A 115,343-nucleotide genomic window follows, 5' to 3' on the forward strand; every position below is an offset into this window, starting at 1 on the left:
ACATCGAAGCACAGCCGTCCCACTAATGGCGTACGGGGAAGGACCGTGACATGAAACCGGTATGCCATCGGCATTCGGGTTTCGTGCTTGAGACTCCGGGGAGTTTCCTGGATCAACGGGGCGTGGCGAGGGTTTAACGCGGCGTCGCGAAGTCCTGGACCCAGTACGGAGTGTCATCGCCGGCGATCGCGAACCCGACACCCATCTGGTCCAGCCGGCAGTCGAGGATGTTCTCCCGGTGCGCCGGGGATTCCATCCAGTCGCTCACCACCTCGAACGGCGACTTCTGGCCGCGGGCGATGTTCTCGCCGTACCGCTTCCACTCGTACCCGGCTCCGGCGACCCGGGATCCGGCGCGTTCGCCCTGCCGGTCCTCGTGGGCGAAGTAGCCACGCTTCGCCATGTCGGCGGCGTGCTCGTTGGCGGCCTCGATCAGGCGGCGGTCCGGGGTGAGCGCGTCGCAGCCGTGCGCGCGGCGGTTCTTGTTGACCAGCGCGAGAACCTGTTGCTGGACGGGGGCGGCGGGACTGTTGGAGATGTCGCGGGCGGTGACGGCCTGGCGGGCAGCGGAGAAAATGTCGAGGGCCGGAGCCTCGGGCTGGGGCTGGCGCTTGATTTCCTTTTTATCCTGATTTTTCGGACTTTCCGCTTCTGCGGTTTTCTCTTTCGCCGGAGCTTTGCTCATCGGATCCGGGTCCGGCTCACCCACCCAAATCCCTGCCCGGGCGGACGGCTCGGCGAAGGCCGCGTCGTCCGGATCCGGCAGCGTCGTCTCGCGGTACAGCTGCACGTCCGGCACTTCCGGCACGTCCGGTGACGCCTGCGCGAGCGCCGTCGCGGTGACGCCACCCGCGGCCAGCGCGGCGGCGGCCACACAGGCCAGTACCAGAGGTTTCCGCATGTCTTCGTCGATCCCGTCGGTCCCCGGCACCCCGGCCTTCTCCGGAGCGCGCACCGTTGACCAACGGCCCCGATCCAGGCCGGACACTGCCCCCATTTCCGCGACCAAAGATCAAAACCCGTCTTTTGTACGGGGTGAGCAGGCTGAACGTCATTTCCCGGAATGCACACGCGTCGCACAATCGCACTGGAAATCCGTCGTATTCCGTCTAATGGGGTAACCCGCTCAGGCGTTTCTGCCGACCGCCCGGCCGGTACTGTCCCATCCCGCCACGTCGCTAAGTTTTCGCGGTGCGAAATCGATACCTGGACCTCCTCCGCGCCGTGGCGATCGTCCGGGTGATCGTCTATCACCACTTCGGATGGCCGTTGCTGTCCATCCTGTTCCCCGCCATGGGCATCATGTTCGCGGTCGCCGGGTCGCTGACCGCGGCATCCCTGGCGAAACGCTCCCCCGGCAACGTCGTCGTCTCCCGGATGCGCCGCCTGCTGCCACCGGTCTGGCTGCTCGGGCTGATCGCGGTTCCGGTCATGCTCTACACCGGATGGCGGGGCGAGACCGACGGCGAGCACCCGTTCTCACCGTTGAACCTGGCATTCTGGGTGCTGCCACTCGGCGACCCGCCCGGCAGCGACTCGGGGGCTTTCGTCTGGGACGCGCTCTGGTACGTCCGGACGTACCTCTGGCTGGTTCTGCTCTCCCCCCTTCTCTATCCGGTCTTCCGCAAGGTGGGGTGGCCGCTGCTCGCCGTGCCGCTGCTGCTGATGGTCTTCCTGGAGCACGGCTCGTTCGGCATGCCGGCCCCGGTCGAGTCGGCGCTGTGGGACCTCTCCACATACGGCGCCTGCTGGCTGGCCGGTTTCGCACATCGGGACGGGCGGCTCGGGCGTACCAACCCGGTTCTGGTCGTGATCTCGTTCGCCGCGCTGGCCGGCCTGGGGATCCACTGGCTCGTGCAGAACCACGCCGAGACCGGCTGGGACCTGAACGAGGTCTCCGAGGCCCAGGCGGTGTACTCGCTCGCCTTCGTCCTGATCGCCCTGCGCTGGCAGCCGCCGATCGAGAAACTCGTCGCGACGCCGTCGGTGTCCAAAGCGATCAGCCTGCTCAACGCGCGCGCCGTCACGGTCTATCTGTGGCACGGCGTGGCGATCGCCTCGGTCTGGCCGATCCTGGAATTCGCCGGCATGGAGGATCTCGGCGACTTCGAGCCGCCGGTCACGCTGGGCATCACCTTCGTGGTGACCGCGCTGGCGGTCGTGCTGTTCGGCTGGGCCGAGGACCTCGCCGCCCAGCGCCGCCCACGCCTGTGGCCGGCCGACGAGGCTGGGCGGGGAGGGGGTTCGGGGTCGGGGTCGGGGTCGGGGCTTTCGTCGGCGCCGGTGGGCCCGGGCTCGGTGGGCTCGGTGGGCTCGGTGCCTTCGGGGTGGCCGGAGGTGCCCCGGGAGGAGGCGGCGATTGCCCGGGCCGGCACCGATCAGCTGCCGACACCGGGGCTGAGTATGTCCGCGGCCGAGGGGCCGCGCGTGACCTCCACCGATACGACGCAGATGTCTGCCCCGGGGCTGAGCTGGGGTGGGGCCGGGGCCGGGGCGGGTCCGCGGTACATCGCCGGCCGGGACGGCATGCCGGTGGCCGGCCGCCCGTCGCCGGGATACGCCATCGAAGGGGCCGATCACGCGGTCCCGGAGGAGGGTGGCCACGGCGGCGTGCCGGACGGTTACGGCGGGGTGCCGGACGGTTACGGCGGTGCGTCTGAGGGTTACGGCGGGGTGCCGTGGGTGGGTCATGCCGGGAGTGCTCGTGAGCCGGGGCAGCCGGGTTCGCAGCGGGGTGCGCGCGAGCCGGACGATGCGCCGGCGTTGCGGTACGACGGCACCCCCTGATACTCCGGTCCCGGCGCGAGGAGGGCGGCCAAACGCCGGGACCGGTCGTCTGCGGGTGTGGCTTGCGCTTACGGCTGTCTCAACGCCCCCGAGACAGCCGTAAGCGCAAGCCAGACCTGTTCGTGGGCCGCCCGAGCAGGCAGCGCCGACGTGGACGTGGACGTGGGCGCGGGCGCGGACAGGGGCACACGGTGAGCGCCGGCCCGCCCGAGACGCCGGCACACAGTGAGCGCCGGCCCGCCCGAGACGCCGGCACACAGTGAGCGCCGGCCCGCCCGAGACGCCGGCACACAGTGAGCGCCGGCCCGCCCGAGATGCCGGAACACGGTAGGCCCGGCGGTGGCGCGCTGAACTGAGGGGGCCGGACGACCGGCTACGTCACACGCTTCCCCGAATTGTCACGGAGAGTAAGTGACCGGCAAGACGGGCCTCCGTCGCCCCTCTGATCTTGGAGACCTGTGGATGCTCTGACCCACACAGGTCTCCACAAAGCCCGAACCCTCCACCATTGCGGTCGCAGTGCGTCACCGGGGTGCTCGGGGGAAGCCTGACATCGGTACGCCGTGGCGGCGGCTTCCCGGAAACTCGTGAGTTTGCGGTCGTTCGGCCGGCCGAACCTCACAAGATCTGTGAGGCCGACCGTCACCTCGCGGCCCAGGGACACGCCCCCGCACCCCGCCACCGATGCCGTGGGCTCAAAGCTCGGAGCACCTGGCGCGTGGACGGGAGCGCACGCATGCCCGGAACGGCGTAGCTGGGGTCGCACGGTTGCGGTCGGTGTGACCTCACCACGGCCAGGGCGTGGACCCGGGCACACGCTGGCATTCTGTGCGACCTGACCCACCCCGCTGCCCGGCCCGCCCCGTCACCTCACCCGCGCCGTCACCTGACGCGCGCCGTCACCTGACGCGCGCCGCCACCTGACGCGCGCCGCCAGCCGACGCGCGCCGCCAGCTGACGCGCGCCCCGACCTCACCCACCCCGCTACCTGACGCGCGCCCGCGACCTGACGCGCGCCCGCGACCTCACCCACCCCGCCACCTCACGCGCCCCGTCACCTGACGCGCCCCGCGACGTCACCCACCCCGCGACCGGATTCGGGCGGCGGGCGTGGGCGGGGCTTTGGGCGTACCCCGGGGCCGACGGCAAGGGGGCAAAGCGAGCGAAGCTCGCGAAAGCCCGCGATCTGGTCGCTAGCCTGACCGTGTGGGGGAGGCAGCGGTCGGCGTTCGGGTGATCGCTCTGGTCTTTCAGGCCGGGCCGCTTTTCTGTGCGTTTCCCCTGGAAGAGGTGGTGGAGACGATGCGGCCTTTGCAGACCCGGCCGCTCGCCGGGACGCCGCCCTATGTTCAGGGGCTGACCATTCTGCGCGGGATGCCCTCGCCGGTGATCGACGTGACGCGGCTGCTCACCGGGGAAGCCGGGGAAATACATCGGTACGTCGCGGTTCGAGCAGGGCGGGGTGTTGTCGCGTGCGCCACCGGGCCGGTGCTGGGTGTGCAGGACATCGATGTGGAGCCGCCAGAAGGGCCGTCCGCCGCGCTGAGCGGTGTGGTGTCGCGGGCGCTGATCGCCGGGGTGGGGCGGATCGGGACTGATCCGCTGCTGCTGCTTCGCGGGATCCGTACGGTGCCGGACGACGTGTGGGAGGCCGCTGCCGGTACGGGGGCCGTCGCATGATCCGGGCCAGTGATCTGAGCCGGTTCTGGGAGTTGCTGCAGCGGCGGCTCGGATGGACGCCTACCGATCAGGACGGCACGCAGACCACCGAGGTGCTCTCGGCGCGGTCGGCGGCGCACCAGATGAGCCCGCGGGAATATCTCAACCAGCTCGCGAAGCCAGGCTGGGACACCGAGACCGCGGAGCTCGCCGACGCGCTCAGCATCACCGAGACCTACTTCTTCCGGCACGGTGACCAGTTCCGGATCCTGCGCGACCAGGCCATTCCCGAGCGGATCGCGGAACGGCAGGGCCAGCGGGTGCTGCGGCTCATCTCGGTGGCGTGTTCGTCGGGTGAGGAGGCGTACTCGCTGGCGATCGAGGCGTACCGGGCCCGGCCGGGCAAGGATTGGATCGTTTCGGTCACCGGGGTGGACGCGAACCGGCGGGTGCTCGCCAAGGCGCGCGGCGCAACATACTCGGCGTGGTCGCTGCGGGAGACGCCGGAGGACATGCGGCAGCGGTGGTTCCGGCCGGACGGCGACAACTTCCGGGTGGTGCCCGAGGTGACCGCCACGGTCCAGTTCGTCGAGCAGAACCTGGCCGACGAGGCGCCGCAGCTGTGGCATCCGGGCCGGTACGACGTGATCTTCTGCCGGAACGTGCTGATGTATCTCACCCCGGCCGTGCAGGCCCGGCTGATCGAGAACTTGACCTCGTCGCTCGCCCCCGGTGGTTATCTCTTCCTCGGGCACACCGACTCGCTGGGCAGCAGCCCGGACGGTCTCGAGGTCTGCCACGACGGCGGGACGGTGTGGTACCGGCGCTCCTCTCTGGAGCCGCAGGAGACGGCGTTCGCTCCCCCACCGGCACCCCGCCGGGTCGAGGCGCCGGCCCCGGTCGGGGACGACGTCTACCCGCGCGCGCTCGGGCTGCTGCGCGACGACCGTTTCGCGGCGGCGCTCGACCTGCTCGGCGACACCACGGAGACCCGGCACCTGCTGCTGCGCGGCGTGCTGCTCGCCCAGTCCGGCCGGGTGGACGAGGCCCGCGACACGGCGCACCGGCTCATGGATGTCGGCGGTCCGCACCCGGACGCCCACCAGCTGCTCGGCGTCTGTCACGAGCTGGACTGCGCCGACCAGGCGGCCGGGCAGTACCGGCTGGCCGCCTATCTGGACGCGACGTTCGCGATGCCCCGGCTGCGGCTCGGCCTGTTGTTCCGGCGGCGCGGCGACGATCGGGGCGCGGTGTCCCACCTGGAACCGGCCCTGGAGTTGCTGGCCCGTGAGGACGAGGAGCGGATCGTGCTGTTCGGTGGCGGTTTCGGACGGCTGGCGCTGACCACGCTGTGCCGTACCGAGCTGGAGGCCTGCGGGGTGCGGCGGTGAGCGGGCCGTCGGTCGCGGACCGGGTGTGCCGGCTGCGCGCGGACTTCGACCGCTCGTTCGCCGAGCCGGCCCGGACCCTCGGCGCGGACAGCGTGGAGCTGCTGGCGATCGGGGTGGGCGGCCGCCCGTACGCGCTACGCCTCTCCCAGGCCTCCGGAGTCCACCCGGACCGGCCGGTGACCGCCCTGCCCACGCCGGTGCCGGCGCTGCTCGGTGTCGCCGGGTTCGCCGGGACCGTGGTGCCCGTCTACGACCTGGCCGCCCTGCTCGGCCACCCGATCCCGGAGCGGCCCCGCTGGCTGGTCCTGACCACCGGTTCGCCGCCGCTCGCCCTGGCGTTCCACCAGCTCGACCACCACATGCAGGTCCCGATCACCGACGTGGTGGAGGGTTCGATCGGCGATGCCGGGCCGCACGCGTACCTGAAAGGCCTGGTACGCCTGCCCGACGGCAACCGGCCGATCGTGGACGTGCCGGCGACCCGCGCTCTCGTACATCAGCTGGCCGGACACCAGCCCGAACCCGAGGAGTCCTCATGATGGCCGGACACACCTACGGCCGGAAGTTGGCGACCGGCATCGCCATCACTGTCGTCTTCACCGTGCTGTCGATCGCGGTCGCCGTCGGCGGCCTGAAGTTCGTCGTCGACTCGAAGGACCGGGTGATCTCGGCGGCGACCACGAACCTGGCCGGGGCCGAGTCCCTGGGCCGGCTCTTCGAGACCCGGCTCGCCGACATCCGTGGTTACCTGCTCAACGTCACCGACGAGTACTCGGACGCCGCAGCGGCCGACCGCGTCGCCTTCCAGAAGCAGATCAGCGACCTGCGTGGATCCCTCGACGACTCCACCGCCCTCGGCATCCTGGAGCGGGTCGAGGACGCCGAGCAGGGTTACACCGACGCGATCACCAAGGTGATGACCCAGCGCGCCGGCGGCGCGACCATCGAGCAGATCCGCACGATGAACGACGGTCAGGCGAAGCCGTTGCGCCAGACCATGCAATCCGAGCTGGCGAACCTGATCGCCCGGGTCAGGGCCGACGTCGAGGGCAATCGCGAGGAGTCGTCGTCGCGGGCGGCCCTGGCGATCGCCGTGATCCTCGGGCTGGGCGCGCTCGCCACCGCCTGCGCGGTCGCTGTCGCCTGGCGGCTGAGCCGGGACCTGCGCCGCGAGGTGGGCGCCGCGGTGGGCCACATCCAGAGCTCGTCGGCACAGCTGGAGGCGGCCGCCGCGCAGCAGGTCAACGGCGGCCGGGACCAGGCCAGCGCGATGAGCGAGATCACCACGACGATCAGCGAGCTGCTGATCACCTCGCGGCAGATCGCGGAGTCCGCCCAGCGGGTCTCGCAGATCGCCGAGGACACCGAGGCGGCGGCCCGGGCCGGCGATTCGACAATCGATCAGACCCGGGCGTCGATGACGGCGATCCGTACCCAGGTGGACCAGATCGTGCAGCACATGCTGGCGCTCGGTGAGAAGTCGCAGCAGATCGGCTCGGTCGTGGACCTGGTGTCGGAACTGGCCGAGCAGACGAACATCCTGGCGATCAACGCGACCATCGAGGCGAGCGGCGCCGGCGAATGGGGCCGGCGGTTCGCCGTGGTGGCCGAGGAGATCCGCAAGCTGGCGGACCGGACCGCGGCGTCGGCCAAGGAGATCCGGGCGCTGATCGAGGACGTCCGGGGCGCGGTCAACACCACCGTGATGGCGACCGAGATCGGGGCGAAGGCGGTGGACTCGGGCGCGCGGCAGTTCAACGAGGCCACCAACTCCTTCCGGGAGATCGTGAGACTGACGTCCACCACGAACGACGCGACCCGGGAGATCGAACTGTCCACGAAGCAGCAGACCACCGCGGTGGAGCAGGTCAACGTGGCGGCCGGCGACACGGCCCGGGTGTCACGGGAGACCGAGTCGAGTGCCGTACAGACCAAGCAGACCGCCGCGCACCTGACTGCGCTCTCCGGTGAGCTGCTGGAACTCGTGGGTTCCGGTAAGCACTGATGGGCCGCGATCCCCTCCGGTACTTCCGGCTCGAGGCGCGCGAACTGATCGACCAGATCAGCGCCGGTGTGCTGGACCTGGATCAGCGGCCCGGGCCGGAACCGGTCGGGCGGCTGCTGCGCGCCGCGCACACGCTCAAGGGCGCGGCGCGGGTGGTGAAACAGAAGGAGATCGCGGACTTCGCGCACGCCTTCGAGGAGATCCTGGTTCCGTACCGGTCCGGGGACGCTCCGCTGGCATCGGAAGAGATGCGGGAACTCCTCCGCCTTAATGACGAAATATCGGCTCAAGTCGTACAAATGGAGGCGCCTGCGCCGGAGCCTGCGACCGTCGTCGAACGCCCCATCGAGACGATCGAACCCGCGGAGATCCCCGCGCCCACCCGGGCCTCGACCAGCGATCTGGACGAGCTGCTCGACGCGATCGGCGAGGCCAACGCCCAGATGGCCCCGCTGCGTGACGGCTGCGGCACCATCGAACGCCTGCACCGTGCCGCCGAGGCGCTCGCCGACCAGCTTCGCACCGGCACGACCGGCGCCGTGCGCGCCGCGGCCGTCCGGCTCGCCGGTGAGCTGGGCACCGCCGGACGCCGGTTCACCGACGCCGTCGACCAGATCGAACGCGAGCTCGACGACGTCCGCGGCAAGGCCGAAGGGCTGCGGCTGGTGCCGGCCGGCAGCATCTTCACCACGCTGCGCCGGGCGGTACGCGACGCCGCCGACGCCGAGGGCCGCAAGGTGCGGTTCGAGTCGCGCGGCGGCGACATCCGGATGGGTGTGCACCTGCTCGGCCCGGTCAGCGGGGCGTTCCTGCACGTGGTGCGCAACGCGGTCGTGCACGGCATCGAGCCGGAGGCCCAGCGGCTCGAGGCGGGCAAGCCGGCCGAGGGGACGATCACCCTGGAGGTGGAGCGGCGCGGCCGGTTCGCGATCTTCCGGTGCGTCGACGACGGGCGCGGCTTCGATCTGGACGGGCTGCGGCGTACCGCCCGCGAGCGTGGCCTGCTCGGTCCCGGTACCGCCGGTGACCAGGAGCTGGTCGATCTCGTCATGCACGGCGGGATCAGCACGACCACGAAGGTCACCGAGGTGTCCGGGCGCGGCATCGGCATGGACGCGGTCCGCGAGGTGGCCGCGCAGCTGCACGGCGAGGTGCGGGTCCGCAGCACACCGGGCCAGGGCGCCACGGTCGAGCTGATCATCCCGCTCACCCTGCTGAGCATGACCGGCCTGATCGTCGAGGCCGGCGGCGCCAGCGCGACAGTCCCCTTGGACGCGGTGCGCGGGTGCCTCCGGCTGAGTGCCGCGGAGGCAGCCACTGCCGCCTCCAGCGGCCGGATTCTGTACGACGGAAGCGCAGCCCCGTTCCTCCCCCTGGCCGAGGTCCTCTACACCGGCGACACGGTTCCCGACGCGGCGGGCACCGGAGCGGCCATCGTGGTGGACTGCTCGGCCGGCATGTTCGCGATCGGTGTGGACCGGCTCCTGGGCACGTCCGCGCTGGTGGCCCGCCCGCTGCCGGAACTCGCGCCGGCCTCCGCGGTGATCAGCAGCGTCTCCGTCGAGGCGGACGGGCGGCCCCGTCTCGTGCTGGATCCGGAAGGGCTGGCCGCAGCGGTGCTGCGCGGCCACGGCCCGGGCGCCCGGTCGGCGTCCGCGTCGGCCGCCGAGCCGCTGCCGGTCCTGGTCGTGGACGACTCGCTGACCACCCGGATGCTGGAGCGCAGCATCCTGGAGTCCGCCGGGTACGAGGTCCAGCTCGCCGCCTCCGGTGAGGAGGGCCTGGAGAAGGCCCGCTCCGGGGGGTTCGGCCTGATCCTCAGCGACATCGACATGCCCGGCATCGACGGCTTCACGCTTGTCGAACGGATCCGGGCCGATCCGAAACTGTCCACCACGCCCTGTGTCCTGGTCAGTTCGCGGGCGAGCGCCGCGGACCGGGATCGCGGCAAGGCGGTGGGCGCCGACGCGTACGTGGTCAAGGGCGAGTTCGACCAGGAGGAGCTGTTGGCACACATCCGACGCTTGGTGGTGCGCTCATGATCCGGGTTCTGATCGTCGAGGACTCCATCACGATGCGCCACCACCTGCGGGAGGCGCTCGCACCCGACCCGGACCTGCAGGTGGTCGGCGAGGCCGGGGACGGCGAGCACGCCGTCGAGCTGGCCGGGCGGCTGCGCCCGGACGTCATCACGATGGACATGATGCTGCCCGGGATCAGCGGCCTGGCCGCCACCGAGCACATCATGGCCGAGCATCCGATACCGATCCTGGTCGTCTCGTCGGCGGACCGGCAGGAGCTGTTCAGCACGTACAACGCCCTCGCCGCGGGCGCGGTCGACGTGCTGGAGAAGCCGCGCGGGGACGACTCGGACGCCGACTGGGGGCACCGGCTGCGGTCGACGCTGCGGATCGTCTCCCGGATCCGGGTGATCACTCATCCACGGGCGCGGCTCGGCGCGCGGGCGCGTACCGCTCCGGAGACCCAGCCACCACCGCCACCGCCGGTCGCGCCGATCGCCTCGCCGGCGCTGAGCGTGGTCGCGGTCGGCGCGTCCACCGGCGGGCCGGGCGCGCTCACCGAACTGCTGCGCGAGCTGCCGCCGAACTTCGCCACCCCGGTGCTGGTGGTGCAGCACATCGCGGCGAGCGAGCAGTTCGCCGTCGCGTTCTCCGACTGGCTCGGCGGGCAGACCGGCCGCAACGTGCGGTACGCGACCGACGGCACGCCGGTGAGCCGGGTCGGCGGACAGGTGCTGCTCGCTCCCCCGGACCGGCACCTCTACGTCCGCGACAAGCTGCTGCGTCTCAGCGACGGCCCGCCCCGGCACTCCTGCCGGCCCGCCGTCGACGTGCTGTTCGAGTCGGTGGCGGCCGAGTTCGGCCCGACGGCGGCCGGCTGTCTGCTGACCGGGATGGGCCGGGACGGCGCGGCCGGGCTGCTGCAGATGCGCGGTAAGGGTGCGGTCACGTTCGCCCAGGACGAGGGGAGCTGCATCGTGTACGGCATGCCCCGGGAAGCGGCTCTGCTGGGTGCGGCCGGGTACGTCCTGCCGCCCGGGCGGATGGCTGCCCGCCTCGCCGAACTGCACCCCGCGGCGGCCCGGAGATGACACCGACCGTGCTGATCGTCGATGACAGCCTCACCGTGCGGATGGACCTGAACGACGCGTTCTCCGACGACGGCTTCACCACCATCCTCTGCGCGACCGGCGCCGAGGCACGGGCCGCGTTCGCGTCGTCGCGGTTCGACGCGGCGGTGCTCGACGTGATCCTGCCCGACGCGGACGGGCTCGAACTGCTCACCGAGCTGCGCGGCACGCACGCCGAGGTGGTCACCATGCTGCTCTCCAGCGAGAGCGAGGTGGCCGATCGGCTGGCAGGGCTGCGCACCGGGGCCGACGAGTACGTGGGGAAGCCCTATGACGCGGGGTATGTGGTCGCGCGTACCCGGCAGTTGCTCGGCGAAGCGCCGGACGGTGCGGCAACCGACCGTACCAATGTGCTGGTCATCGACGACAGCGTGACCTTCCGCGAGCAGTTGCGCGAGCTTCTCGAACCCGAGGGGTACGGGGTTCTGACCGCGGCCAGCGGCGAGGAGGGGCTACGGATGGCGGCCGATCGCCGGCCGCACGCGGTGATCGTGGACGGCGTGATGCCGGGCATCGACGGCGCCACCGTGATCCGCCGGATCCGTCTCGACCCGGGGCTGCGGGACACCCCGTGCATCCTGATGACCGCCGCCGACGACTACGCCACCGAGATGCAGATGCTGGACGCGGGCGCCGACGCCTTCGTCCGTAAGCAGCAGAACCTGGCCGTGGTGCTCGCGAAGCTGGCGGCGGTGCTGCGGCAGAGCGCCGAGCAGCTGCCGATCGAGTCGATCGGCAGCCTGCACGGTCCGGGCAAGGTGCTGACGATCAGCCCGCACCGCGACGACCTGGACCTGTGGTCGGAGGCGCTGCGCACCGAGGCGTACGACATCGTGCAGGCCACCGGGATCGATGACGCTCTCGATCTGCTGGCCGCCCAGCCGGTCGACTGCATCGTGCTCGGTCTCGACGACGACCTGGAGCTGGCCACCGAGGGCTGCCGGCGGGTCCGTGAGGTGCCGCGGGTCGGCGAGCTGCCGATGATCATGACGGGCGAGGAGGAGCGGATGCTCGACTGCCTCGCGGCCGGCGCCGACGACTACGTCCGGGACAGCGACGTGCCGGAGGGGCTGCGCATCCACGTCCGCGCCCAGATCCGGCGCAAGCAGTCGCACGACGAGGCCCGGCGGATCCGTGAGGAGTTGATGCGCCGCGAGCTGGACGCCGCCGAGGAACGCTCGGCCCGGCATCTCGCCGAGACCCGCGCCGCGCTGGTCGAGGAGCTGGAGTGGCGCAACCGCGAGCTGGAGGCGTTCTCCGGGTCGGTCTCGCACGACCTGCGCGGGCCGCTCCAGGTGATCAGCAGTTTCGCCGAGCACGTCCTCGACGAGGAGGACGGCGAAGAGCTCGGCGAGCAGACCCGGCACCGGATCACCCGGATCCACGCGGCCGCGCTGCGGATGGCCGATCTGGTCGAATCGCTGCTGATCCTGGCCCGGGCCAGCCGGGGCGAGCTGCGCCGGGAGACGTTCGACATGACCACCACGATCCGGCAGGTGATCAGCGACGTGGCCGCCCGCGACCCGGCCCGGATCGTCGAGTACGCGGTGACCGAGGGGATGACCGCCGACGGCGACGAGGGCCTGGTCCGGGTGATCCTGGAGAACCTGATCAACAACGCGGTCAAGTTCACCCGCAAGGTCGAGCACCCGGTGGTAGAGGTCGGCGGCGCCGGCGACAAGTTCTACATCCGGGACAACGGCGCCGGGTTCCCGGCCGATCAGGCCGGTCAGCTGTTCCGGCCGTTCGCCCGGCTGCACGACGCCCGGGACTTCCCGGGAACCGGCATCGGGCTGACCACGGTGCACCGAGCGGTGGAGCGGCACGGCGGGGAGATCTGGGCGGAGAGCGCCGAGGGCAAGGGTGCGACGTTCTGGTTCACCCTGCCGGCCTCCGCCGAGCACAACGGGCCGGAGCGACGCGGAAGTCCGCGCCGCTCCGGGTGACAGGTCCTAGTTCCCGAAGACGAGACCGTCGGAGATCACGGCCGGCCGGCCCGAGGTGCCGAGCACCTCGATCATGATCTTGTGCTTCCCGCTGGACAGGTTCCGGGTCCAGACCGCCTGCCGGTACGCGTTCTTGCTCGACTTCAGGTCGACCGTGCTGACCTTCTTGCCGTCCACGTAGATCGCCACCTTGCCGGACTTGGCGGTCTTCGTGAACAGCAGCGCCGCGGTACGCCCGGTGAACGTCCAGGTCAGCTTCCGGCCCTTGGCCGACGCGGAGAGCGCCTTGCCCTTCAGGTGCGCGGAGTTCTTCACCGTCGTCCACGTGCCGGTCTTCTTCGCCGAGGTCTCCGCGAGCAGCGACACCTTGCGGCTGATCTGCGCCCCGCGGGCGTTGCCGGCGACGTCACGGGCGGTCACCGTGTAGACCGTGGTGCCCGGCTTGACCGTGGTGCTCCAGCTCCTGGCGGACGCCCCGAGCTTGGCTGCCCGCGGCTTCGTCACGGTGAACCCGGCGAACGCCGCGTTGTCCTTCGCCGACAGGGTCAGCGTGACCGGCGCCGAGGTGGCGCTGTACGTGCCGGTCCGCAGGTTGACCGCCATGCCGGCGGTCCAGGCCGGCGCGGTGACGTCACCGAAGACCGTCGTGCCGACCTGGGCGTGGCTGCCGGAGACGTGCACGGCGCGGACAATGATGCTGTGCTTGCCGGCGGCCAGGCTCAGCGTCGCCGAACGCGCGCTCGCCGCCGGCATGCTGAACCGCTTGCTGTCGACGTAGATCTCGAAACGGGCGATCTTCGAGGTCGCGGTGCTCACCGACCAGGACAGGCCGACGTTCTTCTTCACGTAGTAGACGCCACCGGATGCGGCGCCGCCGGTGGGTGCCTTCAGCGCCAGGCCGGTGATCTGCTCGACCGAGAGCGCCCGGATGGCGGGCAGCCGGGCGTACAGGTTCTTGCCGGGGCAAGCCGTCGCGTCGGCGTCCCGGTGACCGGAGACCCGCTGGATGGTGACCTTGGCGCCGGCCGCGTACTTGCCGTTCGAGGAGCCGGCGGTGACCGTGACGCTGCTGGTCGGGTTGTAGTTGTACTTGCCGAGACGGGCCGCGGCGACCTGGCCGATCACCTTCTCGATCGTGGCGTTCGAGGCGGCCGTCTCGAAGTTGCCGATCACCGAGATGGCGGCGTAGTTCGTGTTGAAGCCCTGCGTGTGCGCGCCGACGACCGGGACCTCGACGCCGCCCTTGCGGCCCTCGAACAGCTTGCCGCACTTGTCCAGCAAGTAGTTGTACCCGATGTCCGACCAGCCGTTGCTCTTCACGTGGTACGCCTGAATGCTCCGGACGATCGCCGCCGACTCCGAGCAGGCGTAATCGTTGGTGGTCGCGGTGTGGTGCACCCAGAGCGCCTTGACCTCGGTGCCGATCGAGATCGACTTCACGATGGTCTCGTCGGCGCTCCAGCCCTTGCGGTTCACGTACGCCGGGAACTGCGCCTTGACCGGCACGGTGGAGGTCGGCACCGGCGACGTGGTCGTCGGCGCGGTCGTGGTAGTCGTCTTGGTGGCCGCCGGCGACGTGGTGGTCTTGGCCGGTGACGGCGTCGTGGACGGCGAACTGGCGCTCGGCGACGGCGACACGCTCGGCGAGGCGGACGCCGACGTGGCCGAGGCAGCCGGGCTGGCGCTCTCGGACTCCTCAACCGTCCCACCGGAGGTGCTCTCGTCGGTGGGGGTGGCACTCGCGGACTCTTCAGCCACGGGCTCACCGCCTCCCTGGCCGCCGGCTTCGGTGCCCGGGTCGATCAGGTCGAGGCGCAGGCCCTTCGGCAGGCCGCTTCCGGCGCCGGCGATCCGGGCCGCCACGCCGTCGGACGGGCCGACCCAGAGCGGCTCGGTGCCGCCACGTCGCGCGGTGTCGGCCGCCTCGGCGCCGTCCGGTCCGATGTCCGAGCGCTCCAGGCTCTGCCAGCCGGTCCACTCGCCGGTCTGCACGCTGCGGGTGCGGACCTCGATGGTGCCGTCCGGCGCTGCCGCCGGGTCCGACCAGGTGATGCCGAGCAGGCTGAACCGCTTGGTCTCGCGCTCCGGCACGTCCACGTCGCCGCCGCCGGACGACGCGGCGATCTCGACCGTGTTCAGATCCGTCTTGATGGTCGGCGGCTCGGCGGCCGGGTCGGGCGGCAGCACGGTGACCGTTTCCGCCACGAACGTCGGGTCGGCGCTGTCCGGCCAGGCCAGCACGGCTACTCCCCCGCCGGCAGCGAGCACAGCGGCCGCGGCGCCCACACCGATGGCCAGACGTCGATTCATCAAACCCGGTCCCCTTGGTCGATCGAAGATCTTGCGGGCGTGAACGCTACCGGATCGTCCGCTCCACCATGTGCCCGGATCGACTGAGACGACTGGAATTAACGCGGCTTGAGATGACTCGTTATCAAGTCACCTCAAGCCGTCGCGTCACGTCATGACGCGGTCACGCTCACCGCATCCCAGCTGTGAATCACTCGCTGCCGAGCGCGTTCACCGGGCTCACCCTGGCGGCCCGGCGCGCCGGCAACACACCGGCCAGCGCGGTCAGCGCCACCAGTGCGACAAAGACCGCGGCCAATTGCCACACCGGCAGGGCCAGCGGCGCGTTCACCCCGGTCGCCAGGACGGCAAGCCATGCGTACGGAATACCGAGCACGATCCCGAGAGCCGAGCCGATCACGCCGTACAGTGCGGATTCGGTCGTCAGCATGGTCCGGAGTCCGCCACGGGACATGCCGACCGCGCGGAGCAGACCGGACTCGCGGACCCGTTCGACCACCGACAGCGCGGTGGTCGCACCGACGCCGACGACCGCGATCAGCACGGTCAGCCCGATCAGGACCAGGGCGATCGCCAGCAGCACGGTCAGCGCCGTGTTCATCTGGTCACGCTGGTCGGCCAGCACGTCGACCCGGAACCCGGACTGCCCAGCGTAGGACTGCCGCATCGCCTGCAGACCGGCGGTACGCCCGTCCTCGCCGTCCCGGGCCGCGTCCGCGAGGATCCCGGTGGCGGCGGCCGGCGCACCGAGCGCCGTCAGATCAGCCGGATCCATCAGCAGGCCGGTGTGCAGCGGCGCCATGTCGGACAGCACCGCAACCACCCGCAGCGGCACCTCTCGCCCATCGGCGGAGCGGCCATCGGCGGAGCGGTCACCGGTGAAGGCCACCACGGTGTCGCCAGTGCTCAGGCCGGCCAAATCCGCGACGAACCGGCCGAGCACAACCGACCCGGGCTTGAGATCATCGATCGAGCCGGAGACCGCGGCCAGGTCAGCGAGCCGGGGAAGCCCGGCTGCCGCCAGATCGGTGGCCGAGACGTCCTCCAGCGCACCTGCCGTCCCACCGGTGGCGGCGACCCGGACCGCGTCCACCCGGCGATACGGGGTGACCCTGGTCAGGTCGGTGTTCGCCGTCACCCGGCCGGTCAGCGCGGCCGGCAGCGGCTTTCCCTCGGCCGAGGTGAGCTCGAAGTCGGCCGGCGCGGCGGCGGCCAGTTCCCGATCGGCGAGGGTACGGATTGACGCGCCGCCGACCAGCACCCCGGCCACCAGCGTGACGCCGAGCGCGACAACGACCGAGACCGCCGCTGCCCGCCGGGCGCTGCCGCCGACACCGCCGACCGCGAGCCGGCCGACCGGGCCGAGCCGGCGCAACGGCCAGCCGGTGACCGCGAGGACCGGACGGACCAGGACCGGGCCGAGCGCGATCAGCGCGATGAACGCGAGCCCACCGGAGGCGATCACGCCGAGCAGCATCGGCATCGGGTCGTAGTTCTCCGGGTCGGGTCCCGGCAGCTTCGTCGCGACGTATCCGGCGACACCGCCCGCGAGCAGCGCGAACAGCAGGCCGGTGACCCAGCGCAGGGCGCCGATGCCGGTCTTCGCGCCGGTGGTGGCGGCGTTGCGCAGCGCTTCGAGTGGCGCGACCCGGGCCGCCGAGAACGCCGGGGCGAGCACCGCCACCAGGGTGATCACCACGGCCAGGGCGACGGTGCCCAGCGCCGGGAGCAGCGGGAATCCGGGTGAGGAGACCTTCCAGCCGAACGTGCCGAGGATCAGCGGGATGGCATGACAGACCGCGAGGGCGGCGGCGACCCCGGTCAGGCCGGCCATCAGACCGGTGAGGATGCCCTCGGTGGCCAGCGCGCGGGCCAGGGCGGATCGTCCGGCGCCGACGGCACGCAGCAGCGCGAGCTGGCGCATCCGCTGGGCGAAGACGATCCGGAACGTGGACGCGGCGATCAGGCCGGCCGCCACGACGGCGACCGCGACGAACGCGCCGACCACGGCGAAGACCTGGTCCACCTCGCCGGCGGCCTCCCGGGCCTCGTCCAGCCGGACGCCGGCCCCCGTGGCCACCTCCGTCTGCCCGTTGTCGTCGGCGCCGTTCGTGGGATCCGGGGCGGAGCCGCTGCCCGTCACGGCGGTGATCTCGTTGCGCACCGCGTCCAGGTCCGCCCCGCCGTCGAGGCGCACGTCGATCTGGTTCAGGGTGTCGAAACCGGTCAGCTTCACCACGGTGCTTGCTGGGGCGTACCCCTGGAAGCCGAAATCGTCGCGCGGGGTGACGATTCCGACGATGGTGACCGGCACCGGCTTGCCGGTGCCGGCGTTCGCGTTCACGGTGGCGCCGAGGGTGAGGCCGAGTCGCTCGACCGTGCGTGGTGTGACCGCGATCTGGCCGGGGCCGTCCGGGAATGTGCCCTCGGTCACCGTGACCACGCTGAGCGGTCCGGTGCCCGGGTCGGCGATGAGACCGAGGTACTCGCCGTTCACGTCGAGGCCGGCCTCGGTGCGCCCGGTCGCCTCGGCGACGCCGGGCAGCTTGCTGATCCGGTCGAGGTGACCGTTGTCGATCAGGCCGCCGCGGACCACCAGGCCGACCGCCTCGGGGGTGCCGCTCAGGCCGTTCAGGATGCTGCGCTCGGTGATCTGCTGGGCCAGGACCGTCGAGTAGACCACGAACGATGCGACCAGCACGGCCAGCCCGGTGAGCAGCATCCGCGCCGGGCGCCGGGTCACCCCGGCCAGCTGGGTACGCAGAATCGCCCTCATCGGCCCGCCGCCAGACTCTGCAGCGCGTCGGTGACCGAGGCGATGTCCGGCCGGTCGATCTCGCCGGCGAGACGGCCGTCGGCGAGCATCACGACCCGGTCGGCGTACGCCGCCGCTCCCGGATCGTGGGTGACCATCACGATGGTCTGGCCGAGGTCGCGTACCGAGTCGCGGAGCAGGCGCAGCACCTCGGCGCCGGACCGCGAGTCGAGGTTGCCGGTCGGCTCGTCGGCGAAGACCACCTCCGGGCGCGACACCAGGGCCCGGGCCAGGGCGACCCGCTGCTGCTGGCCGCCGGAGAGCTCGCTGGGCCGGTGGGTGAGCCGGCCGGCCAGGCCGAGCGTGGTGACGAGGCGGTCGAAGAACGCCGGGTCCGGGGTACGCGCGGCCAGGTCCAGCGGCAACGTGATGTTGGCCGACGCGGTGAGCTGCGGCAGCAGGTTGAACGACTGGAAGACGAAGCCGATCCGCTCCCGGCGGGCCTTGGTGAGCACCCGGTCCGGCTGGCGGGTCAGATCGGTGCCGCCGAGCATCACCTGTCCCGAGGTGGCGGTGTCCAGGCCGGCGAGGCAGTGCATGAGGGTCGACTTGCCGGACCCGGACGGGCCCATGATCGCGGTGAACCGGCCGCGGTCGAAACCCACCGTGACGCCGTCGAGGGCGCGTACCGCGGTGTCGCCGGCGCCGTACACCTTGACCAGGTCGACGGCCGCGACGGCCGCGTGCTGCTGTACCAACTTCGGTTGCATGTGAGCTCCAGATGCGCCGGATGAGGACGATGAGGATCCTGATCGATACGTTCGGCTGCCGCATCGGCCCGTGGACCGGGTTCGGCGCGGGCGCGGGTCTGCCTTTCGGCCGATGGAGGCACCGAGTCCACCGCTTACGCTGGGTCACGATGCTCAACGTTTTCCTGCTCCGTGCCGGTCAGGTCGCCGCCCTCGGCGTACTGGCTCTGCTCGGCGTCATCGACCTCAGCACCGGCCGGTTCGAGGGCCAGTTCGTGCCCGCCCAGGTGGCGACCGCGATGGCCGTGGCCGCCGTCTGGCTGCCCCGGCACCGGCACGGCTCACGCACCGTTGCCGTCGCGGCGATCGGCGTCTCCGGACTGTCCCTGCTGATCACCCTGCTGGTGCACGCGGGCGAAACCCCACCCGGCCTCTGGGGGCTCGCCGAGTCGGCGGCGTTCCTCGGCGTCGCCGCCGTGGTGGCCCGGCACGCCCCGCCGGCCTGGGCGGTCGCGGCCTGCGTCGCGGTCGGCCTCGCGGTCGGTCTGATGCCGTTGCGCGCCGGCCAGTCCAGCATCTATGTGACGTTCGGGCTGATCCAGGTGCTCGGTATCGCCGCCGCCGTCGGCGCCGGCGTCACCCTGCGGTCCATGGAGGGGAATCGCCGCCGGGTCCTTGATTCGGTACGCGCGGAGCAGCGCGCCGAGTTCGCCCGGGACCTGCACGACTTCATCGCCCACCACGTCACCGGGATCGTCGTGCAGGCACAGGGCGCCCGGTTCATCGCCGAGCAGGACCCGAAACGGGTGCTGATCGCCCTCGAACAGATCGAGCAGGCCGGCGCCGAGACGATGGCGTCGATGCGGCGGATGGTCGGCGTGCTCCGCGACCCGCAGTCACGGCCGGACGCGCCGCTCGCGCCGGTCGCCGGGGTGGGTGACCTGCCGGCGCTGGTGGAGCAGTTCACCGCGGCCGGTGGGGCGCCGGCCCGGCTGGACACCGGCGGGGACGACGGCGCCGGGCTGCCGGTGGAGGTGTCGACCTCGGCGTACCGGGTGGTGATGGAGGCGCTCACCAACGCTCGTCAGCACGCTCCGCAGGCGAGCGCGATCGACGTGTGGTTGCGGCGTACCGATCACCAGCTGCTCGTGCGGGTCGCGAACGACGGGCCCGCGCCGCGTCCGGCCGGCCCGCGTGATCGTCCGGGGTACGGTCTTGCCGGGCTGACCGAGCGGGTCCGCACGGTCGGCGGCCGGATCACCGCCGGCCCGGGCACAGGCGGCGGCTGGGTAGTCGACGTGGCGCTGCCACTGAGCTGGAAAGACTGACAGATGATCAGGGTTTTGATCGCCGATGACCAGGCGATGGTGCGTACCGGCTTCGGCATGATCATCGGCGCTCAGCCGGACATGGAGGTCGTCGGCGAGGCGGCCGACGGGGTGGAGGCGGTCGCGGCGGCGCGGCGGCTGCGGCCGGACGTGGCGCTCTTCGACATCCGGATGCCGAAGATGGACGGCCTCCAGGCGCTCAAACTGCTGGCCGGCCCGGGGGTGCCCGACCCGGTGAAGATCGTCGTGGTGACCACGTTCGACCTGGACGAATACGTTCACCAGGCGCTGCGCAACGGCGCTGCCGGGTTCCTGCTGAAGGACTCCGGGCCGGCGCTGCTCATCGAGGCGGTGCGGGCAGCGGCGTCCGGCGACGCGCTGATCAGCCCGTCGGTGACCGTACGCCTGCTCAAGCATCTGGCGACGCCCGCGCAACCGGCCGAGGACGGTGGTCTTTCCCCGCGTGAACTGGACGTGGTGCGGCTGACCGCTCGTGGCGCCACCAACGCCGAGATCGCGACCGAGCTGTTCATCTCGGTCGGCACGGTGAAGACGCACCTGGGCAGCGTGCACGCGAAACTCGGCACCCGGAACCGCGTCGAGATCGCCGCCTGGGCCTGGGAACGACGACTGCTGGGCTGACAACTGCTGGGCTGACGACTGCTGGGTGGGGGTCAGCCGCCGAGCTGGCGGCTGGTCAGCCTGGCGGCCACCGGATGTTCGTCCTGGCCGCTGCGCACCTGGGTCCACAGGTCACGGGCCGCGTTACGGGCCGGGCCGAGCCGATGCCGGGCGATCAGCTTGGCGTCGGCGCGCATCCGGGCGCTGCGCGGCACCGGCAGCGACGGCACATACCCGAACCTCGCGAGCCGGTCACCGAACGAGGTCTCGCAGCGGCGCACCTCGTCCTCGGTGAGCCGTGACTTCCAGCTCGCCACCCGTTCGGTGGTCGGCGCCTGATGGGTCATCGTGTGCCACGTCTTGTACTCCGGCACGGCGACCGAGGCCAGCTGATTCGGCCGGGTCATCGCGTCCTCGAAGTCCTCGCCGAGGAACTCGCAGATCTTCCGCAGGTTCGGTTCCGGATCGGCGACCAGGTCCTCGTACCGCACCAGGTGATACACGTCCTGCGGGTAACGCCGGGCGGCGAGCAGCGACGAGTCGGCGGACTGCGTCCAGTAATCGATCATCGTGTCGAACTCGGCCGGCTTCCACGGGGTCTCCTTCAGCGAGGAGACGCAGTCCCGGCCGTCCCGCATGATGTTGATGATCTGCGCGTCCGGGAAGAGCCGCAGGATCGTCGGCAGATGCCGCAGGTACAGCGGGCGCTTGTCGCCCCAGCGCGGCTTGCCGAACCGCGCCGAGTACATCGTGAAGACCGTGCCGAACGCCGAGCCGAGGGTGGGCGGCGCCGCCACGACGGCTTCGACCACCGCTCCCGCGTCCAGACCCAGGTCCTCGAACTGCGACGACTCCACGATCCACCGTCCGAGCGCCCGCCGGTTGTCCTCGCCGGTCAGGTCGCCGAACTCGGCCCGCTTCGTGTAACCCGCCAGCAGGAAACGGGTCTCCGGCGGGATCGCGATCCGGGAGTGCGCGTGCAGCATCAGTTGCAGCATCGTGGTGCCCGACCGGGGGCAGCCGACCACGAAAATCGGACGATCATTGAGATCCAATGAGTTCCCTTCCCTGCGATCTTGATGACAGAGAAGATGTTTCGCAACGGGCCTGTGTAGTCGGGGTGCACACGCTGTCCTGCCGCTGAGAATTATCTGTCAATCTTGATCAACAAGGTGAAGAACCTTTTTGTCCTGGGTCGCGGCCGGCCTCGGCGCCGGGCGGGTGGAGAACCAGCAGCCGATCACGATGAGCGAGAAACCGGCGATCGTCGCGACGCCGATCTCCTCGTTCAGCAGAATTACGCCGAGCAGCAGGGCCACCACCGGGTTGACGTAGGTGACCAGACCCGCCAAGTTCGACCCGGCCAGGACGATCAGGCGGTAGAAGGCGAGCAGGGCCAGGGCGGTGCAGAGCACACCGAGGGCCACCAGCGCTCCCCACGAATCGGCGCCGACCGGTTCGGACGGCAGGTTCATCAGGGCGACCGGCAGCAGCACCACGGTGGTGATGACAGTGGTGCCGACGGTCAGCGCCTCCGGCGGGATGTCCGACGCCTTGCGCTGCACCAGCATCATGGCGACCGCGTAACTGATCGCGGCGGCCAGCACCATCCCGGCGCCGAGCAGGCCGTACCGGTCGCCGGAGACGTCCAGGCCGACAAGCACCACCACACCGGCGAAGCCGATCACCAGACCGGCCACCCGGATCGGGGTGAGCGGTTCGGTACGCGACAACAGCAGCGCGATCGCGACCGGCTCGATGGCGATCAGGATGCCGGTCAGCGATGACGAGATGTGCTGCTCGCCGTACGTGATCAGGGTGAACGGGACGACGATGTGCACCATCGCGATCAACGCCACCACCGGCAGCTTCCCGCGCAGCGCACCGAGGGTGCCGCGGGCCATCGCGATCGGGATCAGCACGGCTGCCGCGATGGCGGTACGCCCGGCGACCACGAAGACCGGCGACAGGTCCACAATCGCGATCTTGATGAGGAAGTAGGGGATCCCCCAGAGGACGGAGACGAGAGCGAAGAGCAACCAGGCGAGACGATTCACCTCTTCAGCCTCACGGCGTACGGTGATTAGCGGTAGTGACAACTTGCTGTTGGCGTTTTAAGGAAAACTGATGATCGACGCTCGTCGCCTCCAGGTCCTGTCCGAGGTCGCCCGGCACGGCAGCTTCAACCGGGCCGCCGCTGAGCTGCGGCTCACCCCGTCGGCGATCTCCCAGCAGATCAGCGCCCTGGAGCGCACCGTCGGCACGCCCGTCGTGCGGCGCAGCACCCGCGGGGTGGAGCTCACCGAGGCCGGCAAGGTCCTGGTCACCACCGCCGAGTCGATCGCCGCCGAGTTGCTCTGTGCCCAGCGTGAGATCGAGCGGCTCACCGCGGCCCGCACCGAGCGGCTCACCGTCGCCACGTTCACCAGCGGCGGGCAGCGGCTGCTCCCACCCGCGCTGACCCGGTTCACCGCGGAGCACCCCGGCGTCGAGCTCACCGTGATCGAGAGCGAGCCGGAGGACAGCCTCGGCCTGGTCCGCTCGGGCGGCGCCGACATGGCGCTGTCCTACCACTTCGACGGTCCCCCGCCCTCGATGCCGGGCCTGATCTGGACCCCGCTGCTGGAGGACCCGATGTGGATCGTCTTCCCGGCCGGGCACAGTCTCGCCGGGCGTACCTCGATCACCATCGCCGAGCTGGCCGCCGAGCGCTGGGTGCACGGCTGCCTGGTGGTCGGGGACATGCTCGACCACTACGCCGCGATGGCCGGGTTCGAGGTGCGCACCTCCTGCCGGGGCACCGATTACCAGTTCGCGCAGTCGCTGGTCCGGGCCGGCGTCGGGATCAGCATGATCCCCGAGGTGGCGCTCACCGCCGACCGCAGCGGCCTCACCGCGATCCGGCTCGCCCCGCCCGGCCCGTGCCGGTTCGTCGGCATCGCCACACCCCGCCGCCGCACCGCAGACCCGCTGGTAACCGAGGTCATGCGCCTACTCCAGGAGAAAAACGACCTGGTCAGAGCGTGATCCAATAGCGTTTCACGGTGCCGAGGTGGGTAATCCGGATGTCCTCCAGGACCCCGCCGTTGCGCTCGATGGTCCGCGCCGACGCCTCGTTCGCCACGTCACAGCTGATCATCACGCGGTCGATACCGAGCTTGCCGGCCGCCGTCAGCATCTCGGCCACCGCGAAACTCGCCAGGCCACGCCGCCTCGCCGAGGGGCGGATGCCGTACCCGATGTGTCCGCCCGCGTTCAGCAGGAAGTCGTTGAGCACGTGCCGCAGCGAGATCGCGCCGAGCACCCGGTCGTCCTCGACGACCCAGCGGTACGAGCAGTTCACCCAGCCCGCCTCCGGGGTCACGGCCGGGTCCTCCTCGCTGACCAGCCGGCGCGTCCAGGCCGCGAACCCGGCGTGCGTGTCCGGATCGTCGGTCAGGCGCAGCCCGGACCCCGGCTGGTGCACACCCCTGCCCCACTCGTCACGGGACTCCAGCCATGCCTCGTGCAGGCGTACCGTCGGTGTGATCAGTTCGGGCATGCTCCGACCGTACCCATGCGGCCTGATGTTGATTGTCGATTTTCATCCCGCGGCCAGCGCCAGCAGGCGCTGGATCTGGCCCTGCCTGGTCGCTGTCATCGTTTCGGCCAAGCTCTTGACCTCCGGGTACGCACTACCGCCCGTCGCCATCCGCAACGTCTCCATGGTGTTGTGCAAATTCCCGAGCAGCAACGCCACCGCGATCCGATCGAAGTCCGAGCCCTTCGCGGCGCGCAGCCCGTCGATGTCGCCCGGCTGGAGCGCGTGCAGATCGCCGTGCCCGGCATGCAGCTCGCTGGTCTTCTCGACCGTCTCCGGGCGATCCCAATCGGTCAGCCAGCCGCGCATCGTGGCTGACTCGGACTGCCACTGGCCGCGCAGCTCGGCGGCGAGCGTACGAACGTCGGGGTTGACCGCGGACTGCTCCGCGACGACCGCGACCTGATCACCCTCGGCGATCTGCGCCAGTCCCATCTGCAGGAACATCACGTCGGTCTCGTTGTGCGCGGGGTCGGCGGCGCAGCCGGTGACCAGAAGCGTGAGCAGCAGGAAGGCCAGGGCGGCCCGGCGAACCGGGCCGCCCTTTCCTGCTAGACCGCCGCCCACAGGGCCGCGACGTACGGGGGCTCCCATCCGCTGAGCGCGGTGTGAGCCTGCCGGCACTGATAGGTCACGCCGTTGTACGTCACCCGGTCACCCACCTTGTACGTCTTGCCCGTCGTCCACGTCGTCGTCCCGGACGTCGCGGTGCTCGTCGGGGTCGGCGTCGCCGTCGGACTGGTCGTCGGGCTGGCCGTCGGACTGCTGGTCGGGCTGACCGTCGGGCTGGCCGTGGGCGTCGGGCTCGCGGTGGCCGTCGGTGTCGGCGTCGGGTTCGTGGTGGTGCCGCCGAAGTTCAGGTCCACGCACGAGTAGAACGCGTTGATCGTGTCCTTCACGTTCCACCGGGCCAGCACGGTCTGCCGGCCGGAGTATCCGGCGAAGCTCACCGTGTGCGACTTGGTGGCGCCCGGCTGCGCGCCGTTGTCGTTGAACGACGCCACCTTGGTGTTGCCGATGAAGTACTCCCACGTCGCGGTCGAGTGCCGCGCCGTGATCACCCAGTTGAACGTGACGCTGGTGCCGACCGTGGTGGCCGGCCAGGACTTGGCACCGTCGTTGAGCACAGTGAAACGGCTGCCGCCTCCGTTGCACTGCATGGAACCCTGCGGAGCCTCGACGCTCTGCGGTTCGTAGACGATGTCGCCACACCCGGAGACCGCGCCGCTCGCACAGTTGGCCTGCCGGCTGGGCGGGGACGAGATGTAGCCGTGCGCGGACGCCGGGGAGACGGCCACGAAGAGGGATCCGGTAACAGCCGCGACGGTCAGCGCGGGCAGAGTGAACTTACGTTGCATCCAGAAACTCCTATGTAGGAGGTGCGGGGATGTTCATCAACGTAAATTAAGTCGTGTTAACAGTAAAGAGTGTTAAGGATTCTTTAGGGTCTTGCCCCGGTTTGGCGTCGCGGGGTGTTGTCATACCCGCGTGGGATGCTGCGCGGATGCGAGTGGAGTTTTCAGCGGAGCTGTGGATCTGGGACGCGCGGCGCGGCGAGAGCTGGACGTTCGTGAGCCTGCCGGGCGACAGCTCCGAGCTCATCCGCGACGTGACCTCCGGGGTGCGGCGAGGCTTCGGCTCCCTGCGGGTCCGCGCCGCGATCGGCGGCAGCAGCTGGACAACATCGATCTTCCCGGACAGTGCCCGCGGCGTTTACGTGCTGCCGGTCAAGCGCGCGATCCGCAAGGCCGAGTCCCTCGACGCCGGCGACACGACGCCGGTGACGGTGGAGCTGCTCGACCCCTGAACCCCCGCCAGCTGAACACCACGGTCACCCTCGCGCACAGCCGCCAGCCCCACACGACAGCCGAGCCACCGCCGCTCGCCAGCTGCACACCACGGCCCCAGCTGCACACCACGGTCGCCCTAGCGTGCAGCCAGCAGTCCTCCGCGACAGCCGAGTGCCCGCCGAGGCCGCGATGCGCATCCAGCCAGACCAGATCCTGCGGCCGAGCCAACCGAACCAAACCGTGCAGAACAGAGGGCCGGGCAGAGCGGGTGCCGAGCAGAGGCCGAGCAGAGCAGGAGCCTAGCCAAGCCAAGCCGAGGCGAGGCGAGGCGAGCCGAGCGAGAACCGAACCGGGCGGGAGCCGAGCACACGCAAGGGGCTGGCAGCGGTGATCAGGACGCACGGAGTGCATTCGTGAGCTCCTGTCCCGGCCCTGGCGTGGATGAAATCGCACCGAGTCGTTGGGTGCGGCCTCATCCACGCCCAACGAGAGTTTTGTGCGACCCCGGCCCGCCCAACCGCGCTGCCACCCGCGACCCGCGACCCGCCACCCCGCGCTGGCCTGCCCCCGCCCAACCACGCCGCCACCCGCGACCCGCCATCCCGCGCCGACCCGCCCCCGCCCAACCACGCCGCCACCCGCGACCCGCGACCCGCCATCCCGCGCTGGCCCGCCTTCCGCAGCGCCCCTCCGCAAGCCGCACCGCCCGGCCAGCACCACCCCCATGGCGGAACTCGAGAGGCACCCCCGCCTGGGAACTGGGGTGACAGGAAGAGGGCGCAACCGATCACGCAGGTCGCGCGGTGGCGGGGTGCGGTTTGGACGCGTAGCGGCCAGCGCCCGGTGCCGCGCCCTCGGCGGGAGCGGCGGTCCGTACCCACCACCCTGCTGCGACATGAACTTGATCTTGAAAGCAGCGAAGAACCAGCGAAGAACGAACGGGGAATGCTCAGGCCCGCCGCTCCAGGAAGTCGTAGACGTCGCGGTTGTCGACGCCCGGGAACGTGCCCGGGGGCAGGGCCGCCAGCAGATGTGAGTGGACGCGCGCGCTCGGCCACGCGTTTCCGGCCCAGCGATCGACCAGCGAAACCGGTGGACGGCGGCAGCAGTCCGGATCGGGGCAGTTCGACACCGTGCGGCCGGTGACGTCGCCGCCGCGGAACCAGCGCGCGTGCTCATAAGGCGTCCCGACAGTCACCGAGAAGAGGCCTGACGACGTGGACTCGACGTGGACCGTGCACCAGTACGTCCCGGCTGTCGTGTCGGTGAACTGGTAGAACGACGAGTACGGATCGTCCGCCTCGAACACCGTGCGTGAAGCCCACTTGCGACAGACCGGCTGGCCCTCGATCGCGCCGGTCACGTCGGACGGGAAGCGGACGTTGTCGTTCTCATAGGCCTTGTAGACGATCCCGCTCTCGTGCACCCGGGCGAAATGCACCGGAATGCCGAAGTGCTGGGTTGCCAGGTTGGTGAACCGGTGCGCGGCCGTCTCGTAGGAGACGCCGAACGCGTCGCGGAAGTCATCGATGGCGAGTGCCCGGTCGGCTTTCGCCTCCGCCAGGAAGTCGGCGGCGAACTTCTCCGGCATGAGCAGCGCGGCGGCGAAGTAGTTGACCTCGACGCGCTGGCGCAGGAAGTCGCCGTAGTCGGCGGGGTCGTTGTGACCGAGCACGAAGTGTCCGAGCGTCTGCAGCACGACGGCGCGCGGATCGTGGCCCTTTCCGCTGGCTACCTGCGGAAGGAAGATTCGCCGATTTTTCAGGTCGGTCACCGAGCGGGTCGACGTGGGCAGGTCGTTCACGTAGTGCAGCGTGAAGCCGATCTGCGCGGCGATGTCGAGGATGCCGCGCTGCGACAGCGGGCCGGTGGTGTGCCGTACCGACTGCAGCACTTTCGCCGCCGCCTGCTCGATCTCGGCGAAGTAGTTGTTGCGCTTGCGCATCTCGGCGCGCAGCTGCGCGTTCGCCCGCCGGGCCACCTCGGGGGTCGCGCTCTGCTCGGTGAGCACCCGGTTCAGCTCGCGGTGCATCCCGATCAGCGACTCCAGCGCGTCCGCCGGCAACCGCCGCCCGGCACGCACCGCCGGCAGGCCAAGTGCCTGATAGGCGGGGTTCTGCTGAAAATGGGCCAGCTCGATCTCGAGCCCGGCGCGCCGGCTCGGCGCCTCCGGACGCAGAAGATCCTGCATGGGTACGCCCAACGCCCCGGCGATCGCCTGCAGGACGGAGAGTTTCGGCTCCCGTTTCCCGTTCTCGATCAGCGACAGCTGGGACGGCGCACGGCCGACGGCGTCGCTGAGCTGATCAAGTGTCATGCCCTTGGTGCGGCGGAGATGCCGGAGCCGCTGCCCCAGGGTCACCAGGTCGACGGCGGGCTCGGAGGAAGGTGAAGCGGTCACGGGTTTGACGTTAACAGAATTTCTTCACTTCTTTCCAGGGAAACAGTCTTCAGGAGGGGTGGTGCGATCCCTGAGAGTGAAGTTCTTCCACACGGAAGAACGCACGGAAGAACGCGACAGGGCACGAAAGGGATTTTCTGATGAGCGAGCTGACCGAAAACCGTGGCGGTACCGCAGAGGACCTCACTCGGGAATGGGCCAGTGACCCCCGGTGGGCCGGCGTCAAGCGTGACTACACCGCACAGGACGTCGTGAAGCTGCGGGGCACCCTCCAGGAGCGGCACACCCTCGCCGAGCGCGGCGCCGCCCGCCTCTGGGAGCTGCTCAACACCGAGGACTACATCAACGCGCTCGGCGCACTCAGCGGCGGCCAGGCGACCCAGATGGTGCGCGCCGGTCTGAAGGCGATCTACCTCTCCGGATGGCAGGTCGCGGCGGACGCGAACCTCTCCGGCCACACCTACCCGGACCAGTCGCTCTACCCGGCCAACTCGGTGCCCGCGGTGGTCCGCCGGATCAACAACGCCCTGATCCGCGCCGACCAGATCGACACCTCGGCCGGCCGGTACGAGCGTGACTGGTTCGCCCCGATCGTCGCCGACGCCGAGGCCGGGTTCGGCGGCCCGCTGAACGCGTTCGAGCTGATGAAGGCCATGATCGCGGCCGGCGCGGCGGGTGTGCACTGGGAGGACCAGCTCGCCAGCGAGAAGAAGTGCGGCCACCTCGGCGGCAAGGTGCTGATCCCAACCCAGCAGCACATTCGTACGCTCAACGCCGCGCGCCTCGCCGCTGACGTCGCCGGGGTGCCGACCCTGGTCATCGCCCGTACCGACGCCCTGGCCGCGGACCTGCTCACCACCGACGTGGACGAGCGCGACCAGCCGTTCGTGACCGGCGAGCGCACCTCCGAGGGCTTCTTCCGGGTCACCCCGGGCGACGACGCGGCGATCGCCCGCGGTGTGGCGTACGCCGACTACGCGGACATGCTGTGGGTCGAGACCGGTAAGCCGGACCTCGACTTCGCCCGCAAGTTCGCCGAGGCCGTGCACGCCAAGCACCCGGGCAAGCTGCTCTCCTACAACTGCTCGCCGTCGTTCAACTGGAAGAAGAACCTGGACGACGACACCATCGCCCGCTTCCAGAAGGAGCTCGGCGCGATGGGGTACAAGTTCCAGTTCGTCACCCTGGCCGGCTTCCACGCGCTCAACCACTCGATGTTCGAGCTGGCCCGCGGTTACGCCGAGACCGGCATGAGCGCGTACGTGAAGCTCCAGGAGGCCGAGTTCGCGGCCGAGGCCGACGGTTACACCGCGACCAAGCACCAGGCCGAGGTCGGCACCGGTTACTTCGACGCCGTCTCCACCGCTCTGAACCCGGACAGCAGCACCACCGCGCTGTCCGGATCCACTGAGGCCGAGCAGTTCTGACCTAGAGAGACGATAAAAAATGGGCGCCGAAGAGATCACCTTGACTGGAACGACCGAGGGTCGTTACTCCGAGATCCTGACCACCGAGGCTGTCGAGTTCATCGTGGCACTCGACCGCGAGTTCGGCGCCCGCCGGGTGCAGCTGCTGGAGCGCCGCCGGCGCCGCCGGGCCACCCGGACCACCGATCTGGACTTCCTGGCCTCCACCCAGCACGTGCGGGACGACCTGTCCTGGCAGGTCGCTCCCGCCGCGCCGGATCTCACCGACCGGCGGGTCGAGATCACCGGCCCGCCGGAACGCAAGATGACGATCAACGCGCTGAACTCGGGCGCTCGCGTGTGGATGGCCGACTTCGAAGACGCGACAGCTCCGACCTGGGAGAACGTGGTCATCGGGCAGGCCAACCTGCGGGACGCGCTGGACGGAACGCTCGGTTTCACCGCGGCCGACGGCCGTGTTTACGCGGTGGGCGCTGACCTGCCGACGATCATGGTCCGGCCTCGCGGCTGGCACCTGCCCGAATGCCACCTGCGAATCGGCGGCCGTGCGGTCTCCGCCTCGCTCTTCGACTTCGGCATGTACCTGTTCCACTGCGGGCAGAAGCAGATCGACCGGGGCAGCGGACCGTACTTCTACCTGCCGAAGCTGGAGTCGCACCTGGAGGCCCGCCTCTGGAACGACGTCTTCGTCTTCGCCCAGGAATACCTCGGCATCCCGCGCGGCACCATCCGGGCCACCGTCCTGATCGAGACGATCAACGCGGCCTTCGAGATGGAAGAGATCCTGTACGAACTGCGTGAGCACTCGGCCGGCCTGAACGCGGGCCGCTGGGACTACCTGTTCAGCATGATCAAGAATCGGCCGGACGCGGTTCTGCCGGAGCGGTCCCAGGTCACCATGACGACGCCGTTCATGCGGGCGTACACCGAACTGCTGGTCCGGTCCTGCCACAAGCGCGGCGCCCACGCGATCGGCGGCATGGCCGCTGTCGTGCCGAGCCGCGACCCGGTCGCCGCGAAGCGCGCGCTCAACCAGGTCCGCCAGGACAAGCGCCGCGAGGTCGGCGACGGCTTCGACGGCTCGTGGGTCGCACACCCCGGCCTCGTCGAGACGTGCCGCGAGGTGTTCGACCAGTGGCTCGGCGACGAGCCGCACCAGATCGTGCGCAAGCGTGAGGACGTCCGGGTCACCGCCGCGGACCTGCTGACCGTCAAGTCCTCGGACGTGACGGTCACCGAGGTCGCGCTGCGTACCAACATCAGCGTCGCGCTGCGCTACATCGCGGCGTGGCTCGGCGGCCGCGGCGCGGTCGCCCTCGGCGGCCTCATGGAGGACGCCGCCACCGCGGAGATCTGCCGGGCCCAGCTGTGGCAGTGGATCTCCACGGGAACACCGACCGACGACGGCGTGCCGGTCACGGCAGGCCTGGTCACCCGGATGCTCCGCGAGGAACTGGACGTGCTCAGCGAGACCGGCGCCCTGGACGAGGACGCGGCCCGGTGCTTCGGCCAGGCCCGGACGCTGCTGACCGTTCTGCTCACCGAGCGGACCTGCCCGGAGTTCCTGACCCTGCCGGCCTACCTACGGCACCTGTCCGGCGGGTCTGTCGCTCCGGTCACCGATCAGGCTCCTGTCGCGGCCTAGATCGGTAAGGGGCGAGGCGGGGTGGCTCGGGCCACCCCGCCTCTCTCTGTTCAATCCCGGTCCTGCCACGTGCACAGGCACACCTTGTTGCCGTCCGGGTCTTCCAGCACCCAGAAACTCGGCGCTTCGTCGTCGCTGACCAGCCTGCCGCCGGCCCTGATCGCGGCATCGATGCGCGCTGATACTTCAGAGGGGTCGACCCAGAGGTCAGGGTGCCAGCGCTGCCGGGCCGTCTCGTCTCCGGACGGCTGGATCCACAGCGTCGGCAAATCCGGATTTTTCACCTCATCATGGCTGGTTTCGCCGCCGAAGACAGCCGCCCAGAACGGCAACACCCTCGCGACCTCCGGGCTGTCCAGCGCGAACTCCAGCTTGGCGATCCCGCCGCGCTCCAGCGCGACTCCCGCTTCCGCACAAAGATCAGCGACGGTACGCGCAAAGCGCAGGTCCCGCCCACTCACCGCCCCGATGTCATGGCTGACCAGCGTGACGTCCAGATAGGTGTACCGCAGATCCAGGTCCGGGTGATGATCAGCAGCCTCGGCCGCCGCTCCGATGGCGTTGACCAGCGCCAGCCCGGTAGCGAAGTCCCCGGTCCGCAGCCGGGTACGCAACGCCCCGAGCAGGTAGACCCAGCCACCCGGAGCCCGCTCGACAATCTCCCGCGCCGTCAGCTTCGTCATACCCCCCATCGTGACCCACCCACCCCGAACCGCCACCCAGGATCCGCCACCCAGGATCCGCCACCCAGGGTCCGCCGCCCAGGGTCCGCCGCCCAGCCGCCGCCCCCAGCCGCCGTCGCCCATCAGAACAGCAGGCCACCCGGGAACAGCATCCGCGCGCCCACCGCCGGTCGCTGATTCAGATCTAGATGAGTTTCGCCCACATAGCGACCACGCTCCGCGACGGGCTTGTGCTCGCGGTCACCTTCCCCGCCTCCAGACGACCACAAGCACAAGCCAGCCCCAACCGGCCGGCGCCACGGCTGCCAGCTGCACGTGATGGCTACCAGCTGCACGTGATGGCTACCAGCTGCACACCACGGCGACCCTAAGCGCCAGCCAGCCCCAACCGGCTGCACACCACGGCTGCCAGCTGCACACCACGGCTGCCAGCTGCACACCACGGCGACCCTAAGCGCCAGCCAGCCCCAACCGGCTGCACGTGACGGCTACCAGCTGCACACCACGGCTGCCAGCTGCACACCACGGCGACCCTAAGCGCCAGCCAGCCCCAACCGGCTGCACCTGACGGCTGCCAGCTGCACACCACGGCTGCCAGCTGCACACCACGGCGACCGTGAGCGCCAGCCGGCGGGGCGCGGGTGCGGGCCGGGCCGGGCCCGCACGCCGGGCGTGTTGATTTCGGGTGCGGCGCGGCCAGTCCCGGTGCGCACCCGAACCGAACCGAACCCGAACCCGAACCGGACCCGAACCCGAACTGAACCCGGACCCCGGACCCGAGCCCGGACCCGGACCCCGGACCCGAGCCCGGACCCGAACCCGGACCCGGACCCCGGACCCGAGCCCGGACCCGGCACGCCGCGGACGACCTCCGGGCGGGCTTGTGTTTGTGGCTCGGCGGGATGGGTCGACGGGGGTGGGGCAGTGCGGCTGTTTTCTCTCAGGTTCTGAGGGTGGCTGCCGGCCGGCGGCCGGTCGCGGGATGGCGGCGGGTGGTGGATGGGGTGAGCATTCTCGGGTGCTCTTCGTGTTCTGGTTCCTGGCGTTCGGCGCCCTGTACGTCTTCGGGCTCCTCCTCACCGGTGAGGGGTTCCTGCCGTTCGGCGGGGTTCTGACGCTGGGCGCGCTGCTGGCATATGTGCTGACGTGGCGCCGCCCGCACAACGCGCTGGTCACCGGGCTGGCTCTGCTGGCGGCCGGCGTCGGGCTGGTGGAGGCGAGGACCGGCGCTACCGGCGACCTGACCAGCGGCGACGGCCTGCTGGGCCTGATCGAGGTGGGCCTGCTCACCGGCGGCGTTGCGGCTCTCGCACTGGCCGTGCTGGAGCAGGCTCGAAGCCCCAAGCCAACAAGGCCGAACCCGGCAAAAAACGGCCCTGCGAAAAACAGCACGTCGAAAAACAGCACGTCGAAAAACAGCACCGCGAAAAACAGCACGGCGGAAAACAGCACCGCGGAGTTCGTCGCGGCGGGCGTGTTCGCGGCCACGGTTCTGATGTTCGGTGCCGAGCAGGTGGTCAACGTCCATGTCGGGCCGGGCGAGATCCCGCCGAACCCCTGGAACCGGGCGAGCCTTCTCCTGATCCCGGCCGGTGTTCTCATCCTGGCCGGGTTCGCCATCAACGCCGCGGTCCTGCGCCGCGGGCCGCTGCTGGCGGCCGCCGCCGGCATGGTGCCGCTGGCTCTGCTCGTGTTCGCCGCGATGTCCTCAGCCGGCGGCAACAACCTGGTGTCGGCCCAGCCCGGCCCGCCGGAACCCCGGCAATGGGAACTTCACGTCGACGCATACCGGGACGACGCGTACACCACGGTCCTGCATGCCGAGAACTCCGACGGGACCCTCACGGCATACGCATACCGCTACCCGGACAACGGATCGGACGAGCAACTCCCCTGGGATCGGTTCTGGGCGGCGCTCGGCGCGACGCTCCTCCTGCTCGGCCTCGCCCTCGTGGCCGGCGCTCTCCGTCGATCGGATCCCCGGTTTGGGATGACCCTTTACTCCTATCGAGATGGTGGTTAATGTCGGCGGCGCCTTCCTCGATCCACAGGAGACGACGTGACTGACCGTGGGACCACCCGCCGGGGCGTGTTCGGCGCGCTTGCCGGCGCCGCCGCCGCCACCGCACTGCCCGCCGACGCCGCCTTCGCCGGCAGCACGGACAAGAGCCAGGACGAGAAACCGTTCGCGGCCGACAAGAGCAGCGGCAAAGCCAGGGGCAAGCGCCCCAACATTCTCTTCATCCTGGCTGACGACCTCGGCTGGGCCGACCTGAGCAGTTACGGCTCGCCGGACATCGCCACGCCGAACCTGGACCGGCTCGCCAGGAGTGGCGTCCGGTTCACCCAGGGGTACTCGGCCGGCGCGGTCTGCTCGCCCACCCGGGTCGCGCTGTACACCGGACGGTACCCGGGCCGCACGCCCGGCGGCCTGCCCGAGCCGATCGGCGCCGTCAACGACCGCGACGGCATCCCGGCCACCCACCCGACGCTGGCCTCGCTGCTGCGCGCAAAAGGTTATGCGACCGCCCTGATCGGCAAGTGGCACGGTGGGTTCCTGCCGAACTTCAGCCCGCTGCGCACCGGCTGGGACTACTTCTTCGGCAACTACTCCGGTGGTGTCGACTACTACTCGAAGTACAGCCACACCGGTAAGTACGACCTGTTCGAGGGTGAGACCGAGGTCCCGAACGACGGCCGCTACTACACCGACGTCATCGCCGACAAAGCCGAAGAATTCGTGAAAAATCAGAAAAATCAGGATAAGCCCTGGCTGCTGAACCTCAACTTCACCAGCCCGCACTGGCCCTGGGAAGCCCCGGGCGACCAGAAGGTCAGCGAAGAGATCACCGCGAAGATCAAGGCCGGCAACGCCCAGGCGATCTTCCACTACGACGGCGGCTCACTCGACACCTACAAGAAGATGGTGGAGAACCTGGACAAGCGGATCGGGCAGGTGCTGAACGCGCTCCGCCAGACCGGCCAGGAGGAGAACACCCTCGTCGTCTTCGCCAGCGACAACGGTGGCGAGCGGTTCTCGTACTACTGGCCGCTCTCCGGCGGCAAGGGCAACCTGCAGGAGGGCGGCATCCGGGTGCCGACGATCCTGCGCTGGCCGGCCCGGATCCGTTCCGGCCAGGTCAGCCACGAGCCGGTCGTCACCCACGACTGGACAGCCACCCTGCTGGAGGTCGCCGGCGCCGAGCCCAGCGAGGACTTCCCGCTGGACGGCTCCAGCTTCGCCGGTTACCTGCTGCGCGGCTCGGACGCACCGGAGCGGGACCTGTTCTGGCGTACCCGGGCCAACCGTGCCCTGCGCCGCGGCAAGTGGAAGTACCTGCGGCTGACCGCGACCGGGGCCGACGCTCTCTACGACGTCGAGACCGACCCGCGGGAGCAGGCCAACCTTGCCGCGAAGCACCCGGAGATCGTCGCCGAGCTGCGCGCCAAGTGGGAAGAGATCAACGCGGGCCTGCTCAGTTACAGCTGATCGACATAGGCGGCCAGCCTGGCCGCGGCGGCCGTCTCGAACGGCTCGATCGCCGCGGTCAGCCGGCTGACCAGGTCGTCGGTGGTCGCGCGGGCCTGCGCGATCACCGGCGGCGGGTACCCGTAGAGGATCTGGTGCTCGGCGAACTCGTCCTCGTCGAGCACCCGCACCGATCCGTCGAAGAGCCGGACCACATCAAGATCAAGATCAACGGCACGAACCACCCCACCTTCGTACGATGGAAGCGTCGTGACATCGACGTAGACGGCCACCTCGGTGTCGGCCGTCGACGGGTTGAAGCTGGCGATCCAGTCCCCTGCCGACGGCACGAGAGTGATGAAGTCGTGCGGCTGGCGGACCGGTTCCTCGTACCCTCGGGTCATGATCGTCCCGGAGCGCGCGCCGAACCACAGACCGTGCTCATCGGAGCCGATAGGCTCCAGCGGATAGTGCCAGTGCAGCTTGCCGCCCCACTTGGTGAACCGCATCGACGCGCTCATGACGCGACAGCCGCGAGCGCCTCGACCTCGATCAGCAGGTCGGGCCGGAACAGCCCGGCGACCTGGACCAGCGAGCTGGCCGGCGGCTGTGTCACGTCGACGAACTCGTCGCGGACGCTGCGCACGGTGACCAGGCCGTCGGTGGCGGTCACGAAGTAGGTCAGTTTGACCACGTCCGCCCAGGTGGCGCCGGCCTCGGTGAGCACGCCGGTGAGGTTCTGGAAGACGAGCCGGGTCTGCTCCTCCCAGCCGGACGGCACACTGCCGTCGGCAGCGATCGGCACCTGGCCGGACGTGACGATCAGACGGCTGCCCGGCGCGACGGGGCTGAATCCGTTCGGCGTGGGTGGGGAAGGGAAATCGAGCGCGACCATGGGATCACCTTACGGTCCAATATGGCCCGTGCCATCACGATGACGCACGTCGTGCCGTTGATGAACGCGGCCACGACGTCGCTCGGGTGGTGCATGCCGCGGAACATCCGGGAAAAGGCCACCGCGATCGGCACCAGGACCAGCGCCCAGCAGAGCGCCTTCAGCCAGGTGTGCCGGACCAGCCCGGCCAGCAGCAGCGCCAGACCCAGATAGAGCGCGACCGAGGCCGACGTGTGCCCGGAGGGGAAGCTGGAGGTCGGCGGCGACGCGTCGAGACGCTTGACGTCCGGGCGCGGCCGATCGATCGCCAGCGTGGTGAAGAAGAAGACCAGGGCCTGCGCGGTGACCGCGAGGCAGAGGAAGATCGACTCCCGCCAGCGGTGCAGAACCAGGCGCAGGATCACCGCGATCACCGCGGTGACCGCGATGATCCAGCCGGTGTTGGCGACAGCGCTGACCCAGCCGGAGATCTGGGTGAGCGGTTCGACGCGGTCACCGGCGAACTCCCGGTTCACCCCGTCCTCGATCGTCAGCGGCCACCAGTGCGCAGCCTGATGGGTGAGCAGCAGCCCGAGCCCGATCAGGAACAGCAGCAGGACAGCGATCGGCAGGACGATCCGCAGCAGAACTTGCTTCGCTAGAACGAACACGACCGCCGCATTACCCGGTGACGGGCTCCGGAACACCTCTGCGTGAATAGACCGCGGCCGACGCGACAGCGATCGCGGCGCCGAGGAAGAGGCCGGCCGTCACGTCGCTGAGCCAGTGCACGCCGACCACCACCCGGGTCAGGGCGGTGACCAGCGGAAGCACGATCATGGCGGCCCACAGGGCGGCGCGGGCACCGGGCCGGTCACCCAGAATCGGCAGCAGGACCAGCAGCAGAATCGTGGCGCCGAGAGCACTGTTGAGGGCGTGCCCGGAGGGGAACGCGTATCCGGACGCCTTCGCGATCGGCTCCAGGAACTCCGGGCGGGCCCGGCTGAACACCAGTTTCAGCACGGCGCCGAGCACCCCGCCGATGATCATCGTGGCGGCTGCCCAGAGCGCCACCGGCCGCGCGCCGCGGCGGTACAGCCAGACCACCAGAACCAGCACGGCGAGCCGCCAGCCGGTCGGGCTGAGGATGGTGGTCAGCCACGTCGCCACGTCGACCCAGCCCGGTTCCCCGAGCGCGGCCGCGTGCATCCGGTCGGAAACCGACTCGTCGAGGGTGTGCAGCGGCGCCCAGCGCACCACGACCAGCGCCGCGATCAGCACGAACGGAACGAGCAGCGGGAAGGCCACCCGGTTGCGGGCCGCGATGACGATGTCGGAGTGGGTGGTCGGCATAGCGGCTCATTACCCCACATCGTCGCTGCGAAGCACCTGTGGGGCCGGTCCGGCCGCGAGCCCACCGACGCCTCGGCCACGGACGGAATCACCCCGCACCCTCCCGTTCGGCACCGGGCGGTATTTGCTGAGCGCCCACCCTGCAACCCGGGTCATCCTCAGAGTCCGGCGGCCTGGGACGATCTCCAGTCGTGCGGAACGTTCGGGTTCAGCTCTGGTCGGGCTGGCTGGTGGTGGCGATCATCGCTGCCCTGTGCTTCCCGCTCGTGCCCGACGACAGCGTGCCCGCGAAGATCTACGTCAACACCGTCGGCGTCTCGTCGGTGCTGATGCTCTTCGTGGGCATCCTGCGGAACCGGCCGGAGCACCGCGGTGCCTGGCTGCTCTTCGGGAGCGGTGTGGCGATCTTCGTCGCCGGGGACATCACGTACGACGTGACGGAGCTGTGGCTCGGCGAGTACCCGTACCCGTATTGGGCGGACGCGCTCTATCTCTGCGCGTACCCGATGCTCTTCGCGGGTCTGTCGCGGCTCGGCCGCGGCAGCGGCGACCGGGACCGCGGTGGCCTGATCGACGCCGCGGTGATCTCCACCGGGATCGGGCTCGTCTACTGGGTGTTCGTGGTCGGGCCGACGCTCGAGGACGCCGGATCGCCGGTGCTGGAACGGCTCGTCACCATCGGGTACCCGCTCTCCGACGTGCTGCTGACCGCAGCGACCGCCCGGATGCTGACCCGCGCCGAGAACCGCACACCCAGCCTGCGGCTGCTCGCGATCGGCGCGATGCTGATGCTGACCTGCGATCTCATCTACACGACGATGTCGAGCTCGGCGGAGTACACCGGTGGGTTCGTCGACTCGGGGTTCCTGATGGCGTACATCAGCTGGGCGGCCGCCGCGCTGCATCCCAGCATGCGCCAGAGGCCGCGCAGCGGCGTCGAGGCGAACCGGGTCGGCGGGCGCCGCCTCGCGATCCTCGCCACCTGCTCGCTGCTCGCGCCCGGCCTGCTCGTCATGCAGGGCGTCCAGGACCCGGCGAACATCGCGTGGGCCGGCATCGGCGCCGGGGCAGTCACCCTGTTCCTGCTGGTCCTGGCCCGCACCTGGGGTTTCGTGAAGCAGGTGCAGGCGCAGGCCGGCCAGCTCGAGGACCTGGCCATGCACGACGAGCTGACCGGGCTCTCCAACCGGCGCCGCTTCGAACGCCGGCTCACCGCCGCGCTCGCCGAGGGCTCACCGCACGTGCTGCTGCTCGACCTCAACGGCTTCAAGGCGGTCAACGACCGGTTCGGCCACGCCGTCGGCGACGAGCTGCTCGTCGTGGTCGCGCAGCGGCTCAGCGCCGAGCTGCCGGCCGGCGCCCTGGCGGCCCGGATGGGTGGCGACGAGTTCGCCGTGCTGCTGCCCGGCATCAGCGCGGACGCCGCCGAGGACCTGGCCGGTCACCTGCGCGCCGCGATCCACCGGCCGGTCCGGGCGGGTGGTCAGGACCTGCTGGTCGGCGCCAGCGTCGGCATCGCCGACGACACCGGCCTGTTCCGCCTCCCCGGGAAACCCGGACGACACCCACGCGATCATGACCTCCCTTCGGTCGGCCATGCCGCGATAGAGGTCCTCCGCCGGGCCGACGTCGCGATGTACGCGGCGAAGGCCGACGGCGGCCGGCACCGGCGGTACGCCGCCGTCCTCGACGACCAGGCCGGCGAGGAGGCCCGCCTCAGCGCCGAACTACGCGCCGCCCTGGACTCCGGCGAGCTGTTCCTGGTCTACCAGCCGATCGTGGACCTGCCGCACGGCCGGGTGGAGGCCGTCGAGAGCCTGATCCGCTGGCAGCACCCGGAACGCGGCCTGATCAGCCCGTGCGACTTCATCCCGGTCGCCGAGCGCACCGGCCTCATCGTCGAACTGGGCGAATGGATCCTGCGGACCGCCTGCGCCCAGCACGTCGAGTGGCGCCGCCGCGGTGTCGCACCCCGCCGGATGGGTGTCAACGTCTCCGCACGCCAGCTGGCCGAGCCCGGGTTCGCCGGCATGGTCGCGGCGGTGCTGGCCGAGACCCGGATGGCCCCGAACGAGCTGGTCGTCGAGGTCACCGAGACCGCGGTCTTCGGCGGCGGCGCGGCGGTCCGGGCCGTGCACGAGCTGACCGAGTTCGGCGTGGAGATCGCCCTGGACGACTTCGGCACCGGCCACTCGTCGCTCGGCCTGCTGCAGACGCTGCCGGTACGCGTACTCAAGGTCGACAAGTCGTTCGTGGAGAACGTGACCCTGGCCGGCCGGCACGCAGTGATCGCCACGTCGCTGATCCAGGTCGCCAACGGCCTCGGCCTGGTCGCGGTGGCCGAGGGCGTGGAGACCGCGGAGCAGGCCGAGGAGCTGTACCGGATCGGGTACCGGCGGGCGCAGGGGTACCACTTCGGCCACCCGGCGCAGGTACCGGAGTTCGCGCGCAATGAGGCATCCACCAGTAAGATCTGACATATCGCGGTTTGCCGCTGGGCCGGCCTTTGTAGCGTGCGGGGCCGTGAGCACACCCCTGCGTCCGGACGATCCGCGCCGCCTCGGCGGGTACCACCTCCGCGCCCGGCTCGGCGAAGGCGGCATGGGCGCGGTGTTCCTGGCGCACGACGCCGACGACCGGCGGGTCGCGATCAAACTGATCCGCCCCGAGCTCGCCGCCGACCCGGCGTTCCGCGCCCGGTTCCGCAGCGAGGTCCGCCGGGCCCGGCAGGTGCCGCCGTTCTGCACCGCCGCGGTCCTCGACGCCGACCCCGAGCATCCGACGCCGTACCTGGTGGTCGAATATGTCGAAGGCGCCAGCCTGGAGGAGATGGTCCGCCGGGACGGTCCGCTGCGGGACGGCGCCCTGCACAGCGTGGCGATCGGGGTGGCCACCGCGCTGGCCGCGATCCACAGCGCCGGAGTGATCCACCGGGACCTGAAACCAGCGAACGTGCTGCTGTCCCTCGGCACCCCGAAAGTGATCGACTTCGGGATCGCCCGGGCGGCCGAGGCGCCGACCGAGCACACCAGGCCGGATCAGATGGTCGGGACCATCGCGTACATGGCGCCGGAACGCTTCGACACCGGCGAGTCGCGGGTGCCGGCCGGCCCGGCCATGGACGTGTTCGCGTGGGGGGTGCTGGTGGCGTACGCGGCGACCGGGACGACACCGTTCGCGGCGGACTCACCGGTCGCGACGGCGGCGCGCATCCTCACCCAGCCGCCCGGCCTGGACGGTCTCGACGGGCCGATGCGCGACCTGGTGTCGGCCGCCCTGGCGAAGGACCCGGCCAGCCGGCCGAGCGCGCACGAGCTGCTCGGCCGGCTGCTGGCGGTGGGCGCCAACCTCACCGAACAGCCGCAGGTCCAGTGGGCCGCCCTCGCCATGCGCAACAACGCCGACGCCGTGACCGAGAAAGGTGAGGAGGCCGCCGAGGCGTGGGCCTGGGTGGCCCGGCGGCGACGGCGGCGCGCGGTCCTGCGCAACACCGCGGTGATCGCCGGACTCGCCGCGCTGGTGCTCGCCGTCGCCGGGGCCGGCGCCGCCGCGATGGACTGGCGGGTCGCCCGGCCGGCCGCGGACCCGTTCCGTACCCTCGCTGTCGCCGATCCGTTGCGCGGCCCGGGCGCATGGATGCCGGCCGCCGCCTGCGTCTTCTCGCCGGACGGGCTGACCGCGCGGCGGTCGGCCGTCGCCGACCAGCGCTGCACCGGCCCGGACCAATGGTTCGCCGACCCGATCATCGCGGTGAGCATCGCCGTCCCCGACGAGGGCGAGTGCGCGGCCGTCTGGGTACGCGCCACGGCAACCGGCGCGTACCGGGTGACCGCCTGCCAGGGGACCCTGGCGGTGGCGGCCGAGAACGAGGGCCGGGTCACGCCGATCGTCAGCACACCGATGAACCCGGACACCTGGTACCTCGGCTGGACCACCCTCACCATCGTGGCCCGCGGCTCGTACATCGACGCCGACCTCGACGGGGGCGGGCCGCTGCGCGCACAGCTGCCGGCGACCGGCCACGACAGCGGGCGGATCGTGCTCGGCGTGGTCCGGGACAACGACTTCCAGCCGGCGTCCGACAACGATGACGACCCGCTCAACGAACGCGGTTACGCCTGCTTCGCCGACGTGCGCGTCTGGGAGCCCTGAGCCGTCATGGAGCTCCGCGCAGCTCGCGCACCGCGGTGAGCAGCTCCTGCTGGCTGATCGGGTCCGCTCCCCCGCCCCGGGCGTCCTGCATCGCCTTGGTCAGCTGGACCCGGCGCAGCACCTCCTTGATGTCGGCGCCGGTCATCCCGGTCGCCGCCACCCCGAGCGCCCCGAAGTCCAGATCCTCGGCGAACATCCGGAACCCGGGCGTCTCGTGCGCCGCGATCAGCGCCCGGACCATCTTGCGGAAGATCTCCGAGCGGGCCGTCTCGTCCGGTTTCGGAACGCTGACCTTGATGTCGAACCGGCCCGACCGGATCAGCGACTCGTCGACCCGGTGCGGGAAGTTCGTGGTCGCCACGACCAGCACGTTCGGGTTCGCCTCGATGAGGTCGTTCATCTCCTGCTTGAAGATGCCGGCCACCGCGTTGAGCGCCTGGCTGGCCGCGTCGCCACCGGCGCCCGCGTAACTGACGATCGAGTCGAACTCGTCGAACAGCATCAGCGTCGGCACCCGGTAGCGACGGGCATCCCGGAAGATCTGCTTGATGTTGCGTTCCGAGCCGCCCAGCCACTTGTCCAGGATCTCCGGGGTGCGGATCTCCCGGAAGTCGGCGCCGATCTCGTTCGCCAGGGCCCGGGACAGCATCGTCTTGCCGGTGCCCGGAGGCCCGTACATCAGAATGCCCTGAGGGCGGCGTGCCCCCCAGCGTGCCATCGCCTCGGGATGGCGGAAGGAGACCGCCACCTGGCGTAGCTCCGACACCACGTCGCCGAGGCCACCGACCATGTCGAGGGTGACCGCCTGGGTGGTCACCGGCGTCCTCGACACGGTCTCCCGGCTCACCACGTAGTGCCGGCCGGTCAGCGTGTCCGGTCCGCTGATCTCCAGCACCGCCTGCAGCGTCAGCGTGACGAACGCGCGCAGGTGGCCGGCGCCGGCTTCGTCGCGCGGCATCCGCGCTTCGAGCCGCGCGACGGTCCCGCTCTCCTCGTACGTCACGGTCGCCTGCAAACCCACCACGGCGTCGGCGAGCACTCCCGGTTCGCGTTCGGCCGCCGGCCCGCTGGGCCGGTCAAGACCCAATTTCCGGTACGCGGCCGCGGCCGCCGTGCCGACACCGTCGACGATTCGGGTGGCGACCGGGTCGCCGGCCGCGATCCGTTTCGAGAGCAGCAGTCCGATCGGGTCCTGGCCGAGCACCAGCTGGCGCATCCGCTCGGTCGACATCGGCTCCGCGCCCGCCGAGATCCGGGCGGTGAACACGTGGTTCTCGCCGTTGGCCGACACCGTCATGTCCACTCTCTGCACCGGCGACGGCCACGTCGACCGCCGCAGCAGCTCGACCGGGTTCACCCGGGCCGCCGCGAGCAGGGTGACAGCGTCGACAATCTCGACGGTGGCGCCCGCGTACTCGAAGGTCTCGCTGCCTGGCCGCGCTTCCGACATGCCGTCCTCCGCCTGGTTTGGTGCGTTCCCGCTGCACCAAGAGTGACACGCCGGTGCACAACCAGCTCGGTTCCGCTTCCCGCAGGCATCCAAGCGGGTTAATCTCAGCGACGCTGACAACCCTCGATGTCGCGGGCTCACGCCGGTTCCGGCGGGGATCGCGACCATCGCACGGAGGAGAGTTTCGTTGCGAAAACTGGCCATCCCCGTCATCGCGACAATGCTCGTCGCGGTCGCCGCACAACCAGCGGCCGCCGGTGGCGGGCACCATTCCGAGAGTTCCAAGCGCCTGCGCGAGGCGGTCACCGTCTCCGGCGTCCGTGACCACCTGAAGGCGTTCCAGAAGATCGCCGACCGCAACGACGACACCCGCGCCTCGGGCACGCCCGGCTTCGAGGCGAGTGCCGCATACGTGAAGAAGACGCTCAAGAAGGCCGGCTACCGGGTCACCGAGCAGAAGTTCATCTTCCCGTTCTTCGACGAGCTGGCTCCCGCGCAGCTCACCCGGGTCTCACCGGCCGGTCCGGCGTACGAGACACACACATTCGACTTCTCCGGCACCGGCGACGTCACCGGAGCGGTGGTCCCGGCGCTGAACAACGTGCTCCCGCCCACGCCGGATCCGTCGTCGCTGGCCGGCTGCGCGCCCGCCGACTTCGCTCCGGCGTCGGCGACCGTCACGCAGATCGCCCTGGTCCAGCGTGGTGGCTGCAACTTCATCGTGAAGGCGCAGAACGCCAAGGCCGCCGGGTACGACGCGGTGATCATCTTCAACGAGGGCCAGCCGGGCCGCGACGTGCTGCTCACCGGCACCCTCGGCGAGCCGTTCGACCTGCCGGTGGTGGGTCTCAGCTTCGCCGACGGCAACGCCCTCGCCGCGGCCTCGTCCGCGGGCGCGGTGACGGTACGCGTGCAGACCAGCACGTTCATCGACCCGGAGGCGACGACCAGCAACATCATCGCGGACAGCAGGGGCGGCGACCCGAACCGGGTTCTCGTCGTCGGCGCCCACCTCGACTCGGTCACCGCCGGCCCGGGCATCAACGACAACGGCAGCGGTTCCGCCACGATCCTGGAGATCGCCGAGCAGGCCGCGAAGCTGAAGGTGAAGACGAACCAGAAGCTGCGGTTCGCGTTCTGGGGCGCTGAGGAGGCGGGCCTGCTCGGTTCCGAGCACTACGTGGGCTCTTTGGACGCCGCCCAGCAGGCCAAGATCTACGCGAACCTGAACTTCGACATGGTCGGCTCACCCAACTACGTGCGGTTCGTCTACGACGGCGACGGCTCGGACACCGGCACCGCCGGCCCGGACGGCTCCGGCGAGATCGAAGCGGTCTTCAACGACTACTTCGCCGCGCAGGGCCTCGCCAGCGACCCGACGGCGTTCGACGGCCGCTCCGACTACGGCCCGTTCATCGCGGTCGGCATCCCGGCCGGCGGCCTCTTCAGCGGAGCCGAGGGCGTCAAGACCGAAGAGCAGGCAGCGGAATACGGCGGCGTCGCGGGCGAGCCCTACGACGCGTGCTACCACGCGGCCTGCGACGACATCACCAACATCAACAACCGCTCGCTGAGCGAACTCGGCGACGCGGCAGCCCACGCGGTCTACACCGTGAGCCGGCTGAAGGGCGCACTCGCCACCCCGGCAACCCCGGCCAACACCGGCGCAGGCTCAGCCGGCGGCGGCTCGCACGGCCACCCGGCCAGCTGACACGTTCCCCGGAGGGCGCCGCCACATCGTGACGGCGCCCTCCCCCACATCCACCGACCCCTCGCAGCGCAGCCCCGGGACCCGGCTGGCCCGGCTGGCCCGGCTGGCCCGGCTGGCCCGGCTGGCCCGGCTGGCCCGGCTGGCCCGGCTGGCCCGGCTGGCCCGGCTGGCCCGGCTGGCCCGGCTGGCCCGGCTGGCCCGGCTGGCGCTTACGGTCGTGTTGAAACGTTGCAGTACAGCCGTGAGCGCCAGCCGCTGGGCGATAGGCGGCGGCGGGCGCCGAGCGGCGGGCGGTGGCCCGGCTGCGGGCGGGCTGGTCATGGGTGCTGTCTCGGCGGCGTTCAACCAGCGCTGACCCTGCTGATCAATTCCCTGCAGTAGACGACGGTGTGCGGTTACGCCATTGGACCGACCCGAAACTCACAGGTTCCGCCGCCGCGACCAACACCCAGCCCGTTTCGTCCGGCGCTGATGGAACGACCACACGACCGAAGCCCACTGTGTCGACTTACGGTCCAGTGTGTCGATTTAGGGTTCGATCCGCACCCCATGTCCACACGCACGCCACGAAACGGCTGCTGCGTGTCGACTCCAGGTTCGTATCGCACCCAAAATCAACACACTGTGGGGCTGGCTGTGGCGGAGCCGGCCCCACAGAGCCCGGCGGAGCGCGGCGGAGCGCGGCGGAGCGCGGTTCACCGGCGACCGTTTTTGTCGCTCTGCGTGTCGTGACCGCGGGCATCACGGGCCGATCTTGGAAACTGGCGGTGCCTGGGGGCCCCAGTAGGCTCCACACATCGGCTACCGGCCTGCCTCGCCGTGACAGCGCGTAACACTCCGCAGCTAGCGGTCTCCAAGATCACGGACTGGTCGGCTCGTGCCACTCGGGATGCTGGGCGACGGCTCGCTAGAACACCGGCCTATGTAGCCGGCAGGGTCAGCGGTGAGCGCCGGTTGGTACTCAGCGCAGCGCCGGCTCGGCGGAGCCCCACCCGAATTCAACACACAGGCCGGACAGCGCCACCACGTGATGACTTCGGGTGCGAGACGCGCCCCAACTCAACACACAGGCCGGACGGCGCCACCGCGTGATGACTTCGGGTGCGAGGCGCGCCCCGACTCAGCACGCGGGCCGGACAGCGCCGTTGTGTGTGGCGTTCAGGGGGGTTTGGTGAGGTGGTGGGTGGTGAGGATGGTGGCGCCGGCTATGAGTACGCCTATCAGCGTCTCCAGGCCACGGTCCCAGAGGAGGCCGGCGACGGGGCGTGGGGCTGCTACCTGGTTCATCAGCAGCGCCAGCGGGGTTATGAAGAGCATCGCGAGGCCGTAGTTGCGGGCTACCACCAGTTCGGCGGCCACCTGGAGGAGGGCGAGGATCGCCACGGCCGGGTACGCCCCGAAGCCCGGCGCCAGCAGCACCGCCGCCAGGACCAGGCCGGCCAGGGTTCCGGTGATGCGGTGGGCAGCCCGGACCAGTTGGGCTGATCTGCCTCGGGCGGACAGCGGGGCCACCGCCGCGACGGTGGCCCAGTACAGGTGGCCGATGCCGAAACCCGTCGCGATCGTGCCGGCCACCAGTGCCGAGGCGGCGCACGCGACCGCAGCGGGGACGGTGTGCGCCAGCTTTACGCGTACCCGGGGAGGGGCTGGACCGGACGTGTGGAGCGCGCCCACCAGCAGGGAGAACGCCGCGCTGGCGGCGGCGACGCCGAGCGCCGGCAGCAGGTCGGCGAGATGGTGCGGCACGGACGCGACGGCGCCGAAGGCGAAGACCAGAAACAGGGCGCCGGGCGGGTGCCAGCCGGCGATGGTGGCGAGGGCGGTTCCGGCGCCGGCGATCAGGGCAGCGATCGGCACGGCCAGCCAGGTGCGGGCGTCGAGGACGCTGATCAGCACGCCGAGGGCGACCGCCAGGACCAGGGCCGCGGCGGCGCCGGACTGCATGATGAAACGGCCGCGGCCGGTGCGGGTGCGGCCGTAGAGGGAGGTGAACGCGCCGAAGGCGGCGTACATCGACCAGTACGGGCGGTCGAGCAGCAGGACCACGAGCAGCGGCGTAACCACGCTGACGCCGGCCCGGATTGCCGCCGGCGCGTCCTTCAGCAAGATCCGCATCATTCGACAGTAGGCGGACGCATGAATCAGCGAGGGGTGCAATAGTCACTTCCGTGCGATGACCGGCGGAGCCGGCCTCTGGCAGCATGACGAAATGTTGGTCTTGTTCGCGCACAGCGGTACCGGCTCGACCGTCGCCACGGTGCACCGCGGCGACGGGGTGGTCCTCCAGCTACCCGGTTACGACCGGAAACATCGGGTTCCCCACGACCTCGCGCACTTCGCCACCGAGCGCACCCTCGGCCTGAGCGACGGTGTCTTCGGTGCGATCGCGGCCGGTGGAGTCTTCTCGAACATGAAACTGATCAGCGGCAAGCCCCGTCACGACGCGGCGCTGCGGAGCAAACTGCTGCTGGAAGCGCACAAACGTTCGCTCACCACGGCCGAGCTGCTGGCCGGGGTGGTGCATCAGGCGGTTGAGGACGGTGACGCCGGCCGGGTGACAGCGCTCGTCCGGGACGCGTGGACCTCGTTCGACGGTGGCGACCTTCCCTGGCCCGACGAGCAGGTGACCCAGGCAGCGGCCGAGCTCGGTGAGCTCGCCGTGGAGTGGGAGGCACTCGGGGCGGTCCGGGCGGTGTGGCCGGACGATCTGGTGGCGCCGATGCCCGTACCCCACGGGGTGCGACGCGGCCGGCGCGGCCGCACCTAGAGGGTGCGGCCGCGCAGTGAACAGAAGGACCTACTTGACGTACGTGACAGTGACGTTCGCGTCCGCGGCGTCGCCGGTGGTGTAGACGTACTTCTTCGCCGCGCTGTCGCCGGTCTGGGCGAGCAGCCACTGAGCTGACCAGCGGGCGATCGTCTCGACGCCGACGGCCTGGTTCAGCGTCTGCGCGGAGGCGTCCGGCAGCGCGCCTGCCGGGTTCTGACCGTTCGTGATGCCGTAATGGTTGGTGCCGGCGACCTGGATGAAGGCCTTCGGCGTGCCGGCGGTCAGGTTGTACGTGGTCTGACCCTCACTCGTGGTGGCCACCCCGTCCGCCGTGCCCTGGATGTACCCGACCGGCACCGTGTTGAGAACCGGCAGCACCAGGTCGGTGCCGTAGAGCACGTTGTTACCGCCGTAGGTGACGACCGCTTCGAGTTCACTCGGCGCGATGTTCGCGATCGCGCAGAACGGAATGATGCAGAGCCCGGCGCTGATGCTCAGCGCGGTGGCGGCTCCGAACGAGTGGCCGGCCAGGACCAGCTCGTTCTCGTTGATGCGCTTGTAGAGCGGAGATGCCGGATTGTCGTCCTCGGCGTCGGCCCAGTCGACAGCCCAGCCGGCCTGCGCGCCCTCGGGGTAGAGGCCGCTCACGCCGAACAGGGATCGGGTGTGGTTGGGGACGGCGACGACGAACCCGTACGAGGCGAGAGTCGACGCATAGGTGGAGTAGTGGGACTTGTCGACGTTGGCGCCCTGGAGGAAGAGCGCCACCGACAGCCGGGTCCCGGTCGTCGGGTAGTACACGTCGGCACTGTCGCCGTTGATGGTCGTCGTATAGCTGGCGACCGCCGTGGTCGCAGCGGCCGCGGGAGCCGCGGCAAACGTCACAGCGAGGAGGGCAGCCGAGATCGCCGCGGCCCGCTGTTTCCAAGAACGGAACAACGTCACATTCATGGATACGGACTATGTCGGTGGATCCGGTCGCCGTCAAGAGGGGGTCCGGTCACCTGGAATTGGCTCTCGCCCGGTTGCGCGCGGATGCTGCGCTCTCTGCTGGGAACCGTGCCGGGGTCAGGCCGGCGATCGGCCGGGCGCGGCCTGTGCCCGCCTGACCATCACGGTGAAACCGAGCAGCAACTGCGCCACCGGCACCGCGAGCACCGCGAACAGCATCGCTCCCTGTGGCCGCATGCCCAGGTGCAGCAGCGTCATCAGCCCGCTGAGCGCGAGCAGGCTCGTCCACGCCGCCCGGTCCGACGGCCGTTTCCAGAGCTGAAACCCGCACGGCAGGCAGACCAGGGCGAGAACGGCCAGTCCGGCGAGGACAGCCGGCGCGTGACCGGCGTGCTCTCCGGCGAGGGCGAGGTGCACCGCGATGCCGCCGGCGCCGAGCAGAGACGCGATCCGGCCGGGTGCCCACCAAGGATCAGAAACGGACACCGATGCCATTACCTCGCAGCGCGTTCGAAAGGTCGAGCGGAAGTCTGCCACAGAGGTGCGGGCCGGGAGCGACAAAGGCAGGACCTTATCCGTGCGGCTCACCGGACCTCTGGCAGCGCCGAAGACTCAGGCATGGGCATCACGATGGCGTGGACGAACCGCCGGAACCAGCAGGCCAGCGACGCTGCCGTGGCCGCCGAGGCGCGCGAGAACGCGGCCGCGGTGATCACCGTGGTGCGGGCTCTGCAGAGTTCGAACTGCTCCGCGACCGCGGCGCAGGCGGCGCTGGACGCGGTCCGGCAGTGCTTCGGCTGGGCGTACGGCTCGTACTGGCGGATCGACCCCGAGGCGGGGGTACTGCGCTTCGCCGTGGAGTCGGGTGACGCCGGCCCGGAGTTCCGCGCGGTCACCCTGTCGGCGTCGTTCGCCGAGGGTGTCGGCCTGTCCGGGCGCGCCTGGCGTACCCGGGACCTGGTCTTCGTCGAGGATATCGGCCAGGTCAAGGACTGCGTACGCGCGCCGATCGCGACGAAGGTCGGCGTGAAGAGCGGCGTCTGCTTCCCGCTGACCGAGGACGGCCAGGTCGTGGGCACGATGGACTTCTTCGCCACGTCCACGGTGGAGCTGTCCGGGGAGCGTCTCGAGACGCTGCGCAGCATCGGGATGCTGGTCTCCCAGGCGATGGAGCGGGTGGCCGAGGCCGAGCGGCAGGCGGCCGCCGCCGAGGACCTCGCGGCGGTCAACACCGTGCTGCGGCAGGTGTCCGCGGCGTACCGCGAGGACGTGGTGATCCGGGAGGCCCTGGACACGATCCGCCGCGAGTTCGGCTGGGCGTACGGCTCGTTCTGGTCGGTCGACCCGGCCCGTGGCGCGCTCGTCTTCGGCCTGGAGTCCGGTGACGCCGGCGCGGAGTTCCGCGAGGTCACGCACGCCGCGAGCTTCGCTCCCGGCGTCGGCCTGGCCGGCCGCGCCTGGCAGGCACGGGACATGGTCTTCGTGCCGGATCTCGCCGAGGTCTCCGATTGCGTACGCGCACCAGCCGCCCAGCGGGTCGGCGTGAAATCCGGCGTCTGCCTGCCCCTGGTGGTCGGTGACCAGGTGATCGGCACGCTGGACTTCTTCTCCACGCAGCGGGTCGCCCTGTCCGAGAGCCGGGCCGCCGCCCTGCGCAACACCGCGTTCCTGGTATCCCAGGCGCTGCAGCGGATCCGGGAGACGGCCCGGCTCAGCGACGCCGGATCCGACCTGGTCAGCTCGATCCAGGAGGTGGAGCGCAATGTGGTGCAGGCGACAGTGGTGGCCGGCCAGGCAACCTCGGTGACCAGCGCGGCGAACTCGATGGTGGGCCGGCTGGCCGCGTCCAGCACCAAGATCGGCGACGTGGTCAAGGTGATCACCTCGATCGCCGGGCAGACCAACCTGCTGGCGTTGAACGCGACCATCGAGGCGGCCCGGGCCGGCGAGGCGGGCCTCGGTTTCGCGGTGGTCGCCACCGAGGTGAAGGACTTGGCGCAGAGCACCGCCCGGGCCACCCAGGACGTGACCGCGCTGATCACCGCAATCCAGACCGACGCCGAGAACGTGGTCGAGTCGCTGGCCGCGATCGGCGCGATCGTCGACCAGATCAACCAGACCCAGACGATGATCAGCAGCGTCCTGGCCGAGCAGGCCGTGACCACCCGGGAGATGGTCGCCGCCCGGTGACGAGACCCGCGTCACAGCAGGGCAACCGATCCTCAGGCCCGGCCCACTAACCGGCAGCACCCCCGCCGGCCGGACTTGTCCCCAGCAAACCGGCCGGCACCTCGAAGGGCTCCGTTCCTCCCCGCCAGGAGGCGCGGGGCCCTTCTCCGTCTTGTAATCAAAGATCACTTTCGATCACGGCGGCGACGTGGGAAGGTGCGGAAAGAGCCCCCTTCACCCGAGGTCCAGGCGAAGGAAACCCTGTCGCGGCCAAATGTCGCCGTCCGGTTCCCTGCCGTACGCCTGCCCTCAACCCAGCACTTTCATGATCCACCAGCGCACATCGTTACCGGTGGCGCAGAAGGAGGAACAACAGTGCGCACGTTTTCCCGCACGGCCGCGGTGACCCTCGCGGCCGCGACCATAGTCTCGCTCTCCACAGCGTGCTCCCCGCCCGAGAAGGAGTCCGCCGCCTCGTCCAGCAGCGCGGCGACCGCCACCAGCGCGGCCGACCTCGGTGGCCTGGACGCCCTGATCGCCGAGGCCAAGAAGGAGGGTGCGCTCAACGTCATCGCGCTTCCACCGGACTGGGCGAACTACGGCGAGATCATCAAGGCGTTCGGCGACAAGTACGGCATCAAGGTCAACTCGGCGCAGCCGGACGGCTCCAGCCAGGACGAGATCAACGCCGCGACCCAGCTCAAGGGCCAGGACACCGCGCCGGACGTCTTCGACCTGGGCATGTCCGTGGCGACCGCGAACACCGCGCTCTTCGCGCCGTACAAGACCGAGAAGTTCGACGAGATCCCGGCCGACCTCAAGGAGGCCACCGGCGCGTACGTCAACGACTACGGCGGCTACATGTCGATCGGTTACGACAGCTCCAAGGTGCCGGCCCCGACCAGCGTGGCCGACCTGTTGAAGGCCGAGTACAAGGGCAAGGTGGCGCTGAACGGCGACCCGACCCAGGCCGGCGCGGCGTTCGGCGGCGTGCAGCTCGCGTCGATCGCGAACGGTGGCACCGTCGAGGACATCAAGGCCGGCGTCGACTTCTTCGCCCAGCTCAAGAAGGCCGGCAACTTCCTGCCGGTCGACCCGACCTCGGCGACCATCGAGTCCGGACAGACCCCTGTCGTCTTCGACTGGGACTACCTGAACGCGGCCCAGTCGGCGAAGACCCCGAACTGGAAGGTCTTCCTGCCGTCCGGCTCGGTGCTGGGTTCGTACTACGCCCAGGCGATCAGCAAGGACGCCCCGCACCCGGCCGCCGCGCGGCTGTGGCAGGAGTTCCTCTACTCCGACGAGGGCCAGAACCTGTGGCTGAAGGGTGGCGCCCGCCCGGTCCGTGCCGACGCCATGCAGAAGGCCGGCACGATCGACGCGGCGCTGTTCGCCGCGCTGCCGAAGGTCGAGGGCACCCCGGTGATCCCGGCCGAGGCGCAGAACACCAAGGCGAAGGAATACCTGACCGCGAACTGGGCCAAGGCCATTGGCTGAGGTCATCTCGGCAGCTCCGCAGCGCGTGGCCAAGCGGCCACGCCTGCGGGGCGCCGCCCTGATCGGCACGGTCCCGTTCTTCGCCTACGTGGCGATCTTCCTGATCATCCCGACGCTGGTCGTGGTGATCGGGGCGTTCGCCTCGGACGACGGCGGGTTCACCCTGTCCAACGTGCGCTCGCTCGGCGACGCGTACATCGTGGAGGCCTTCGGCCGCAGCATCGCGCTCTCCGCGATGAGCGCGCTGATCGGCGCGGCGCTCGGCGCCGTGCTCGCCTACGCCCTGGTCACCGCGAAACCGGACGGCGTGCTGCGCCGGGTGGTCACCTCGGCGGCCGGCGTGCTCGCGCAGTTCGGCGGTGTCACCCTGGCGTTCGCCTTCCTGGCGACCATCGGCCTCTCCGGCTTCGTCACCCTCTGGTTGTCCGAGCACGGCGTTGATCTGTACGCCAATGGCGTCTGGCTCTTCGAGCTGCCCGGCCTGACACTCGTCTACACGTACTTCCAGATCCCGCTCATGGTGATCGTGTTCCTGCCCGCCCTGGACGGCATCCGGCCGCAGTGGCGAGAGGCCGCCGAGAGCCTGGGCGGCAGCACCTGGCAGTACTGGACCCGGGTCGCCGGTCCGCTGCTCGCACCGGCGTTCCTCGGTTCGGCGCTGCTGCTGTTCGCGAACGCCTTCTCCGCGTACGCGACCGCGGCCGCCCTGGTCAGCCAGGGCAGCCCGATCGTGCCCCTGCAGATCCGCGGCGCGCTGACCAGCGAGGTCGTCCTCGGCCAGGCGAACCTTGGCAAGGCGATGGCACTCGGCATGGTCATCGTCGTGGCGGTCGTGATGACGCTGTACGCCCTGCTCCAGAAAAGGACCGCCAAGTGGCTGGGCTAGCTCTCAGACGCGCCCGCAAACAGCGCGCCTTCCGCTGGACCGTGCTGATCGTGCTCGGCACGTTCTTCCTGCTCCCGCTCGCCGCGATGGTCGAGTTCAGCACCCGCAACGCCGAGACCTGGCCGCTGCTGGTGGACTGGCCGCGGCTCAGCGCCACGTACCCGGACCTGGCGAACGGCATCGTCTCCTCGCTCGGCCAGGCCGCGCTCACCTCGCTGCTCATGCTGGTGCTGCTGGTGCCGACCGCGATCTGGGTCCGGCTGCGGCTGCCGGGACTGCGGCCGCTCGTCGAGTTCCTCTGCCTGCTGCCGCTCACCATCCCGGCGATCGTCCTGGTCGTCGGCCTCGCACCGGTGTACGCCTGGGTCAACTACCTCATCGGCGGCTCGTCGCTGACGCTCGTTTTCGCGTACACGATCCTGGTTCTGCCCTATGCCTATCGCGCCATCGACGCGGGGCTCTCCGCGATCGACGTGAAGACGCTGGCCGAGGCGGCGCGCAGCCTCGGGTCCGGCTGGATGACGGTGATCTGGCGGGTGGTGCTGCCGAACATCCGCTCGGCAGTGCTCTCCGCGGCGTTTCTCACCGTGGCGCTGGTGCTCGGCGAGTTCACCATCGCGTCGCTGCTGCACCGCACCAATCTGCAGGTCGCCATCGACTACCTCGGCAAGAGCAGCGCCACCATGTCGGTTGCCGTCTCGCTCGCCGCGCTGCTGCTGGCGTTCGTCCTGCTGATCGTCCTGTCCCTGTTCGGCGACCGCCGGACGACCGCCAAGGAGAAGTCATGACCGGCGTGGCCGTGCATCTGGAGGGCTTGCGCCGGACCTTCGGCGCGACGCACGCCCTCGACAACCTGGACCTGCGGATCGAGCCGGGCGAGCTGATCGCGCTGCTCGGGCCGTCGGGCTGCGGCAAGACGACCGCGCTGCGGATCCTCGCCGGCCTCGACGACGCCGACGCCGGCCGGGTGCTGGTCGGCGGCAAGGACGTCACCGCCCTGCCGGCCAGCAAGCGTGGCATGGGCATGGTCTTCCAGGCGTACAGCCTCTTCCCGCACCTGGACGCGCAGCGCAACGTCGAGTTCGGCCTGCGGCTGCGCGGCCGCAAGGACGCTGCCAAGCGTTCGTCCGAGATGCTGGACCTGGTCGGGCTCGGTGGCTTCGCGAACCGTTACCCGCATCAGCTCTCCGGCGGCCAGCAGCAGCGGGTCGCGCTGGCGCGCGCCCTCGCCATCGAACCCCAGGTGCTCCTTCTGGATGAGCCGCTCTCGGCTCTCGACGCCAAGGTACGCGTACAGCTGCGCGACGAGATCCGCAGGATTCAGACCGAGGTCGGCACCACGACGCTGTTCGTGACGCACGACCAGGAGGAAGCCCTGGCGGTGGCCGACCGGGTCGGCGTGATGAAGTCCGGCAAGCTGGAGCAGCTGGCCGCGCCGGCCGAGATCTACCAGAAGCCGGCGACCGCGTTCGTAGCCGACTTCGTCGGGCTCAGCAACCGCCTGGCCGGCACCGTCCACGGTGACGTGGTCGAGGTGCTCGGCACCCGGCTGCCGCTGGTCACGCCGCACACCGGCGACCCGGCGGTGACCGCGCTGGTCCGGCCGGAGGCGGTCGGGGTCACCCCGGACGCCACATCGGAGGCGACGGTGCTGACCGCCAGCTTCCTCGGGCCGACCAGCCGGGTCACCGTGACGGCCGGCGATCAGCTCGTGGTGGCCCAGGTGCCGAGCGGGCAGCTGCCGTCGCTGACGCCGGGCACCGCGGTACGCCTGGAGCTACAGCCGGTACCGGTAGCGCTACAGGACTGACATTTTCGGGCCGGCCGCTGTTCACAGTGGCCGGCCCGGTTTTACACACCTCGATGGTCGGGTTACAGTCGGGACCCTTGGGAGCGCTCCCATGCCCTTCTCCCCCCACACCATCCCCCGAGGTGTAGCAGTGAAACGCAGATCCAAAGTCCTCCTGGCCACGGCGCTCGCCGTGACCGTCGCGTCGGCGACCGCGTTCTTCGCGTTGCCGGCCGGCGCGGAGACCGCGACGTTCACCGTCACGAACTCCTGGAACAGCGGTTACCAGGGCCAGGTGACGGTCAGCAACGAGTCGTCGTCGTCGATCAGCACCTGGAAGGTGGAGCTGACGCTACCGTCCGGAACCACTGTCGGCCAGGCCTGGAGCTCATCGATGAGCGTGGCCGGAAACACGTACACGTTCACCCCGGCCGGCTGGAACGCGACTATCGCGGGTGGAGCAGCGACCAGCTTCGGGTTCATCGTGAACGGGACCGGCCGGCCGACGAGCTGTCTCGTGAACGGTAAGGCGTGCACCGGGTTGGGCGTACCCACGTCGTCGAGCGCGACCGGCTCGCCGAGCTCTTCTCCCAGCTCTTCGCCGAGTTCGCCGCCCAGCGCGAGTGCCTCGCCCAGCGCCTCGCCCAGCGCCTCGCGCAGCGTGACAGCGTCGCCGAGCGTGTCACCCAGCGTTGTTCCGAGCGTGACACAACCTCCTGCCGGGACCACCCCGGTCGCGATCAACGGGCAGCTGAAGGTCTGCGGGACCAAGCTCTGCAACGCGCAGGGCGCGGCGGTCCAGCTGAAGGGCATGAGCACGCACGGTCTGCAGTGGTTCCCCAGCTGCTACACCGATTCCTCGCTGGACGTGCTGGCGAACGAGTGGAACGCGGACCTGTTCCGGATCTCGATGTACGTCCAGGAGGGCGGCTACGAGACCAACCCGAGCGGGTTCACCTCACAGGTCAACAACCTCGTCGAGAAGGCCACGGCGCGCGGACTCTACGCGCTGATCGACTTCCACACGCTCACGCCCGGTGACCCGAACTACAACCTGGAGCGTGCCAAGACCTTCTTCCGTGAGGTCTCCGCCAAGCATGCGTCCAAGAACAACGTGATCTACGAGATCGCGAACGAGCCGAACGGCGTGAGCTGGGCGCAGATCAAGAGCTACGCCGAGCAGGTCATCCCGGTGATCCGCGCGAACGACCCGGACGCGGTCGTGATCGTCGGCAGCCGCGGCTGGTCCTCGCTGGGCGTCTCCGAGGGCTCGACCTCGTCGGAGATCGTCAGCAACCCGGTGAACGCGGCGAACGTCATGTACGCGTTCCACTTCTACGCGGCGTCGCACAAGGACAACTACCGTGCCGAGGTGGAGAAGGCGGCCGCCTCGATCCCGCTGTTCGTCACCGAGTTCGGTTCGGTCGACTACACCGGCGGCGGCGCGGTCGACACGGCAAGCACCACCGCGTGGCTCGACCTGCTCGACCGGCTGAAGATCTCCTATGCGAACTGGACCTTCTCCGACGCGGGTGAGGGCAGTGCCGCGCTCAAGCCGGGCACCTGCAACGCCGGCTCGTTCTCCGGGACCGGCTCGCTGACCGAGTCCGGCGCACTGATCCGCAGCCGGATCCGCGCCTGATCGTCGAATGCAAGCTCCGGGTACCGGTTGTAAGGGGCCGGTACCCGGTTTCACTTATATAAGCGTAAGGTTATTCCGTGCATGCGTTCGACGTGCTCGGTGACCCGGTCCGGCGCCGGATCCTCGAGCTGCTCGCCGCCGGCGAGCAGACCTCCGGCGCCGTGACCGCCGCCATCCGGGCGGAGTTCGGCATCAGTCAGCCCGCCGTCTCCCAGCACCTGCGGGTGCTGCGCGACAACGGCTTCGCCACCGTGCGCCCGGACGGCGCCCGCCGCCTCTACGCGGTCGACGACTCCGCGCTCCGCGAGGTCGACGAGTGGCTGGCGCCCTTCCGGAGGTTCTGGACGCCGCACCTCGCCGCGATGGCGACCGAGGTGGCCCGCGGCAAGCGCCAGCGACGCATCGAGGGAGAGCGCACATGATCGACACCAAAGAACAGATCAATCGGGTACGCCGGGAGCTCGGCCCCCGCGTGCTCGAGGCCGGTGAGGCTCGCGAGCTGACGATCAGCCAGGTCTACGACACCGGCCTCGACGACCTGTGGGCCGTGGTGACCGAGCCGTCCCGGATCGAGCGGTGGTTCCTGCCGGTCTCCGGTGAGCTGCGCATCGGCGGCGCGCTCTTCATGAAACAGAGCAGCGACGCGTGGGCGGCCGCCGACATCGCGGCGGGCGAGAAGCCGCAGGAGGCACTCCGCCGGGCGGACAACACCTACGCCTTCTACACCGGCACCGCCGAGCCGGCTTGACGCCAGGGCCGCCGGCTGCCGCCCACGGCGGCCGTGACGTTAAGCCGGATCGGGCGGGTCAGTGGTCGGCGGATTCCAGGCGGGCCGGCAGGGCTGGACCCCGGCGGCGGCTGCGCAGGCTGCCCCGGACGTCGTCGGCCCGCAGACGGGCCGTTCCCAGGCGATCCCGCACGGCCAGCCAGGTCCGCGTGGCGCGCGCCCGGCCGCTCCGGTGCGCCGCCGCCGACACCTGATATCCCAGCCGGGTCAGCCGGTCGCCGAACACCGCCTCGCACAGCTCGATCTCCTCGGCCGTGAGCCGGGTCTGCCAGCTCGCCACCCGGGCCGTGGTCACCTCGGAGTGGGTCAGCGAGTGCCACGTCTTGTACTCCGGCACGGCCACCGGGGCGAGCTTGGACGGGCGGGCCATCGCCGGGTCGTACTCCTCGCCGAGGAAGGCGCAGATCGACTGCAGGTGCGGCTCCGGATCGGAGACCAGATCCTCGTACCGCACCTGGTGGTAGACATCGGCCGGATAGAGCCGGGCGGCGCGCATCGAGGCGTCGGCGGAGCGGGCGTACGTGTCGACGAGCTTGCCGAAGTCGGTGGGGCGCCACGGCGTCTCCTTGAGCGAGGCCACGCAGTCCCGGCCGTCACGCAGGATGTTGATGATCTGGGCGTCCGGGAACAACCGGAGGATGATCGGCAGGTTCCGCAGGTAGGACGGCCGTTTGTCACCCCAACGGGGCTTGCCGAAGCGTTGCGCGTACAGCTTGAAGATCGTCCCGAAGGCCGAGCCGAGCGTGGCCGGCGCCGCGACGACGGCCTCGACCACCGCGGGTCCTTCGAGGCCGAGGTCGTCGAAGTGCGGGGACGCGACGATCCACTCCGCCAGCGCTCGCCTCTGCGAGGGGTTGCTGAGGTCGCCGTACTCGTGGCGGCGCTCGTAGGCCGGCAGCAGGAACCGGTTCTCCGGCGGAAGCGCGATCCGCGGGTGGGCGTGCAGCATCAGCTGAAGCATCGTCGTGCCGGAGCGGGGACATCCGACGACGAAGATCGGGCGGTCACTGGACATGCCCTAGACGGTAAAATAGTTTTTGTCCCTTTTGCAAAGAAAGTCGCATCTATATGGAGCCGGCGGCGTGTGGTAGACCGGCCTCATGAACGCTTCTGACCTGTTGAGACACTGCCTCGCGAAGCCCGGAGCCTGGCAGGACGAACCCTGGGAAGGTGACGTAGTCGTCAAGGTGGGCGGCAAGATATTCGCGTTTCTGGGCGATGTGCAGGCCGGTCGCACCGTCGGCGTCAAGTGCGGCAAGGGCCGGGACGCGGCCGACGAGTGGCTGGATCGCTACCCGGACGACGCGTCGGCGAGCGCCTACATCGGGCGGCACGGGTGGAACACGCTGCGCTTCGGCGGAGCCATTCCGGACGAGGAGATCATCGAGGCCGTCGACGCGTCCTACGAGACGGTGGTGGCGGCGCTGCCCAGGAAAGACCGCCCCTAGAGGCAGAGGCCAGCGGTCAGCGGCGCCGGGCAGCGCGGTGTGGCTGGTCACGGCTCCCTGGGTACGGGGATGACCAGGGGTGTTCCGGTAGCCGGGTCCGGGACGACCATCGCCTTGAGGTCGAACACCTTGTCCAACAGCTCCGGAGTGAGCACCTCCTCCGGTGTACCGGTCGCCACGATGCGGCCGTCCTTCATGGCGACAAGCACGTCGGCATAGCGGGCCGCGAGCGAAAGATCGTGCAGGACCATCACAACGGTCCGCTGTTTCTCCCGGTGCAGACGGCGGATCAGGTCGAGCACGTCGATCTGGTGGGCCAGGTCGAGGAACGTGGTCGGTTCGTCGAGGAGCAGCAGGTCGGTGCCCTGGGCCAGGGCCATGCTGATCCAGGCGCGCTGCCGCTGACCGCCGGAGAGAGCGTCGACCGGGCGGGAGGCGAACTCCAGCATGCCGGTCCAGCGCAGCGCGTCGGCGACCAGGTCCTCGTCGTCGCCGGACCACTGGCGGAACCAGGTCTGGTGCGGGTGCCGTCCGCGCATCACCAGGTCGGCGACGGTGAGGCCGTCCGGAGCGCTCGGCGACTGCGGGAGCACGCCGAGGATGCGGGCGACGTCACGGGTGGGCATCTTGTCGATCCGCACCCCGTCGAGCAGCACCTCTCCCCCGCCGGGGCGCAGCAGCCGGCCGAGGGCGCGGAGCACGGTGGACTTGCCGCAGCCGTTCGGGCCGATGATCGCGGTGATCCGCCCGTCGGCCACGGATATATCCAGATTTTTCGTGACTTGGACCTCGCCGTAGGAGAGGCTCAAATCCGACCCGCGCAACCGGTCGTTCATCCGCTGATCCTCCGGGAGCGTCGCACCAACAACCACAGCAAATAGGGTGTCCCGACCATCGCCGTGAGCAGCCCGACCGGCAGTTCCTCGGGCGCGACGACGATCCGGGCGAGCAGGTCGCAGCCGACCACCAGGAACGCCCCGAGCACCGCGGAGGCGACAAGCGGCGGCCGGCTGCCGCCGCAGAGCCGCAGGGCGATCTGCGGGACCACGAACGCGACGAACTCGATCGGTCCGGCGGCGGCGACCGCGGCGGCGGCCAGAGCGGCCGCGACCACCACGACGGCCAGTTGCGCGCCCTGCAGGCGCAGGCCGAGCCCGCGGGCGGTGTCGTCGCCGAACTGGAGCACGCGCAACGCGATCGAGACGGCGAGGGCCGCGGGCAGGAGCACCACCAGGGCTACGGCGAGGGGGCGTACGTGTGACCAGTCCCGCCCGGCGAGGGATCCGCTGAGCCAGATGCTGGCCCGGGACACGTCGGCCACCTCGGCGCGGAGCAGCAGCCACGAGGTGACGCCGGCGAGCAGCTGGCCGGCGCCGAGCCCGATCAGCACGAGCCGGTACCCGTCGATGCCCTGCCGCCAGGCGAGCAGATAGATGGCGGCGGCGCTGAGCAGGGCGCCGGCCAGGGCCGCGATCGGGATGAGTCCCACGCCGAGGACGATGGCGGCGACCGCCCCGGCCGACGCGCCGTAGGTCACGCCGAGCACGTCCGGGCTGGCCAGAGGGTTGCGGGCGAAGGTCTGGGTGAGCGCTCCGGCGACCGCGAGGGCGGCGCCGGCAAGCAGGCCGCAGAGCACCCGCGGCAGCCGCAGGTTGAGCAGGATGTGCCGCTCGATGCGGGTGCCGCCGCCGGTGACGACCTGCCAGACGGTTTCCGGGCTGATCGGGAAGTCGCCGTGCCCGACGGCGGCGACTCCGGCCGCGACGGTGGCGGCGAGCGCGAGCAGGGTGACCGCGACGGTTCGCAGCGGAACGGCGGCGGAGACCGGCCCGGCCCGGAGAACCCGCCGCCCCGGAAGCACCAGCAACGGAGAGCTCACAGCCGCACCATCCGGATCCGGCGGACCAGCCAGATGAAGAACGGCGCGCCGACGAACGCCAGCACGATCCCGGTCTGCAACTCGGCCGGGCTCGCGATCAGCCGTCCGGCCACGTCCGCGATCAGCACCAGGCTGACGCCGAGCAGCGCGGCGAACGGGACCAGCCATCGGTGATCAGGACCGGTCAGGACTCGTGCGATGTGCGGCACGATCAGCCCGGCGAACGCGAGCGGCCCGACCGCGGCGGTGGCGGCACCGGCCAGCAGCACGATGGCGGTCACGCCGAGGGTGCGGGCGAGCACGATGTTCTGCCCGAGCGCGCGGGCCACGTCCTCGCCGAGGCCGAGCGCGTTCAGCGCCGGGGCGTTGATCGCGGCGACGATCAGCCCGGTCACGATGAACGGCAGCACCGCCCAGGCGGTCTCGTAGTCACGTCCGGCGAGCGAGCCGACCACCCAGAACCGGAACACCGACAGCGTGTCCGGGTCGTTGATCAGGATCGACGAGGTGAACGAGGCGAACAGCGCGCTGAGCGCCATCCCGGCCAGCGCGAGCGTGACGGGTGTCGGCCCGCCCGCGCCGGCCGCGCCGAGCGAGAAGACCAGGACGCTGGCCACGAGAGCGCCGGCGAACGCGAACCACACGTACCCGTGGAAGTCGTTGATCTTGAAGATCGAGATGGCGAGCACCACCGCGAAGCTCGCGCCCGCGGAAACCCCGAGCAACCCGGGGTCGGCGATCGGGTTGCGCGTGTGCCCCTGCATCAATGCGCCTGCGGCGCCAAGACCCAACCCCACCAGGACCCCGAGCACGGTACGCGGACCGCGCAGCTCCCGGACGACCGCGGTGGCATCGGAGCCGTCCGGATTGACGAGGGCCTGCCACACCTCGGCCGGGTGCAGGCTCTGCGCGCCGAGACCGAGGCTGAGCAGCACCGCGACCGACGCGATCAGCAGCAGCGCGGCCAGCCCGGCGAGCCGGGACCCTCGCCCGGTGCGGGTGAGTGTCCCGGCTGCCGTCATCAGGCCCCGGCCGCCTTCGCGACGTCCGGAACCGTGTTGTCGATGAAGAACGGCACCGAGAGCGGGCTCGGGTTGCGCAGCGCCATGAACGCGTCGGTGCCGACTGCCACGTACTTGCCGTTCTTGACCGCGTTCAGGTTCTTGAACAGGGTGTTCGACTCCAGTGCCGTCTTGAGCTGCGGCTCGGTGCAGTAGACGAGCACCACGTCGGCGTCGATCGTGGCGATCTTCTCGAGGCTCAGGGTGACCGCGAAGTCCTCGCCGGGCAGGGCCGCGACCGCCGGGGCCAGCTTCATGCCGAGGTCGGCGAAGGCCTTCACGGTGACGTCGGAGTCCGAACGCAACACGCCGATGGTGCCGGCCTCGTACACCTGGGAGATGGTGAAGGTCTTGCCGGCCAGCTGCGGGTACTGGGTCTTCACCGCGTCCGACTTGGCCTGCACCTGCGCGATGATCTGCTCGCCCTGCTCGGACTTGCCGAGCAGCTTGGCGACCTGGCGCAGGGTGGTCTGCCACGGGTCCTCGAAAGGCCCGGTCTCGTACGCGGTGGTCGGCACGAGCGGCGAGAGCGCCTTGTACTCGTTGTCGATGTAGTAGTCGCCGCCGGCCAGGACCAGGTCCGGGTTGAGCGCGGCGATCTCTTCCGGGTCGACGCCGTTCTCGCCCTGGACCAGCTGCTTCGGGTTGCTGGTGATCTTCGGCTTGGCCCACGGGCTCAGGCCGCCCTCGGCGACCGACTGGTACACGCCGACCGGCTGCACGCCGAGCAGCAGCAGGGCGTCGAGGTCCGCGTCGGAGAGTGCGACGACCCGCTCGGGGGCCTTCTCGACGGTGGTGGTGCCGAGCTTGTGGGTGATGCTGACCGGGAACGCCCCCGCGGCGGCCCCGGACGAGCCGGATTCCGGCGTGGCGGTCTCGTCGCCGGAGGACGAACAGGCCACGAGCGTGCCGGCGCTGAGCGTCAGGGCTATCAGAGAGGTGAGAACTCTTTTCACCATCGGGCTTCGCTTTCCATGGGGGTCGGCAAAATCCCCGCCGTTGCCGGCTCACACCGGCATCGACGGGGATTCAGGGAATCAGGCGAGCTTCTTGGACTTCTTGATCGCCGCGGTGAGTGCCTCGAGCAGCGGGGCAGCGCCGTTCCAGGAGTAGATCGGGACGGCCTGCCACGGGAAGACCTGGTTCGCCTTGACGGCGGGCAGCGCGGACCAGCCCGGCTTCGACGCCAGGTCGTTCGGCTGCAGGGTGCCGGTACGCGCGTCCAGGAAGATGATGTCGGCCGCGTACTTGTCGGCGTTCTCCCAGCTCAGCGACTCGTAGTAGTCACCGCCGTCGGTCTTCTCCGGAACGATGATGTCGACGCCGAGTTCCTTGAAGTACATCAGGTCGGAGGACACCTTCGGGTTCGACACGTAGAAGATGTCGGCCGCGCCGGAGCCGGCGAGCACCTTGATGCCACCGCTGGCCTTGGCGGCAGCGGAGAGGTCGGCGGCGGCCTTCTCGAAGCGGGCCTTGGCCTCGGTCACCTTCGGGGCGTTGAGGTCGGCGCCGAGGGAGGCGGCGAGCTCGGCGTACCGCTCGATCGGCTTGGTCAGCGGGACCCGGCCGACGGTGATCGTGGCGGTCGGCGCGAGGCCGAGGATCTTGTCCTGGCTCTCGGCCGGGATGTACCAGTACGCGCCCGGGTCGAACATGTGGGTGACGAGCAGCTCGGGGCTGAGCGCCGCGTACTTCTCGACGGAGAACTCGCCCCAGGCGTTGCCGATGATCTGGACCTTGTTGATGTCCAGGTCGCCGGCCTGGTCCTCGGCGGTGCCATCGGCCTTCTTGGTCTCGCCGAAAACGCCGACGATGGAGTCCTGCAGGCCCAGGTCGACCAGCGCTGCGGCGGTGCCGGTGAATGCGACGATCTTGCTGGGGGTCTTGTCGGCCTTCAGCTCCTTGGGCTGGTCGTCGGTGAACGACCAAGGGCCGGCAGCGGCGGCGGGTGCGGACGCGTCAGACGAGGGGGACCCGGTCTCCTCGTTGTCACCACAGGCGCTGAGCAGCGCGCCGAGACCGGCAGCGCCGCCGGCGGCCAGCAGGCCACGACGGGAAAAAGAAAGGTTCGAGTACGACATCACAAAGTCTTTCTCATGGGTACGACCGGTCACTCGACCGCGTGAATGGTTAGGCTAACCTAACGAACCGAACGCGCGTCAACAGGATCTACCGAACCGTGACGGGAGCATCAACTGTCCACCTATGACACCCCGACGGACCAGGGGATCCGCACCACGTCGCCGGCCGGTCCGGGCGACGTGGACAAACCCGGTCCCGCGCACCCGGGCAGACGGGTCTCGGTACGCCTCACCGGCCTGGTGATCTCGTTCGTCCTGCTCGCCGTGGTGCTCGTGCTCAGCATCGGTTTCGGCGCACGTTTCCTCAGCATCGGCGAGGTCTGGGCCGGTCTCACCGACCCCGCTTCGCAGTACTACCGGATCGTCCACGAGATGCGGCTTCCGCGTACCCTGCTCGGTTTGATGGTCGGGATGGCGCTCGGCCTGGCCGGCGCGATCATGCAGGCGCTGACCCGCAACCCGCTCGCCGACCCGGGCCTGCTCGGCATCAACGCCGGCGCCTCGGCCGGTGTCGCCTCGGCCGCCGTCTTCCTCGGCATCGGCTCGTTCTACGGCTACATCTGGTTCGCCCTGCTCGGCGCCGCGGTCGTGACCGCACTGGTCTACACGGTCGGTGGTGGACGGTCGGCGACCCCGGCCCGGCTCGCTCTCGCCGGCGCGGCACTTAACGCGACGCTGTACTCCTATGTGAGCGCCACGCTGCTCTCCGACTCGCAGGCCATCGAGAAGGTCAAGTTCTGGACGGCCGGCTCGCTGGCCAGCGCGGACTTCGCCACGGTGACCCGGCTGCTGCCGTTCTTCGCGGCCGGCCTGCTGGTGGCGCTCGCGGCGGCCCGCCCACTGAACGCGCTGTCGCTCGGCGACGACGCGGCTCGCGCCCTCGGCGCCCGGCCCGCGGTGATCCGCACCGCGGTCATCGTGGCGGTCACCCTGCTCTGCGGCGGCGCGACCGCCGCCTGCGGCCCGATCGTCTTCGTCGGCCTGCTCGTCCCGCACATGGTCCGCCCGTTCACCGGGCCGGACCTGCGCTGGATGCTGCCGTACACCGCGGTGCTCGCGCCGGTGCTGCTGCTCGGCTCCGACGTGCTGGGCCGGATCCTCGGCAGCCCCGGCGAGCTGCAGGTCGGCACGGTCACCGCGGTCCTCGGTGGTCCCCTGTTCCTCTATCTAGTGCGAGCCGCCCGATGACTACCCTGACGATGGAAAAATCGGTCGGCAGCCGGGTCGGGGTCCGGCCGCGTGCCCTGGCCGTCGGTGTGGTCGCCGCTCTGCTCACCGCGGTTGTCGCGGTGCTGACCCTGGGCACCGGCGAGTTCCCGATCGCCCCCGCCGACGTGGTGAAGACCCTGTTCGGCCAGGGCACCGCGGCACAGGACTTCATCGTCAACGAGCTGCGCCTGCCCCGGGTGATCACCGCGATCCTGGTCGGCATGGCCCTGGCCGCCGGCGGCGCGGTCTTCCAGTCGCTGGTACGCAACCCGCTGGGCAGCCCGGACGTGCTCGGCATCACGAACGGCGCGAGCACCGCCGCGCTCACCGTGGTGATCCTCGGCGGCAGCAGCACCCAGCTCTCCCTGGCCGCGGTCGCCGGCGGCCTCGGCGCTGCCGTGCTGATCCAGCTGGTCGGCGGCAAGCACGGCCTGCACGGTTACCGGTTCATCCTGGTCGGCATCGGCATGTCGGCCATCTTCACCGGCATCAGCGGTTACCTGCTGACCCGGGGCGTGCAGATGGAGAACGCCCGGGCGCTGCTCTGGCTGACCGGCAGCCTGGACGGCCGGGACTGGCAGCAGGCCGGCCCGCTGCTCGGCGTGCTGGTGCTCACGCTGCCCATCCTGCTGCTGGCCTGCGGCCCCGGCCTGCGGATCCTGGAGATGGGTGACGACTCGGCGGCCGCGCTGGGCGTACCCGTGAAGGTCTTGCGGACCACCGCGCTCTTCACCGCCACCCTGCTCGTGGCGTGCGCCGCGGCAGCGGCGGGACCGGTCGCCTTCGTCGCGCTCATCGCGCCGCACCTGGCCAAGAAGATCACCAGGGCGCCCGGGCCGAATCTGGTGCCGGCCCTCGCCGTGGGCGCGCTGCTGCTGGTCGGCGCCGACTGGATCGCCCAGCACACGCCCCGGGTGCTCCCGGTCGGTGTGGTGACCGGCGCCATCGGCGGCGCGTACCTGGTCTGGCTGCTCACCATGGAACGCCGAGCCGGGCGGATCTGAACAATGTCTATTTCAGGAGAGAAGATGAGTCGCCTCAGCGGTACGGGAATGACTCTGGCGTATGACAAGCGGGTCATCGCCGAAGAGCTGAGCGTCGACATCCCGGACGACTCGTTCACCGTGATCATCGGCCCGAACGCGTGCGGCAAGTCCACCCTGCTGCGCGCGCTGTCCCGGCTGCTCAAGCCGGCCGCCGGCACCGTGCTGCTGGACGGCAAGGACGTGCACTCGGTGCCCACCCGGCAGGTCGCCAAGACGCTCGGCCTGCTGCCGCAGTCGTCGACCGCGCCGGACGGCATCACCGTGGCCGAGCTGGTGGCCCGCGGCCGGTACCCGCACCAGAGCCTGATCCGCCGCTGGTCGGCCCAGGACGAACAGGTGGTGACCGAGTCGATGGCCGCCACCAACGTCGGTGACCTGGCCGACCGCAACGTCGACGAGCTCTCCGGCGGTCAGCGTCAGCGGGTCTGGCTCGCCATGGCGCTCGCCCAGCAGACCCCGCTGCTGCTGCTCGACGAGCCGACCACATATCTGGACATCGCGCACCAGATCGAGGTGCTCGACCTCTGCGCCGAGCTGCACGAGACCCAGGGCCGCACGCTGGTCGCCGTCCTGCACGACCTCAACCACGCCGCCCGGTACGCCACCCACCTGATCGCCATGCGCGACGGCAAGGTGGCGAAGTCCGGCCCGGCCGGCGAGGTGCTCACCGCCGCGCTGGTCGAGGACGTCTTCGGCCTGCCCTGCCGGGTCATCGACGACCCGGAGACCGGCACCCCACTGGTTGTCCCGGCGGCCCGCAAGCGTGCCCAGACGGCGGCGGCCGGCTAAGCGCTCATCAGCGGTGACAGTCTGACGATATAGGGGACATGGCCCCTCAAGCAGCGCCGGACGGCGCGAGCGGTAACGTCCTGACCCGGTCGTTCACGAACCTCCGGGTCAGGAACAAAATTCTCACCGCCGTGCTGCTGGTCGCGGTCGTCGTGACGGCGGCCTGTGTGCTGGCGGTCATGCGGATGGCCGACATGGATCGCCGGATGACCGAGGTGCGGACCACGAACGTCCGCAACCTGGCGCTGCTGAGCGAGATGCGCGGCGCACAGTCACTGCTCAACCACTATGCCGCCGCGTCGATCTCGGCCGGCGGTGACGCCACCGCCCAGGCCGCCATCGGGAAGAACCGGGCGGCCGCGATGGAAAGCCTCGGCGTCGCCCTGGGGGCATATCAGGCCCAGCCCAAGAGCGCCGCCGAGCAGGAGACGCTCGCCACGTTCGCCGACGGGTGGGAGCAGTACAGCACCGCGATGGCCGCCATCGCGGCCGGCAAGGAAGCTGACATCGACTTCGAGACCGTGGTCAGCGGCATGGACGCGAACCTCGCGGTGCTCTCCGAGGAGGCGGCCGCCACCGCCGCCGCGGCCGCGCAGGCCGCACACGACAGGTACACGACGGCCCGCCAGGAGGTGCTCGCCACCCTCGGAGCCGGCCTGCTGATCGGTATCGGATGCGCGCTCGCCGCCGCCCGCTCGATCACCCGCAGGCTGGACTCGGTCGCCGAGGCGATGGAGGCGGTCGCCGTCGGCGACCTCACCCGGACCATCCCGGCGACCGGCAAGGACGAGCTCGGCGCGATGGCCCGCTCGGTCAACAAGGCCACCCATTCGGTACGCGACACCGTGTCCGCCCTGGCCGACGGCGCCGCCACGCTGGCCCAGAGCTCGAACGCGTTGTCACAGGTCAACGCCCAGACGGTGGCCGGTTCCCAGGCCGTGTCGGAGCGGGCCGAGTCGGCGAACACCTCTGCCGAGGAGGTCTCCTTCAACCTGCAGACCGTCGCCACCGGCGCGGACGAGATGGCGCTGGCGATCCAGGAGATCGCACAGAGCGCCAGCGCCAGCGCCGGGGTGACCATGGAGGCGGTGGCCGTGGTGGCGGAGACCACCGAGACGGTCAGCAAGCTGGGCGCCAGCTCGCAGAAGATCGGCGACGTGGTCAAGACGATCACCTCGATCGCGGAGCAGACCAACCTGCTCGCGCTCAACGCGACCATCGAGGCGGCCCGGGCCGGCGAGTCCGGCAAGGGCTTCGCCGTGGTGGCCGGCGAGGTCAAGGAGCTGGCCCAGGAGACCGCGAAGGCGACCGAGGACATCTCGCAACGCGTACAGGCGATCCAGGCCGACACCGACAGCGCAGTCGCCGCGATCACCCGGATCGGCGAGGTCATCGCGAGGATCGACCAGTTCCAGACCACCATCGCGTCGGCGGTCGAGGAGCAGACCGCGACCACCTCGGAGATGAACCGCAACGTGGCGACCGCCGCGTCCGGCGCGGCCCGGATCGCCGAGAACATCGGGTACGTCTCCACCGCCGCCGGGCAGAGCCGGACCGCCGTGGCCTCGGGTCAGCAGGCCGCCGCCGAGCTGGCAGCCCTGGCCGACGACCTGAACAACCTGGTGGGCCGCTTCCAGTACCGCTGATCTCTTCTACACCGGGGCCGGCACACCCAGCTTCTCGGCGGCCACCTGGATCTCGGCCCAGACCTTCGCGGCGACCGGCACACCCTCGGCGGTGCGCCGGTCCGCGACGGCCGCGCTGCCCTCGCCCGGGTAACGGATCTCCGACACCTCGTCCGCCCTGGTCAGGCCCTTGAGCGCGGTCAGGGTTCCGACGACGGCCGGGCCGAACTCGTCGGCGTTGCCGAAGGCCGCCGGGTCCAGCGCCAGGATCAGCGCGTTCTGCCGGTGCACCCGGCCCTGCGGGTCGTCGCTGTGGAACGAGCTGAGGATCGGCGCGCCGACCAGCACGCTGGTGAGCAGCTCGAACACCAGCGACATGCCGGCGCCCTTGACGCCACCCAGGGGAAGCGGCATCTTCGCCAGGTTCGGGTCCGTCGTCGGGGTGCCGTCGGCCGTTGCCGCCGTACCCTCGGGAAGTTCTTTTCCGGCGTTGCGGAACTGGGCGATCTTGCCGAGCGCGATGCCGGCCGTCGCCATGTCGAGCAGCGCGGGCGGCCGGTCCGGCGCCGGGACCGCGATCGAGAGCGGGCTGGTCGCGACGGCCGCGCCCTTCACCCCGGGGTACGCCATGTTCGGCATCCCGGCGACGAAGGCGATGCCGACCAGGCCCGCGCCGGCGATCCGGGACGTGTAGTAACCGATGGCGCCGGTGTGCACGGTCCGGCGTACGCCGACCGCGCCGATGCCGCTGGCACGTGCCCGCCTGATCGCCTCGTCGGCGGCCGCGGTGAGCGCCACCGGGCCGGGCGCCCGGTCCGCGTCGAGCACCGCGACGGCGGGGCTGGTCGAGCCGAACGCCAGAGCCGGCGCCCGGTTGGCCTCGCCGGAGTCGAGCAGCTCCAGGTAACGCGGCACCCGGGAGGCGCCGTGCGAGTCGACGCCGCGCAGGCTGGCCCACGTCAGTACGTCGGAGATGGTGGCGGCGTGCTCGGCGGATACGCCGGCGGCGGCGAACAGCGCCGTGGTGAAAGTGCGCAGCTCAGCGGCCGGCACGAGGACTTTCGGAGGCGGCATGACTGTTCCTCAGCGTGAGACGCGGACGTTGACGATCGCGGTGGTGCCGGTGCGGACGGCTTTCAAGGCCCGCTCCAGGGCCGGAACCAGCTCCGCGGTGGCGGTGACGTGCTCACCGTGCATCCCGAACGGCTCGGCGAACGCGGACAGCTCGGGCTGGTCGCTCAGGTCGTTCCCGAGGAACTCGCCGGTGGCGACCGCGGCGCCCTGCGGATAGAACCGCAGGTGGTTCATCTTCATCGACCGGTACTCGGTGTTGTTGAAGACCAGGATGAGTACGGGCAACCCGTTGGCCTTCGCGGCCTGGAGCGACTGGACGATCGGGTTGTAGAGGAACGCCCCGTCGCCGACCGTGAAGACGACCTGTTTGTCCGGGGCGGCCAGCTTCACGCCGAGCGCCACGGCGATGCCCTGGCCGAGTCCGCCCTGGACGTAGAAGTAGGAGTCGGGTTCGGTGCGCCGCAGGTGCCGCTGGACGATCCGGCTGTGCGTGATGGTCTCGTCGACCACGACGGTGTCTTTTCCAAGGAGATCGCGCAGGGTGGCGACGAGGTGTACCGGGTCGATGCTGTCGCTTTTCTGCTCGGCCTTTTCCTCTGCTGCCTTTTCCTCTGCTGCCCGGATCGCTGCGGGCTCCTGACTGACAAAACCGATATTTCGTCTTAATCCCTGTTCGGTCCATCGGACCGCCATCTCCCGCAGCGTCGCGGCGACCCCGCCTTCCAGGTAGTGGTCGGCGTTCAGCACCTGGTAGACGATGTGCGGCCGTTGCGGCACCTCATCGATGACGACGATCTTCGCGGTGGCCGGCCGGCGGCTCGGCGGGTAGAACGGCGCACGGCAGTTCAGCAGGACTATCACGTCGGCGGTGCCGAGGAACGGCTCGATGTCGCCGCCGGCGTGCAGCTCGTGATCGCGCGGGAAGTTCACGCAGACCGCCGAGCTGGGCTCGACGACCGGGACGCCCAGCGTCTCGGCGAAGACGACGAGCGCCTCCAGGCCACCCGGTTCGCGGCCGGTCGTCTCGGTGACGATCACCGGGTTCTCGGCGCCGGCCAGCAGCTCCAGGACCACCTGCATGTCCTCGGCCGCGCTGACCGTGGAGCCCGGGGCCGCGATCGGTTTCGGTTCCGGGCCGTCCCACTCGTCGAGCAGGACCTCCAGGGGGATGTTCAGGTAGACCGGTCCGGCCGGGGCACGGGCCGCCAGCTCCGCGCTGCGGGTGATCATGGTGGTCAGCGTGTGCACGCTTGCCGCCTGGTTCGACCACTTGGTGAACGGCGCGGCCAGGGTGTGCGGGCCGCCGACCACGGAGAGGTTGCGGTACCACTGGCCGCCCGGGTCAGGGCCCGGGCCGTCGCCGTACGTGATCGACTCCGAGGAGGCCACCACCATCGGCGCGCCGGCCAGCAGCGCGCCGTGCACCGCCATCGAGCCCTGGAGCAGCCCCGGGCCGGCGTGCAGGAGCACGCCCTGTGCGCGGCGGGTGATCAAGGCGTACCCGGTCGCCATGCCGACCGCGACGGTCTCGTGGAGCAGGTCGATGTAGTGGGGGCAGGGCAGTCCGTCCCGGTGGCGACGGGCCAGCGACTCCCACACCGGGGCCCATTCGGACCCCGGCGAGGAGAAGATGTAGTCCGCGCCGACCGCGTTGAACGCGCTGACGACCGCATCGCCGCCGTCGGTGGAGTGGGTCATGTCAGTTCGCGTTCCCGGACTCGATCGGCCAGTCCAGGACCTCGCAGATGCCCCGGCCCATGATCCATTCGAGTTCCTCGGGCGAGAAGTCGAAGTGCTTGGTGAACTGCTCGATGGTCTCCACGTAGCTGAGGCCGTGGCCCAGCAGGCGGGTGATGTCGGTGCCCCAGAAACAGCGCCGCGGTCCCATCTTGTCGACCATCTCGCGCACGTACTTCTCGATGTTCAGGTTCGGGAAGGGCTGCGTCGAGTAACCGGGCAGCGCCGAGACCTTCACGTAGATGTTCGGGTACTTGTGCAGGTCGGCGGTCTCCTGCACCCAGTAACCGATCGCGTCGTCCACGCAGCGGGCCATGATGCCCATGTGATCGATGATGATCTTCAGGCCGGGGTGCTTGCCCGCGATGGCGCCGAGCTCGGCCTTCCAGATCGGCGCGTGCACCATCGTCGGGATGTTCAGCTCCTCGGCGAGGGGCCAGTACCAGTCGTTGGTGCCGTCGATCATCCAGTTGCGGTCGATCGGCCGGTGGAACGTCAGCCGGGTGCCCTTCACGTACGGGTTCTGCGCGAAGTCCTTCAGCATGGCCTTGCCCTCTTCGGGCTTGTTCTGCGGGATGCGGGCCATGATGCCGAAGCGGTCCGGGTGCGCCTCGCACGCCTCGAGGGCGTAATCGATGCGGTCACCCTCCCACGACGGCGGCAGGATCAGCGCCCGGTTGACGCCGGCCTCGTCCATCAGCGCGAGGCACTCCTCGTAGCTGAACGGGTCCTCCCGGTGGCCGTTCAGCCGGATACGCTCGCGAGCACCCGGAACCCAGGGGCGGTCCGGGGTCTCTTCCTTCCAGATGTGCACCTGGGAGTCGACGACGAACATATGCGTTTCCTTTCTAACCGGCTGTACCGCCAGGGGATCTGAAAAGAAGCTATTGGCGATTTCCCGTCCTGCGGAGTCCGTGGAGCGCAATCGGTTGTTGCACGAAGCGGTTACTGACCGAAGATCTGACCCACCACGTGCTCGGCGATTGCCAGCGACGACGTCGCCGCAGGTGAGGGCGCATTGCGTACGGCCGTGACCGGGCCCAGCCGGTGGATGCGGAAGTCGTCCACAAGGCTGCCGTCGCGGTCCAGGGCCTGCGCGCGTACTCCGGCGCCGGCGCGGTAGACGTCGGTCGCGCCGATCTCCGGCACGTACTGCATCGCTTCGGCCATGTACCGCCGCTTGGACAGCGAGCCCCGGACCTCCTTCACACCGGTCCGCCAGTGCTGCCGGGCCATCTGCCAGGTGCCGGGCCACGCCGCGATACCGGCCAGGTCGCGCACCGAGAACGTGGTCCGGGTGTAACCCTCCCGCGCCGTGGCGAGGACCGCGTTCGGGCCGACCTCCACGACCCCGGTGACCCGGCGGGTGAAGTGCACGCCGAGGAACGGGTACCGCGGGTCCGGAACCGGGTAGATCATGCCGCGGACCAGGTCCGCCTTGGCCGGCTTGACCCGCATGTACTCACCGCGGAACGGGATGATCCGGGGTGCCGCGGCGTCGCCGGCCAGCTGGGCCACCGTGTCGCTGTGGATGCCGGCGCAGACGATCACCTGGTCGGCGAGCAGGCGGCGCTCCCCCGACGCGATCTCGATGCGGGATCCGGCCGGGGTGAGGCGGTCAACGGCGAAGTTCGTGCGTACCTCTCCCCCGGCCGCGATGACGTCCTGGGCGAACGCCTTGGCGACACCCGGGAAGTCGGTGATCGCCGTCTCCGGCGAGTGCAGCGCGGCCAGGCCGGCGGCGTGCGGCTCGATCTCCCGGATACCGGCCGGGTCGACCCTGCGCAGGCCCGGCACACCGTTCTCCCGGGCCCGCTTCTCCAGGTTGTCGAGGCGGCCCAGCTCGTCGGGGCAGACCGCGACGACGAGCTTGCCGCACTCGTCGTACGCGATCCCCCGATCCGCGCAGTACTCGCGGAGCAGCAGCCGGCCGCGGGTGCAGAGCTCGGCCTTCAGGCTGCCCGGTGTGTAGTAGATGCCGGCGTGCACGACCCCGGAGTTGTGACCGGTCTGGTGCTGGGCGACCTCGGCCTCCTTCTCCAGGATCACAACCTTGGTGCCCGGCCGGCGCAGGGTGATCTCCCGGCCGATCGCGAGGCCGACAATGCCCGCCCCGACGATGGCGATGGTCTCGTCCGACACGTGTGTTGCCTCCGATTGCTAGCCACCGAACGCGATGGCGAAAGTCTTGACCTTGGTATAGAACCGCAACGCCTCCGCCCCTTGCTCCTTGAAGGGGCTGCCGGAGTCCCGGAACCCACCGAACGGCTGGTGTACGTCCCAGCCGGACGTCGTGGTGTTGACGGCGACCTGGCCACAGTCGGCCTCCGCGAGGAAGCGGTGAGCCGCCGCGAGGCTGTCGGTGAACACCGCTGCGGCCAGTCCGTACTTGCTGTCGTTCACGGCGGTGATGGCCTCGTCCAGGCCGTCGATGACGCGTACCGCGAGGACCGGGCCGAACACCTCGTCGCGCCAGAGGTCCATGTCCGGGGTGACGCCGGCCAGGACGGTAGGCGCGACGAAGCAGCCGAACCCGGTGTCCTGCTCGTCTTCCCCGCCCTGGATCAGCACGGCGCCCTGTTTGACGGCGGCAGCGATGTCGCGCAGCACGCTGTCGCGGTGGGTGGGGCTGACCAGGGGGCCGACGTTCGTACCCTCGCTCTTGCCGGGACCGACCCGCAGTGCCGCGACCTTCGCGCGCAGAAGAGCGACGAAGTCCTCATGGACGGCCCGGTCGACCAGAACCCGGCTGGTGGCGGTGCAGCGCTGGCCGGCCTGGCCGAACGAGGCGGCGACCACCAGGGTGGCGGCCTTCTCCAGGTTTGCGTCGGCGAGCACCACCGAGGCGTTCTTGCCACCCAGTTCGGACTGGAAGCGGACACCCCGCTCGGCGAGCCGTACCCGCAGGGCCTCGCCGACCTCGTTGCCACCGGTGAAGCTGACCGCGGCGATCCGCGGGTCGTCCAGCAGCGCGCCGGAGATCTCCGCGGTACGCCCGGTCACCACGTTGATCACGCCGGCCGGCACACCCGCGTCGTGCAGAGCCCGGGCCAGGTGCAGGCCGGACGTCGGTGTCTCGCTGGCCGGCTTGAGCACGACCGCGTTGCCGGCGGCGAGGGCCGGCGCGAGCTTGCGGGCCGGGGTGATCAGCGGGTCGTTCCACGGGGTGATCGCGAGGACGACGCCGAGCGGCTCCCGCTGGAACCCGGCCCGGGTGCCCGGCCGCACGTCGTGCAGCAGCGAGCCGTACTCCTGGCGGCCGATGCCGGCGTAGTACTCGAAGAAGTCAGCGGCCTTCTCGGCCTCGACCCGGGCCTCAGTGAGCGTCTTGCCGTTCTCCGTGACGACCGCGTCGGCGATCTCCGCGGCACGGACCCGCAGCAGCACCGCCGCTTTCGCGAGGATCTTGGAGCGCTCGATCGCCGAGGTGGCCCGCCAGAGTGCGGCGCCGGCCACGGCCGCGTCGTAGACCCCGGTCACCTGCGCGGGCGTCAGCGCCGGAACCCGGACGAACGGCGTACGCACATCGGCCGGGTCGTAGACATCGATCCAGGACTCGGCGCCGAACCAGCGTCCGCCTGCCAGGGTCTCCATGGTGCGAACGGACATCACAGCTCCTCGGGGATATCGCATCGGTATCGCGAATGGTAGGAACGGCGAAATGCGCGCACCATGCGCTGAGAAGGAAGCATTGGTTGCGTCCGGCGCACCGTTTTCTCTGATCAAATGCGGTCGTCTTTTCCACCGCTGGAGGTAACCCGTGGCCTACGCCGTCATCGCCCACTACCGCTGCGCCCCGGAGGACGCCGAACTGGTCCGCGCGACGCTGCTGACGATGAGGGAACACACCCGGGCCGAGCCGGCCAACATCGATTACGTGGTGCACGCGGACGAGGCGGACCCGGCGTCGTTCATCCTCTACGAGGTCTACACCGACCGGGCCGGCTTCGACGCCCACGCCGCCAGCCCCCACTTCGCCGAACACATCATCGGCACAGTCCGCCCCCGCCTCCTGGACCGCCGGGTAACCTTCGCCAAACCCCTCTGACCAGCCACGCCTTTCCCCCGCAGCCGCCTACACCAGCCGCCACCCGCGGTCCACCAGCCGCCACCCGCGGTCCGCCACCCACCGCCCGCGGTCCACCAGCCACCGCCCGCGGTCCACCACCCACCGCCCGCGGTCCACCAGCCGCCACCCGCTGCCGGGCACCGCTCCGCTCCGCCTGGATCTTGTGAACTTCCCCGCAGACGTGCCCGCACAACTCCACAAGATCGAACAGGCCCAGCCGATCTTGCGGAGTTACGCGCAAACGGTTCGCCGAACTCCACAAGATCGGCGAAGCACCGCGTTCACCACGTCGAACCGTGAAGCACCGCGTTCACCACGTCGAACCGTGAAACACCGCGCTCACCACATCGAACCGTGAAACACCGCGCTCACCACATCGAACCGTGAAACACCGCGTTCACCACGTCGAACCGTGAAGCACCGCGTTCACCACGTCGAACCGTGAAGCACCGCGTTCACCACGTCGAACCGTGAAACACCGCGTTCACCACATCGAACGGTGCAGCACCGCGTTGGCCGAACCTTGGAGGCCACTGGGGATAGAACACCCACGAGTCTCCAAGATCCGGCACCTCCGCCTGCTTGTGGTGGCAGAGCGTCATCACGAAGCTCACATAACACCCGAAGCCGACACCCCGCAGACGGGCGTCGCGCCAAGTCGTGCACTCGTGGTCGATCGGCCGGCCGAACCGCACAAGATCTCTGAGCGGCATCTCACACCGAGGAACCGGCATGCCCAGACGCCGCCACGTCGCCCCGAACCCGCTGCCGCTGCACAAATGGCGAAACCCGGGAACGGGCGGGCGCGGGGTACGCCATAACGGGTCAGAGTTCGTTGCCCCAGCACATTCGGGCGATGGTCTCCACGTGGGTGAGCTTGCGCCACTGGTCCTCGGCGCTGATTGCCGGGTGGCCGGCTCGTTCGGAGAAGCCGGCGCTGGGGCTGATCGCTATGTCCTCCAGGTCGCGGATCGTGGCGGCGTGGTCCATCCGGTCCATCACCGTGTCCACGTCCTCCAACTGGGGCGTCAGCGGGGAGACGATGCCCAGGCAGACATCACGGTCGGCGGGTACGGCGCGGAGCAGCTGGGACTCGGCCGGGGCGCCGGTGTCGTACGGCAGCACCCAGCGGTCCACCGGGATCGTGGTGAACAGCTTTTCCGCGGCGGCCATGTTCAGCTCGCTGCCTGCTCTGGTCAGCGGGCACAGTCCGATGCGGACGTTGAACGGCTTGTCGGCGATGGTCACCGCCAGGGCGTCGACAGCCAGCGCGTCCTCGAAAGTCAGTGATCCTTCGCGGTCACTGAAGAGGCTTTGAGCGTACCCATGGTTGTCGATCTGGATGAGGCGCACGCCGCGGGAGATGATCGCCTGGATCTCGTCGCGGATGATCTGGGCGAGGAATTCGCCCAGCTCGCGGGGGCTCGACCAGGCGCCGCCGGGCTGGAACGTGGTCGCCGCGAGGTAGGCGGGTGACGGAAGCGTGGCCTTTGCGGGGATTTGCGTGAGGGCCGCGATGACGGCGACGTCGTCGGCGACCAGCGAGCGGTACGGCTTGATCTCGCCCTCGGCGATCCAGCGCTCCGGTCCGGCGATCCAGCGCTCCGATCCGGCGATCCAGCGCTCCCCATCGGCGATCGGGTGCCCGCTCTCGGCGATCGGGTGCTCGCTCTCGGCGAGTCCGGTGTGGCTGTCGGCGCGTTTGAAGCCGTGGACCGCGTCGAAGACGGCGCTGCGCAGGTCGGCGCGGCGGAACTCGCCGTCGGTGACCACGGTGAGGCTGAGTTTGCGCTGCTTGCGGACGACCTCAGCGATGGCCGCGTCCTCAATGGCCGACAAGTCGGATTTGTCGCCCGGAGAAACGGGACCGGACCAGGCCACTGCATCATCGGGCGCGGCGGAGGAAGCGGACGACGACTCGGACAATGACGCGGACGACGACGCGGACGACGACGCGGCTCGGGCGGCGAGGAGCTCTGGGGGGCGAACCAGGCTGCCGTGGTGGTCGATGCGGAATTTGAAGGTGTCAGCCACGGTTCTTCCCCCACGCTGCGAAGATCAGTTCGTAACCCAGCTCCTTCAGCACTTCCTCGCACGCCTGCTGATCCTCGGCGGGTGTGCCGCCGGAGACCCCTAGCCCGCCGAGGATCTCGCCGTCCCGCTTGATCGTCACGCCGCCCTCGGTGGCGACGATCGGGTGCGCGGCCATGGTCGAGAGCTGCGCGAAGAAGCCCGGGTTGCTCTGCGCCCAGTCGTAGAGCATGTTCGTCGGGCGCTCCATGATCGCGGCGCTGTACGCCTTCGCGATCGCGATGCTCGGGGTGAGCGCGCGGGCGCCGTCCGAGCGTTTCACCGAGATCAGGTGGCCGCCGGCGTCGACGATCGCGACGCTCAGCGCCTTGCCGAGCTGATCACCGCGAACCAGCACGCCGGCGAGGATCTCCTCGGCCTGAGCAAGGCTGAGTCTGGACATCAGAGCGCCTCCCGGATCTCCGCGACGGCCGCGTTGTACAGCGACGGCGATTCCCAGTACATCGAGTGCGGCGCACCCGGCACGATCTTCAGGAAGGACCCTTTCAGCAGCTCATGGGCACGCCGCACGGTGGCGACGCTGAGCACCGCGTCGGTCTCGCCGGCGAGGAACCAGACCTGGACGCCGGACGCGACGATCTCGTCGATGGCCGGGCCGTTCACCGACAGGTTGCGCAGGTCGGCCATCTTGGCGACGTTGAACGTGCCCATCTGCTGGAAAAGGAACGTCCTGGCCGGCTCCTCCTCCTGGAAGCGACGTGACAGGAGGCGATCGAGAACGGGCAGCTTGACCGCTTCTGATCGGTCGGCGGCGACCAGTTCGGAGAGCTCCGGGTGGTCCAGGCCGCCGAGCGAGTGGCCGAGAGCGACGCCGCGTACCCGGTCCGGGCGTTTCAGGGCGGCGCGCAGCGCGGCGACCGCGCCGATCGACTGGCCGACCAGCAGCACGTCGCGCAGGTCCTCGGCGTCCAGGACCGCGATCAGGTCACCGGGGAAGTCCTGCCCGTCGAACTCGGACATCGACGAGTCGGACTTGCCGAAACCGCGCAGGTCGACGGTGACGACGGTGAATCGGTCGCGCAGCGCGGCGACCTGCTGCCACCAGGCGGCGTGGTGCCCGCCGGAACCGTGCACGAAGAGGATCGCCGGCCCCGACCCATGCCGTTCGTAATAGATTTTCGCGCCGTCGAACGAGCTGACAACTGGCATCAGGCGGGCCGCTTTCCGTGGAAGACAAGCTCGATCATCGTGTGGTCCGGGTCGTGGATGTAACAGAACTTGGACTGATTCTCCGGGCGCTCGATCGGCCGGGTGTGCCGGATGCCGAGTTCCTTGAGATGCGCCAGGAATTCGTCCCAGTCCTCCACCTCGATGGCGAAGTGATAGGGCGCCATCCGGTCCATCTCCTCGACCGGCGTGAAATGCAGGTCGAAGTTTCCCCGGGTCATCAGGACCACCTTGGTGTTGCTCTTCGGCGTGATCGCCTTGAGCCCGAAGACCTTGGAGTACCACTCCTTGGTCCGCTCCGGATCGGTGGTCGGGAAGTTGACGTGGTGAATGTACTTCGGTGCGTTGCTCATGAACGAAAACCTTCCTCCAGGACAGGATTGGAAAGCGCGCCGATCCCGCTGATCTCGATGTCGACCGTATTGCCGGGCTCCAGCTGGACGGTGCTGTCGGCGCCCATCCAGAGCACGTCGCCGGGGTGCAGAGTGATGTATTTCGTGGTCTCGACGATGTAGTCGAACGGGTCGAAAATCATGTCGCCGGTGGCGAATTTCGCTTTCACGTCGCCGTCGATGCGTACCGTCGTGGTCTGCGCGAGCGGGTCGACGCCGGTCTCGATCCACGGGCCCATCGGCTTGAACGTGTCGCTATTCTTGCTGCGCCAGAAAGTGCGGTCGGCGTGCTGCCATTCCCGGGCGCTGACATCGTTGCCGATGGTCCATCCGAAAATGGAATCCTGCGCTTCCTGCCGGCTCGCCCTTCGCAGAGTCCGGCCGATCACCGCTACCACTTCACCCTCGGCCTCGAATCGGCCTTCCACGCCTGCCGGCCGGATGATAGGCGAGCCGTGGCCGGTGAGAGCGTTGTTCGCGCGGTACCCGATTTCCGGCCGTTCCGGCGCCTGCGTGCCGAAATGTGCCAGGTGACTGCGGTAATTGAATCCCACCGCATAAAACACCGGCGGAATCACCGGCGGCAACAGATCAACACCATTCAGGGGTACGCGGTCACTGGTCCTGCGGGCCCGGCCGGTGATCGGCGAGTCGTCGAGGACGTGCACCAGCCCGTCAGCGACCTCTCCCCAGACGGGCCGGCCGTGCAGCATGATCCGGCTGTATCGCACGTCAGTCCACCAGCAGGTGCGAGACGCGCTTGGTGATCAGGTAGGCCTCCAGCCCCTCGGGCCCGCCCTCCTTGCCGTACCCGCTGGACTTGACCCCGCCGGACGGCGCCTCGTGCACCGACCCACCACAGTGGTTGATCGACAGGATGCCGGCTTCCAGGCCGCTGATCAGCTTCTCGGCGGTCTTCGAGGACCGGGTGAAGCCATAGGCGGCGAGCCCGTAGGGCAGCTCGTTCGCGATGCGCAGCGCGTCATCCAGATCGGTGAAGGAGTTGATCGGCGCGATCGGGCCGAACGGCTCCTCCCGCATGACCCGCGCGTCGCCGGGAACCCCGGTCAGCACGGTGGGCGCGAAGAAGTATCCGGCCCGGTCGAGCCGCTCGCCGCCGGTCAGCAGCGTGGCACCGCGGCTGACCGCGTCGGCGACCAGCTCTTCCATGGCCTTGAGCCGGCGCTCGTTGGCGAGCGGGCCCATCGTGACGCCCTCGGTCAGGCCGTCACCGACGACGATCTTGGAGACTTGCGCACGAAATTCCTCGACGAACCGGTCATAAATCGAGACGTGCACCAGGAATCGGCTCGGTGACGTGCACACCTGCCCGGCGTTCGCGAACTTCGCGGCGACCGACTTCCGCGCTGCCTGAACCGGATCGGCGTCCGCGCAGACGATCACCGGGGCGTGGCCGCCGAGTTCCATCAGCGCCGGCTTCATCGCGGCGCCGGCCTGTGCCGCGAGGAGCTTGCCGACCGGGATCGAGCCGGTGAACGCGACAAGCCGGATGTCCGGCGACGCGATGAGGTGCCGCGACACCTCGGCCGGATCGCCGAAGACCAGGTTGAGCGCACCCGCGGGCAGACCCGCCTCGGCGAAGCAGCGAACGATCTCGACGGCCGTGCCGGGCGTCTCCTCGGAGGCCTTGATGACGATCGAGCAGCCGGCCGAGAGGGCGCCGGCGAGTTTGCGCATCGGCGAGCCCGCCGGGAAATTCCACGGGGTGAACGCGGCGACCGGCCCGACCGGTTCGTGCCGCACGCTCAGGACGGTGTCCCCTGCCGACGGGATGATTCTTCCGTACGCCCGGCGGGCGTCCTCGGCGTCCCAGCGCAGCGCTCCGGCGACCCGCAGCACCTCGCCGCGTGCCTCGGCAAGAGGCTTGCCCTGCTCGCATGTCATCACCCGAGCGACGTGATCGGCCCGGGAGACGAGCAGGTCAGCGGCCTTGAGCAGGATCCGGGTGCGCTCGGCGATCGGGGTCTTTCGCCAGACGGCGAAGCCGCGGACGGCGGCCGCGATCGCTCGGTCGATGTCCTCCGGAGTCGCCAGCGGAACCTGGCCGATCACCTCCTCGGTCGCCGGGTTGAGCACCGGTGCCGTTGGCCGATCGGTGAGAAAGGACCCGTCGATGTAGAGACTCATGAGCTGCTCTCCCGGTTGGTACGCAGAGTCCAGATGTGATGCGGCGGCGTCGTCTCGTGCACCCGGGTGCCGTAGGAGGCGTCGATCCGGTCCATGTCGGCGGCGAGCTCGACCCGCCCGCCGCACGGCGCGTGCACGAACCGGAAGACGTTGGAGCCGACCGTGTGCCGGCCCAGCTTGCGGGCCTCCTGCCAGCCCTGGGCGATCATGTGGTTGCCGCCCTCGATGACGTCGTCGAAGCCGTCGACCTCATAGGACACGTGGTTCACGCCGGCTTTGTCCGGCCGGTGGCAGAGCAGGAAGTTGTGCTGGTCGGCGTCGCCCTCGACACGCATGAAGACGCCCATCGGCTTGACCACGTCGGTCGGGATGAACTCGAGGCGGCCGGTGTAGAACGCCACCGCCTCCTCGCGGCCTTCCTTGGGGATGTTCAGCGCGACGTGGCACATCCGGATCGGGCGTACCTGGCCGACCGGGCCGAGGGCTTCGTTGACCCGGTTCACGTAGCCGGATTTGTTGGCCCGCCGAGGTGGTTCGTGCTCCAGTTCCGACGAACGCACCACCGTGAGGCCCACCCCGAAACCGGTGTGGTCGACGGTGTGCAGCACGCCGTCCGGGGTCTCCCGTTCCGCGCCCGCCTTCTTCGCCAGCCGGGACAGCTCGGCCGGGGTGTCGACACCCCAGACGATTTCCCGGAGAGTCGGGCCCGATTCCACCGGGGGCGGCAGGTCCGGCTTCGTTTCCGCGTACAGAAGAAGGGTCTGTTTGATTCTGGTCTCGAAGACCGCGCTCGTCGCGTCGCGGGAGACCGGGGTCAGCCCGAAATCCGTGAAGAAGCGAACGTTCGTGTCGAGGTCATCGACGGTGTAAATCACCGACTCGATGCGCTGGATTCCCACCGCCGCCTACCTTTCTGGGGTGTCGGAAGAAGCCTAGAAGTGGATGCGGCTTGTCGAGCCCCCGTGATTTCGCAAGCCTTTATTGCAAGCTGCGTTCGAACACCGGCAGCGGATTCTCGGCGAACCATTTGGTGAGGTAACCGAGGAACACCTCGACCTTGCGCGGGGCCTGCGGCGCCGGACCGTAGATGGCGTAGAGCGAACGACTCGGCACCGGCAGCTCGGGCAGCAGCACCCGCAGTTTCCCGTCGACCAGATCGTCGTACGCCGATCGCGTGGGCAACAGCGCGATCCCCCGCCCGTGCACAGCCGCCTTGTGCAGCGCGATGTACGAGTTCGACTGGAACCCGATGTTCCGGATCTTGTGCAGGGTGCTGGAGTGCCCGTGCCCGATCCGCCACACCGGGTCGTTCACGTGCACGAGGCAGTCGTGGTCGCTGAGCGCGTTCGGATCGGTGAGCAGCCCGTGCTTCTCGATGTACGCATCGGCGGCACAGAGCACGAACGGCAGCGACGCGATCCGTTTCAGCCGCACACTTGAGTCCCGCAGGTCACGGGTGTGGAACGCGACGTCGAATCCGGAGTCGAGGAAGTCGTAGGTGCGGTCCGACATGCCGCCGAGCTCGAACCGCACCGCGATCTTCGGATGGGCGACCGAGAACTCGGCGATCGCGTCACCGAGGTCCAGGCCGCCGATCCATTTCGGACAGATGATCGAGAGGGGACCCTCGGGGCGGTCGTGCAGCTCCGCGATCCGGGAGTCCTCCTCGTCGATCTCGTCGAGGATCCGCTGGGCGAACTCGCTGTACCGCTGGCCCGGTTCGGTCAGGCTGACCGATCGCGCGGTCCGGTTGACGAGGTGCACACCCAGCTGTTTTTCCAGGTCGGCGACGTGCCGGGAGATCAGCGAACCCGACGTGCCCAGCTGTTTCGCGGCGCCGCTGAAGCTGCCGATCTTGGCAACCGTGACGAAGCTGCGCATGACGAGAATGCGATCCACCGAGCCTCCTTCGTGCGAATTCCGGAATCAGCCCTCGAGGCAGTACTGCGGCGCCTCGGCCAGGTTGTCCTTGGTGATCAGCTTGATCGGGGTGTTCGCGATCCGTTCCGCCGTGCCCTTGTTGAGCAACGTGATCGCGTTCTTCACGGCGAGCTGACCGGTGGCCGTCGCGGAGTTCGACACCGTCGCCGCGAACCGGCCGTCCTTCACCGCGGCCAGGCCCTCGTCGGTGCCGTTCGTAGTGACGATCTTGACGTTCTTGCCGGCCGCCTGGAACGCCTGCAGAGCGCCGAACGCCATCTCCTCGTTCGCGACGAAGGCGTACGCAAGATTGGGGTGGGCCTGGATCATGTTCTCGGCGACGTCCTGGGCCTTGGCCCGGTTGAACATGCCGGGCTGGTTCGCGACCACGCTGACGGTGGGCGGCAGGGCGTCGGTGAAGCCGCTGACCAACAGGTCGCTGGCGGCACCGGGCGCGCCGGCGATGATCCCGGCCTCGACCTGTGCGTCGCCGGCGTCCTTCGCGACGTAACCGGCGTCGAGGGCGCCGACCTGCTTCAGGTCGACCACGACCGCGCCGAGGATGTCCGAGGTGTCGCTGGTGATCACCGAGGTCAGGAAGATCGGGATGCCGGCGTTCTTGGCCTTGGTGATGTCGTTCTTCAGAGCGTCGACGTTCACCGTCTGCACGATCAGCGCGTCGACGTTGCGCGAGATCATGTCCTCGATGTTGTTGAGCTCGGTGCCGGGGTCCTGTTTGGAGTTCGCGGTGATCAGCTCGGCGCCCTCGGTCTTCGCCTCGGACTCGACGGCACGCTGCAGGCAGGTGTGGAACTCGGTGTTCGCGCCGTTGACGAAGCCGAGGGTGATCTCGTCCGACGCGGCGGCGTTGTCGCTACAGGCGCTGAGGCTCACGACACACAACACACCGACGGCAAATATCCGAAATTTCATTTTTTATCGCTTCCTTGAAGACTGGAGGAGGTTCGCGATCGCCGCGATCAGGAGCACCGCGCCGACCGAGATCTGCTGGTAATAGGAGGAGATCTGGAGCAGGTTCAGCACGTTGGCGACCACACCGAGCAGCAGGACGCCGAGGATGGTGCCGCCGATCGTTCCCTTGCCACCGGCCAGTGAGGTGCCGCCGATGACGACCGCGGCGACCGCGGTGAGCTGCAGCTGAAGGCCGCCGGTTCCGGGACTGCTGGCCGCGAGCCGGGAGAGCAGCATGATGCCGGCCAGCCCGGAGAGCGCGCCGGCGAGACCGTAGAGGACCAGCTTGTCCCGGGCGACGGTGATGCCGCTGAGCCGGGCCACGTCCTCGTTGCCGCCGATCGCGAACGCGTCCCGGCCGAACGAGGTGTACCGCATCACGAACGCCACCACAGCCAGGACCGCCGCTGCCACGAAGACCAGGTTCGGCAGGCCGAGCGTGGTGCCGCTACCGAGTCCGGACAGGTGCTCGTCGATCGAGATGCTCATCCCGTTGATGACCAGCAGGGCGACGCCGTCCAGCAGGGTCGCGGTGGCCAGGGTGGCGACGAACGGCGCCACGTTGGTGAATGTCACGACCACGCCGTTGACCAGGCCGACCGCGATCGACAGGCCGATCGACACGAGCAGGGTCAGCCAGGTTGCATATCCGTGCGAGAGCATCTGCGCCGCCACCGCCGTGGTGACCGCGACGTTGCCGCCCATCGAGAAGTCCATGCCACCGGCGACCATCAGCAGGGTCAGGCCGGCCGCGATCACCGCGACGACGCTGACCTGGCGGGCCACGTTGAGCAGGTTGTTCGGGGTGAGGAAAGAGTCGGTCCGCACGCTGGCGAAGACGATGATCCCGACGAGGACGAGCAGCAGGCCCGCATGCGGGATCTTTCCCACCCGGACGGGCCGGGTCAGGGTCGCGACGGCGCTCACAGTGCTCCTCCTAGCGTGGTGGCGATCAGTTCGTCCCGGGTGATCCGGTCCACCTGGTACTCGGCTATCCGCCGGCCGTCGCGTACCACCACGACGCGGTCGGCCAGGCGCATGACCTCCTCGGCGGACGACGACGCCAGCAGCACCGCGACGCCCTCGCCGGCCAGCCGGTCGACGAGCGCGTGAATCTCCGCCATCGCGGCGACGTCGACGCCGTTGGTCGGGTCCTCCAGCAGCACCGCGGACGGCGAGGTGCCGAGCCACTTGGCGAGCAGGACCTTCTGCTGGTTGCCGCCGGAGAGCTGTTCGACCGGGGGGTTCTCGGCGAGCGAGACGACCCGGTAGCGCTCGCGCAGCGGTTTGGCGCGGCGGGTCAGCAGGCTCCACCGGTGGATCCGGCGTTTGTCGAGCCGGTCCTGGGCGAGCATCACGTTCTCGTCGATGGTGAGGCCGGGGATCAGCCCGAGTCTGCGGCGGTCGCCGGTGACGCAGCGGAGTCCACTGGCGAGCGAGTCGGATATTTTGCCGTTTCTTATCTTTTTTCCATTTACATTGAACTGGCCGCTGTCACAACGCCGGCGCCCCGACAACAGGTCGAACAACCGGGACTGCGCGTCCCCCGCCGGACCCAGCACCGCCACGATCTCGCCGCGACGAACATCGATGTCGAAGCAGTCCAGGAACCGGCCGTCGCAGAGCCCGCGTACCGAAAGACCGACCTCGCTGGACCGCGCCGGCCGGATCGGGCGCTGCGACACCACGTCCCGGCCGACCATGTCGCGGACCAGGCCCTTCTCGTCGGTCTCCGTCGCGAGACCGGCCCAGGTGACCCGGCCGTCGCGCAGCACGGTGATCCGGTCGGCGAGGTGCAGCACCTCGGAGATGTGGTGCGAGATGAAGATGATCGCCACCCCGCTGTCCCGGAGCCGGAGCACCAGGTCACGGATCTGCTGCGCCGCCGCCGGGCCGAGGCAGGCGGTCGGTTCGTCGAGGATCAGCACCCGGCCGCCCCGGCGTACCTCGCGGGCCACCTCGACCATCGTCTGCTCGGCCACGGTCAGGTCGCCGGCGATCGCGTCCGCGTCGATGGTGATGCCGAGTGAGCGCAGGGCTTCCTGTGCGGCGTCGCGTACCGAAGTCCAGCGCACCATCGCGCCGCTGGTCGGCAGCTGGCCCAGCATGATGTTCTCCGCGACGGTCAGGCTCATCACCAGCTCGCGGCGCTGCGGGACGGTGGAGATGCCGACCTTGCGGGCCTGCCGGGGGTTGAGCTGGTTCTGGACGTGCCCGCCGACTTCGAGAGTTCCCGAGTCCGGATTGAGGGCGCCGGACAGGATCTGTACGAGCGTCGACTTGCCGGCGCCGTTCATGCCCATCAGGGCGTGCACCTCACCGGGGAAGAAGCCGACCGACACATCCGTGAGAGCCGCGGCGCCGCCGAAACTCTTGGAGATCCGGTCGACCTGGATCACGGTCTTCATCGCGCTTGTCATCGCTCGACCCGGGCGTATCCGCGGATGTCCGGGAACGGCGGCTCACGGTCGGCCTGGAGGTCCACTTCGAACGCGTTGAGGCACATCGCCAGCATGCTGAAGTTCCCGAGCGAGCCGACGGCGTCGACCAGGCCTTCCGGCCCGAAGAACGCCAGCGCTCGCTCGAAGGTCTCCGGGGACACGAAGTGGTTCTCCAGGAGCTCGGTGCAAAAGCTGTAAAAAGCGGCGTCTTCCTCGTTGTCGAAGGAGGGTGTCTCCTGTGCGGCGATGGCCCGGACGGCGTCAGCCGGGATCCCCGACGACACCGCCTTCTCCCAGTGCGCGTTCCAGGAGTACTGCGCGTCGAAATGCCGGGCCGCGATCAGCAGCGACAACTCCCGCAGCCGCAGCGGGAGGCTGGAGTCGAAACGCAGGAACGCTCCGAGCGACTCGACCTTGTCGCACAGCTCCGGGCTGTTCAGCCAGACCCGGAACGGTCCGCGGACAGCACCCCGGCGACCGGCGATGCGCTCGGCGACCTCTCGCTGCCGCAGGGTCATGTCATCCGGATTGATCAGGGGAAGTCTCATCGGCAGCCAGCCCTCTAGCTTGTGATCCCGAGCACTCGGGGTGGGTGTTTCGCAGGAACGTAACAACGAGGTGTTAGGGCCTCACAGGTCGCCGAGCGCAACGTAAGGCTGCGTCTCGCGCGGCCAAGACCGGCCTACGCTCGGCTCATGACCGTGATCATCAAGTCGGCCGAGGTCGAGGTTCTCGATCGCGGCGGGGCCATCGCCACGACGCCGCTCATCACCACCACGTCGGCCGCCGGCGAGAACCGGATCACCAGCGGGATCAGCGTGTACCCGGCCGGCACCGGGGCGCCGATGCACTCGCACAACTGCGACGAGCACGTGACCATCCTGGACGGTGAGGCCGAGGTCCTCGTCGAGGGTTCGGTGACCCGGCTCAGCCGGTACGACACGACGTACATCGCGTCGCCGATCCCGCACCTGTTCCGCAATGTCGGCGACGAGCCGCTGCGGATCCTGTGGGTCTACACGTCGGGGCATGTGACCAGGACGTTCACCGGCACCGGGGTGACCGTCGAGCATCTGTCGCCGCAGGATCAGATGGGCAGGGATTGAACACACAGGCATGGACCCGGGACCTTCCTGGAAACAACGATCCAGATGGGGCCCGGCCGGTGCGCGCGGCCGACGGGCGTAACGGGGACGTTACGAATCGTCGGAGATAATGTCAACAAAATCACGAAGCTGCGTCGTCGATGCACAAAAAGGGCCGCATCACCACAGGTGAGCGGCCTTTTTCAGGGAAAATTCAGTATTGGCGACAATGTTGTCGTCAACGAGGGTGAACGATGCCGTCGAGCAGGAGCCGGGCGGTGCTGACGATCGCGGTCCGCCCAGTATCCATCTCGGCATCGACGTCGAACCACCCCGTGGGATGTTCCAGCCGCACGAAACCACGCGGGGCCGGCGACAGAACGCCCGCCGCCACGGTCCCCCGCAGCGCCGCTGCCGCGCCCACCGACGCAGCTGCCAGCACCCCGATCTGACCGTGCACACGATGCGGGATGAACATCCGGGTGCACAGGCTTCCCCCGTCGATCGGCGGCGCCACCAGGCACATCTTCGGCACGGTCTGGTCGCGTACGTCGCCGAGGCCCATCAGGTCGCCGGCCAGCAGGCGGAGTTTCTCGATCCTGTCGCGCAGGGTTTCGTGGTATTCGAGGCGGGTCGGGGACTCATGACCCGTGATGCCCAGCGACGACGCTTCGATCAGGACCACCGGCATGCCGTTGTCGATGAGGGTGGCGCGGATGCCGTCGAGCTGGTCGACACGGTTGCCGGTGGGGAACAGAGCGCCTGTGACAGATCCGGCTAAATCGTGAAATTCCACGAGAAGTCGGGACGCGGTTCCGGGGACTCCGCTGATCGCGGTGTCACCTGAGTAGACCGGGCGGCCGTCGGCGACAGGCACGTGCACTGTTGCCAGGGCGCCGGTGTTGACCATGCGGACGCGTACCCTCGCGGTGTGATCGTGGGAAACGACCAGGCCGCGCTCCAGCGCGAAAGGCCCGACCCCCGCCAGGATGTTGCCGCACGGCTGCTCGGCGCTGACCAGCGGCCGATCGACGTGCACCTGCAGGAACAGGTAGTCCACATCGGCGTCCGGATCTGGTGAGGCGCTGACCACGGCGACTTTGCTGGTCAGCGGGTGGCCTCCACCGATGCCGTCGATCTGCCGCGGATCGGGCGAGCCCATGATCCGCAACAGCAGCTCATCCCTTATTTCCGGATTTTTCGGTAAATCTGAGGCTAGAAAGTATGCGCCCTTCGACGTGCCGCCACGCATCACCAGAACCGGCACACCAGCCATCGCCCGCTCGCTTCAACTTTGTCGACAATTTTGTCAGCGCAACACCGCCGCTCCGAACCATAGGCCGGTGCCGACGGCACTGCAATTGTTGACGATCTTGTCTGAACAAAGCCACTTCCGGCATGATTGATGGTTCAACCACATCGGGGGTATCCATGCCGCACGACGAGCGCCGCCCCGCCCGCGCCGCGAACACCGCCGTCCAGGTCCGCGACGCCCTGCGCGAGGCCATCCTGGCCGGCGAGTACCTGCCCGGTGAGCGCCTGGTCGAGGCCCAGCTCTGCGTACGCCTGGAGGCCAGCCGCTTCAACGTGCGAGCCGCCCTCCAGGACCTGGCCGCCGAAGGCCTCATCGAGGTCCAGCGCAACCGAGGCGCCCAGGTCCGCAAGGTCTCGATGGCCGAGGCGGTCGAGATCACCGAGGTCAGAATGGTCGTGGAGGGCCTGATCGCAGGCCGCGCCGCCGAACGCGTCACCGACGACGAAGCCATCGAACTGGACGAGATCGGCCTCCTGATGCGCCGAGCGGTCGAGGCCGGCGAATACCGCCGCTACAGCGACCTCAACCAGCGCCTGCACGCCCTGATCCGCGACATAGCCGGCCACCACACCGCCGACCGCATCGTCGAGACCCTCCGAGGCCAGCTGGTCCGCCACCAGTACATGCTCTCGCTGGTCCCCGGCCGCCCCCAAACCTCCCTCCCCCAGCACGAACGCATCATCGCCGCCATCCGCAACCGCGACCCCAAAGCGGCAGAAACAGCAATGCGCACCCACATCGCCAGCGTCATAGAAGCCCTAAAATCCCTGAAATCCCTTTCGTACGCCTAACGACAAGCCCTCACCCCCCTCGCCACCTGCGGCCCCTCCCCCCGGCGCACCCAGCCCCCGCCCCGGCGCCCCGTCACCCTCGCCCCGGCGCCCCGTCACCCTCGCCCCGGCGCCCCGTCACCCTCGCCCCGGCGCCCCGTCACCCTCGCCCCAACCCCCCAACCCCCAAGCCGCAGCACCCGAACCCAGGCACCGCAACGGGCTTCCCCAAAACGGGGCAATGTCGGCAAAGCGACACGAGCGAGCGACACCGGTCGGCCAGCGCGGGCCGGGCAGGACGGAGCGGACCGGGGCGGGCGATTGTCCTGAGGCTCAGCAGACCTTCACCGCTTGAGACCGTGTAAACGGGTTTGTGGCGGCGTGGCGGCGCGGCGGCTTCTCGGTACGAGGCGCCGCCCGGAGATCTTGTGCGGTTCGGCCGGCCGATCGACCACAAGTACACGAATATCCGGGACGACCGCCCGTGGCATCTCGCTGTCGGGTGCCCGGCGAGCTTTGTAGACGCTCTGCAACCGCAGCATGTGAACCGCGCCGGATCTTGGAGACCCTTGGGTGCTTTATGCAACGGGTTTCTACAGTTCGGCCATCGCGGTGCGCACGGTTCCGACTGGTGAACGCAGCGCTTCACGGATCTTGTGGAGTTCGGCGAACCGTTTGCGCGCAACTCCACAAGATCGGCCAAGCCCGCTCGATCTTGCGGAGTTGCGCCGCCGCGTTCACGGAGGAGTCCACAAGATCCAAGCCGAGCGGGGCAGAGCGGACACGTGGTGACGCGGAGGTTCACAGTTCCGACTTGGTGAACGCGGTGCTTCACCGGATCTTGTGGAGTTCGGCGAACCGTTTGCGCGTAACTCCACAAGATCGGCCAAGCCTGTTCGATCTTGCGGAGTTGCGCCGCCGCGTTCACGGAGAAGTCTACAAGATCCAGGCGGAGCGGGGCAGAGCGGAGCGGGGCGGGGCAGAGCGGGGCGAGACGTGATGACGCGGTACTTCACGCTTCCGACGAGGTGCTTCTCGGATCTTGTGGAGTTCGGCGAACCGTCTGCGCGCAACTCCACAAGATCAGCTGAGCCTGATCGATCTTGCGGAGTTGCGGGGACACGTCTGCGGGGAAGTCCACAAGATCCAGACCGAGCAGGGCAGAACGGCGCGGCGCGACGCGAGGCGGGACGACACGAGGCGGGACGACACGGCGCGGGACGACACGGCGCGGGACGACACGGCGCGGGACGACACGGCGCGGGACGACACGGCGCGGGGCGAGGCGGGACGGCGCGAGGCGAGGCGGGGCGGGTGCCGCGGCGGATCACGCCGGCTCGGTTCGGTTCGGGTTGAGGGTTACGGGGTGCTGGGGCCGGCGGCGGGGTGCGCCGGCGGGAGGGGCCGCAGGTGGCGAGGGCTGCGGGGGCCTGGCGGTTACGCGTAATAAAGATGGCGGTTACGCGTAATAAAGATGGCGGTTACGCGGAATGAAGAGGGCGGTTACGCGTAATAAAGAGGGCGGTCAGGCTGGGGTGCCGGGCAGGCGGATGGTGATCTCGGTGCCGTGCGGGGTGCGGGGAGCTGCCGTCGCGGTGCCGCCGTGCTGGGCGGCGGTCTGGGCGACGATGGCCAGGCCCAGGCCGGAGCCGGGCATCGAGCGGGCGGCCGCTGCCCGGTAGAAGCGGTCGAAGACGTGGGGCAGGTCTTCCGAGGCGATGCCCGGGCCGGTGTCCGTCACCGTCAGGCGCGAGAAGCCGGGGCCGTCGGGTTGCAGGCGGATCGTCACCGTTCCTGCGGGTGGGCTCCATTTTGCCGCGTTGTCGAGGATGTTGACGGCCATCCGTTCGAGCTCGCCGGGGCGGCCCAGGACCGTGACCGGGCGCAGGTCGGCGGCGAAGGTCAGCTCGGGGGCGCGCAGCTGGACGCGGTTGATCGCGGCGGTCACCACCTCGGCCAGGTCGACCTGTTCGACCGCTTCGCGGCTGCCCTCCTCGCGGGAGAGCTCGACCAGCTCGGTGGTCAATGTTGCCAGCTCCCGGACCTGGGCATCGAGGTCCTCCAGGAGGTTGGCACGGTCCTCCGGGGTGAGGCGGTGGGCCAGCTCAGGGCGGCGCTCGACCGAGAGGAGGAGCTCGACGTTGGTGCGGATGCTGGTCAGCGGGGTACGCATCTCGTGCCCCGCGTCCTCGACCAGAGCCCGCTGCGCCCGGCGTGAGGCGTCGAGGGCGGACAGCATCGCGTTGACCGAGCGGCCGAGACGGGCGACCTCGTCCTTGCCGGCGACATCGATCGGGCGGGTCAGGTCCATGGTGACGGCGACGTCCTCGACGGCTTCGGTGAGCCGGTCGACGGGGGCCAGGCCGGCGCGCGAGACAGTGCGCCCCAGCAGCGCCGCACCCCCGATGCCGGCCGCGCACCCGACGGCGAGCAGGACCGCGAACAGGGTCAGCAGCCGGTCGTCGGGGTATCTGTCGACGGCCACCTGGACCGCTCCCCCGCCCTTGATCGGCATGGTCAGCATCAGGTAGTCACCGTGGCCGAGGGTCACCTCTTCCTGCACCGGCTTTCGCTCGGTGCCCGCCGCGACCTCGGTGGCGGCCGTGGTGACCGGCAGGGGTGTGGCGGTGCCGCCGGCCACTGCTCCGGTGCTGTCGAGGATCTGCCAGCAGGGGCCGAGCTCTTTGCCGTGCGGCGCCGGGCTCGACCCGGGGTCGTCACCGTAACCGGCACGACTGCCCTCGGCGGCCAGCCAGTAGGCGGGGTTTGCCGCGATGGTGCCCGCGTCGGACGCCAGCTCGGCAGCGATCTTGTCCTGCTGGATCTCCCGGACCAGGAACCACGCGCCCGCCGAGACGAGCAGGACGGCCGCTGCCACGGCGCCCGCGACGAGCAGGGACAGCCGGGCGTGCAGCGTGCGCTCGCGCCACCAGCGGGTCATAACGGCTCCTCGCGCAGGACGAACCCGACGCCTCGGACGGTGTGCAGCAGACGGGTCTCACCCTCCGCCTCCAGCTTGCGGCGCAGGTAACCCAGGTAGACGTGCAGGCTGTTGGAACCCTCGCCGAAGTCGTAACCCCAGACCTGCTCGAACAGCGCGGCCCGGGAGAGCACCTGCCGCGGGTGCCGCAGGAACGCTTCGAGAATGGTGAACTCGGTGCGGGTCAATCTGAGCGATCTGGCGCCACGCCAGACCTCCCGGGTACGCGGATTGAGCCGCACGTCCCCGAACGACAACCACTCCCCGGGATCGTCCGGAACCGCCGGAACGGACAGCGCCGACCGGCGCAGCATGGCGCGGATCCGGGCCAGCAGCTCCTGCAGGGCGAACGGCTTGACCAGGTAGTCGTCGGCGCCCGCGTCGAGACCGGCCACCCGGTCGCCGACGGTGTCACGGGCGGTGAGCATCAGCACCGGCAGCACCGCCCCGTCGGCCCGGAGCTGGCGGCAGGCCTCGAGCCCGTCCATCCGGGGCATGTTGACGTCGAGGATGACCGCGTCGGGCTCGCCGGTGCGGACCGCGTCGAGGGCGGCCCGGCCGTCACCGACGGTCTCCACCTGGTATCCCTCGAAGCGCAGGGTCCGCGCGAGGGAGTCTCGCACCGCCGCGTCGTCTTCGACCACCAGGATCCGCATGTCCTCTAGCCTGCCAGCCCGGTACGACAACTTTTCCGGCCGGGTACGACGATCAAGACAGCTGGGCCGCGTCGAGCGCTGACTGAAGTGACTCCTTGTATCCGCCGCTGGTGTAGGTGGCGCCGGAGACCGAGTCGATGTCGGCGCTCTGCGCGGCCAGGGTCTCCTGCACGAGGACCGGCAGGGCACGGGCGCTGATCTCTTCGTGGCGGGCGCTGCCACCGGGGTAGACCGGCACGGTCACCGCAGTGATCTTGCCGTCGGCCACGGTGATCGAGACCTGGACGTCGCCTTCCTGGGTCTGCACGGTGTCGCCGGTGTAGACCTTGGAGCCGGACGACGAGCCCGACGAGCCCGACGAGCCCGACGATGACGCAGCCGGCGCGGCCGGCGCGGCCGCCACGGTCGAGGGCGTCACCGCCTGCCCGGTGCTCGTCCGATAACTGAACAGCAGCACCAGCGCCGCCACCGTCGACAACAACCACAACGCAATTCGTCGCATTTTTCGGGAATCTCCAGACTTACCAGGCGAACAGTTCGGTGTGGACACGCGCCGGCTTGACCCCGGCCTCGACAGCCGCGGCACGAGCCAGCCCCGCCCACTCCTCCGGACCACAGATGTAGACGTGGGCGGCAGCGATCTGCGGCGCCACCTGCCGCAACACGTCGGCGTCAGCCTGTCCGGCAAGGCTCGCCGGGAGCCACGAGGCCCGCCCCGCCCGATGCCCGGCCAGATGCACGACCCGCACCCCGCGCTGCTTCGCGAACCACTCCAGCTCAGCGCCGAACGCCAGGTCGGCCTCGCTGCGCGCCCGATAGATCAGCGTCGCCTCACCACTGCGATACGGCAGCTCCCCGAGCAGCGACAACAGCGGCGTGATCCCGATGCCACAGGCCATCAGGACGACAGGTCCGCCCGCATAGGACTCGCCGGTCAGCTTCCCGAACGGCCCCTCGATCAGCACCCGGGTCCCCGGCTTCAGCGTCGCGATCCGCGCCGAACCGTCACCCTGGTTCTTCACCGTGATCCGCAGCATGTCCGGCTGCGGGGTCGCCGACAGCGAGAACGGGTTCGACCGGGTCCAGCCCGCGCCGTCGAGAAAGCGCCAGTGGAAGAACTGGCCGGCGCGCACCGGCAGCTCACCGAGCCGCTGACCGGTCAGATACACCGAGGTCAAGCCCGGCCCTTCGGGCACGATCCTGGAGACCACCAGGCGGTGCCGCCAGTTACGCCAGGCGGGCAGAGCCAGACGGTACGCGACAACGGCCCCCGCTGACACCGCATAGAGGGTCCACCAGTACCCGCGAGCAAGGGCATTGCCGGCAAAGTCGGAACCGGTCCAGATCTGGTGCGGGAGTGCGAGACCGACGCCCAGGTAGGCGTACAGGTGCAGGAGGTGCCACGACTCGTACCGGAGCCTGCTGCGAGCCGCGCGGATCGAGGTGACCACCACGAGCAGCAGCAGCACCGTTCCGGCCGCGGCGAGCAGCATGCCGGGGTACGTCCAGATCAGGTCCCAGAGCTGGACGAAGACGTTCGTGGTGCCGGCCGCGTACCCGATGGTGACCGTGACGATGTGCAGCAGCATCAGCCAGAACGAGGTGAACCCGGTCCACCGGTGCCAGCGCGCCAGTTTGTCCTGGCCGAACGCGCGCTCGACCATCGGGATCCGGGCCATCAGCAGCACCTGGAGCAGCAGCAGGTCGGAGGCCCAGAGGCCGGCCAGCCGGGCGACCGCGGTGATCGCCGTGGACCCGCCGTCGCCGATCTGCCGCAGGCCGCCGTTGTTGACCCAGAGCGCCGTGACGATCAGCAGGCTCAGCCCGGCGGCGGCACCACCAGCGTCTTTCCACCATCGCGGCGCGGCGCGTGGCCGGCGATGTGCGGCGGTTCGAGCGGTTCCGGGTGCGGCGGTGGCGGTCATGTGGCAACAGTGGCTGGCCTGGTTAAGAGGCCGTCAGGGCGACCCTAAGGGTTGTCTAAGAACAGCTTTCATCAACGCCTTACGGCGTTCACAGGTGGTGAACAGGTCGCGGGTCCCCAATGGGAACACCAGATGAACAGAGCCTGAAGGACTGATTGTGACCACGTTGCTCGCCGCCGCGGTGGACCTCATCGCGATAGCCCTCCTGACGTTCGGGGTCTATTACCCCCGGCATCGCCGCCGCGACCTGGTGACCGCGTTCCTCGGTATCAACATCGGGGTTCTGGCGGTCGCGATCGTGCTCGGTTCGACGACGGTCGGCGCGGGCCTCGGCCTCGGGCTGTTCGGCGTCCTGTCGATCATCCGGCTCCGCTCCGACGAGATCAGCCAGCACGAGATCGCGTACTACTTCGCGGCGCTCGGACTGGGCCTGATCTCCGGGCTCGGCGGCACGCCCACCCCGACCACGATCGGCCTGATGCTGCTGATCATCGCGGGCCTCTGGGTCGGCGACCACCCGGCGCTGTTCAAGCGGTCCCGTAACCAGCAGTTGCGGCTCGATGTGGCGTACACCGACGAGGACGCCCTGCGTACCCACCTGGAGACGTTGCTCGGTGGCCGGGTGACGAGCATGGTGGTGCGCCAGGTGGACCTGGTCAACGACAGCACCCTGGTGGACGTCCGCTACACGGCGCCGGCCGCCGGTCGCGCGCCGCAGGAGCCGGCTCTGCGTCAGCGGGTGAACGCCGCATGAGCGTGATGACCGCTTTCCCCGCGATCAGCCTCGACGAGCTCGTCGGTGAGGCCGCCCTGCTGACCCGCCTGGACCGGAAGTACCTGGTCCCGGCCACCGAGCTGGACACCCTGCTCGACCGGATGCCGCCAAGTGTGCGGATGCTGGAGATCGACGGCCGGCGTTCGTTCTCGTACCGGTCGATCTATTTCGACACGGCCGGCCTGGAGAGTTACCACGCGGCCGCGCACGGCCGCCGGCGCCGCTTCAAGATCCGGATCAGGACGTACCTGGACAGCGGACTCGACTTCGTCGAGGTCAAGACCCGCGGCGCGCGCGGCGTCACGGTCAAGGAGCGGATTCCGTACGCCGGAGACGGCTCCCGCCTCGGGTCCGAGGGTGAGGCGTACGCGTCCGAGGTGCTCGCCGGCGCCGGCATCTGTGCCGAGGGGCACGAGTACGCACCGGTGATGGCCACCTATTACCGCCGGACGACGCTGTTCGTCCCGGAGACCGGCAGCCGGGTCACCGTCGACAGCGATCTGGCCTGGACGCTCCCGGACGGCTCGACGCTGCGGATGCCGGGTTCGGTCGTGGTCGAGACCAAGTCGGCGCGCGCCGCCTCGGACGTCGACCGGCTGCTCTGGTCGCTCGGCCACCGCCCGTCCCGCATCTCCAAGTACGCCACCGGCCTCGCGGCGCTGCGCCCCGACCTGCCGGCGAACAAGTGGCACGGCGTCCTGCGCCGGCACTTCACTCCCTGATTCTCCTGATTCCCTCCCCACCTTTGATTGGGCTCCCATGAGACTGCGCAGAAAAATCGTCGCCGCCGTCAGCTCGGCCGTTCTCGCCGCCGCGATGCTGGCCGGCTGCTCCAGCGACGCGTCGACGTCCTCCGATTCGACAAGCACCTCGGGAGTCACCGCCGCCGCGTCCGCCACCGTGGACGGCACCCAGAGCGCTTCCGCCGTTCTCGCAGCGAACAAGACCGTGCACACGGCCGGATCGTCCAGCACGTCCGGCGCCACCGAGATCACCCTCTCCGGGGCCTCCGCGTCGTCGTCGGGCGATGGCGTCACGATCGACGGCTCCACGGTGACGATCACCGCGGCCGGCACGTACACGCTCAGCGGCACCCTGACCGACGGCCAGATCGTGGTGACCGCGCCGGACGCCACTGTCACGCTGATCCTCAACGGCGTGACCATCACCAGCTCCACCACGGCCGCGATCGCCGCGACCGAGGCCGAGCAACTGGTGGTCGTGCTGGCCGACGGCACCACGAACACCCTCGCCGACACCTCGTCGTACGCCGAGGACGCCGACGTGAACGCGGCCCTGTTCAGCGCGGGTGACCTGACCGTCACCGGCAGCGGTTCACTGTCCGTCACCGGGAACGGCAACGACGCGATCACCAGCAAGGACGGCCTGCTCATCGAGTCCGGCACGATCACCGTCGAGGCCAAGGACGACGGCATCCGCGGCAAGGACTACGTCGTGGTGAACGGCGGCACGATCACCGTCACGGCCGGTGGCGACGGCCTGAAGGCGGACAACGACGAAGATGCCGACGCGGGCTTCGTCGACGTTACCGGTGGGACCATCGCTGTCACCGCTGGTGGCGACGGCGTGGACGCGTCCACCGACATCGTGGTCACCGACGGCACCATCACTGTCGTCTCGGGTGGCGGGCACACCGCGACTGTCGCCGACGACGCCTCGGCCAAGGGCCTCAAGTCCGGCGTGATCACCGTCCTCGAAGGCGGCACGGCCACCGTCGACGCCGCCGACGACGCGGTGCACAGCGACGGCGCGATCCACTTCGCCGGTGCCACGGTCAGCGTGGCCAGCGGTGACGACGGTGTGCACGCCGAGGGCGCGCAGATCATCGACGGCGGCACCATCGAGGTGACCTCCGCCGTCGAAGGCCTGGAAGCAGCCGAGTTCGTGCTCAACGCGGGCGACGTGCACGTGGTCTCCAGCGATGACGGCGTCAACGGCGCGGGCGGTACCAGCACCTCCGAGGATCAGGGCGGCGGTTTCGGTGGCGGCCCGGGTGGCGGCGGCGACTCGGTCGGCGACTTCTCGGTGACGATCAACGGCGGCACCCTGGTGATCGACGCGGACGGCGACGGCCTCGACTCCAACGGCATCGCTACGATCACCGGCGGCACCGTGGTGGTCAACGGGCCGGAGGGCAACGGCAACGGCGCGCTCGACGTGAACGGAACCTTCACGATCAGCGGCGGCACCCTGCTCGCGGCCGGCAGTTCCGGCATGGTGGTGGCGCCGGGCACCGACTCCGCGCAGGGCTGGCTGTCCGCCACAGTGGACAGCGCGATCGCGGCCGGCACCACCGTGCAGATCGTCGACTCGTCCGGTGACGTGGTCGCCACGTACGTGACCAGCCGGTCCGTGCAGAACATCGTCTACTCGTCGTCGGCCATCACGTCCGGCGAGCAGTACACGATCCGCGTCGGCGGCACCGCTTCCGGGGCCAGCACCGGCGGCCTGACCGCTTCCGGTTCGCTCGGATCGGCCACCACGGTCGCCACGGTGACCGCCGGCGAGGCGCCCGCGGGCGGTCGCGGCGGGCGGCGCTGACAACAGGCTTTTACCCCTCCCCCGCGCGGCCCTCGGTTCCGGAACCTACCTCCTCCGGCACCGGGGGCCGCGTTATGTCCATTTCCGGGCATTCCTGCTTCGGAATCTGTCTACTTTGGAGGAGGTGCGTCTGGAACCGGTACGCCGGAACGCAGTAGTATCGGCGCAACCGGCACGTGGGGGGCACCGCCGGTCCCCGAAGGGGAGGCTGACGGGGTGACCGAGAACGACAACGGCGGGGCAACCGTACGGCGGTTGCAACTCGGCGCGCATCTGCGTGCCCTCCGCCGTGCCAAGGGCGTCACGCGTGACGAGGCCGGGTACCGAATACGCGGATCCGAATCGAAGATCAGCCGCATGGAGCTGGGCAAGGTCAGCTTCAAGGAACGCGACGTCACGGACCTCCTTCAACTGTACGGAGTGGAGGATCCGGCCGAGCACCAGCGGGTCCTGGCCCTGGTCCGGGAGGCGAACACCCCGAGCTGGTGGCACGCGTACGGCGACGTGCTCGACACCTGGTTCCAGAACTACCTCGACCTGGAGCAGGCGGCCGAGCTGATCCGCACCTACGAGGTGCAGTTCGTCCCGGGCCTGCTGCAGACCGACGGGTACGCCCGCGCGGTGATCCGTCTCGGTCACGACACGGCCGACGCCGGCGAGATCGACCGCCGCGCCCGGCTGCGGATGGCCCGCAAGCAGGTCCTGGAGCGACCGGACGCTCCGCGGCTCTGGGCGGTCCTCGACGAGGCGGTGCTGCGCCGGCCGATCGGCGGCCCGGACGTCCTCCGCGAGCAGATCCAATACCTTCTGGACATCTCCGAGTCGCCCAGCGTGCGGCTGCAGGTGATGCCGTTCTCGTCCGGCGGGCACGCGGCCGCCGGCGGCGCGTTCAGCATCCTGCGGTTCCCGCACGAGAAACTGCCGGACGTCGTCTACATCGAACACCTCACCAGCGGCCTGTACCTGGAGAGGCGCGAGGAGGTCGACAATTACGCAGCCGCGTTCGGACGTCTCTCGATCGAGGCGGAACACCCCAGCCGCACCCCGGAGTTCCTGCGCCGGATGCTGACCAAAATCGACGACCTTTCCTAGGGTGACGCACAGAACGGCCACAAGATAGGGCAGTTCACTTGCCCTTGTGACAGCCAATCCCGCAGCTCAGCGTCCCCCTCGCCGCGTCGGCCGGCGTGGTTTCCTGGCCGGCGGCCTCGGTGTTCTGGCAGCCGCGGCCGGCGGCGGAGCCTGGGCCCTCGACCGGTACGTCCTCGACCACGTCGAGGTCACCGGCGCCTCCACACTCACCGCGCAGAACGTCTCGGTGGCCGAGGCGGCCGGCGACGGCACCGCCACCGCGACGACCTGGTCCAGCGACACCTCGACGATCTCCATCGAGACGGTGTCGACCGGATCGGGCACCGACAAGATCACTTACTTCGTCGCGGACGTCCAGGTCAGCGACGCCACTATCGTACGGTCGGCGTTCGCCAACGATCAGTTCGGCGAGAACATCGTGGCGAACCCGTCGGAGATCGCCTCCTCGGTGAACGCGGTCCTCGCGATCAACGGCGACTACTACGGGTTCCGGGAGACCGGGATCGTCATCCGTAACGGGGTGAAGTTCCGTGACTCCGGGGCCCGGCAGGGCCTCGCGTTCTACGCCGACGGGTCGATGAAGCTCTACGACGAGACGACAACGACGGCCGACAAGCTGCTCGCCGCGGGCGTGTGGAACACCCTGTCGTTCGGGCCCGGCCTGGTCGAGAGCGGGAAGGCGATCGACGGGATCGACCAGATCGAGGTCGACACGAACTTCGGCAACCACTCGATCCAGGGTCAGCAGCCGCGTACCGGCGTCGGCCTGATCGACGAGAACCATCTGCTCTTCGTGGTGGTCGACGGGCGCAGCAAGGGTTACAGCCGGGGCGTGACGATGCCGGAGTTCGCGGACATCTTCACCGGGCTGGGTGCGACCGTGGCGTACAACCTGGACGGTGGCGGGTCATCGGCGATGATCTTCCGCGACGCACTGGTGAACAACCCGCTCGGCAAGGGCCAGGAGCGTGGCACCAGCGACATCCTGTACGTCGCGGGCTGAGCACGATGATCGTTCTCATTCCGGCCTATCAGCCCGACCATCGGCTCGTCCAGATCTGCTCGGATCTTCAGCGGTATCGCATCGTCGTTGTTGACGACGGGAGCGGTAGCGCGTACACGGAAGTCTTTGAAGCGGCGCGGCAGGCCGGCGCCGAAGTGATCAGGCTGGACCACAACCGGGGTAAGGGTTTCGCGCTGAAGACCGGTTTTGCCCATATCGCGGCGCGGCATCCCGGGCAGCATGTGGTGTGCGCCGACAGCGACGGGCAGCACCGCCCGGCCGACATCGCGGCGGTCGCGTCGCGCGTCACCGTGACCGAGGCGGCGATGGTGCTCGGCGTGCGGCGGTTCACCGGGAACGTCCCGGCCCGCAGCCGCTTCGGCAACACCGCCACGCGGCTGCTGTTCCGGCTCGTCACCGGCCGATCAGTAACGGACACGCAAACCGGGCTGCGGGGGTATCCGTCGTGGGTGCTGCACTGGCTCGGCTCGACCCCGGGCGACCGCTTCGAGTACGAACTGCGGCTCCTGCTGCGTGCCGTCCGGGAAGGGCTCGCGATCGAGGAGGTGGAGATCGCCACGGTCTATCTCGACGGCAACCGGTCGTCACACTTCCGGCCGCTGCAGGACTCGGTGCGCATCTACCGGCCACTGCTCGGGTCGATCTTCGCGTTCGCCGGGTCGTCGCTGCTGGCTTTCGTGGTGGACGCGGCGCTGCTCGCGGTCTTCGTCACGACGAGCGGCCACCTGATCGCGTCGGCGGTGGCGGCCCGGGTGGTGAGCGCGACGCTGAACTACACGGTGAACCGCCGTACGGTCTTCGGCCCGCTCGCGCCACACTCGTACGCGGCGCCCCGCTATGCCGCCCTGGCCCTGGTTTCCCTGGTGGCGAACGTGCTGCTGCTGCACGCCCTGGCCGGCACGTTCGGATCACTTCCGGTCGCGAAGCTGCTGACCGAGCTGACGTTGTTCGCCGCCGGCTTCATGGTGCAGAGGGCGTTCGTGTTCGCCCGAACCCACCGCGCCACCCCACGCCCCCAGCTGACACTCACGGTCGCCACAGGCACCAGCCGCCAACGGTGAGCCCCGCGCGGCCCCGATCCGGCTGCGCCCACGGTCGCCACAGACGCCAGCCGGCCCCGGTGAGCGCCAGCCAGCCCCTGTGAGAGCCAGCCAGCCCCTGTGAGCGCCAGCCAGTCCGCTGTCCCGATCCGGCTGGCGCCTACGGTCGCCACAGACGCCAGCCGACGACCGTGAGCGCCAGCCAGTCGCCGAACTCGATCCGGCTGGCGCCTGCGGTCGCCATGGACCCCAGCCGACAACCGTGAGCGCCAGCCAGTCGCCGAACTCGATCCGGCTGGCGCCTGCGGTCGCCACGGACCGCAGCCGACAACCGTGAGCGCCAGCCAGTCCGTGGTCACGGTCCGAGATGAGGGGCGGTCAACCGCACGCGGAAGCAGTTTGCGTGCCGCTGACCGCCCGTCCGCTGGTTCCCGTTGTGCCCTGCGCGGGTTCTCCGCGTGTGTCGATCTTGCCGAGTGAAGGATCGCCTTAAGGGCTCCCAACCGCGGGGGCCGGGTCACACAGACGACGCGATTCGCGGAGACAAAGTCGCACGCAACCACACTGTGCGGCTTCATCCACGCCAGGACAGGGACAAGGGCTCACGCACGCGTTATGTGTGGCCTCATCGCCGCTTGCCGCCAGTTGCGTGCACCCCCGCTCGCGCATTTCGGCGCGCGAGAAGATTCCGGCCCGGACCCGCTCGGGGTTCGGTTGGGTTCGGTTGGGTTCGGTTGGATTCGGTTCGGTTCGGTTCGGTTCGGTTCGGTTCGGTGGACCACCTGCCCGCCAAAAGTTCAACCCGCCCTATGAGCCGACAGGAGTGAGGACGGGCAGCGGACACACAAACGGACGGACCAGCGCCAGGCGGACGGACCAGCGGCAGACGGGCAGGCAGGTGAGCGAGCGGATCTTGAGCGATTTTCTACAGCCCGCTGTACGGAATCGCTCAAGATTGGGGAGGGGCGCCGACCGAGAGGGCCGCGGTGCCCCGGGCCGTGCAGACCTTGAGTGATCCGGTACCCCGGAGAGTCTTCTTCTTGAGGGCTGGTGGGGTTGTTGTCGATGCCTTGTTGGGGTGGTTTCGGGTCCCTCGTTGGGGTGGTGGGGTGGGAAGTGGTGGGTGTGAGGGCGTAGAGCGGCAGGTATGGGACGTCGTTTTCGTGGGCCTGAGCAGCCGGTGTCTGAGCAGGTGCGGGGGTGGGCGGATCCGGAGATCTTCCGGTTTCTCGCGTTGGCGCAGCGTGTTGACATGTCGGGGTTCGAGCAGGATTACCGGGCTGATGGGGTGGGCGGGTTGCCGTATGACCCGCGGTTGATGCTGGTCACGGTGTGGTGGTGTTACCGCCGGCAGTGGCGTAGTCCGCAGGACATGGCCCGGGCGTGTCGGGAACAAGCGTCGTTGCGGGTGGTGTGGCAGCGCGAGCAGGTGCCGTCGGCGGCGTGTCTGCGCCGGTTCGTGCAAGGTCATCGCCGGGGCTGGCAGACGGTCGCGGACTCGCTGATCAGGGTCTCTGGTCAGGCGGGACTGGTCGATGTATCGGTGACCGCGACGGATAGCACTCCGGTGATCGCGCCGGCCGCGTTGTCGAAGACGATGACGGCCCCGCTGATCACTACCCGTATCGACGCGGCGCGTCGTGAGCTGGCCGGGTTGCAGCAACGCCGTCAGGACATGCTCGACGATCCTGATCTGGCGAGGTTCCTCGAGCACGGCTACGCAGAGATGATCCGCGCGGAGCAGTTGCTGCTGGTCCGGTTACGGCGTCTGGAACAGGCCGAGGCCGAGGCCCGCGAACGCGGACGGCCGGCGGCCGCACGACATGACGAGCAGATCACCCGTTGGCAGGCCCGCGTCGATCGGCATACCGCTGAACTGGCCGAGATGACCCGCCGCCAGCAGGACAAGTACGACACCTATCAAGCGCGAGCCGCCGCCGGGCAGCCGCCGCGCGGCGGGCCGCCGTGTCTGCCCGAGCAGCACATCCGTATCCGCGGCAAGCAGCAGGCTCTGGCCCGGGCTCGGAGCCGGCTCACTCAAGCCCAGGCCGGCTCCGGTACCGCTCGCGACGGCCCGGCCGCCCGGGCCAACCTCACCGACCGGTCCGCCCGGATCCTGAAAGGCAAAGCGAACACACCCGCCTGGATTCTCGGCTGGCTACTGACCATCACCGTGATCAGCGGACAGTTCATCATCGCCGGGCTGCTGTCGCAACACGGCAACGACGCCCACGGGCTGCTGCCCAACCTCACCGCCGCTGCCGGCACCTGCCGCCAAGCCGGGATCATCGAGCCCTTCGGCCACCACCTCGCCGACGGCGCTTTCCTCGCCCCCGCAGTACCCGCGACCATCACCGGCATCCCACTAACTGGCGTGACCAGCAAAGACAGCGACACCGACCAGCAGCTCTACACCCGCCGCAGCCCGATGATCGAACCCGTCTTCGCGCACCTGCTCCGCACCGACCGGCGCCTACACTCCCGCGGCGACGCCGCCCACACCGAAGTCATCGCCATCACCACCGCCTACAACGCCACCAAATACCTCCGGAAAACCACCCGAACTAAAACTTGACAACCACATCCCAACAAACCAAGAAGAAGACTCCGGAGGGTTGAAAATCGCTCAAGATCTGGTGGCTTGGCGCGGGACGAGCAGCGCGGGACGAGCAGCGCGGGACGAGCAGCGCGGGACGAGCAGCGCGGGACGAGCAGCGCGGGACGAGCAGCGCGGGACGAGCAGCGCGGGACGAGCAGCGCGGGACGAGCAGCGCGGGACGAGCGGTGCGAGCGGTGTTGCGCCAGGTTCCCCGGCTGTTCGCGCGGTCGCCACGCACGACGGGCGTGGCGACCGTGAGCGATAGCCGGCCGGTGGCTGGGTTACTCCGGGATTGCGGCGTCGGCTGTGGTGGAGTGCTTGGGGATCAGCAGGGTCAGCACGGCCGCCAGGACCGCGGCCCCGGCGCACAGTGCGAAAAGTGCGAAAAGTGCGAACAGTGCCAACAGTGCCAACAGTGCCAACAGTGCGAACAGCCACTGGTACGCCCCGAGCGACGGCAGCTCGTGCCCGCCCAGGCTGACGGTTTTGGCGGCCAGCAGGGCGCCGCCGATGGCGCTCGCCAACGAGCTGCCGACGCTGCGGAACAGGGAGTTCAAGCCGGTGGCCGCGGCCAGCTCGGACAGCGGGGTGGCGTGCGAGATCAGGCCGGGCATGGCCGCGTACGCGATGCCGGTGCCCGCACCCGCGACCGTCGCACCCAGAATGACCTGCCACCGGCTGTCGGTGAGGAAGATGCGGGAGGCGAAGCCGACCGCGATGATCAGCGAGCCGATGATCAGCGCCGTGCGGGGCGCGGACCCGATGGCCTACCTCGACGAGATCCTGAACGTAATCACCATCAGCGCCTGATCCGCAACTGAGCGTAGGCATCCTGGTGGGATGAGCAAGCATCGGCGGGTACCGGCCTGGCATCTCTGCCTTGCCGCCGGCGTGGTGATCATGCTCGCCTATTACGGCCTGGTCAGCAACGACGTGCTGCCCGGCGCCCAGGTCGCGCTCTACTGCAGCGCGAACGGCGCGCTCGCCGCCGGCGCGGCCGTCGCCGCAAGGAGACACCCGGAGCTGCGGACCGTGATGCTGGTGATCGCCGCGTCCGCGCTGTGCGGCGTGACCGGCGACGTCACCTACTACTTCGTGGCGCTGGTCAACCACGAGGAGGTCTACCCGAGCATCGCCGACGTCTTCTACCTGGCGGCGTACCCGATGCTCGCGCTCGGCATGCTGCTCATGGTGCGGCGGCGCACACCCGGCTGGGACGGCGCCAGTGTGATCGACGCGGCGATCGTGGCGATCGGCGGCGGCTTCCTGGTGTACGAGTTCGTGATCAGCCCGATGATGCGCAGCTCGTCCGCCGACCTCGTCGGATTCGTGTCGCTGGCGTACCCGATCGGCGACCTCATGCTGATCGTGGTGGGCGCCCGGCTGATGCTCGGCGCCGGTCCGCGCGGCACCCCGCTGCGGATGATCGGGGTGTACCTCGGGCTGGTGCTGTTCGCCGACACGTTCTACAGCTACCAGTCGATCAACCAGACGTTCCAGGCCGGCGATTACCTGGACGCGTTCTGGATGACCTCCGGCTTCGTCTTCGCCGCCGCGGTCCTGCACCCGGCCGCGCCGACCCTGGTGACCCGGTCCAGCACGGCCACCCCGGACGCCACCACCGCACGCCTCGGCCTTCTGGCGGTGGCCGCGATGACCGCGCCCACGTCGATCCTGATCCAGGAGGCCCGGCACGACGCCCCGGACACGATCGCTGCCGCGATCGTCTGCAACCTGCTGTTCCTGCTGGTCCTGGTACGCATGACCGGCCTCGTCCGGGCCCAGCGCAACGCCGCGATCACCGACGGGCTCACCGGGCTGCGCAGCCGGAGATTCTTCGAGGAGGCGCTCTGCACCGAGAGCGCCCGCGCCGCCCGGCACCACCTGCCGCTGAGCATGCTGCTGCTCGACATCGACCACTTCAAGAACGTCAACGATACGTACGGGCACAACGGCGGCGACCGGGTTCTGGTCGAGGTCACCCACCGGCTCAAGGAGATGGTCCGCGCCGGCGACGTGGTGGCCCGGTACGGCGGTGAGGAGTTCGCCGTGCTGCTGCCCGGGACCAGCCCGGAGCAGGCCCTCGAGATCGCCGAGCAGGTGCGGCGCGGTGTCGGCACCGCACCGATCGCGGTGGCCGACTCCCGGCTGATCCGGGTCACCGTCTCGGTCGGGGTGGCCGGGATGCCCGGCGCCGGGACCACGGCGGAGCTGGTCCTCGCGGCGGACCGGGCGCTCTACGCCGCGAAGAACGCCGGCCGCAACCGGGTGACGAGCGCCGAGGAACCGTACCCACGGCAAGCGGCCTGAGCCACACCCACAAAAGGCGCGCCGGGTGCGACAAGCGGCGGGACAACCGACAGAATCGTCGCCATGCGGTTCGGCATCCTCGGTCCCCTGCGGGCGGATCACCCCGATGGGCAGGCGATCCCGCTCGGCGGTCCGAGGCTGCGCGCGCTCCTGGCGATGCTGCTGCTCGACGCGGGCCGTCCGATCGGCATCGATCGCCTGATCGACGGTCTCTACGGCGAGCATCCGCCGGCCGGCGCCGCGAACGCGCTGCAGTCGCAGGTGTCACGCCTGCGCCAGACGTTCCCGGTGCAGCGGGAACCGGCCGGTTACCGTCTGGCGATCGCGCCCGCCGACGTCGACGCGCATCACTTCGCCGCCCTGGTCACGACGGGCCGGCACGCCCTGTCCGCCGGCGATCCGCACCGGGCGGCGACCACCCTGCGCGAAGCGGTGTCGTTGTGGCGCGGCGAGCCGCTCGCCGATGTCCGGGACGCGCCGTTCGCCGCCGCGCACGCCGACCGCCTGACCGAGCTGCGCCTCACCGCGACCGAAGATCTCTTCGAGGCGGAGCTGCAACTCACCGTTCCGGACGGGGACGCGATCTCCGAGCTGCGCACGCTTGTCGCGGCGCATCCGCTGCGGGAGCGGCCGCGTGCCTTGCTCATGCGCGCATTGGCCGCGGCCGGTCGCCCCGCCGAGGCCCTTCTTGTGTACGCCGAATCGCGCCGGACCTTGGCCGAGGAGCTAGGTGCCGACCCGTCTCCCGAGCTGACCGGGATCCACACGTCGATCCTGCGCGGAACGGCGGCCACACCCCGCGTCGTGCACGGCCGGCGTGGTGTCCCGGTGGCGCTCACCAGTTTCGTCGGGCGCGACGCCGACCTGGACCGGGTCACCGAAGCCCTCGCCACCGCCCGCCTGGTGACGCTGCACGGGCCGGGCGGCGTGGGCAAGACCCGTCTCTCCGCCGAGGTCGCCGGGCGTCATGCCGGGGACTCCTGTTTCGTCGAGCTGGCCGCCACGACCGGGGACGACCTGCCCCGTGCCGTTCTCGAAGCGCTCGGACTTCGCGAGGCGGGGCTCAGTGAGCGTACCCACGCCAATGCCGGCGCCGAGGCGCCCGGAGCGACCGACCGCCTGGTTGTCGCCCTCGCCGACCGGAGCCTGCTGCTGGTTCTGGACAACTGCGAGCATGTGATCGACGCGGCCGCGACGCTGGCCGGGAGGTTGCTCGCCGCGGCGCCGGGGGTGCGGGTGCTCGCCACCAGCAGGGAGCCGCTCGGGATCACCGGCGAGCTGCTGCAGCCGGTCGGCGGCCTGCCGGCACCGCCACCGCCGTCATCGCCGTCGCCGTCGCCGTCGTCGCCGTCGCCGTCGTTGTCGCCGTCGTCGCCGCCGTCATCGTCGCCGTCGCCGTCGCCGGAAAGTTCGGGCCTCCTCGATTACCCGGCGGTGCGGCTCTTCGCCGATCGGGCGGCCGACGTCTCGCCCGGGTTCGCCGTCACGGCGGAGAACGCCGCCGCCGTCCGCCGGATCTGCCGGATGCTGGACGGACAGCCGCTCGCTGTCGAACTCGCCGCGGCCCGGCTGCAGGCACTCACCGTCGAGGAGGTGGCCGCGCGGCTCGACGACCGGTTCCGGCTGTTGTCGAAAGGCAGCCGCACCGCCGAGTCACGGCACCGGACGCTGCATGCCGTGGTGGCCTGGAGCTGGGACCTGCTGACCGAGCCGGAGCGGGTGCTCGCCCGGCGCTTCACGATCTTCGCGGGCAGCGCGAACATCCAGGCCGTCGAAGCGGTCTGCTCCTCCGATCCTGATCCCGATCGCGGCGACATCCTCGACATCCTCGCCGGGCTGGTCGGGAAGTCGCTTGTCGAGCGGGACGGCGACCGTTACCGGATGCTCGCCACCATCCGCGCGTTCTGCGCCGAGCGGCTGGACGAGTCCGGTGAGCGGCAGCGGCTGACCGAGGCCCACGCCGCCTACTTCCTGGACCTGGCAACGACCGCCGACCCGCGGCTGCGCACCGCCGGCCAGCTCACCTGGCTCGCCCTGCTCGACGCCGACCGGGACAACCTGCACGCCGCTCTGCGGCGCGGCGACACCCGGACCGCCTTGCGGCTGGTCTCGGCGTTGTCGTTCTACTGGTGGCTGCGCGGCCTGCGGGCCGAGGCCACCGCGTTCGGCGAACGCGTGCTGCGCCAGGCCGGCCCGCAACCGCCGCCGGGCATGACCGAGGAGTACGTGGTCTGCGTGTTCAACGCCGCCCTCGGTGGCGCCCGCCCCCCGGCGCCGTGGGATCGGTACCTGTTCTCCCTGGAGAATCCGCCGGAGCAGCCGTTCCTGCTCTACCTGTCGGCCACCGCGGTCGGCCCACCGGACTCCCTGCCCGGTGACGTTCTCGCCCTCAGCCACGAAATGCGTGCCCGGCTCGGCGACGACCCGTGGATGACCGCGCTCAGCGATATCGGCGGCGGCTGGATGCTGCTCTTCGCCGGCGCCGGCCCGGAGGCAGCCGAGTCGGACTTCGTCTCGGCGCTCACCGGATTCCGGGCACTGGGTGAACGGTGGGGCACCATGCTCTCCCTCTCCGGCCTGGCCGAGCTGGCGGTCTGGCGCGGCGAACCGGCCGCCGCCATCGAACCCATCGGCGAGGCACTGCGCCTGGCGACCGAGCTGGGTTCCACTGTCGACGTCGCGGATCTGCTGCGCGGCCGCGGTGAGGGCCGGCTCAGCGCCGGCGACCTGGCCGGCGCCGAGGAGGACTTCGCCCGCTCCGCCGAGCTGGCCCGCGAATGCGGCGCGCTCGAACTTGTCGCCGCGGCCCGGCTGGGCTCCAGCGCCGTCGCGCTGCGCCGCGGCACCCTGGACGAGGCCGCCCGCCGCTGCGAGTCCGCGCTCGCCGCGTGCCCGGCCGGTTGGTACGGCGCCGACGGCACCCGGATGGCCATCCTCGTGATGCGCGGCCGGATCGCTGAGACTCGTGGCGACCCGGCCGCGGCCGCCGATCACTATCGGTCGGTCTTTGCGGTTCACAACGGCATGATGGGATTTCAGGTGATGGCCGAGGCGGTCGACCGCCTCGCCGCCCTCGCGCTCGCCACCGGCGACGCACGCCGGGCGGCCGAGCTCCTCGGCACGGTCACCGCCCTGCGACTGCGCACCTCCGGCGAGGGCAGCGACCTCGCCGCGCGGGTCGCGGCCGGCAGCATGGCCGAGCTGGGCGAGCAGGCGTACGCCTCAGCCAGCTCCCGCGGTTCCGCCCGCACCCCGGATCAGGCGCTGTCCTTCCTGAGCACCCGGCCGTAGAGAACACGCCGGCCGGTGCGAGGCCGGTGCGGGGGCGGTGCGCGCTTGGTGCGCCGGCGGTCAGTGGCGGGTCGCAGTGTGGCGGCATGACATACGCGGTTGTGGCCGAAGGGCTGCTCAAGCGCTACCACGGCGGGGTCACCGCCCTCGACAACTTCGATCTGCAGGCCCCGGCCGGCGGGGTCTACGGCCTCCTCGGTCCCAACGGCGCCGGCAAGACCACGGCGGTACGGGTGCTCGCCACGCTGCTGCGGTTCGACGCCGGCCGGGCGGAGGTGGCCGGCGCCGACGTCCGTACCCAGCCTGGCCTGGTCCGGGACCGGATCGCGATGACCGGGCAGTACGCCGCCGTCGACGAGATCCTCAGCGGCCGGCAGAACCTGGTCCTTTTCGGACGCCTGCAACATCTCAGTGCTCGTGACGCGAAGCGGCGGGCGGACGAGCTGCTCGAACAGTTCGGCCTCGTCGACGCCAAGGGCCGGTCCGCCGGCGAGTACTCCGGTGGCATGCGCCGCCGCCTCGACCTGGCGGCCAGCATGATCCGCCGGCCGCGGGTGCTCTTCCTCGACGAGCCGACGACCGGGCTCGACCCGCGCAGCCGCAACCAGGTGTGGGACTCGGTCCGCGCCCTGGTCGCGGACGGCACGACGGTGCTGCTCACCACGCAGTACCTGGACGAGGCCGATCAGCTGGCCGCCCGGATCGCGGTGGTCGACGCCGGGACGGTGGTCGCCGAGGGCACCCCGGAACAACTGAAGGCGACGATCGGCGCGGACCGTCTCGAGATCGTCGTCGAGGACGCCGGCCGGCTCGACGACGCGGCCTCCGTCGTGGCCCGGCTCACCGGCGCGGCTCCGGGAGTCGACGCCAAGCTGCGCCGGCTGCGCGTACCGGTCACCGACCGGGTCGGTTCGCTCATCGCGACGGTACGCGCATTGCAGGACGCCGGGATCACCGTGGCCGACGCCGGGCTGCACCGGCCCACCTTGGACGAAGTGTTCCTCGAGCTGACAGGGGCTAGCCGATGATGACGACCGTCGCTCCGACGCGTACCCACGAGGCAGTGAGCGTGACCACCCACCGAGGCCGCGCTGTCGCGGATGGGTGGGTGATGACCGGGCGGTACCTGCGGCACGTGGTGCGCGCGCCGGAGGAGATCGTCATCTACTTCAGCCTGCCGATCATGTTCGTGCTGGTGTTCGGCTACGTCTTCGGCAGCGGCATGCAGGTGCCGGGCGGTGGCGGGTACCGGGAGTTCCTGCTGCCCGGCGTGTTCGTGATGACCATGTTGTACGGGATCGGCGCCACCGCGACCGGCATCGCCACCGACACGGGACGCGGAGTGGTGGACCGGTTCCGGTCGATGCCGATGGCCCGGTCCGCGCTGATGACCGGCCGGGCGGTGGCCGACCAGGCACGCGCGCTGCTCGAAATCACCGTGCTGGTGATCTGCGGCCTGCTCGTCGGCTGGGACTGGCACCGTGGTTTCGGCAACTTCCTCGCCGCGCTCGGCCTGCTGCTGTTGCTGCGGCTCGCGCTGAGCTGGGCCGGGATGTACCTCGGGCTGATCGCGCCGAACCCGGACACGGTGGCGACGATCGTGTTCCCACTGGCGTTCCCGCTGAGCGCGGTGTCGAACATCTTCGTCGCGCCGGAGCTGATGCCGGGCTGGCTCGGCACCGTCGCGGCCTGGAACCCCATTTCAGCCACCACGACGGCGATCCGGGATCTGTTCGGCAACCCGGGGCTGACCGGGGACTCCTGGGCGACGCAGCACGCGCTGCTGCTCGCGGTGGCGTGGCCGATCGTGCTGATCGCGGTCTTCGCACCTCTCGCCGTGCATCGATATCGCTCGCTGGGCCGCTGAGGGCTGGGGCTATCTCTCCTCAGCTTGGCTCGACGCTATCTCTCCTCAGCTCGGCTCGACCGGGTCGCCGCGACCGGATGTCTGACGCGGCGCTACGGGCGGGGTCGCGGCAACGACCGTTCCCGCCCGTAGCGCCGCCGGCCGGGGACGCTCCGGGCGGGAAGCGACCCTTCGGCCGTGGACCGCGCTCCGGCCAGAGCGGTCCGGGAAACCGGGCGCGCCCCTGCGGGGAACGGGCGCGACCGGTGGCTCTACCCCGCAGTCTTGAACTCGGCGAGCACCCTGCGCAAACTCACTCCGAGAAGATCCGCGCGCACATGCAGCTCGTCGCGCATGCGCAAAGGCAAGCCCGGAACCCGCATCTTGTACTGCAACTCCAGGTCCTCCTCGAGGACCGCCTCCTCGAACGCGACCTCGCGGGCCACCATGTCCGCCGATGGATCTGGCACACCGCCGATGCCGTGGAACAGCATCTTCGTGTAGATGCGGGTGCTCGTCGCGGACTCCGGCTGAGCGAAGAACAGGATCGTCTTCACGGCGCCGGCGTCCAGCTCCTCCAGGCGGAGCATCAGCTGGAAGGGCGCGCGGTAGACGTAGGTCGCACGGCGGCGCTGGCGCACCGGGCGCAGGCCGGCGATCACTCCCGGATCCTCCGGGTTGTCGAACCACTGGTCCTGGATGCTGCGGCAACCGTACGGCTCGGTGATCACCTCGTACTTCTCGACGATCGTCTCCTCGGCCGCGCCGAACGTCTTCTCGTGCACGAACGGGAAGTGGGCGACGTCGAGGAAGTTGTCCGCCACGATGCCGGCCGAGACCGGGGTGCGGGCCGGCGGCAGCCAGGCGCCGACGTAGTTCGCGTCGTCCAGGTCAGGGTCCTCGAAGAGCGACGTGCGCGGTTCCTCCGGCGCGAGCCAGATCATGCCCCAGCGCTCTTGGGTACGTTCGTCGGCGACGACGTAATCCCGGCCGATCAACTGGACTTTCTCCGGATTTTCGCTGACAAGTCCCACCGGATGCCAGGCACGCAGCAACGCGGGGTCCTCGTTGGTGAGCAGCCCCGCCGGGTCCGGAGCAGGCAGTTCGTTCGCGGCCACGTACACAAGACCGCTCTTGATCTTGATGGTGGGTCCGGCGGGAAGGCTGGCGCGCGGCGGCGGGCCGCTCTCCTGCGACGGCACCGTGACACAGGCGCCGGCGCCGTCGAACTCCCAGCCGTGGTACGCGCAGCGCAATCGCCCGTCGTCGATCGTGCCGGCGGACAGCGGCATGAGCCGGTGCGGGCAGCGATCAGCGAAGACGACCGGCTCGGCGTCCGGCGTCGGCCGGAAGATCACCAGGGGGATGCCGGCAGCGGTCACAGCGAGCGGGCGAGTGCCCACCTGGGAAGCCTCGGCGACGGGTAACCACTCCATGGCCGCAGTCTGCGCGCCGAGTGTTTCCGGCAGATACCGTGCGGCCATGACATTCTCGATCGTGGGCCGCTCGGACGACGGCAAGGCCGTCGGTGTGGCCGTGGCCAGCAAGTTCCTCGGCGTGGGCGCAGCGGTTCCGGCAGCCCTGGCGAACGTCGGCGCGGTCGCCACCCAGTCGTATGCGAACCTGGCTTATCGCCCGCAGGCCCTGGCCCTGCTGGGTACCGGGGTGCCGGCATCGTCTGTTCTTGCCGGGCTCATCGCGGCTGACGACGGGCCGGTCCCACACCGCCAGGCCGGGGTCGTCGGCATGACCGGGCCGGGCGCCACGTTCACCGGCGCGGACTGCCACGACTGGGCCGGCGGCGCCGCCGGTGACGGGTACGCCGCCCAGGGCAACATGCTCGCCGGGCCCTCGGTGATCGCCGGCATGGAGCAGACGTGGCTCGGCTCCGGCGGCGCGCTCCCCTATCGGTTGCTCGCCGCGCTGCGCGCCGGCGATCAGGCAGGCGGCGATCGGCGTGGGCGGCAGAGTGCGGCTTTGCTGGTGGTTTCGCCAGGGCGTGGGTACGGCGGAACGAGCGACGTCTGGGTGGATCTGCGCGTCGACGACCACGCGGATCCGGTGGCCGAACTGGGTCGCCTGCTGGCCATGCACAGTCTGTATTTCGAGAGCCCTGAGCCCTCGTCGTTGATCGCCCTGACCGGGGTGGTGGCCGAGGAGGTCCGGACTCGGCTCGATGCGGCGGGGTTCGCCGGTGAAGATCTGGATGAGTCGCTCGCGTCATGGGCCGGCGTGGAGAACCTGGAGATGCGGGTGGTGAAGGGGTCGATCGATCCGCTGGTGCTGGCCCATCTGAGGGCAGCGAGTTAGCCCTCCCCCGCCGGCCGCCGACGCCCTCCGCACCCCACCCCGCAGTCCACCCCGCCCCACGCTCCGCCCAGTGCCGCCCCGCCCCGCCCCGCCCCACGCCCCGCCCCGCTCCGCTCCGTCTCGCCCCGTCCCACGTGGATCTTGTGGACTTCCCCGCAGACGTGGCCGAACAACTCCACAAGATCGAACAGGCCGGGCCGATCTTGCGGAGTTGCGCGCAAACGGTGCGCCGAACTCCACAAGATCGGCGAAGCACCGCGCTCACCACACGCCGAAACCGTGAAGCACCGCATCGGCCGGATCTTGGAGACCTGTAGGGCATACAACACCCCACAAGTCTCCAAGATCCGACACGCCCACCCGCTGTCGTGGGCAGAGCGTCACCACAAAACTCCTAAACCACCCGCAAACAACAAGCCATCGATGGCCGTCCCGCAAACTCGTGCACTTGTGGTCGATCAGCCGGCCAAAGCGCACAAGATCTCCGAGCGGCACCTCGGCACCGAGAAACCGCCGGGCCGGGCCTGCCAACGTGCGGCTGGGTCCTCGTAGGTGGTCACCCGACGGCGAGGCTGTCGAACCTTGCCAAGATCTCGGTGGGACGGAGCCGTGACGGCGGTGCGAGTCCGGGGCACACCGTGGCCGGGCGGCGTGGGTCGGGCTATGCCGTGGTGGGGTGGTGCAGGGTGGGGGCCGCCGCGGCCAGGAGGGCTATCAGGGCGCAGACCGCGGTGACCGCTGTGGCGGCGGTCCACGGGATCACCAGGGTGACCTCGTGGCCCAGCTCCGACTCGACGGCGGCTTGGATGCCGAGCAGGGAGATTGCCGCTACCGCCGCGCCGAGAAGGGCGCCGACGCCTACCGCGAGCAGGGACTCGGCAGAGAG

101 protein-coding genes (1 of these 101 only partly in view) are annotated in these 115,343 nt (G+C 69.9%); 50 read left to right on the forward strand and 51 right to left on the reverse strand.

The annotated features are described in order from the left end of the window. Positions 1-133: 133 nt before the first annotated feature. Positions 134-901 carry a CAP domain-containing protein gene (locus tag ACQP2E_RS24040; RefSeq protein ID WP_433825194.1) on the reverse strand — a complete coding sequence of 256 codons (768 nt, stop codon included), beginning with the start codon at positions 899-901 and terminating at the stop codon, positions 134-136. A gap of 290 nt (positions 902-1,191) precedes the next feature. Between ACQP2E_RS24040 and ACQP2E_RS24045 the strand changes: the two genes are divergently transcribed. The 8 genes from ACQP2E_RS24045 to ACQP2E_RS24080 all read left to right on the forward strand — a co-directional run bounded on the left by ACQP2E_RS24045 (position 1,192) and on the right by ACQP2E_RS24080 (position 12,939). Continuing rightward, complete coding sequence (locus tag ACQP2E_RS24045) at positions 1,192-2,787, forward strand: acyltransferase family protein (protein WP_433825195.1); 1,596 nt, start codon at positions 1,192-1,194, stop codon at positions 2,785-2,787. 1,206 nt (positions 2,788-3,993) lie between these two features. After that, positions 3,994-4,467 (forward strand): chemotaxis protein CheW, encoded by a 474-nt coding sequence (locus tag ACQP2E_RS24050; RefSeq protein WP_433825196.1) that lies wholly within the window; start codon positions 3,994-3,996, stop codon positions 4,465-4,467. Then, positions 4,464-5,837, forward strand: coding sequence for a CheR family methyltransferase (locus ACQP2E_RS24055; RefSeq protein WP_433825197.1), 1,374 nt, complete (start codon positions 4,464-4,466; stop codon positions 5,835-5,837). Before ACQP2E_RS24050 ends, ACQP2E_RS24055 begins: the two co-directional genes overlap by 4 nt. Then, positions 5,834-6,376: a chemotaxis protein CheW gene (locus ACQP2E_RS24060; RefSeq protein ID WP_433825198.1), complete on the forward strand. Its 543-nt coding sequence runs from the start codon at positions 5,834-5,836 to the stop codon at positions 6,374-6,376. Before ACQP2E_RS24055 ends, ACQP2E_RS24060 begins: the two co-directional genes overlap by 4 nt. Next, positions 6,373-7,842 (forward strand): methyl-accepting chemotaxis protein, encoded by a 1,470-nt coding sequence (locus ACQP2E_RS24065; RefSeq protein WP_433825199.1) that lies wholly within the window; start codon positions 6,373-6,375, stop codon positions 7,840-7,842. Before ACQP2E_RS24060 ends, ACQP2E_RS24065 begins: the two co-directional genes overlap by 4 nt. Beyond that, positions 7,842-9,884, forward strand: coding sequence for a hybrid sensor histidine kinase/response regulator (locus tag ACQP2E_RS24070; protein WP_433825200.1), 2,043 nt, complete (start codon positions 7,842-7,844; stop codon positions 9,882-9,884). The genes ACQP2E_RS24065 and ACQP2E_RS24070 overlap by 1 nt, the downstream gene beginning before the upstream one ends. Beyond that, the gene (gene cheB, locus ACQP2E_RS24075) at positions 9,881-10,954 is read left to right on the forward strand and encodes a chemotaxis-specific protein-glutamate methyltransferase CheB (protein ID WP_433825201.1); all 1,074 of its coding nucleotides are present in this window, start codon (positions 9,881-9,883) and stop codon (positions 10,952-10,954) included. The genes ACQP2E_RS24070 and cheB overlap by 4 nt, the downstream gene beginning before the upstream one ends. After that, entirely contained in the window at positions 10,951-12,939 is a 1,989-nt protein-coding gene (locus tag ACQP2E_RS24080) for a response regulator (protein ID WP_433825202.1), read from the forward strand. The genes cheB and ACQP2E_RS24080 overlap by 4 nt, the downstream gene beginning before the upstream one ends. Before the next feature lie 6 nt (positions 12,940-12,945). Here the strand turns inward: ACQP2E_RS24080 and ACQP2E_RS24085 are convergent, their stop codons facing one another. From ACQP2E_RS24085 to ACQP2E_RS24095, 3 genes are all read right to left on the reverse strand, one after another. After that, positions 12,946-15,249 (reverse strand): N-acetylmuramoyl-L-alanine amidase, encoded by a 2,304-nt coding sequence (locus ACQP2E_RS24085; protein WP_433825203.1) that lies wholly within the window; start codon positions 15,247-15,249, stop codon positions 12,946-12,948. Between the two features lie 190 nt (positions 15,250-15,439). Further along, a complete protein-coding gene (locus ACQP2E_RS24090) occupies positions 15,440-18,025 on the reverse strand; it encodes an ABC transporter permease (RefSeq protein ID WP_433825204.1) in 2,586 nt (861 codons plus the stop codon). Next, positions 18,022-18,774, reverse strand: coding sequence for an ABC transporter ATP-binding protein (locus ACQP2E_RS24095; protein WP_433825205.1), 753 nt, complete (start codon positions 18,772-18,774; stop codon positions 18,022-18,024). Before ACQP2E_RS24095 ends, ACQP2E_RS24090 begins: the two co-directional genes overlap by 4 nt. A 149-nt stretch (positions 18,775-18,923) precedes the next feature. On the opposite strand from ACQP2E_RS24095, the gene ACQP2E_RS24100 reads away from it, so the two are divergent. Beyond that, positions 18,924-20,081 carry a sensor histidine kinase gene (locus ACQP2E_RS24100; protein ID WP_433825206.1) on the forward strand — a complete coding sequence of 386 codons (1,158 nt, stop codon included), beginning with the start codon at positions 18,924-18,926 and terminating at the stop codon, positions 20,079-20,081. 3 nt (positions 20,082-20,084) lie between these two features. Beyond that, the gene (locus tag ACQP2E_RS24105) at positions 20,085-20,723 is read left to right on the forward strand and encodes a response regulator (RefSeq protein WP_433825207.1); all 639 of its coding nucleotides are present in this window, start codon (positions 20,085-20,087) and stop codon (positions 20,721-20,723) included. 32 nt (positions 20,724-20,755) lie between these two features. Here the strand turns inward: ACQP2E_RS24105 and ACQP2E_RS24110 are convergent, their stop codons facing one another. Both ACQP2E_RS24110 and ACQP2E_RS24115 read right to left on the reverse strand, forming a co-directional pair. Further along, complete coding sequence (locus ACQP2E_RS24110; protein WP_433825208.1) at positions 20,756-21,757, reverse strand: sulfotransferase family protein; 1,002 nt, start codon at positions 21,755-21,757, stop codon at positions 20,756-20,758. Between the two features lie 99 nt (positions 21,758-21,856). Then, entirely contained in the window at positions 21,857-22,759 is a 903-nt protein-coding gene (locus tag ACQP2E_RS24115; RefSeq protein WP_433825209.1) for a DMT family transporter, read from the reverse strand. 70 nt (positions 22,760-22,829) lie between these two features. On the opposite strand from ACQP2E_RS24115, the gene ACQP2E_RS24120 reads away from it, so the two are divergent. Beyond that, a complete protein-coding gene (locus tag ACQP2E_RS24120) occupies positions 22,830-23,729 on the forward strand; it encodes a LysR family transcriptional regulator (protein ID WP_433825210.1) in 900 nt (299 codons plus the stop codon). On the opposite strand, the gene ACQP2E_RS24125 is transcribed toward ACQP2E_RS24120, so the two are convergent. From ACQP2E_RS24125 to ACQP2E_RS24135, 3 genes are read right to left on the reverse strand one after another with little or no spacing between them, the layout of a single operon-like run. After that, positions 23,719-24,243 carry a GNAT family N-acetyltransferase gene (locus ACQP2E_RS24125; protein WP_433825211.1) on the reverse strand — a complete coding sequence of 175 codons (525 nt, stop codon included), beginning with the start codon at positions 24,241-24,243 and terminating at the stop codon, positions 23,719-23,721. The genes ACQP2E_RS24120 and ACQP2E_RS24125 overlap by 11 nt on opposite strands. Positions 24,244-24,285: 42 nt before the next feature. After that, positions 24,286-24,849 (reverse strand): DUF305 domain-containing protein, encoded by a 564-nt coding sequence (locus ACQP2E_RS24130; RefSeq protein ID WP_433825212.1) that lies wholly within the window; start codon positions 24,847-24,849, stop codon positions 24,286-24,288. After that, the gene (locus ACQP2E_RS24135; RefSeq protein WP_433825213.1) at positions 24,834-25,640 is read right to left on the reverse strand and encodes a lytic polysaccharide monooxygenase; all 807 of its coding nucleotides are present in this window, start codon (positions 25,638-25,640) and stop codon (positions 24,834-24,836) included. Before ACQP2E_RS24135 ends, ACQP2E_RS24130 begins: the two co-directional genes overlap by 16 nt. A gap of 146 nt (positions 25,641-25,786) precedes the next feature. Here ACQP2E_RS24135 and ACQP2E_RS24140 point away from each other — a divergent pair, with 146 nt between their 5' ends. Then, positions 25,787-26,089 carry a DUF1905 domain-containing protein gene (locus ACQP2E_RS24140; protein WP_433825214.1) on the forward strand — a complete coding sequence of 101 codons (303 nt, stop codon included), beginning with the start codon at positions 25,787-25,789 and terminating at the stop codon, positions 26,087-26,089. Positions 26,090-27,021: 932 nt separating this feature from the next. Here ACQP2E_RS24140 and ACQP2E_RS24145 read toward each other — a convergent pair. After that, on the reverse strand, positions 27,022-28,473 hold the full coding sequence (locus tag ACQP2E_RS24145) for a helix-turn-helix domain-containing protein (protein ID WP_433825215.1): 1,452 nt from the start codon (positions 28,471-28,473) through the stop codon (positions 27,022-27,024). A gap of 140 nt (positions 28,474-28,613) precedes the next feature. Here ACQP2E_RS24145 and aceA point away from each other — a divergent pair, with 140 nt between their 5' ends. Next, a complete protein-coding gene (aceA, locus tag ACQP2E_RS24150; protein WP_111653108.1) occupies positions 28,614-29,900 on the forward strand; it encodes an isocitrate lyase in 1,287 nt (428 codons plus the stop codon). 19 nt (positions 29,901-29,919) lie between these two features. After that, positions 29,920-31,545, forward strand: a complete 1,626-nt coding sequence (aceB, locus tag ACQP2E_RS24155) for a malate synthase A (protein ID WP_433825216.1) — start codon at positions 29,920-29,922, stop codon at positions 31,543-31,545. A gap of 50 nt (positions 31,546-31,595) precedes the next feature. Here aceB and ACQP2E_RS24160 read toward each other — a convergent pair whose 3' ends face one another. Further along, positions 31,596-32,228 carry a VOC family protein gene (locus ACQP2E_RS24160; protein ID WP_433825217.1) on the reverse strand — a complete coding sequence of 211 codons (633 nt, stop codon included), beginning with the start codon at positions 32,226-32,228 and terminating at the stop codon, positions 31,596-31,598. 940 nt (positions 32,229-33,168) lie between these two features. Beyond that, positions 33,169-33,756 (reverse strand): pentapeptide repeat-containing protein, encoded by a 588-nt coding sequence (locus tag ACQP2E_RS24165; RefSeq protein WP_433825218.1) that lies wholly within the window; start codon positions 33,754-33,756, stop codon positions 33,169-33,171. On the opposite strand from ACQP2E_RS24165, the gene ACQP2E_RS24170 reads away from it, so the two are divergent. Both ACQP2E_RS24170 and ACQP2E_RS24175 read left to right on the forward strand, forming a co-directional pair. Then, positions 33,742-34,251 (forward strand): hypothetical protein, encoded by a 510-nt coding sequence (locus ACQP2E_RS24170; protein WP_433825219.1) that lies wholly within the window; start codon positions 33,742-33,744, stop codon positions 34,249-34,251. The genes ACQP2E_RS24165 and ACQP2E_RS24170 overlap by 15 nt on opposite strands. A gap of 36 nt (positions 34,252-34,287) precedes the next feature. Then, complete coding sequence (locus ACQP2E_RS24175; RefSeq protein ID WP_433825220.1) at positions 34,288-35,718, forward strand: sulfatase-like hydrolase/transferase; 1,431 nt, start codon at positions 34,288-34,290, stop codon at positions 35,716-35,718. On the opposite strand, the gene ACQP2E_RS24180 is transcribed toward ACQP2E_RS24175, so the two are convergent. Genes ACQP2E_RS24180 through ACQP2E_RS24195 form a run of 4 tightly spaced genes read right to left on the reverse strand, consistent with a single transcriptional unit; the run spans position 35,709 to position 37,924 of the window. After that, on the reverse strand, positions 35,709-36,218 hold the full coding sequence (locus ACQP2E_RS24180; protein ID WP_433825221.1) for a DUF402 domain-containing protein: 510 nt from the start codon (positions 36,216-36,218) through the stop codon (positions 35,709-35,711). The two genes, ACQP2E_RS24175 and ACQP2E_RS24180, sit on opposite strands and share 10 nt — an antisense overlap. After that, entirely contained in the window at positions 36,215-36,502 is a 288-nt protein-coding gene (locus ACQP2E_RS24185) for a RidA family protein (RefSeq protein WP_433825222.1), read from the reverse strand. The genes ACQP2E_RS24180 and ACQP2E_RS24185 overlap by 4 nt, the downstream gene beginning before the upstream one ends. Positions 36,503-36,519: 17 nt before the next feature. Then, entirely contained in the window at positions 36,520-37,242 is a 723-nt protein-coding gene (locus ACQP2E_RS24190; RefSeq protein ID WP_433825223.1) for a phosphatase PAP2 family protein, read from the reverse strand. Positions 37,243-37,252: 10 nt separating this feature from the next. Continuing rightward, the gene (locus ACQP2E_RS24195) at positions 37,253-37,924 is read right to left on the reverse strand and encodes a phosphatase PAP2 family protein (RefSeq protein WP_433825224.1); all 672 of its coding nucleotides are present in this window, start codon (positions 37,922-37,924) and stop codon (positions 37,253-37,255) included. Between the two features lie 191 nt (positions 37,925-38,115). Here ACQP2E_RS24195 and ACQP2E_RS24200 point away from each other — a divergent pair, with 191 nt between their 5' ends. Both ACQP2E_RS24200 and ACQP2E_RS24205 read left to right on the forward strand, forming a co-directional pair. Continuing rightward, positions 38,116-40,401 carry a putative bifunctional diguanylate cyclase/phosphodiesterase gene (locus ACQP2E_RS24200; protein ID WP_433825225.1) on the forward strand — a complete coding sequence of 762 codons (2,286 nt, stop codon included), beginning with the start codon at positions 38,116-38,118 and terminating at the stop codon, positions 40,399-40,401. Positions 40,402-40,447: 46 nt separating this feature from the next. Then, positions 40,448-42,076, forward strand: a complete 1,629-nt coding sequence (locus tag ACQP2E_RS24205) for a serine/threonine-protein kinase (RefSeq protein ID WP_433825226.1) — start codon at positions 40,448-40,450, stop codon at positions 42,074-42,076. A gap of 4 nt (positions 42,077-42,080) precedes the next feature. Here the strand turns inward: ACQP2E_RS24205 and ACQP2E_RS24210 are convergent, their stop codons facing one another. After that, complete coding sequence (locus tag ACQP2E_RS24210; RefSeq protein WP_433825227.1) at positions 42,081-43,526, reverse strand: ATP-binding protein; 1,446 nt, start codon at positions 43,524-43,526, stop codon at positions 42,081-42,083. Positions 43,527-43,713: 187 nt separating this feature from the next. Here ACQP2E_RS24210 and ACQP2E_RS24215 point away from each other — a divergent pair, with 187 nt between their 5' ends. Both ACQP2E_RS24215 and ACQP2E_RS24220 read left to right on the forward strand, forming a co-directional pair. Continuing rightward, positions 43,714-45,237, forward strand: a complete 1,524-nt coding sequence (locus tag ACQP2E_RS24215) for a M28 family metallopeptidase (RefSeq protein ID WP_433825228.1) — start codon at positions 43,714-43,716, stop codon at positions 45,235-45,237. A gap of 28 nt (positions 45,238-45,265) precedes the next feature. Then, complete coding sequence (locus ACQP2E_RS24220; RefSeq protein ID WP_433825229.1) at positions 45,266-45,592, forward strand: hypothetical protein; 327 nt, start codon at positions 45,266-45,268, stop codon at positions 45,590-45,592. Between the two features lie 803 nt (positions 45,593-46,395). Here the strand turns inward: ACQP2E_RS24220 and ACQP2E_RS24225 are convergent. After that, the gene (locus ACQP2E_RS24225) at positions 46,396-47,352 is read right to left on the reverse strand and encodes an FUSC family protein (RefSeq protein ID WP_433825230.1); all 957 of its coding nucleotides are present in this window, start codon (positions 47,350-47,352) and stop codon (positions 46,396-46,398) included. 94 nt (positions 47,353-47,446) lie between these two features. On the opposite strand from ACQP2E_RS24225, the gene ACQP2E_RS24230 reads away from it, so the two are divergent. Further along, positions 47,447-48,004 carry a hypothetical protein gene (locus ACQP2E_RS24230; RefSeq protein WP_433825231.1) on the forward strand — a complete coding sequence of 186 codons (558 nt, stop codon included), beginning with the start codon at positions 47,447-47,449 and terminating at the stop codon, positions 48,002-48,004. Positions 48,005-48,034: 30 nt separating this feature from the next. Here the strand turns inward: ACQP2E_RS24230 and ACQP2E_RS24235 are convergent, their stop codons facing one another. Then, positions 48,035-48,958 carry an alpha/beta hydrolase family protein gene (locus ACQP2E_RS24235; RefSeq protein WP_433825232.1) on the reverse strand — a complete coding sequence of 308 codons (924 nt, stop codon included), beginning with the start codon at positions 48,956-48,958 and terminating at the stop codon, positions 48,035-48,037. Between the two features lie 117 nt (positions 48,959-49,075). Continuing rightward, positions 49,076-49,444, reverse strand: coding sequence for a hypothetical protein (locus tag ACQP2E_RS24240; RefSeq protein WP_433825233.1), 369 nt, complete (start codon positions 49,442-49,444; stop codon positions 49,076-49,078). A gap of 132 nt (positions 49,445-49,576) precedes the next feature. On the opposite strand from ACQP2E_RS24240, the gene ACQP2E_RS24245 reads away from it, so the two are divergent. The 8 genes from ACQP2E_RS24245 to ACQP2E_RS24280 all read left to right on the forward strand — a co-directional run bounded on the left by ACQP2E_RS24245 (position 49,577) and on the right by ACQP2E_RS24280 (position 57,689). Further along, entirely contained in the window at positions 49,577-51,148 is a 1,572-nt protein-coding gene (locus ACQP2E_RS24245; RefSeq protein WP_433825234.1) for a GAF domain-containing protein, read from the forward strand. 354 nt (positions 51,149-51,502) lie between these two features. Next, positions 51,503-52,624 (forward strand): ABC transporter substrate-binding protein, encoded by a 1,122-nt coding sequence (locus tag ACQP2E_RS24250; protein ID WP_433825235.1) that lies wholly within the window; start codon positions 51,503-51,505, stop codon positions 52,622-52,624. A 25-nt stretch (positions 52,625-52,649) separates the two neighbouring features. Further along, positions 52,650-53,510: an ABC transporter permease gene (locus ACQP2E_RS24255; protein ID WP_433825236.1), complete on the forward strand. Its 861-nt coding sequence runs from the start codon at positions 52,650-52,652 to the stop codon at positions 53,508-53,510. After that, entirely contained in the window at positions 53,498-54,298 is an 801-nt protein-coding gene (locus ACQP2E_RS24260; protein ID WP_433825237.1) for an ABC transporter permease, read from the forward strand. The genes ACQP2E_RS24255 and ACQP2E_RS24260 overlap by 13 nt, the downstream gene beginning before the upstream one ends. Then, on the forward strand, positions 54,295-55,320 hold the full coding sequence (locus ACQP2E_RS24265) for an ABC transporter ATP-binding protein (protein ID WP_433825238.1): 1,026 nt from the start codon (positions 54,295-54,297) through the stop codon (positions 55,318-55,320). The genes ACQP2E_RS24260 and ACQP2E_RS24265 overlap by 4 nt, the downstream gene beginning before the upstream one ends. A gap of 91 nt (positions 55,321-55,411) precedes the next feature. Then, positions 55,412-56,941, forward strand: coding sequence for a cellulase family glycosylhydrolase (locus ACQP2E_RS24270; protein ID WP_433825239.1), 1,530 nt, complete (start codon positions 55,412-55,414; stop codon positions 56,939-56,941). Positions 56,942-57,018: 77 nt separating this feature from the next. Further along, positions 57,019-57,363: an ArsR/SmtB family transcription factor gene (locus ACQP2E_RS24275; protein WP_433825240.1), complete on the forward strand. Its 345-nt coding sequence runs from the start codon at positions 57,019-57,021 to the stop codon at positions 57,361-57,363. Further along, positions 57,360-57,689 carry a hypothetical protein gene (locus ACQP2E_RS24280; protein WP_433825241.1) on the forward strand — a complete coding sequence of 110 codons (330 nt, stop codon included), beginning with the start codon at positions 57,360-57,362 and terminating at the stop codon, positions 57,687-57,689. The genes ACQP2E_RS24275 and ACQP2E_RS24280 overlap by 4 nt, the downstream gene beginning before the upstream one ends. A 58-nt stretch (positions 57,690-57,747) precedes the next feature. Here ACQP2E_RS24280 and ACQP2E_RS24285 read toward each other — a convergent pair whose 3' ends face one another. Beyond that, complete coding sequence (locus ACQP2E_RS24285; RefSeq protein WP_433825242.1) at positions 57,748-58,743, reverse strand: sulfotransferase family protein; 996 nt, start codon at positions 58,741-58,743, stop codon at positions 57,748-57,750. Between the two features lie 85 nt (positions 58,744-58,828). On the opposite strand from ACQP2E_RS24285, the gene ACQP2E_RS24290 reads away from it, so the two are divergent. After that, entirely contained in the window at positions 58,829-59,176 is a 348-nt protein-coding gene (locus ACQP2E_RS24290) for an MmcQ/YjbR family DNA-binding protein (RefSeq protein ID WP_433825243.1), read from the forward strand. A gap of 47 nt (positions 59,177-59,223) precedes the next feature. On the opposite strand, the gene ACQP2E_RS24295 is transcribed toward ACQP2E_RS24290, so the two are convergent. The 5 genes from ACQP2E_RS24295 to ACQP2E_RS24315 form a co-directional block, all read right to left on the reverse strand. Further along, positions 59,224-60,012: an ABC transporter ATP-binding protein gene (locus tag ACQP2E_RS24295; protein ID WP_433825244.1), complete on the reverse strand. Its 789-nt coding sequence runs from the start codon at positions 60,010-60,012 to the stop codon at positions 59,224-59,226. Then, positions 60,009-61,055 carry a FecCD family ABC transporter permease gene (locus ACQP2E_RS24300; RefSeq protein ID WP_433825245.1) on the reverse strand — a complete coding sequence of 349 codons (1,047 nt, stop codon included), beginning with the start codon at positions 61,053-61,055 and terminating at the stop codon, positions 60,009-60,011. Before ACQP2E_RS24300 ends, ACQP2E_RS24295 begins: the two co-directional genes overlap by 4 nt. Beyond that, the gene (locus ACQP2E_RS24305) at positions 61,052-62,077 is read right to left on the reverse strand and encodes a FecCD family ABC transporter permease (RefSeq protein ID WP_433825246.1); all 1,026 of its coding nucleotides are present in this window, start codon (positions 62,075-62,077) and stop codon (positions 61,052-61,054) included. Before ACQP2E_RS24305 ends, ACQP2E_RS24300 begins: the two co-directional genes overlap by 4 nt. Then, entirely contained in the window at positions 62,077-63,075 is a 999-nt protein-coding gene (locus ACQP2E_RS24310) for an iron-siderophore ABC transporter substrate-binding protein (RefSeq protein ID WP_433825247.1), read from the reverse strand. Before ACQP2E_RS24310 ends, ACQP2E_RS24305 begins: the two co-directional genes overlap by 1 nt. Positions 63,076-63,153: 78 nt before the next feature. Next, a complete protein-coding gene (locus ACQP2E_RS24315) occupies positions 63,154-64,197 on the reverse strand; it encodes an ABC transporter substrate-binding protein (protein ID WP_433825248.1) in 1,044 nt (347 codons plus the stop codon). Between the two features lie 180 nt (positions 64,198-64,377). Between ACQP2E_RS24315 and ACQP2E_RS24320 the strand changes: the two genes are divergently transcribed. The 4 genes from ACQP2E_RS24320 to ACQP2E_RS24335 are packed head-to-tail and all read left to right on the forward strand — an operon-like array spanning position 64,378 to position 68,887. Next, positions 64,378-65,385, forward strand: coding sequence for a FecCD family ABC transporter permease (locus tag ACQP2E_RS24320; RefSeq protein ID WP_433825249.1), 1,008 nt, complete (start codon positions 64,378-64,380; stop codon positions 65,383-65,385). Next, the gene (locus ACQP2E_RS24325) at positions 65,382-66,410 is read left to right on the forward strand and encodes a FecCD family ABC transporter permease (RefSeq protein ID WP_433825250.1); all 1,029 of its coding nucleotides are present in this window, start codon (positions 65,382-65,384) and stop codon (positions 66,408-66,410) included. Before ACQP2E_RS24320 ends, ACQP2E_RS24325 begins: the two co-directional genes overlap by 4 nt. A gap of 48 nt (positions 66,411-66,458) precedes the next feature. After that, positions 66,459-67,241, forward strand: a complete 783-nt coding sequence (locus ACQP2E_RS24330) for an ABC transporter ATP-binding protein (protein ID WP_433834024.1) — start codon at positions 66,459-66,461, stop codon at positions 67,239-67,241. Positions 67,242-67,279: 38 nt separating this feature from the next. Then, on the forward strand, positions 67,280-68,887 hold the full coding sequence (locus tag ACQP2E_RS24335) for a methyl-accepting chemotaxis protein (RefSeq protein WP_433825251.1): 1,608 nt from the start codon (positions 67,280-67,282) through the stop codon (positions 68,885-68,887). Positions 68,888-68,893: 6 nt separating this feature from the next. Here the strand turns inward: ACQP2E_RS24335 and ACQP2E_RS24340 are convergent, their stop codons facing one another. The 5 genes from ACQP2E_RS24340 to ACQP2E_RS24360 form a co-directional block, all read right to left on the reverse strand. Beyond that, positions 68,894-69,940 (reverse strand): Ldh family oxidoreductase, encoded by a 1,047-nt coding sequence (locus tag ACQP2E_RS24340; protein WP_433825252.1) that lies wholly within the window; start codon positions 69,938-69,940, stop codon positions 68,894-68,896. A gap of 9 nt (positions 69,941-69,949) precedes the next feature. Continuing rightward, positions 69,950-71,638 (reverse strand): thiamine pyrophosphate-dependent enzyme, encoded by a 1,689-nt coding sequence (locus tag ACQP2E_RS24345; RefSeq protein WP_433825253.1) that lies wholly within the window; start codon positions 71,636-71,638, stop codon positions 69,950-69,952. Position 71,639: 1 nt separating this feature from the next. Beyond that, positions 71,640-72,512, reverse strand: coding sequence for an amidohydrolase family protein (locus tag ACQP2E_RS24350; protein WP_433825254.1), 873 nt, complete (start codon positions 72,510-72,512; stop codon positions 71,640-71,642). A gap of 110 nt (positions 72,513-72,622) precedes the next feature. Then, entirely contained in the window at positions 72,623-73,819 is a 1,197-nt protein-coding gene (lhgO, locus tag ACQP2E_RS24355) for an L-2-hydroxyglutarate oxidase (RefSeq protein WP_433825255.1), read from the reverse strand. An 18-nt stretch (positions 73,820-73,837) separates the two neighbouring features. After that, the gene (locus ACQP2E_RS24360; protein WP_433825256.1) at positions 73,838-75,286 is read right to left on the reverse strand and encodes an aldehyde dehydrogenase family protein; all 1,449 of its coding nucleotides are present in this window, start codon (positions 75,284-75,286) and stop codon (positions 73,838-73,840) included. Positions 75,287-75,437: 151 nt separating this feature from the next. Between ACQP2E_RS24360 and ACQP2E_RS24365 the strand changes: the two genes are divergently transcribed. Continuing rightward, on the forward strand, positions 75,438-75,725 hold the full coding sequence (locus ACQP2E_RS24365) for a putative quinol monooxygenase (protein WP_433825257.1): 288 nt from the start codon (positions 75,438-75,440) through the stop codon (positions 75,723-75,725). A gap of 846 nt (positions 75,726-76,571) precedes the next feature. Here ACQP2E_RS24365 and ACQP2E_RS24370 read toward each other — a convergent pair. From ACQP2E_RS24370 to ACQP2E_RS24425, 12 genes are all read right to left on the reverse strand, one after another. Further along, a complete protein-coding gene (locus tag ACQP2E_RS24370) occupies positions 76,572-77,780 on the reverse strand; it encodes a hypothetical protein (protein ID WP_433825258.1) in 1,209 nt (402 codons plus the stop codon). After that, positions 77,773-78,219 (reverse strand): GlcG/HbpS family heme-binding protein, encoded by a 447-nt coding sequence (locus tag ACQP2E_RS24375; RefSeq protein ID WP_433825259.1) that lies wholly within the window; start codon positions 78,217-78,219, stop codon positions 77,773-77,775. Before ACQP2E_RS24375 ends, ACQP2E_RS24370 begins: the two co-directional genes overlap by 8 nt. After that, on the reverse strand, positions 78,219-78,986 hold the full coding sequence (locus ACQP2E_RS24380; protein WP_433825260.1) for an alpha/beta fold hydrolase: 768 nt from the start codon (positions 78,984-78,986) through the stop codon (positions 78,219-78,221). Before ACQP2E_RS24380 ends, ACQP2E_RS24375 begins: the two co-directional genes overlap by 1 nt. Next, complete coding sequence (locus ACQP2E_RS24385) at positions 78,986-79,357, reverse strand: VOC family protein (protein ID WP_433825261.1); 372 nt, start codon at positions 79,355-79,357, stop codon at positions 78,986-78,988. The genes ACQP2E_RS24380 and ACQP2E_RS24385 overlap by 1 nt, the downstream gene beginning before the upstream one ends. After that, positions 79,354-80,109, reverse strand: coding sequence for a fumarylacetoacetate hydrolase family protein (locus ACQP2E_RS24390; RefSeq protein WP_433834026.1), 756 nt, complete (start codon positions 80,107-80,109; stop codon positions 79,354-79,356). The genes ACQP2E_RS24385 and ACQP2E_RS24390 overlap by 4 nt, the downstream gene beginning before the upstream one ends. Before the next feature lie 19 nt (positions 80,110-80,128). Continuing rightward, on the reverse strand, positions 80,129-81,544 hold the full coding sequence (locus ACQP2E_RS24395; RefSeq protein ID WP_433825262.1) for an NAD-dependent succinate-semialdehyde dehydrogenase: 1,416 nt from the start codon (positions 81,542-81,544) through the stop codon (positions 80,129-80,131). Then, positions 81,541-82,443 carry a VOC family protein gene (locus ACQP2E_RS24400; protein ID WP_433825263.1) on the reverse strand — a complete coding sequence of 301 codons (903 nt, stop codon included), beginning with the start codon at positions 82,441-82,443 and terminating at the stop codon, positions 81,541-81,543. Before ACQP2E_RS24400 ends, ACQP2E_RS24395 begins: the two co-directional genes overlap by 4 nt. A 79-nt stretch (positions 82,444-82,522) precedes the next feature. Beyond that, positions 82,523-83,443: a LysR family transcriptional regulator gene (locus tag ACQP2E_RS24405; RefSeq protein ID WP_433825264.1), complete on the reverse strand. Its 921-nt coding sequence runs from the start codon at positions 83,441-83,443 to the stop codon at positions 82,523-82,525. Between the two features lie 27 nt (positions 83,444-83,470). Beyond that, entirely contained in the window at positions 83,471-84,358 is an 888-nt protein-coding gene (locus tag ACQP2E_RS24410) for a sugar ABC transporter substrate-binding protein (protein WP_433825265.1), read from the reverse strand. Between the two features lie 42 nt (positions 84,359-84,400). Beyond that, on the reverse strand, positions 84,401-85,363 hold the full coding sequence (locus ACQP2E_RS24415; protein WP_433825266.1) for an ABC transporter permease: 963 nt from the start codon (positions 85,361-85,363) through the stop codon (positions 84,401-84,403). Next, on the reverse strand, positions 85,360-86,856 hold the full coding sequence (locus tag ACQP2E_RS24420; protein WP_433825267.1) for a sugar ABC transporter ATP-binding protein: 1,497 nt from the start codon (positions 86,854-86,856) through the stop codon (positions 85,360-85,362). Before ACQP2E_RS24420 ends, ACQP2E_RS24415 begins: the two co-directional genes overlap by 4 nt. Next, positions 86,853-87,425: a carboxymuconolactone decarboxylase family protein gene (locus tag ACQP2E_RS24425; RefSeq protein WP_433825268.1), complete on the reverse strand. Its 573-nt coding sequence runs from the start codon at positions 87,423-87,425 to the stop codon at positions 86,853-86,855. The genes ACQP2E_RS24420 and ACQP2E_RS24425 overlap by 4 nt, the downstream gene beginning before the upstream one ends. Before the next feature lie 147 nt (positions 87,426-87,572). Between ACQP2E_RS24425 and ACQP2E_RS24430 the strand changes: the two genes are divergently transcribed. Next, positions 87,573-87,983: a cupin domain-containing protein gene (locus ACQP2E_RS24430; protein ID WP_433825269.1), complete on the forward strand. Its 411-nt coding sequence runs from the start codon at positions 87,573-87,575 to the stop codon at positions 87,981-87,983. Positions 87,984-88,200: 217 nt separating this feature from the next. Here the strand turns inward: ACQP2E_RS24430 and ACQP2E_RS24435 are convergent, their stop codons facing one another. Further along, positions 88,201-89,238: a 4-oxalomesaconate tautomerase gene (locus ACQP2E_RS24435; RefSeq protein ID WP_433825270.1), complete on the reverse strand. Its 1,038-nt coding sequence runs from the start codon at positions 89,236-89,238 to the stop codon at positions 88,201-88,203. Positions 89,239-89,393: 155 nt separating this feature from the next. On the opposite strand from ACQP2E_RS24435, the gene ACQP2E_RS24440 reads away from it, so the two are divergent. After that, positions 89,394-90,068 carry a GntR family transcriptional regulator gene (locus tag ACQP2E_RS24440; protein ID WP_433825271.1) on the forward strand — a complete coding sequence of 225 codons (675 nt, stop codon included), beginning with the start codon at positions 89,394-89,396 and terminating at the stop codon, positions 90,066-90,068. A gap of 1,504 nt (positions 90,069-91,572) precedes the next feature. On the opposite strand, the gene ACQP2E_RS24445 is transcribed toward ACQP2E_RS24440, so the two are convergent. The 4 genes from ACQP2E_RS24445 to ACQP2E_RS24460 are packed head-to-tail and all read right to left on the reverse strand — an operon-like array spanning position 91,573 to position 95,608. Next, the gene (locus ACQP2E_RS24445; RefSeq protein ID WP_433825272.1) at positions 91,573-92,988 is read right to left on the reverse strand and encodes a HAMP domain-containing sensor histidine kinase; all 1,416 of its coding nucleotides are present in this window, start codon (positions 92,986-92,988) and stop codon (positions 91,573-91,575) included. After that, positions 92,985-93,683: a response regulator transcription factor gene (locus ACQP2E_RS24450; protein ID WP_111647925.1), complete on the reverse strand. Its 699-nt coding sequence runs from the start codon at positions 93,681-93,683 to the stop codon at positions 92,985-92,987. The genes ACQP2E_RS24445 and ACQP2E_RS24450 overlap by 4 nt, the downstream gene beginning before the upstream one ends. A gap of 52 nt (positions 93,684-93,735) precedes the next feature. After that, positions 93,736-94,185, reverse strand: a complete 450-nt coding sequence (locus tag ACQP2E_RS24455; RefSeq protein ID WP_433825273.1) for an FMN-binding protein — start codon at positions 94,183-94,185, stop codon at positions 93,736-93,738. A 19-nt stretch (positions 94,186-94,204) separates the two neighbouring features. Next, positions 94,205-95,608 carry a ferredoxin reductase family protein gene (locus ACQP2E_RS24460; protein WP_433825274.1) on the reverse strand — a complete coding sequence of 468 codons (1,404 nt, stop codon included), beginning with the start codon at positions 95,606-95,608 and terminating at the stop codon, positions 94,205-94,207. Positions 95,609-95,765: 157 nt separating this feature from the next. Here ACQP2E_RS24460 and ACQP2E_RS24465 point away from each other — a divergent pair, with 157 nt between their 5' ends. The 7 genes from ACQP2E_RS24465 to ACQP2E_RS24495 all read left to right on the forward strand — a co-directional run bounded on the left by ACQP2E_RS24465 (position 95,766) and on the right by ACQP2E_RS24495 (position 104,676). Then, complete coding sequence (locus ACQP2E_RS24465) at positions 95,766-96,362, forward strand: DUF4956 domain-containing protein (RefSeq protein ID WP_433825275.1); 597 nt, start codon at positions 95,766-95,768, stop codon at positions 96,360-96,362. Next, a complete protein-coding gene (locus tag ACQP2E_RS24470; RefSeq protein WP_433825276.1) occupies positions 96,359-97,105 on the forward strand; it encodes a polyphosphate polymerase domain-containing protein in 747 nt (248 codons plus the stop codon). Before ACQP2E_RS24465 ends, ACQP2E_RS24470 begins: the two co-directional genes overlap by 4 nt. A gap of 37 nt (positions 97,106-97,142) precedes the next feature. Next, positions 97,143-98,945 carry a carbohydrate-binding domain-containing protein gene (locus ACQP2E_RS24475; RefSeq protein ID WP_433825277.1) on the forward strand — a complete coding sequence of 601 codons (1,803 nt, stop codon included), beginning with the start codon at positions 97,143-97,145 and terminating at the stop codon, positions 98,943-98,945. Positions 98,946-99,161: 216 nt separating this feature from the next. Continuing rightward, positions 99,162-100,037 carry a helix-turn-helix domain-containing protein gene (locus ACQP2E_RS24480; protein ID WP_433825278.1) on the forward strand — a complete coding sequence of 292 codons (876 nt, stop codon included), beginning with the start codon at positions 99,162-99,164 and terminating at the stop codon, positions 100,035-100,037. Positions 100,038-100,083: 46 nt separating this feature from the next. Then, positions 100,084-101,040 carry a phosphodiester glycosidase family protein gene (locus ACQP2E_RS24485; protein WP_433825279.1) on the forward strand — a complete coding sequence of 319 codons (957 nt, stop codon included), beginning with the start codon at positions 100,084-100,086 and terminating at the stop codon, positions 101,038-101,040. A gap of 5 nt (positions 101,041-101,045) precedes the next feature. Then, positions 101,046-102,122: a glycosyltransferase gene (locus ACQP2E_RS24490; protein ID WP_433825280.1), complete on the forward strand. Its 1,077-nt coding sequence runs from the start codon at positions 101,046-101,048 to the stop codon at positions 102,120-102,122. A 1,231-nt stretch (positions 102,123-103,353) separates the two neighbouring features. Continuing rightward, on the forward strand, positions 103,354-104,676 hold the full coding sequence (locus tag ACQP2E_RS24495) for a hypothetical protein (RefSeq protein ID WP_433825281.1): 1,323 nt from the start codon (positions 103,354-103,356) through the stop codon (positions 104,674-104,676). A gap of 305 nt (positions 104,677-104,981) precedes the next feature. Here ACQP2E_RS24495 and ACQP2E_RS24500 read toward each other — a convergent pair whose 3' ends face one another. After that, positions 104,982-105,395, reverse strand: coding sequence for a hypothetical protein (locus ACQP2E_RS24500; RefSeq protein ID WP_433834028.1), 414 nt, complete (start codon positions 105,393-105,395; stop codon positions 104,982-104,984). Here ACQP2E_RS24500 and ACQP2E_RS24505 point away from each other — a divergent pair. From ACQP2E_RS24505 to ACQP2E_RS24525, 5 genes are all read left to right on the forward strand, one after another. Beyond that, on the forward strand, positions 105,313-105,510 hold the full coding sequence (locus ACQP2E_RS24505) for a hypothetical protein (RefSeq protein WP_433825282.1): 198 nt from the start codon (positions 105,313-105,315) through the stop codon (positions 105,508-105,510). The genes ACQP2E_RS24500 and ACQP2E_RS24505 overlap by 83 nt on opposite strands. Before the next feature lie 30 nt (positions 105,511-105,540). Next, positions 105,541-107,010, forward strand: coding sequence for a GGDEF domain-containing protein (locus ACQP2E_RS24510; RefSeq protein ID WP_433825283.1), 1,470 nt, complete (start codon positions 105,541-105,543; stop codon positions 107,008-107,010). Positions 107,011-107,073: 63 nt separating this feature from the next. Next, positions 107,074-110,301, forward strand: coding sequence for an ATP-binding protein (locus ACQP2E_RS24515; protein WP_433825284.1), 3,228 nt, complete (start codon positions 107,074-107,076; stop codon positions 110,299-110,301). A gap of 86 nt (positions 110,302-110,387) precedes the next feature. Then, positions 110,388-111,329, forward strand: a complete 942-nt coding sequence (locus ACQP2E_RS24520; RefSeq protein WP_433825285.1) for an ATP-binding cassette domain-containing protein — start codon at positions 110,388-110,390, stop codon at positions 111,327-111,329. Next, positions 111,329-112,168 carry an ABC transporter permease gene (locus ACQP2E_RS24525; RefSeq protein WP_433834030.1) on the forward strand — a complete coding sequence of 280 codons (840 nt, stop codon included), beginning with the start codon at positions 111,329-111,331 and terminating at the stop codon, positions 112,166-112,168. The genes ACQP2E_RS24520 and ACQP2E_RS24525 overlap by 1 nt, the downstream gene beginning before the upstream one ends. A gap of 251 nt (positions 112,169-112,419) precedes the next feature. Here the strand turns inward: ACQP2E_RS24525 and ACQP2E_RS24530 are convergent, their stop codons facing one another. Further along, a complete protein-coding gene (locus tag ACQP2E_RS24530) occupies positions 112,420-113,583 on the reverse strand; it encodes a Rieske 2Fe-2S domain-containing protein (RefSeq protein WP_433825286.1) in 1,164 nt (387 codons plus the stop codon). Between ACQP2E_RS24530 and ACQP2E_RS24535 the strand changes: the two genes are divergently transcribed. Next, positions 113,582-114,457 carry a DUF1028 domain-containing protein gene (locus ACQP2E_RS24535; protein WP_433825287.1) on the forward strand — a complete coding sequence of 292 codons (876 nt, stop codon included), beginning with the start codon at positions 113,582-113,584 and terminating at the stop codon, positions 114,455-114,457. The two genes, ACQP2E_RS24530 and ACQP2E_RS24535, sit on opposite strands and share 2 nt — an antisense overlap. Positions 114,458-115,118: 661 nt before the next feature. Here the strand turns inward: ACQP2E_RS24535 and ACQP2E_RS24540 are convergent. After that, a protein-coding gene (locus ACQP2E_RS24540) for an FtsX-like permease family protein (protein ID WP_433825288.1) crosses the window boundary here: on the reverse strand, positions 115,119-115,343 show its 3' end. The gene runs 2,175 nt beyond the window's last position; the window shows 225 of its 2,400 coding nt (coding positions 2,176-2,400); its start codon lies beyond the right edge, outside the window — the gene reads right to left on this strand; it ends in the stop codon at positions 115,119-115,121.

Origin of the sequence: Actinoplanes sp. CA-015351 (genome assembly GCF_050955685.1) — a bacterium.
Lineage (GTDB): Bacteria > Actinomycetota > Actinomycetes > Mycobacteriales > Micromonosporaceae > Actinoplanes.

Coding starts and splice junctions, on each gene's coding strand:
- ACQP2E_RS24040 (WP_433825194.1), bottom strand. CDS start 901: ATGCGGAAACCTCTGGTACTGGCCTGTGTGGCCGCCGCCGCGCTGGCC.
- ACQP2E_RS24055 (WP_433825197.1), top strand. CDS start 4,464: ATGATCCGGGCCAGTGATCTGAGCCGGTTCTGGGAGTTGCTGCAGCGG.
- ACQP2E_RS24065 (WP_433825199.1), top strand. CDS start 6,373: ATGATGGCCGGACACACCTACGGCCGGAAGTTGGCGACCGGCATCGCC.
- ACQP2E_RS24070 (WP_433825200.1), top strand. CDS start 7,842: ATGGGCCGCGATCCCCTCCGGTACTTCCGGCTCGAGGCGCGCGAACTG.
- cheB (WP_433825201.1), top strand. CDS start 9,881: ATGATCCGGGTTCTGATCGTCGAGGACTCCATCACGATGCGCCACCAC.
- ACQP2E_RS24080 (WP_433825202.1), top strand. CDS start 10,951: ATGACACCGACCGTGCTGATCGTCGATGACAGCCTCACCGTGCGGATG.
- ACQP2E_RS24085 (WP_433825203.1), bottom strand. CDS start 15,249: ATGAATCGACGTCTGGCCATCGGTGTGGGCGCCGCGGCCGCTGTGCTC.
- ACQP2E_RS24090 (WP_433825204.1), bottom strand. CDS start 18,025: ATGAGGGCGATTCTGCGTACCCAGCTGGCCGGGGTGACCCGGCGCCCG.
- ACQP2E_RS24095 (WP_433825205.1), bottom strand. CDS start 18,774: ATGCAACCGAAGTTGGTACAGCAGCACGCGGCCGTCGCGGCCGTCGAC.
- ACQP2E_RS24100 (WP_433825206.1), top strand. CDS start 18,924: ATGCTCAACGTTTTCCTGCTCCGTGCCGGTCAGGTCGCCGCCCTCGGC.
- ACQP2E_RS24105 (WP_433825207.1), top strand. CDS start 20,085: ATGATCAGGGTTTTGATCGCCGATGACCAGGCGATGGTGCGTACCGGC.
- ACQP2E_RS24120 (WP_433825210.1), top strand. CDS start 22,830: ATGATCGACGCTCGTCGCCTCCAGGTCCTGTCCGAGGTCGCCCGGCAC.
- ACQP2E_RS24125 (WP_433825211.1), bottom strand. CDS start 24,243: ATGCCCGAACTGATCACACCGACGGTACGCCTGCACGAGGCATGGCTG.
- ACQP2E_RS24135 (WP_433825213.1), bottom strand. CDS start 25,640: ATGCAACGTAAGTTCACTCTGCCCGCGCTGACCGTCGCGGCTGTTACC.
- ACQP2E_RS24140 (WP_433825214.1), top strand. CDS start 25,787: ATGCGAGTGGAGTTTTCAGCGGAGCTGTGGATCTGGGACGCGCGGCGC.
- aceA (WP_111653108.1), top strand. CDS start 28,614: ATGAGCGAGCTGACCGAAAACCGTGGCGGTACCGCAGAGGACCTCACT.
- aceB (WP_433825216.1), top strand. CDS start 29,920: ATGGGCGCCGAAGAGATCACCTTGACTGGAACGACCGAGGGTCGTTAC.
- ACQP2E_RS24160 (WP_433825217.1), bottom strand. CDS start 32,228: ATGACGAAGCTGACGGCGCGGGAGATTGTCGAGCGGGCTCCGGGTGGC.
- ACQP2E_RS24165 (WP_433825218.1), bottom strand. CDS start 33,756: ATGGACGTTGACCACCTGCTCGGCACCGAACATCAGAACCGTGGCCGC.
- ACQP2E_RS24180 (WP_433825221.1), bottom strand. CDS start 36,218: ATGAGCGCGTCGATGCGGTTCACCAAGTGGGGCGGCAAGCTGCACTGG.
- ACQP2E_RS24195 (WP_433825224.1), bottom strand. CDS start 37,924: ATGCCGACCACCCACTCCGACATCGTCATCGCGGCCCGCAACCGGGTG.
- ACQP2E_RS24210 (WP_433825227.1), bottom strand. CDS start 43,526: ATGTCGGAAGCGCGGCCAGGCAGCGAGACCTTCGAGTACGCGGGCGCC.
- ACQP2E_RS24225 (WP_433825230.1), bottom strand. CDS start 47,352: ATGCGGATCTTGCTGAAGGACGCGCCGGCGGCAATCCGGGCCGGCGTC.
- ACQP2E_RS24230 (WP_433825231.1), top strand. CDS start 47,447: ATGTTGGTCTTGTTCGCGCACAGCGGTACCGGCTCGACCGTCGCCACG.
- ACQP2E_RS24235 (WP_433825232.1), bottom strand. CDS start 48,958: ATGAATGTGACGTTGTTCCGTTCTTGGAAACAGCGGGCCGCGGCGATC.
- ACQP2E_RS24245 (WP_433825234.1), top strand. CDS start 49,577: ATGGGCATCACGATGGCGTGGACGAACCGCCGGAACCAGCAGGCCAGC.
- ACQP2E_RS24265 (WP_433825238.1), top strand. CDS start 54,295: ATGACCGGCGTGGCCGTGCATCTGGAGGGCTTGCGCCGGACCTTCGGC.
- ACQP2E_RS24270 (WP_433825239.1), top strand. CDS start 55,412: ATGCCCTTCTCCCCCCACACCATCCCCCGAGGTGTAGCAGTGAAACGC.
- ACQP2E_RS24280 (WP_433825241.1), top strand. CDS start 57,360: ATGATCGACACCAAAGAACAGATCAATCGGGTACGCCGGGAGCTCGGC.
- ACQP2E_RS24285 (WP_433825242.1), bottom strand. CDS start 58,743: ATGTCCAGTGACCGCCCGATCTTCGTCGTCGGATGTCCCCGCTCCGGC.
- ACQP2E_RS24290 (WP_433825243.1), top strand. CDS start 58,829: ATGAACGCTTCTGACCTGTTGAGACACTGCCTCGCGAAGCCCGGAGCC.
- ACQP2E_RS24295 (WP_433825244.1), bottom strand. CDS start 60,012: ATGAACGACCGGTTGCGCGGGTCGGATTTGAGCCTCTCCTACGGCGAG.
- ACQP2E_RS24305 (WP_433825246.1), bottom strand. CDS start 62,077: ATGACGGCAGCCGGGACACTCACCCGCACCGGGCGAGGGTCCCGGCTC.
- ACQP2E_RS24310 (WP_433825247.1), bottom strand. CDS start 63,075: ATGGTGAAAAGAGTTCTCACCTCTCTGATAGCCCTGACGCTCAGCGCC.
- ACQP2E_RS24315 (WP_433825248.1), bottom strand. CDS start 64,197: ATGTCGTACTCGAACCTTTCTTTTTCCCGTCGTGGCCTGCTGGCCGCC.
- ACQP2E_RS24325 (WP_433825250.1), top strand. CDS start 65,382: ATGACTACCCTGACGATGGAAAAATCGGTCGGCAGCCGGGTCGGGGTC.
- ACQP2E_RS24330 (WP_433834024.1), top strand. CDS start 66,459: ATGACTCTGGCGTATGACAAGCGGGTCATCGCCGAAGAGCTGAGCGTC.
- ACQP2E_RS24335 (WP_433825251.1), top strand. CDS start 67,280: ATGGCCCCTCAAGCAGCGCCGGACGGCGCGAGCGGTAACGTCCTGACC.
- ACQP2E_RS24340 (WP_433825252.1), bottom strand. CDS start 69,940: ATGCCGCCTCCGAAAGTCCTCGTGCCGGCCGCTGAGCTGCGCACTTTC.
- ACQP2E_RS24345 (WP_433825253.1), bottom strand. CDS start 71,638: ATGACCCACTCCACCGACGGCGGCGATGCGGTCGTCAGCGCGTTCAAC.
- ACQP2E_RS24350 (WP_433825254.1), bottom strand. CDS start 72,512: ATGTTCGTCGTCGACTCCCAGGTGCACATCTGGAAGGAAGAGACCCCG.
- ACQP2E_RS24360 (WP_433825256.1), bottom strand. CDS start 75,286: ATGTCCGTTCGCACCATGGAGACCCTGGCAGGCGGACGCTGGTTCGGC.
- ACQP2E_RS24375 (WP_433825259.1), bottom strand. CDS start 78,219: ATGTCCAGACTCAGCCTTGCTCAGGCCGAGGAGATCCTCGCCGGCGTG.
- ACQP2E_RS24380 (WP_433825260.1), bottom strand. CDS start 78,986: ATGCCAGTTGTCAGCTCGTTCGACGGCGCGAAAATCTATTACGAACGG.
- ACQP2E_RS24385 (WP_433825261.1), bottom strand. CDS start 79,357: ATGAGCAACGCACCGAAGTACATTCACCACGTCAACTTCCCGACCACC.
- ACQP2E_RS24390 (WP_433834026.1), bottom strand. CDS start 80,109: ATGCTGCACGGCCGGCCCGTCTGGGGAGAGGTCGCTGACGGGCTGGTG.
- ACQP2E_RS24395 (WP_433825262.1), bottom strand. CDS start 81,544: ATGAGTCTCTACATCGACGGGTCCTTTCTCACCGATCGGCCAACGGCA.
- ACQP2E_RS24420 (WP_433825267.1), bottom strand. CDS start 86,856: ATGACAAGCGCGATGAAGACCGTGATCCAGGTCGACCGGATCTCCAAG.
- ACQP2E_RS24425 (WP_433825268.1), bottom strand. CDS start 87,425: ATGAGACTTCCCCTGATCAATCCGGATGACATGACCCTGCGGCAGCGA.
- ACQP2E_RS24430 (WP_433825269.1), top strand. CDS start 87,573: ATGACCGTGATCATCAAGTCGGCCGAGGTCGAGGTTCTCGATCGCGGC.
- ACQP2E_RS24435 (WP_433825270.1), bottom strand. CDS start 89,238: ATGGCTGGTGTGCCGGTTCTGGTGATGCGTGGCGGCACGTCGAAGGGC.
- ACQP2E_RS24440 (WP_433825271.1), top strand. CDS start 89,394: ATGCCGCACGACGAGCGCCGCCCCGCCCGCGCCGCGAACACCGCCGTC.
- ACQP2E_RS24445 (WP_433825272.1), bottom strand. CDS start 92,988: ATGACCCGCTGGTGGCGCGAGCGCACGCTGCACGCCCGGCTGTCCCTG.
- ACQP2E_RS24450 (WP_111647925.1), bottom strand. CDS start 93,683: ATGCGGATCCTGGTGGTCGAAGACGACGCGGCGGTGCGAGACTCCCTC.
- ACQP2E_RS24455 (WP_433825273.1), bottom strand. CDS start 94,185: ATGCGACGAATTGCGTTGTGGTTGTTGTCGACGGTGGCGGCGCTGGTG.
- ACQP2E_RS24460 (WP_433825274.1), bottom strand. CDS start 95,608: ATGACCGCCACCGCCGCACCCGGAACCGCTCGAACCGCCGCACATCGC.
- ACQP2E_RS24470 (WP_433825276.1), top strand. CDS start 96,359: ATGAGCGTGATGACCGCTTTCCCCGCGATCAGCCTCGACGAGCTCGTC.
- ACQP2E_RS24475 (WP_433825277.1), top strand. CDS start 97,143: ATGAGACTGCGCAGAAAAATCGTCGCCGCCGTCAGCTCGGCCGTTCTC.
- ACQP2E_RS24490 (WP_433825280.1), top strand. CDS start 101,046: ATGATCGTTCTCATTCCGGCCTATCAGCCCGACCATCGGCTCGTCCAG.
- ACQP2E_RS24495 (WP_433825281.1), top strand. CDS start 103,354: ATGTCGGGGTTCGAGCAGGATTACCGGGCTGATGGGGTGGGCGGGTTG.
- ACQP2E_RS24505 (WP_433825282.1), top strand. CDS start 105,313: ATGGCCGCGTACGCGATGCCGGTGCCCGCACCCGCGACCGTCGCACCC.
- ACQP2E_RS24510 (WP_433825283.1), top strand. CDS start 105,541: ATGAGCAAGCATCGGCGGGTACCGGCCTGGCATCTCTGCCTTGCCGCC.
- ACQP2E_RS24515 (WP_433825284.1), top strand. CDS start 107,074: ATGCGGTTCGGCATCCTCGGTCCCCTGCGGGCGGATCACCCCGATGGG.
- ACQP2E_RS24520 (WP_433825285.1), top strand. CDS start 110,388: ATGACATACGCGGTTGTGGCCGAAGGGCTGCTCAAGCGCTACCACGGC.
- ACQP2E_RS24525 (WP_433834030.1), top strand. CDS start 111,329: ATGACGACCGTCGCTCCGACGCGTACCCACGAGGCAGTGAGCGTGACC.
- ACQP2E_RS24535 (WP_433825287.1), top strand. CDS start 113,582: ATGGCCGCAGTCTGCGCGCCGAGTGTTTCCGGCAGATACCGTGCGGCC.
- ACQP2E_RS24530 (WP_433825286.1), bottom strand. CDS start 113,583: ATGGAGTGGTTACCCGTCGCCGAGGCTTCCCAGGTGGGCACTCGCCCG.